We start from the raw sequence: 115,343 nt of genomic DNA, 5'->3' as shown, positions 1-115,343 counted from the left end.
GTACGTGGAGCATCATCCGGTCCGAGCCCGAACTCGATATAGTCTTTAAGGTCTATCGAGTAGGCGCGCACTTTATCTGTACCGTTTGGCTTTATTTCAGCCATCATGCCTTTATCTATCGCACCGGGGAATACAAAGCCCCCGTTATAGTCTGTATGTTCTCCTATCAAATTTATACGTCCCGGAGAAGCGAACACTTCCCCTGTAGATCCATCGAAGTGCTTGATGAATCTACTTCTTACGAAATCTAATTCCATAGCTTCATATTGTTTATTTATATTGTAAAAGGGTTACGCACCCTTGTCGCGTTTAAGTACCTTATAGCCTACAAGTGCATAGTAGAGAAGATAGATCTCACCGGCTATCACGAGGAGCCATGTCCAGTCCCAGCCGCCAATCTTATCTGCCAGCACGCCTTGTACGAACGGCAATACCGCTCCACCTACTACCCCCATCATGAGAGCGCCCGAACCTTTAGAGGTATAGCGTCCGAGACCTTCGACAGCCAAGGAGAAGATGGCGGGCCACATGATTGAATGGAAAAGACCGGCACCTACAAGCAACCAAGGGTTCTTGGTCATCATCGTAGCGAGGATGAACAGCGTGGCACCTATGGAGGTTACCATGAGCTGAGTATTGGCTTTCACCTTGCTGAGGAAGCTGCCAAGCAGACGACCCACAAGCATACCGAACCAGTAGAGAGAAGCCATCTTACCTGCGGTTTTAAGGTCAAAGCCGAGGTCGGTAGCGTAGAGATTGATGTTTGAACCTGCTGCCACTTCCACACCTACGTATGCAAAGATGGCGATAACACCCAATGTCAAGTGGCGGAAACTCCATACACTCTCTGTAAGAACCTCGCCTGCTTTCTTCTCCGTACTTGCAATAGTAGGGAGGTTAAGGCGTGGCAACACAGCGATGATAGCCACTACCATAAGCATCAGAACAAGGATGGGGATATAGAGAGAAGTGATGTTGATGTTGAGGACATCCTGATTGGCAAAGATCACAGCGGTAACAAAAAGAGGACCGATGGTGGTCATTGTGGAGTTACCCACGCCGGCGATGGTCTGGCGTTGTACTCCGGATGTTCCCTTAACGTCGCACGCCACAATGTACGGATTGATTACAGCTTGAAGGAAAGTAAGTGCAGTACCTGCCACGAACGCTGCAAGCAAGAAGATGTAATAAGCCATCGGCAGTTCGATAGGCCCTGTGTACTTAAAGTTTTCCGTACTTCTTGCTTCGTCCAGAGTGGCTTGGAAGTTAACGATGTCGAATTTATCGAACACATAAGCAGAGATCTCATAAAGACCGAAAGCCGCCACAAGGATGGAGAGACCCAGTATAAGCGTCTTCTTGTAGCCGTTCTTCTCGATGAATCTGCCACTCACAGTACCCATCACAAGATAGGCAAGGAAGAAAGAGAAAACCAACAGAGTGGTAAAAGTATTGGTGTACTCGCCCCCTTTGATCAGGAACGCCGCCTCCATTGGTTTCTGAAGTTGCTGGTTAAGACTCGTGATAAGTCCGACAAGCGACATGAGCACCACCATTATTATAAATGGTACGGTGTAGCTTTGCTTTTGATTTGTAGTCATACTGATTTCTATTATTGTTTTTAGTTATTATCTCTCGACAGAAAAACGGAACTCGCTCTCCGAGTGGAACATCTCGCCCGGACGAAGAAGAGTAGAAGGATACTCCGGACGGTTTGGAGAGTCCGGATAGTGCTGTGTCTCGAAACAGACCGCCGAACGAGCAGGATAACGCTGATCGAACTTCCCTCTGATATTTCCGGTCATCCAGTTTCCGGTGTACACCTGCATAGCCGGTTCGGAAGAGAATACCTCCAATACGATACCGGTTTTGGGCGATGAACAGCGGCAGCAGAGCCCGTACTCTCCTTCCGGTTTATCTATTACGTAGCAGTGATCATAGCCTCTCGCCCAGATGAGCTGGTCTATCGGTGTATCTATTCTCTCGCCTATGGTATGCGGTGTAGAGAAGTCGAACGGAGTACCGATCACCGATTCCGGATTGCCGTAAGGGATTGCCGTCTGATCCGTAGGCAGGTAGTGCTTGCCCTGAATGGTGAGGACGTGATCATGGATGGAAGCATCGCCCGCACCGGAAAGGTTGAAGTAGGAGTGGTTTGTGAGGTTCAGTACAGTAGGTGCCGTGGTTGTTGCCTCATAAGTCATGTGCAAAGCTCCTTCGCCGGTCATCTTATAGGTGAGCGTTGTAGTGAGTTCGCCCGGATAGCCTTCCTCTCCATCGGCAGAGACATACTCAAGTACAAGAGTGTCCGGTGTGGCATTCTTCACGCTCCAAACCTTCGCGTTGAACCCCTGAATACCGCCATGAAGCGAGCTGGAAGTCTGGTTGAGCGGTAGCGAAAAGGTCTTGCCGTCTATGGTAAACGATCCGTTGTTGATACGATTGGCATATCTGCCACAGATGCCACCGAAATACTGCTCTTCGGAGTCTATGAACTCCTGTAGAGAGTCGTGTCCCAAAACGACATCCACACGGTTGCCGTCCTTGTCCGGAACGATCAGTGAAACTACTTTTGCGCCAAAATTGGTAATGTAGGCCTCTACGCCTTTTCCGTTGGATAGGTGATAAAGATCCACCTCTTTTCCCTCATGAGAGGTCTTAAATAAGTTCCTTTGTGGAATATGAATATTGCTCATATCTGTATGTAATATTTATACTCATTCAAAAGTACTATTTTTTGTTGATATTCTTGCTGTAAAAGTTCTAAACAGAGAGACGGGAATAATTTATTTCCACTTACTCCCGAATATTATTCAAAGAATTTCTGTTTTTGCCCGTATTCGGACTGAAATATTACTCATTGAAGAGAGCATCTCTTCGATAAGAACATCCCACGTAACAGCGATGTTTATCTGCCGGGGCTTATCCTTTAGTGCTTTTCCCCGAAACCTTTAGTGCTTTTCTCCAAAACCTTTAGTGCTTTTCCCCGAAACCTTTAGTGCTTTTCTCCAAAACCTTTAGTGCTTTTCTCCAAAACCTTTAGTGCTTTTCTCCAAAACCTTTAGTGCTTTTCTCCAAAACCTTNGCTTTTCTCCAAAACCTTTAGTGCTTTTCTCCAAAACCTTTAGTGCTTTTCTCCAAAACCTTTAGTGCTTTTCTCCAAAACCTTTAGTGCTTTTTCCCGAAACCTTTAGTGCTTTTCTCCAAAACCTTTAGTGCTTTTCTCCAAAACCTTTAGTGCTTTTCGCCCAAACCTTTGGAGAATCTTTTTCAAACCCGTTTGTAAAAACTTTTATCCCTTATCAAATCTTTCTCTAAACCGCTTCGCTTCCCCATTTCAAGGCTCGACCGGCAGAAATCACGCCTTGACCGGCAGGCTTCAAGCCTTGTTGCCTGCAAATCGGAGCTTGATTTGAAAAAGTTAATCGCTTCAAAGGAACTTTTTATGCTGTTGGGGAGTTTTTCTGAAGCAGTTCTTAATATCTATCATTAACGCTATCTTTGTTCTATGAACAAGGCGCAGAAAGATTTGGTGGTGATCATGGGACCCACGGCAAGCGGAAAGACAGCCGTGGCAGCCCATCTTGCTCTTCTTATGGGAGGTGTCATCCTGAGTGGAGACTCCCGACAGGTTTACAGAGGAATGGACATAGGAACAGGGAAAGACCTGGCAGACTACATCATCAACGGGACCAATATCCCCTATTATCTCATCGACATTTGCGAGCCGGGCGAAGAGTACAATATCTTCAGGTATAAAAAAGACTTTGCCGAAGTGATGAATGCACTACCGAAAGATACTCCGAAGATTCTTTGCGGCGGGAGCGGTCTTTACATCGAATCTGTTCTGAACGCTTACGAAATGGCAGATGTGCCGGAAGATCCGCTGTTTAGAAAAAGTCTCGAAGCCTTTAGCCTCGAAGAGCTGATAGAACAGCTGAAAGCACATACCACCCTTCACAATAGCACGGATACCTCTTCACGAAAGCGTGTGATCCGGGCACTGGAGATAGCCAAACACTCTCACTCCGGCACACTTCCGCACAAAGGCACTCCTTTGAGCTACGGCCTGTTTGCAATAGAGATCAGCAGGGAGCTGAGACGGAAGAGGATCACCGAACGGCTTCATGCCCGTCTGCAAGAGGGGATGATAGAAGAGATCGAAGCGCTTTTACGTGCCGGCGTGCCGGAAGAGATGCTGTTGCAGTACGGACTCGAATACAGATACATCACTCTCTATCTGACGGGTAAGCTAAACCGTGAAGCGGCTGTTTCTCAGCTGGAAATAGCCATACACCAGTTTGCCAAAAGGCAGATGACATGGCTTAGAGGCATGCCGAAGAGAGGGCTTGCCGTGGAATGGGTAACGCCCGAAGCCACTCCGGCAGAGACGGCACAAAAGATATTGGACAGAATAAAACAAAAACAAAACGAGATATGACCCTATTGGAAAGACTCACTTCAAGCAAAAACTTCTTCCTGCTTGCCGGTCCTTGCGCCATAGAAGACAGGGATACGGTGATGCACACGGCAGAAAAGCTGAAGGAGATAACAGAAAGACTACAGATTCCGCTCGTGCTCAAAGGTTCTTACAGAAAAGCAAACCGCTCTCGGTTGGACTCCTTTACCGGAATAGGAGACGAGAAAGCGTTGAAGATTCTGCACGAAGCAGGCAAGACATTCGACCTGCCTACCGTGACGGATATTCATGAGACTTTCGAGGCGGAAATGGCTGCGGCATACGTGGATGTGCTTCAGATCCCGGCGTTTCTGTGCAGACAGACAGACCTTTTGGTGGCTGCCGCCAAGACCGGAAAGGTGGTGAACGTGAAGAAAGGACAGTTCATGTCTCCCTCCGGCATGCGCTTCTCCGCAGATAAGATCACCGAAAGCGGAAACCCTAACGTGATTCTGACGGACAGAGGAACAACGCACGGATATGGAGACTTGGTGGTAGACTTCCGAAGCATCCCCATAATGCAGGAGACGGGACACCCTGTGGTGATGGATGTAACCCACTCTCTGCAACAGCCCAACTCCTCTTCGGGCGTGACGGGAGGCTTACCGCATCTTATCGGGACCATCGCTCGCGCCGCCATCGCAGTAGGCGCGGACGGACTCTTTATAGAGACTCATCCCGACCCCTCAAAGGCTTTGTCGGATGGGGCTAATATGTTACCTTTGTCCAAGATAGAAGAGCTGCTTGCCTTGTGTGTTCGGATACGTGAAGCAGTGGCTCGACAGTAAAAGATTAGAACAAAAGATTTAGACCCCGAAAGAGATATGAAACAGAAAGCCTCTATCCTTACTGCAAGCGCTCTGCTTACAGGTCTGGTGGCTCCGGCTGTCGCTATGCAGAAAGGGCAACATCCTCTAAGAACAAAAGATGGGAAGCTGTTCAATGTGATCTATATCATGGCCGATGACTTGGGCTATGGCGATCTCAGCTTCTACGGGCAACAGAAATTTCGGACACCCGAAATAGATCGGCTCGCAGAGAGAGGAACGGCTTTCATGCAGGCTTATGCCGGAACATCGGTCAGCGCACCCTCGCGAGCAAGTCTGCTCACCGGCTTGCATACCGGACATACCCATGTGAGAGGTAACAGAGAGATAGCTCCCGAAGGACAGGAACCGGTGGGAGACAGCACCACTTACACCCTCGGCAAGCTCTTCAAGAGTGCAGGCTATGCAACCGGAATATTCGGGAAGTGGGGATTAGGCTATCCCGGCTCGGAAGCGACACCCGACAAGATGGGCTTCGATGAGTTTTTCGGTTACAACTGTCAGCGGATGTCTCACCGTTATTTCCCCGTTTACCTTTGGGATAATGACAGAAAAGTGTTCTACCCGGAGAATGAAAACGACGGCAGGAAGACCTTTTCGGGTCATGAGATCCACCGCCGGGCATTGCAGTTTATAGAGCATCATCAAGATGAACCGTTCTATGCAATGCTGACCTATACGCTTCCGCATGCAGAGCTTAATCTGCCTCACGACTCCATCTACCATTCATACATCGGGAAGTTTCCGGAGGAGAAGCCGTTCGTTTACAGGGGCGGTTATCCCGCATCGGAGCGTCCGTACACCTCTTTTGCCGCAATGGTTGCGCAGCTGGACGCGTACGTCGGAGAAGTGGTGCGGAAAGTGGAGGAGCTTGGAATGGCAGAAAGAACCATCATTATAGTAACCAGCGATAATGGTCCGCACAGAGAAGGCGGAGCGGATCCGGATTACTTCAAAAGCTACGGACCGTTGCGCGGTGTGAAGAGAGACCTTTACGAAGGAGGCATACGCGTTCCGTTCGTGGTCTATTGCCCCGGACTCGTCCCGGCATCGAGGAGAGAAGAGACCCCGATAGCCTTTTGGGATTTGATGCCGACCTATGCCGCCATGGTGGGACGCACGCTCCCTGCCAAAACGGACGGGCACAACATATTGCCTCTATTCATGGGGAAGAAGCAGTCGAAGCTATCGAAGCGCACGCTCTACTGGGAGTTTCATGAAGACGGAGGCAAACAGGCGGTACGTCTTGGCGATTGGAAGCTGATCCGAACCCGGATATCAACCGGCGCTCCCAAGCTGGAGCTGTTCAACATCGCCAAAGACATCAGGGAGGAACAGAACCTCATCGACCGCTATCCGAAGGTGGCGAAAAGCCTTGAAGAGATCATGGAGAGGGAGCGCACGGAGTCGAAGCTGTTCGATTTCGGTCGAGCCTCCTTCCTCAAGCGTCAGCAGGCACAAAAGAGTACCACAAACTAAACATAAGATATAAGATATGAAGCCAACACTATTTGTTCTCGCTGCCGGAATGGGCAGCAGATACGGCGGACTCAAACAGCTCGACGGAGTGGGTCCAAGCGGAGAAACCATCATGGACTACTCTATCTACGATGCTCTCCGTGCCGGTTTCGGGAAGCTCGTCTTCGTGATCCGAAAAGATTTTGAAGAGGATTTCCGCAAAATCATTGTCTCAAAATATGAGAAGCACATCCCTGTGGAGGTGGTTTTTCAGGCGATAGACGCCCTGCCGGAAGGCTTCAAAGCTCCGGAAGGAAGAGAGAAACCATGGGGAACGAACCATGCCGTGATGATGGGCGAGAGCGTGATCGACGAGCCGTTTGCCGTGATCAATGCAGACGATTTCTACGGCAGGAACAGCTTTGAAGTCCTTGCCGAAGAGCTTCGCAACATGGCAGGCACCACAGGAAGATACTGCATGGTGGGTTATCGGGTCGGCAACACGCTTTCCGAGAGCGGTACGGTGGCCCGCGGTGTGTGCGAAAAGGATGCCGACGGCTACCTCACGACCGTTGTGGAGCGTACCGATGTTGCCAGAGTAGACGGCAAGATCTGCTTCACCGGAGACAACGGAGAGAAGGTCGAGACAGACGAACTCACTCCCGTTTCCATGAACATGTGGGGGTTCACTCCGGACTATTTTGCTCACTCGACCACGGCTTTTGTAGACTTTTTGCGTGAAAACATCAACAAGCCGAAGGGCGAATTTTATATCCCCTTGGTGGTAAACAATCTGATCCGAGACGGAAAAGCCACCTGCAAAGTACTCGATACGACCTCCAAGTGGTTCGGTGTAACCTATGCGCAAGACCGTCCGGAGGTGGTGGCAAAGCTCCAAAAGCTTGTGGATGAGGGCGAATACCCTAAGAAGTTGTTCGCTTAAGCTCCTTACATAGAGCGCAGGCTCCAACCGTCAATCCCATAAAACATGGCAACATCAGCCGGAAGAGATCCTTTCCCGGCTGATGTTTTTATATCCGGAATCGCTCTCCGACCGCCCTTTTGCTCTTCTCCGAAACGGCTTTGAAAGAAGAAAATACACCTCTCCGAAACGGAAAGAAAAAACTTCTGAAACCAACGGGATAAAGCCTGAGCAAAAAAGCTGTATAGCTTTCCTCAGATTCCTGTGGTGTTTTCTTGGAATTGTTTTTGCGGTTTTCTCTGTTTCCTGTTATGGCGCGATGTCAAAGAGGTCGATGTCGAGCGTCAAAGTATTCACCCTGAGCATTCTCCCCGACAGAGCGGAAGGGAGTCCGAGCAGAACTTTGACCGCCTCGGCAGCCATGAATGAGCCGATCACGCCGGCAGCTGCCCCAAGCACTCCCACGACAGAACGGTCGGAGGCAGGGTCGTAGTCGGCAAAAAGATCGCGATACCCGCCACTGCCGTTGTGGTGAAACAGCGAAGTCTGACCGGTGAACTCCGACACGGCTCCGTACAGATACGAAATGGAGAGCGCCGCAGCCGTCTCATCCATCAGGTAGCGAGTGGCAAGATTGTCGCAACCATCAATCAAAAGGTCATATCCGGCAGCTATGCGCATTGCATTCTCCGCAGAGAAAGGTTCGTTGTAAGCGACCGGCGAGCAAGCAGAATCGAGCTTGCGCAGACGCTCCGCCGCCACAATGGCTTTCGGCCTGCCCAGATCTTCCTCCCGATAAAGGATCTGACGCTGGAGGTTGGAGAGGCTCACGGTATCGAAGTCGACAATCCCGATCTGCCTCACTCCGCATGCAACGAGATAGTAAAGGATGGGAGAAGCGAGTCCGCCCGCACCCACAACCAATACTTTCTTGGAGGAGAGCCGGCGTTGTCCCGCCTCTCCGATCTCAGGGAGCATGGTCTGCCTCCGGTATCTCTCCGAGAAAGAGGCTTGAAGAGAAGTGTTCACATCCATTCGTCCCAGTCTTTCCACACAGGTTCGTACCCTTTTGCTCTGATTGCCACAGCCATCTCTTCCACGCTTCTTCCATCGTTTATGACAAACTGCTCCAGCTCTTTGTGAGGAGCGGAAGCGTATCCGCCCGGCTCTGTGCTCGATGCTGCACTCATCGTCGTAACGCCTATGCGCATCGCCATATCCCGGAACTCCGCACTCTCTCTGGTGGAAAGAGATATATCAACTTCCGGGTCGAAGATACGGTAAGCGCATATCAGCTGTGCCATCTGTCTGTCGCTGATAGGATCTTTCGGCATGAAAGATCCGACATGAGGACGCAATCGAGGCAGAGAGATGGAGTATTTGGTCCTCCAGTGAGTGCGCTCCATATAACGCAGATGAAGGGCTGTGAAGAAAGAGTCGGTACGCCAGTTTTGAAGTCCGAGCAGAGCACCTATACCTATTTTATTCACTCCCGCAGTACCGCAACGGTCGGGAGTCTCCAGCCTGAAACGGAAGTTTGCTTTCTGTCCGCGGGGATGAAAGTCCGGATAGGTGCGTTCGTTATAGGTCTCCTGATAGACACAGACATAGCTGATGCCGGCATCGACCAAGCGGGCATACTCTTCCGTCAGAAGAGGCTGAACCTCCAAAGAGATCTGCGCAAAGTGAGGACGCACGGCTTTTACGATCTTCTCGTAGTAGTCCGCATCCGTCAGACGAGGAGCCTCTCCCGATACAAGAAGAAGATGTCGGAAGCCCCACCTTTTCAGTACCTCTATCTCTTCCATCACCTGATCCACTTCCAGCTTTACTCTGTGAATCTTGTTATGACAGTTGAAACCGCAATAGACACAAGAGTTGGAGCAGTGGTTCGATACATAAAGCGGAATGTACATCTGGATGGTACGACCATAACGTCTCAGTGTAAGCTCTTCTGCCTTCTTCGCCATCTCTCTTAGAAACGGCTCTGCGGCGGGAGAGATAAGGGCTTTGAAATCTTCCGGAGTGCAACGCTCCTTGGATAAAGCTATCCGCACATCCCGGTCTGTCTTGTTGAAAATGGAATTCTCTTCGGTATCCCAGTCGTGCTTGATCAGTTCATCATAAAAGGTCATCGTCTCTCTTGTTTCAGGTTGGCATATCTTAATCGTTGAAAAATCCGTCTATCGGAGAAGTTGCAGACGCGCAGTTCATCACCGCCGGCAGTCCTGCCTCATAGGCTATGCGCCCTGCCTCTACGGCAAGTTTGAACGCTCTTGCCATTGCTACGGGATCACCCGCACTGGCAATAGCGGTGTTGACAAGCACTGCATCCGCCCCCATCTCCATCGCTTCCGATGCATGAGAAGGAGCACCAAGACCGGCATCTATCACTACCGGAACGCGGCTCTGTTCGATAATGATCCTAAGCAGATCACGAGTAGAAAGCCCTTTGTTGGTACCTATCGGAGCACCGAGAGGCATTACCGCCGCCGCTCCTGCCTCCTCCAAATATTTACACAAGATAGGATCAGCCTGAATATAAGGCATTACTATAAACCCCTCTTTAGCCAATACTTCCGTGGCTTTAAGCGTCTCGAACGGGTCGGGCAAAAGATACTTGGGGTCGGGATGAATCTCCACCTTTATTATACGAGAGCCGAATGCCTCGTATGCCAAACGTGCTGCAAAGATCGCCTCTTCGGCGTTCCGCGTTCCGGATGTATTGGGCATCAGCTGCACCCCGGGGCGTCTTATCGCTTCCACGAGACGGTCATGCTCATTGTCCGTTTCCACTCTCTTTAATGCCACGGTTACCAGCTCCGACCCGGATGCATCTATTGCCCGATACATCTGTTCGTTGGAAGCAAACTTCCCGGTGCCCAAAAACAGACGGGACGAGAAGCTCTGATCTGCTATGATAAGCTTTTCCATACTTTTTTATCTCTATCTCTTTGGTTTATTAAATTCTCTATTCACTGCCTCGACAAGGGCAACACTCTCTTCGTAGGGAGACTCGGCGTGATTGATAAGCCCCGAAAGCGCAACGCCTTGTACTCCCATCCCCGCAAGTTCTCCCAAATCTTCCTTCACGATACCTCCTATTGCAAAGAGAGGAAGAGGCAGGGGGAGCTGCCGGTTATAGGCAACCAATCTCTGCATACCCTCTTTCCCCAGTATCGGACTCAAGAGTCTCTTTGTCTCCGTATGTCTGTAAGGTCCCACTCCCACGTAGTCCACGCCTTGAAGAGCCCTCATTGCAATATCTTCCGGTCGGTTGCATGTTCCTCCCACAATCTTATCAGGTCCCAATCTTTTGCGAGCTTCCGATGGCGCAATATCTTTCAAACCCAAATGCACGCCATGTGCATCGCAGGCAAGAGCTACTTCGACATCATCATTGATAATGAGAGTACCGCCGTAGCTGTCCACCAACTTTTTCAGCGGAAGAGCCAAAGAGAGCCTCTCCGATGAGGTTGCCTCTTTCATCCGAAGCTGAATCCATCTCACTCCGGCATCAAGAGCAGCTTTCGCCCGGCTCAATACCTCTTCTTTGTCGTAACTGTCGGTGATATACTGCAAACGGTACGCCGAGAGTCTCGCCTTTTTAGAGAGCAAGCCCGAATGGTCATGAGTGCCAAGGAGAGTGGCATTGGAGCGACGAAGAGCATCCACCAAAAGCTGGGATAAACGGCATGCCGTCGGAAGATCGTACCCTTGCGCCAGTCGTGTGGCTATGCCTGCGGAGAGGAGACATCCCGTTCCATGCTTATCCCAAGGGGTACGAGGAACGGTGAAGACGCAGCTCGTACCATCCGACAACAGGAGAATATCTTTCACGCAAGATGATTCGGAAAAATCTCCATGCCCTCCTTTCAGCAGGATGTTCACACGATATTTTTGAGCCAAAACCATCAACTTCTCCGGCTGAACGGTACCAAACAACCGCTGACACTCCGGAAGATTGGGAGTTATAAGAGTGATGCTCTCCAACAGCTGCTCCAAGACATCTTCCTCCCAACGTTCATGGAGCGCATTATCCGAGGCTGACGCTTTCAATACAGGGTCCCAAACAATATGCCTTACTCCGTTCTTCTTCAACACCGAAGCGATGAGAAGAGCGTCTTCAAGCGAACTCACAAGTCCGATCTTGGCAGCCAACGGACGATGTTTTTCCAAAAGACATTTCAGAGGAGCCTTTATCTGCTCGGCGGGTATGGGCAGACACTTCTCAAAATGAAGCTCATGCTGCACCGTGAGAGCCGTGATAACGGAAAGGGGATAACCGCCCAAAGCCTCTATGGCTCTTATATCTGCCGCCACGCCTGCACCCGAACAAGGGTCATGCCCGGCGATGGTAAGCACTTCGGGACGAGGAAGTCGGAGAAAAGCCTCTTCAAGATTTTCCCCTGCCTCTGCAAGGTATCCCAAAACGGCACAACCCGAAAAGCCCCAATCCGAAACCCTGACAGCTCTCTCCGGAGTGATACCACCCAAAGCGATGACCGAGAATGGAAGCGAGGAGAGTTCGGCTCTGCACTGCTCTCTATCCAGACTTCCCCGATAACCGGGCTTGGATATGCTGTCGAACAGAGGGCTCAAAAGGGCATACGAAGGCACGAACGGCAATGCGCGCAACTCCTCTATGCTGTGAACAGAAACGGATATGCGCCCCACTCTCTTCTGCCATTCCGCATACTCGGAGAGGCGATCGGAGCGGAGATGAACTCCTCCAACTCCGGCGGTCTCCACCAAATCGAAATGGTCGCAAAGCACCACTCTGTGCCGATACTCCGGCTCGATGGCACATATTGCCGCTTTGTAAGCCTCACGGGAAGCGTTCGGAAGTCGCAGATGAAGAGCTTCCAATCCCAAGGCAAACAGGCTGTTGTATCTGCCTATAACCTTAGGGGTAGCATCGGGAGGTGTTATTACTATAAGCATTGTTCCTTATCTCGTTAGGGAATAGAACTGTTCTTCTCCTGTTTATGCTTCCTCTTTTATTCTGTTGTGCAGGTTTTTGGACGCACGCATAGAGCAGAAATGTTCTCCGCACATCGAGCAGAAGTGAGCCGTCTTATGCCCCTCTGCCGGGAGTGTTTCGTCATGAAACTTCAGTGCGGTCTCGCTATCCAAAGCGAGGTGAAACTGATCTCTCCAGCGGAATTCGTATCGAGCCTTGCTCATGGCATAGTCTCTGAAGTAAGCCGAAGGGTGTCCCTTGGCAAGGTCTGCCGCATGAGCTGCCAGCTTGTAGGTAATCACACCCTCCTTTACATCGTCTCTGTTCGGAAGACCAAGGTGTTCTTTCCGTGTAACATAGCAGAGCATGGATGTGCCGTACCACCCTATCATGGTTGCTCCGATAGCGGATGTTATATGGTCGTATCCCGGTGCAATGTCTGTAACCAACGGGCCAAGCGTGTAGAATGGAGCCTCATTACAGAGTTCGAGTTGCAGCTCCATATTTTCCTTTATCTTCTGCATGGGAACGTGTCCGGGTCCTTCGATTATAACCTGCACATTGTGTCGGTCTGCAATGCGAGCCAGTTCTCCCAGTGTGCGAAGCTCGGCAAACTGCGCCTCATCATTGGCATCCGCAATGCTTCCGGGGCGAAGACCGTCACCGATGGATACCGCCACATCGTAGCGTGCAAGGATCTCGCAAATCTCCTCGAAGTGTTCGTAAAGGAAGCTCTCCCGCTTGTGCATCGTACACCAATTCGCCATAATGGCTCCTCCACGAGAGACTATGCCGGTAAGCCTGTTCATTGTGAGCGGAATGTGTTGCCAACGAAGACCGGCATGGATAGTGAAGTAGTCCACCCCTTGCTCCGCCTGCTCTATGAGGGTATCCTTGTAGATCTCCCAGTTGAGCTTGGAAACATCCCCTTTTACCTTCTCTAAAGCCTGATAGAGAGGCACTGTACCCACCGGTACGGGCGAGTTTCTCACAATCCATTCACGTGTTTCGTGGATGTTGCGACCGGTGGAGAGATCCATTATTGTATCCGCTCCCCAGCGAATAGCCCACACTGCCTTCTCCACCTCTTCCTGAATGGAGCTGGTCAGAGGCGAGTTCCCGATATTGGCATTCACCTTTACCAGAAAATTCCGACCTATAACCATCGGTTCGCTTTCGGGGTGGTTGATATTGGCAGGCAGGATGGCACGCCCGGCTGCTATCTCTTCACGGACAAACTCCGGCGTGATAAGCTCCGGAAGATGTGCGCCGAACGACTCCCCTTTCTCCTTCTTGTACTGCTCTTTGATCTGATCGCAGAGCTGATTTTCACGGATAGCCGCATACTCCATTTCGGGAGTGATGATGCCGGCTCTGGCATAAGCCAGCTGTGTAACGCACTTGCCCTCCTGCGCCACAAGCGGATGATCTTCCAGGTGTTCAAAGCGAAGATAATCGAGACGACTGTCTGCACGACGCTCTCGACCATATTCGGAAGTGAGGTTCTCCAACCTCTCCGTATCTCCGCGAGCGGCTATCCACTCTTGGCGGAGCTTGGGCAGTCCCTTGCGTGGATCCGCATGATAGTCCGGATCTGTATAAGGACCGGAAGTGTCGTACACCACTACCGATTCGTTTTCTGTCCGTACACCTTTGTCGTCAATAGTAGGAGAGAGATCTATACGGCGCATCGCCACTCTAATATTGTGCATCTTGCCGGGAACGTAGATCTTTACGCTGCCGGGCAGAGGCCCTGTCGAAATAGTCAGATTTTCTGTTTGGTCTTTTGCTCTCATCTTATAGCTTTTTCTTTTTGATGTTATTGTGTGATATGTTTTCTGCGTTGTGTGGTTCATCCGCCCCGTACTGCTCCGATGATGAGTATATCATCTCCCGGTCGGATTATGGTCTCTGCCCATGCCGTACGCTTGATGATGGTTTTATTGATAGCGACGGCGACATGCCCATTCTCCCATCCATGCTCTTTCAGGATGGTTTCCAGCGACCTGTTTTCCGGTATCTCTATCCGTTCTCTGTTGAGTGTAATCTCCATATTTCCCCATAGATTTAATACGTTAAACAAGCATACAAATAAAAAAAGCAGCTAAGCCGAAGACTTAACCACCATAAATATCAAAGGGGAAAATGGACGAAATATAAAGCTGCAACCATGGCGCAAACGCGCCACCGTATGATGAAGACTTCTTTTCCCTACGCCGGCATTATCCGGATCAGGTTACGGGTATCATCTCAGCCTATACACGATATTCTGCTTACACAGATCCATATATATGGCACCCCCAAGAATGTTGATGGGTTAGTCTTTTTGCCTAACCGAGCACAAAGGTACACTATTTCCCGAAAGATCAAATGTTTTTTATAAAAAAGTAGCCGACAGAGGGCAAGAAGATAGACATTTCCACTCTTTATTCCTTCTCCCGCCCCCTTTTACCCCCACACATTTTTCTCCAAACGTGTCTAAAAGCCTCTCTAAACGTGTACACTTCCGCTTTTTAACGGATTAAAAAGTGAAAATCAAGGCTTGAATACCGGAAATCAAGCCATGATACCCTACATTCAAAGCTCGACTTCCAATGCTCAAGGCTCGACTTGCAAAAGTCGGGGCTTGAATGGGAAATGTAGAAAGGTTCAAGAGAAGATCTGTTCGTATTAAATCTCTTTTGTAAACAGGTTCGGGAGAGAAAGATGTGCTGAACGGAGCGAAGGTGGAAGCAGAGCAGAGCAAATGAAAAAAGGAGAGAAGAGGCATTGCACCTCTTCTCTCCTTTTTCGATATAGGGTATTGATCCGTGAGGGATCTGCTTATTTGCCTTCTTCTTTTACGCCCTTGAATACCACTTCAAAGTATCTGCCGTTTGCAAGGATTTCCTTGAGGTAGGCTTGTATGTCTTGAGGAGTGACGGACTTCAATGTCTTCAAGTAGTCTGTGTGGAAGTCTTCACCATGCTCGATATCCCTCCAAATAAGCCCCAACCAGTATGAGTTTTCGTTGAGACGTTCGTGGTAGTTCTTTTCCATGTTAAGGATACTTTTTTCAAGGTAAAAGCTGTCTATGCCTTTTTCAGCCATTTCCTTAAGCTCGCTCTTCACTTTGTTGTTGAGAGCTTCTGCCTTTTCAGGAGCTGTGTTGAAGACGATGTTGAGTCTCTTTGTAGCCACAGGGTATCTGGTGTAAGAACCGTTTACGGATACGCCATAAGTACCTCCCTCTTCTTCACGAATGGATTTGGTGTACTGTTGGCTGAGGACAGCTGTAAGAAGATCCATCTTGAGTTCGTTTTCAAGAGAGATTTTACCATCTGCGGCATAAAGATCCACAACGACAGCCAGAGGTGTATCCACTGTCTTGGTGAAGTGGTTTACTCTACCCTTTGCAGCAGTTCCGGGAACTTTATTACCCATTGCTTTTTCTCTGACCTTAGTGGCAGGAAGAGAGGCGATATACTGCTCTACGAAGGGCTTAATCTCTTCTTCTGTAAAGCTACCCACAAGAGCGAAAGTGAAGTCGCCTGCATTGGAGAAACGTTCTTTGTAGATTGCCATGATGCGGTCGTAGTTGGCCTTTTCAAGGTTCTCTACAGAAAGGGCTGCCACTCGCTTATCGTTGTTGAAGATTGTCGCCGAGATGCTGTCCGGCAATACGGACATAGGGTTGGCCTTTTGGCTGTTGAGGTTGCTGATGGTGCGTTCTTTGAATGCTTGATAAGCTTCTTTGTCTGTACGCTTGGCTGTGAAGTTGAGGTAAAGAAGCTGGAACATGGTTTCCAAGTCGTCCTTTGTAGATGATCCTGATACGTTTTCGCCAACATAGTCTACCGATGTAGATACGGAAGCAGAACGACCTGCAAGAACCTTTGGAAGGTCTGTTGCAGAGAACTGTGCCAATCCACCCACTTCAATGGCAGAACCGAATACTTTGGCATTATCCAACTCTTTTTCGTAATAAGGCAGAAGACCTCCCTTGCTGCGACCGCTCAAAAGGATCTGGTTCTCTTTCAATGTTGTAGGCTTGACGTAAACCACGGCACCGTTGCTGAGTGTCCACTTGTCTGCACCAAAGGATATGTTTTTCTCTACTTTGGTTACCTTGCCCGGTTTAGGCAGTGTCTCCATCAACTTAACGTTTGAAACAGTCTCCTTGATAGGCTCTACCGCTATTGCGTTTGCCTCTTTGTACATCGCCAAAGTGGCTTCCTTTGTAGGCATTTCCACACCTTCTTTCTCCGGTCCGAGTACCATGATGGAAAGGTTGTCGTATGGAGCTATGAGGCTTTGCTGTACATACTGATTGAGTCCTGCAAGAGGAATGTTTGGAGCAAGCTGGTCGAACATCATCTTCTTAGTCTCCGGAGTGAGGAGCATACCACCTTTAAGGAAGTACTCTTTATACTCTTCGGCATAAGAAGCATTCTTACGGTTTGCCTTGCCTTTCACTGCGTTGTCAAGGTTTTTAAGGAACTCTGTTTTGGCACGATCGTATTCACTTTGAGTGATACCGTATTTTATAAGTCTGTTCTTCTCTGCCACCAGTGCGTTCATAGCCTCTTTAAGTCCACCCTCTTTTACTTGTGCCGTAAAGCCAAAAGCATCTTTGGTTACTGCAAAACCAAGCAAACTGCCATCTTCGACACCGGCTCCGAGGAATGGTGCATTAGGTTTATGTGCGATCTCTTCCAAGCGTTCGTTCATGGCATAAGTAACCACATAGGAAAAGTATTCCAAAAGAATACCCTTGATAGAAGCACGATCTTCTCTTGAAAGAGCGTCTCTCTTGTAGTTGAGCATGAGTAAAGTCATTGGAGACTCCTTGTCTGTGGCAATACCTATAAGGGGTTCTTGGTGATCTTCAACCTTAGTATATACACGCTCGGCAGCATCCGGACCGGGAGCAGGAATGTCTTTGAAAATCTCTTTGATCTTGTTTTCGACATAATCCACATCAACATCTCCCACGATGATGAGACCTTGAAGATCCGGGCGATACCACTTCTTGTAGTAGTCTCTAAGCTCTTGATACTTGAAGCCGTTGACTACTTCCATGCTACCGATAGGCATACGCTTGCCATAAAGGTTGCCTTCAGGGAAGATGTTAGGTAGAACTTTCTCAAGCATTCGAGAGAATGCGTTACGACCGCCTCTCCATTCTTCGGTAATCACACCGCGCTCTGCGTCGATCTCTTTTTCTTCCAAAGAGATACATCCGGACCAGTCGTGCAAGATGAGCAGGCAGGAGTCCACAATGCCTTGACGGGTAGTAGGAGCGTCCATGATGGTGTAAACGGTTTCGTCAAAACCGGTATATGCGTTGAGATTGTAACCGAAACGCACACCTACTTTTTCGAGATAATTTATAAGGTTCTTGCCCGGAAAATTCTTTGTTCCGTTAAAAGCCATGTGCTCGAGGAAGTGAGCCAAACCGCTTTGAGAGTCTTCTTCAAGAATGGAACCTACTTTCTGAGCGATGTAGAAGTGGGCACGTTCTTTGGGTTCGGTGTTGCGACGAATGATGTAAGTGAGACCATTGTCCAACTTACCTACACGAACCTCTTGGTCTGTCGGAATCTCTTGAGCATAAGCCACTGTTCCGAAACTACAGAGTAGCGCCACAAGAGCCACTCCTCTTGAGATTAGTTTTTTTAGATTCATTTTGGTTTTGTACGTATTAGTGATGAATTTTGTGTCCTGATATATGAGCAGGGCAAAGATAGTCAAAAAGCACTATAAGAAAGAGAATTAGATATTCTTTTTTTATATAGCTCCGTTTTATTTGGAAAACGTACAGGGGAAAAATCTAAAGATCCTTATGAAGGGATCTTTTTTAACAAAAACATCCCTATGCCTGTTCCTGAAAAGGTCTTATTCTTGAAATACCGGAAAAAGAATAGCCCCAAGAAGTGTGTTTTTTTGCAGACACAATTTTTTTTCCTTACATTCGCATTGCCAGAAGAAAACCTTTTTGAAAAAGACAGATGAGTATGGGTAAAAAGGTGTTCCCTGGAAGATGAAAAAACGACACTGAAGAATATAGAATACAATAATATAATAAGAAGTAGATGCCCTGCAAATAAAGGCAGGCTTTACAACGTAAAAACTATTACACCACATGGCTAAGAAGTTGATTTCTGCGGCTGAAGCAGCCGCGAAAGTAAAAGACGGCATGACTCTCATGATTGGCGGCTTTCTTGGAAACGGATCCCCTGAAAATATCATAGACCTTCTTGTAGAGAAAGGCGTGAAAGACTTGACTCTCATCGTGAATGACTCCGGATTTCCGGACAAAGGATGTGGAAAGCTTGTTGCAAATCATCAAGTAAAAAAACTGATCGTTTCTCATATCGGAACCAATCCTTACTCAGGAGAAAAGATGCGTAATGGTGAGATGGAGATAGAGTTTTCTCCCCAAGGAACGTTGGCAGAACGCATTCGCTGTGGAGGCTCCGGTCTTGGAGGTGTTCTTACTCCGGTTGGTTTAGGCACTATTATAGAAGAGGGGAAGGCTCAGGTGGAGGTGGATGGAAAGATCTTTCTTTTGGAGAAGCCTTTACGTGCGGATATTGCTTTAATAGGAGCTTCCATAGGGGACGAAATGGGTAACCTTATATATAAAGGAACAACTCAAAACTTCAATCCGCTAATGGCTATGGCTGCCGATCTTGTAATCGCAGAGATTAAAGAAATAGTGCCGGCAGGCTCTTTGGCTCCGGAGAGCATACATACGCCTCATATCTTTGTTGATCACATTGTACAACACTAATGATATAGAACTTTTAGTAGTATGAAAAAATCGTTGATTCGAGTGCGCATGAGTTCCCATGACGCTCATTATGGTGGAAATCTTGTAGATGGAGCAAAGATGCTCCAACTTTTTGGAGATGTTGCAACCGAACTTCTTATCGCTCAAGATGGAGACGAAGGTCTCTTTGTGGCGTATGATAACGTAGAGTTCCTTAATCCTGTATTTGCCGGAGACTATATCGAAGCGACAGGAGAAATCACAAAATTGGGTAACACTTCTCGCAAAATGGTATTCGAGGCGAGAAAGGTAATCCGCCCAAGAACAGATATCTCCGCTTCTGCAGCCGATGTTTTGGAAGAACCTATCGTGGTGTGTCGTGCCAGCGGAACATGCGTGGTGCCCAAAGAGTGTCAAAGGAAATAAATCTTCTTGATCCTTAGGTCCTTTAGCAAGATCAAGGGATAGAAATCCAAATAAGTTCTTTAACAAGAAATTACTAACACCGAGCAAGTATCGGGTGAAGCGTGTCTCGTATCTCTCGTTCTTTTGCTCCTTATCAGAAATAGACACAATGGAAAAACTTATTATCACAGCAGCTATCTCCGGAGCGGAGGTAACTAAAGAACACAACCCCGCAGTACCTTACACTGTGGAAGAGTGCGTAAGAGAAGCAAAGTCTGCATTTGATGCAGGAGCAAGTATCATCCACCTGCATGTCCGTTGGGATGATGGTACTCCGACCCAGGATAAGCAAAGATTCAAAGAGGTAATGGATGCCATCTACGCAGCTTGTCCGGGCGTTATCATTCAACCTTCTACGGGAGGAGCTGTGGGTATGACAAATGATGAGCGTCTTCAACCCACCGAACTCAAGCCCGAAATGGCTACTTTGGACTGCGGAACACTCAACTTCGGTGGTGATGAAGTATTCACAAACACAGAAAATACGATCAAGTATTTTGGACAACGCATGATAGAATTGGGTATTAAACCTGAACTTGAGGTGTTTGACAAGAGTATGATCGACATGGCGCTCCGCCTGGCAAAAAAAGGATATATCCAATCTCCGATGCACTTTGACTTTGTAATGGGGGTAAATGGAGGTATTGCCGGAGAGATGAGAGACTTTGTTTTTCTTCGTGGCAGTATTCCAAGCGATGCTACTTATACCGTAGCAGGAGTAGGTCGATACGAATTTCCGTTAGCCATGCTTGCCATTATAGATGGAGGTCATGTGCGTGTCGGATTTGAAGACAATGTATTTATCTCTAAGGGCGTATTGGCTAAATCTAATGGAGAGCTTGTGGAGAAAGTTGTTGCAATGGCAAAAATGTTCGGCAGAGAGATTGCCACTCCTGATGAAGCAAGACAAATTTTAAGTATCAAATAAGGACTAAACAAAGTATTCTAACAAAAAAATAATTGAAACAACCGTTATGAAAAAAGGCAATAAGTACGGAACACACCGCGTGATAGAACCGGTAGGCGTTCTTCCACAACCGGCAAATAAGATCGACAACAATATGGATGAGATCTATGACAATGAGATACTCATCGATGTACAAACTCTAAATATAGACTCGGCTTCTTTCACAGATATTTCTGCTCGTGCAAATGGCGATGAAAAGAGAATTGCTGAGATCATGATGGAAATAGTAGAGAAACAAGGCAAGCACCGCAATCCTTGGACAGGTTCGGGTGGTATGCTTCTCGGAACTGTGGAAAAAATCGGAGATGCTCTTGTAGGTAAGACAGACCTTAAGGTCGGTGACAAAATAGCTACTCTTGTTTCTCTTTCACTAACCCCACTACGAATAGACAAGATCAAAGAGATTCGTAAAGATGTGGATCAAGTAGACATAGACGGAAAAGCTATCTTGTTCGAGAGTGGTATCTATGCTAAAATTCCGGCAGATCTCCCCGAAAAATTGGCTCTTTCTGCTCTTGACGTAGCAGGAGCTCCGGCTCAAACAGCAAAACTTGTTCGTCCGGGTGATACAGTGGTAATTATTGGAGCGGGTGGTAAGTCCGGTATGCTTTGCTGCTATGAGGCAAAAAAACGTGCGGGTGTAACCGGTAAGGTTATTGGCATTACTCATTCTCAAAAGAGTACGGATCGTCTTATCTCTTTAGGTTTTTGTGATCATGTATTCTCGGCAGATGCAACTCAACCTGTTCCCGTATTGGAAAAGATAGAGGCTCTTACCAATGGAGAACTTGCTGATGTAACAATCAACAATGTTAACATACCTGATACAGAAATGACAAGCATCCTTATCACTAAGGATACAGGTATAGTTTACTTCTTCTCTATGGCTACAAGCTTTACGAAAGCGGCTCTTGGAGCAGAAGGTGTAGGTAGCGACGTGACTATGTTGATCGGTAACGGTTATACCAAAGGACACGCTGAAATCACTCTTCAAGAACTCAGAGAGTCTGAAGCTCTAAGAAAGATTTTCACAGAACTCTACGCATAAGCCTTATGAGAGAAAGTAATAGGAAACTGTTCTTTCCGAATGTTTCAGATGAAGAATGGAACGATTGGAAATGGCAGGTAAAAAACAGAATAGAGACTGTCGAAGACCTTAAAAAGTATATTTCTCTCACACCGGAAGAGGAGCAAGGGATTCGAGAAAGCCTCAAGACTATAAGAATGTCTATCACACCTTACTATTTAAGTTTGATAGACCCTAACGATCCTCATGACCCGGTAAGAAAGCAGTCTATTCCGACAGAAAATGAGCTTCATGTAAGTCCTTCGGATTTACAGGACCCTCTTCATGAAGATAGCGACTCTCCTGTTCCGGGACTTACACACCGCTATCCGGACAGAGTTTTATTCCTCATCACGGATATGTGTGCAATGTATTGCAGACACTGTACAAGACGTCGCTTTGCCGGACAAAGAGACGCTGCTTCTCCTCAAAAGCGTATAGATGCGTGCATAGACTACATAGCACGTACTCCTCAGGTAAGAGACGTTCTACTTTCCGGAGGAGATGCTCTTCTTATGAGCGACTCCAAGATTGAGTACATACTGCAACGTCTTAGAGAAATTCCTCATGTGGAAATTATCCGCTTCGGATCAAGAACTCCGGTTGTAATGCCTCAGCGTATTACTCCTGAGTTTTGTGAAATGATAAAGAAGTATCATCCGATATGGCTGAATACACACTTTAATCACCCGAACGAGATAACAAAGGAGTCGTCAGAAGCTTGTGCACGTTTGGCAAATGCCGGTGTCCCTTTGGGAAATCAAAGCGTACTCCTGCGTGGAATCAATGATTGTACTCATATTATGAAGAAGCTGGTACATGAGTTGGTAAAAATCCGTGTTCGTCCTTACTATATCTATATATGTGACCAAAGTATGGGTATCGGACACTTCCGTACTCCTGTATCCAAGGGTATAGAAATCATTGAGAATCTTCGCGGACATACTTCCGGCTATGCAGTACCGACTTTCGTTATAGATGCTCCCGGTGGTGGCGGTAAAATACCGGTTATGCCATCGTACATGATCTCTCAAAGTCCTAATCGTGTGGTAGTGCGCAACTACGAAGGTGTTATAAGCACTTATACCGAACCGGAAGATTATGTAGAAGAGTGTCACTGCGAGGAGTGCAAGAAGCAGAAAGCCAAAGAAGGCGTTGCTGCACTATTGGGAGGTCAACAACTTTCCATAGAACCTAAAGAACTTGCAAGACACAAACGGAACGAACACTAAGGCAAAAGACCATGCCCCCTTAAAAGTATGCCTTTTATAAAAGACATATTAGAGCACGAGAGTGTATCCATCGTTGGCTTGGAGAAGAATACCGGAAAGACAGAGTGTCTTAATTATATTCTTCGTAGAATAAGCACGATGGATACCTCTATTGCTTTAACTTCTATTGGGGTGGATGGCGAAGATACCGATCGTGTAACCAGGACACCGAAGCCGGAAATAACCATATATGAAGGGATGACCTTTGTTACTTCTGAAAATCACTATCAAAGGCGCAGGCTCATCTCCGAAATATTGGATGTCAGTAGTGAACAAACGGCTTTGGGAAGACTCATAACAGCACGTTCCGTACTATCGGGGAAATGCTTGATCTCCGGTCCGTCCAATACAGCGGGCACAAAAAGACTGATAAAGCGACTAAAGGGACTAAATATAAAGACGACCTTGGTGGATGGAGCTCTTTCTCGTATGAGTTTGGCTTCTCCAGCTGTAACGGATGCTATGGTGCTTGCAACAGGAGCCGCTCTTTCTGCCAATATTTCTCAACTCGTGCGTCAAACACAGTTCGTGAAACGGCTTATAGGTATCCCGGCTATTGAATCTGCCTTAGCCTCATCCCTATCAAACATAACGGGAGGGATTTGGGCTGTTGATGAAAATGATGCGATTCATGATTTGGGAATACCGTCGATTTTCTTGGCAGAGAAAAGCACCAAAGAGCTATTTGGTTTTGGGAATAGGATATACGTATCGGGGTTGGTAAGTGATAAGTTCTTGGAGACTCTCAGATTACAAAAAAGAAATGTAGAGCTGATTGTTCAAGACTTTACAAAGCTATTTCTCTCTCCCAATGTCCTTGATGCCTACGAAAGGGAAGGAAATATTGTAAGAACTCTTCAACAAACCAATCTCATAGCCGTTACCATAAATCCTCTGGCTCCGAATGGGATCTGCCTCAATTCGGATCTACTGAAAGAAGAGATGCAAGAGGCTCTGCAAATCCCGGTATATGATATTAAAAGAATATGATGTCGATTAAGCAAGCGCTAGAAGAGATAAGCGGATTTCGCTTTATGCTTGAGGATTTGAGCATTCTCTCTCCTGTTGGGCGCAGATGCCTTTCAGAGTCTCCGTTCCTGACCGATAAGACAGAAATAGAACAAGCTCTTTCTGAAGTAGAGTTGCTAAAAGAAAGATTACTCTCTCCGGAATTCAAAGAACCTGTTACTGTCATGGAAGTAAAGTTGATGCAGTTAAGAGATATCAAAGGAACTCTTTCAAGCCTGTCAGCAAAGGTTCAACTGACCGATATAGAGCTCTTTGAGATAAAAAATTTGGCTCTATTAGCGGTACACTGCCGGGAATTGGGAGAGCAGCTAAATCTTTCTTTCCTATTCGTTCCTGACTTGGAACCTGTTGTTGACTTGCTGGACCCGGAAGGCAAACGCATCCCTCATTTTTATATCTATGATTCTTACTCTCCGACTCTGGCTTCACTAAGGGCTCAAATACGACACATGGCAGAAAAGGGCTATCCGGAAGAGGAAATAGAGAGTGTACGTATTCAGTCTGTTCGTCTTGAAGATGACATTCGTACAACCTTGACAGCCAAACTGCAAGAATATGCATCAAGCCTTGTTGTAGCTCTGAATGAAATGGGACATTTGGATCTCTTATTGGCTAAAGCTAAGCAAGCGATCAAAATGACCCTCTGCAAGCCTTCAATAGTCGAGGAGAAGACATATTTTGAGGGACTATTCCATCCGGAAGTCAGTACTTACTTAGAGGAAAAAGGAAAAAGGTTTCAGCCCGTTGATGTAGTTTTACCCCAAAGTCCAACCGTGGTTACCGGAGCAAATATGGCCGGGAAGAGTGTTTTCCTGAAAAGTATTGCTCTTGCACAAACCTTGACACAGTTTGGATTTTTTATTCCGGCAACCTCTGCAACAGTTGCTCCGGTAAAAAGGATTGCTATAATATCCGGAGACGGAGAAGATGAGAGCAGAGGCTTATCTTCTTATGCTTCTGAAATGCTAAAAGTCAACGACATTGTTTTAGAAGCACAAAAGGGAACGTCTATGCTGGTCCTCATAGACGAATTAGCAAGAACAACGAATCCGGTAGAAGGACAAGCCATTGTATGTGGAATGTTGGAGTTTTTGGTAAAAGAGAATGTACGTGCCGTTATTACCACTCACTATGGCATAGATATGCCTGTAAGAAAACTTAGAGTAAAAGGTTTCAGAGAAGAAAGGTGTACTTCCGGCAAAGTAAGCGTAGAGCATATAAATGATTATATAGACTATTCATTAGAAGAGACCACAGCACGAGATGTGCCTCATGAGGCTATCCGTATAGCTGAGATAGTAGGAGTAAACGATGAATTTCTTCTACACATCAAAAGACATTTGAAGAATAACATATAAAATATAAAGTATCAGCAGTAGCAATGATGCAGAAAAGTAAATTAGGAATAGACTTTAAGGATGTAGAGTACGCAAGAAGCGTTGCTCGAAAGATTGCAGATGGAGTGCAAGACTTCGTAAAAGATTACTCTACTGTGGCGGTAGAACGCACACTTTGTCGCCTTATAGGCGTGGATAATGTAGATGCCAATGGGGTGCCTCTACCCAATGTCCTTGTCGATGATCTTAAAAGCAAAGGAGTACTGGAACATGGTGTTCTCTTCTTTTTGGCGAATGCAATGGCTGCAACCAAGCTTTCAGCCCAACAGATCGCTGAAAAAGTAGGAGCCGGAGAAATGGATATTACTTCTTTCCCTTACATTTCCAAAGAAGAAGTAGCAAAGACACTGAAGCCTTCTGTAGATGAAAGTATCACTAAGATTTCAGATAGACGCAAGAAAAGAGAACACTATCTGGCTACTATCGGTGAAGGTTCTAAGCCTTATCTCTATGTGATTGTTGCTACCGGTAATATATACGAAGATGTTGTACAAGCAGAAGCTGCTGCAAGGCAGGGAGCAGATATTATTGCCGTAATTCGTACCACTGGGCAGAGTCTTCTCGACTATGTCCCTTATGGTGCCACGACAGAAGGTTTTGGAGGAACATTTGCGACTCAGGAAAACTTCCGAATTATGCGTCAAGCATTGGACAAAGTCGGAGAAGAAGTCGGGCGATACATTCGTCTCTGTAACTATTGTTCCGGACTATGTATGCCGGAGATTGCAGCAATGGGAGCATTGGAAGGCTTGGATGTCATGTTGAATGATGCGCTTTATGGTATTCTCTTCCGCGACATCAATATGCAACGAACTCTTGTTGACCAATTCATGTCTCGCGTCATCAATGGTTTTGCTGGAGTTATCATAAATACAGGAGAAGACAACTATCTCACAACAGCAGATGCAGTAGAAGAAGCTCATACGGTATTGGCTTCTGATATCATCAATGAACAGCTTGCACTTCTTGCCGGTCTTCCGGAAGAGCAAATGGGACTCGGTCATGCTTTTGAAATGGATCCCGAACTCGAAAATGGCTTCTTATATGAATTGGCACAAGCACAGATGACAAGGGAGATCTTTCCCAAAGCACCTCTAAAATATATGCCTCCGACAAAGTTCATGACTGGAAATATCTTCAGAGGACACCTCCAAGATGCCCTGTTTAATATGATTGGAATTTGGACGCATCAAGGTATTCAGCTCTTGGGTATGCCTACCGAAGCCATCCATACTCCCTTCATGAGTGATAGATACCTTTCCATCGAAAATGCAAAATATATCTTCAATAACATGCGCTCCATCGGAGAAGAGATGGAATATAAGGAGGGAGGTATTATTCAAACAAGAGCAAAAGAAGTCTTGGCTAAGACTATCAAACTACTGGATGAACTCGAAAAAGTAGGACTTTTTACTGCTATTGAGAAAGGAATCTTTGCAGATGTAAAGCGTCCTATGAATGGAGGTAAAGGTCTTGCAGGAGTTGTAATGAAGGGAGAACACTATTATAATCCTTTCATAGAGATTATGAACCCGGTAAAATAGTAACATCTAACAATCGTATATTTACATGAGCGGAGGATTATATTCTACAGAAGCCAACGATTTCGACCAAACGCTGGATCTGACTAAAATAAAGCCATACGGAGATACCATGAATGATGGTAAAACTCAAATCAGTTTTACTCTTCCGGTACCTGCCGGAGATGAAGCCATTGAAGCAGCAAAACAACTTTTACGAAAAATGGGATTTGACAATCCCCAAATAGTGTATCACAAAGAACTGACGGAAGGATTTACATTCTTCAACTGCTACGGCAGCTCTACCGTGACAATTGACTACACTCAGATTCATGTTCCTAAGGTTGACTCTGAAAAGTGGGACATGCAAATGACTGATGACTTTATCAAAGAGCATATTGGTCGTAAAATTGTTGTGGTAGGTGCGAGTACGGGGACGGATGCTCATACAGTGGGTATTGACGCAATCATGAACATGAAAGGATTTGCAGGACACTATGGTCTTGAACGCTACGAAATGTTTGAAGCACTCAATATGGGAAGTCAGGTATTAAATGAAGATTTCATAGCCAAAGCGATTGAAATCGGAGCGGATGCCCTTCTTGTTTCACAGACCGTTACTCAAAAGGATGTACATATAAAGAACATGATAGAGCTGGTGGAAATGTTGGAAGCAGAAGGCCTCAGAGATAAAGTCATATTGTGTGCAGGAGGTCCCCGTATTTCCCATGAGTTGGCAAAAGAGCTGGGATATGATGCCGGATTTGGTATGAATACTTATGCCGATGATGTTGCTTCTTTTGTTGCACAAGAATTAGACCGAAGACTTAATAAACAATAAAACCTATACCTTATGGATAAAAATCAGATACGAGAAGTCATTGCTCGCCGGGTGGCTCAAGAATTAAAGGACGGTGATGTGGTAAACTTAGGAATAGGTCTTCCGACTCTTGTTCCAAACTATCTCAGCTCCGATATAAAGGTATACTTGCAATCGGAAAATGGACTCATAGGTATGGGGCGCACACCGGAAGCAGGGAATGAAGACCCTCACTACATCAATGCAGGAGGTGGTGCTATTCTTCCTGATGTGGGAGCTGCCTCCTTTGATAGTGCAACATCTTTTGCCATAATTCGCGGAGGGCACGTAGATATTAGCATTTTGGGAGCACTTCAAGTCGATGTAAAAGGAAATCTTGCCAACTGGAATATCCCGGGAAAGATGGTTCCGGGAATGGGAGGGGCAATGGACCTTCTTACAGGAACACGTAAAGTGATTCTTGCCATGGAACACACAGCTAAAGGTGCTCCTAAGATTATGACGGAGTGTACTCTTCCTCTTACGGCAAAAGAAGCGGTCGACATGATTATTACAGAAATGTGTGTTATTTTTGTTACTGAAAGAGGTCTGGAAGTAGCAGAAATACATCCTGAGTTTACCAAAGAAGATGTAGAAGCAGCCACAGCAGCTCCGCTCATCTTCAGAGAGAATATTAAAACTATCGCAGTTTAATGCTAAGAAGAGTCTTAGAAAAAGATATTATAACATTATACAGATGAAAAAAGTATTTATTGTTGCTGCAAAGCGCACACCTATAGGCAAATTTATGGGTAGCCTATCCCCATTCAGCCCTGCTCAACTTGGAGCAATGGTTGTTAGCAATATCTTGGAAGAGACTAAGATTGATCCTTCCGTTGTAGATACTCTCATTGCAGGAAATGTTCTTTCTGCTGGACAGAAACAGGGCGTAGCTCGTCAGTGTGCCATTTTGGGAGGTATCCCACAAGAAAAGACCGCCTACTCTATAAATATGGTGTGTGGGAGCGGTATGAAAGCTGTGATGAATGGTGTTACAGACATCATGGCAGGGTTTGCTTCCGTGGTGATTGCAGGTGGAACTGAATCCATGACAAATGCAGGTTTTATTCTTTCTGGAGATGTACGTTCCGGCTTTAAGATGGGCAATCTTCAAGCTATAGATCACATGGTAAATGATGGTCTTACAGATGCTTACCACAACTATCACATGGGAATTACTGCAGAAAATATCGCAGACCAGTGTGGTATCTCAAGAGAAGATCAAGATCGTTTTGCAATACTTTCCCAAGAAAAGGCTATCGCAGCCGTAGATGGAGACAAGTTCAAAGAAGAAATTGTTCCGGTTGAAATCATAACTAAAAAAGAGACCATTCTATTTGAAAAAGACGAATTCCCCAATAGAGGTTCTTCTTTAGAGAAATTAGCCAAGTTGCGTCCTGCTTTCAAAAAAGAAGGTACAGTAACAGCCGGCAATGCCTCGGGACTGAACGATGGTGCTTCTTTTGTGATGTTGGCAGATGAAGACGCGGTAAAGAAGTACAATCTTACTCCTCTTGCTGAGATTGTTGCATTTGGAGAAGGCGGTGTAGACCCTCATGTAATGGGGCTTGGTCCTGTTCCTGCTATTCGCTCGGCTCTGCAACGTGCAGGGATGAAGTTGTCCGACATGGAGATCATAGAGCTAAACGAAGCATTTGCAGCACAATCTCTTGGAGTAATTAAAGGATTGATTGAAGAACACGGAGTCTCTCGTGAATGGATTGACGAACGTACCAATATTCATGGAGGAGCTATCGCTTTGGGCCATCCTATCGGTGCAAGCGGGAACAGAATTCTTGTATCTCTTGTGCACGAACTTAAGAGATATGGAAAGGAGTATGGTCTTGCTTCTCTCTGTATCGGAGGAGGTATGGGAACAGCCATTATCATTAAGTCTGTAAAATAAACTCTGCATGAGCCACGTACATACAGAAATAGATGGGCATGTAGCGGTTCTTCGTATAGATGACGTCAAAACACTCAACGCTCTTCATACTGCTCTGATAAAAGAACTCATTCTTCGCTTTGAAGAAGTGGAGCAGAATGAAGACGTTAGAGTGATCATCCTCACCGGAACAGACCGAGCTTTTGTAGCCGGAGCGGATATACAAGCGATGAGTAAGATGGATCATGTGGCAGCCAAAGAGTTTGGGACACTTGGTGCGGCAGTCTTTCGTCGTATAGAGGCTTCTCCTAAACCTGTTATTGCAGCAGTAAACGGCTTTGCCTTGGGAGGTGGTTGCGAACTCGTTTTAGCCTGTGATATTCGTCTTGCATCCGATAAAGCTAAGTTTGGGCAACCGGAAGTCGGGCTTGGCATAACTCCCGGTTTTTCCGGCACTCAACGTTTAGCCAGAGCCATAGGGTTCTGTAAGGCTAAAGAGCTTATCTTTACAGGAAAAATCATTGGTGCGGAAGAAGCAGAACGTATCGGTCTCATCAACACCGTTGTACCGCATGAGACACTCATGCAGGAAGCCATTCTTTTGGCAAGACTAATTGCAAAAAAAGCTCCTATCGCTGTACATCTGTCCAAGAGAGCCATCAATGAAGGTTGGGACTTGAGTATAGAAGAAGGGATAGAACTTGAAGTCGATCTTTTTGCCCAATGCTTTGAAACAGAAGATCAGAAGAGAGGAATGGAAGCATTCCTGAAGAAAGAGAAGGTCGTATTCAAAGGCAGATAAACACAATAACCATCAACACTCAAAAGATATGAAGATAGCAGTAATAGGAACCGGAACCATGGGCAATGGTATAGCACAAGCCTTTGCTCAAGGTGGTTATCAAGTGGTCATGAAAGACCTTTCTCAAGAGGTTTTGGATCGTGCAATAACCAATATAGACAAATCTCTTGTCAAGCTCGTATCCAAGCACTCCATCACGGAAGAGGAGAAAGGCAATATTCTTTCTCGCATCTCCTCTACGCTCATCTACGAAGATATAGCAGATGCATCGCTTGTGGTGGAAGCCATTGCAGAGAATATGGAGCTAAAAAAACGTGTCTTTAAGGAACTTGACGAGGCTTGCAAGCCGGAGACTATTCTTGCCACAAACTCCTCTTCACTCTCTATCACAGAGATTGCTGCTTGCACAAAGAGACCGGAGAAAGTTATCGGTATGCACTTCTTCAATCCTGTTCCTGTGCTCAAACTCGTCGAAGTGATTCGAGGTCAACTCACTTCCGATGATGTCTTTGCCTGTGTAAAGGGAGTGGCAGAAAAGATCGGAAAAGTTCCCGTTGAAGTAAACGAAGCACCGGGATTTCTTGTAAATCGTCTGCTCATTCCTATGATCAACGAAGGAATCGGAGCATTGGCAGAAGGAGTAGCCTCCAAAGAAGAGATAGACGAAGCGATGAAGCTTGGCGCCGGGCATCCTATTGGTCCGTTGGCGCTGGCAGATCTTATCGGATTGGATGTTTGTCTTGCCATCATGGAAGTGCTTTATCATGAGTTCGGAGATAGCAAGTATCGTCCACATCCGCTTCTTCGCAAGATGGTACGGGCCAATCTCCTTGGACGTAAGACCGGAGAGGGTTTCTTCTCATACAAATAAAGAAGTAGAATCAACAAGATAACGAGGGCTGAACTTCCTATTGGGAGTTCAGCCTTTATTTTATTATACTGCTTCTCTGTCAAGAAAAAGCAGAAATAGAATATCCCTCCTCTATATATTTAACAAAAACAATTTCCTCTTTAACTCTATAAGTTTGCAAACAAGCATCTTATCCCTTTGACATCTCATTATTTATATATACTTTTGCGGAAGCATTTTTAGCACATTATTTAGTTTCACAAAAGAATTCGCAACCATTTTTCATGAAGAAAACACTATTTCTCCTGCTGTTTTCGTTCCTGTTCGTGTCTTTCTCGGCATCCTCATGCAAAGACAAAAACAAGAACGAAGTGTATGCTTTTGACCTGAAAGAAAATACGCAAGTAGCCTTATCTTCGGAGGAGCAGACCAAAGAAATTCCCATCGCAACCAATATCCCGGAGTGGAAAGTATCTGTTCCCTCATCTGCCTCATCGTGGTTATCGGCAAGAGGATTGCGTAACCGTCTCGCCATTACAGTAACAAAGAACACCGGAGAAGAGCGTTCCGCTCAGCTCACATTGAGTGGAATGGGAGTCTCTGCAACGATCAATGTAAAGCAGGCTGCGCAAGGACCTTTTGTGGAAGCCTCTACCACCACGCTTCTTATCGAGAAAGGAGGAGGCAAGAGCACTGTCGGCATCTACACCAATGCAGAGTATGAGGTGGTAATACCTTCGGACATCTCTTGGATAAAAGCATACAAGAGCATAGCCACCGTAGAGCCGAAAGAGCTTTATATCGAGGCGGATTGGAATGAAGGAGCAGAACGAAAAGCAGAGCTACTGCTTCAAACGGTCGGGACTACTCCTATTGCCCAGACAAAGATTACCATTACCCAGAAAGGAGATAACGGCTACGATGGCAAGACCTCCGGTACCATAGATGAAGACATCAAGGTTCCGGTATTTTCGGGTTATGCGTCATCCGTACAGAATGGCACTCCGATAGAGAACTCTTTTGACAACAACTATACGACCATCTACCACTCATCGTGGTCGAATTCCGCGCCCAACTATTTTCCCATCACTTTGGAGTACAATTTCAAGGACCAACCACGGGTAGATTACCTCATCTATCATCCAAGAAAAGATGCTCAAAACGGGCACTTTAAGCTTGTGGAAATCTGGGCAAAATCGGATGGAAGCAACGAGTTCAAGAAGCTCATCACACACGATTTTAAGGGCTCTTCCAATCCTGCAAAGATTATATTCGAAAAGCCTTTGATGCAACCCTCGGCGGTAAGATTCGTTGTTCTTTCCGGGCACGGAGACGGAAAGGGTTTTGCGGCGTGCTCCGAAATGGAGTTCTACCGTATCAATCCCGATAAGTTTGATCCCACAACGATCTTTACGGATATTACGTGTTCGGAGCTTAAACAAGGTATAACCGAGTCTCAGATCATGAATATAGAGAATGATCTCTACCGTCAGATCGCTTACTATATGCACAAAGGGACTTACCCGAAAGAGTTCCGCATCGACTCTTTCCGTGCATGGCCTCACCCCTCTACTCAGGCAAAAATAAACAGAACCGGTACTTACAGTCTTTTGGATAACCCTACCGGAATTGCTGTAAACAGAGACGAAAACATTATCGTATTTGTCGGAAAAACTGGTGGACAGACTTTGAGTCTGCGTCTGCTTAATTTGGACAAACCGAATGGAGATGGCTACAATGACAATTATGTCTACTCTCTACAAGAGGGAGCCAACAAAATCAAAGCGGATGCAGATGGACTTCTCTATGTATTATACCACACGGAAGAGTATGCCAATGCTCCTAAAGTGAAGATTCACTTTGCTACCGGAAATGTTCAAGGCTACTACGATGTTCAGAAGCATGCACCTTCAAGATACAACGAGCTGCTTGCGAAGGCAAACCATAACAAGTTTTTTGACATTGTGGGTACAAAGGCTCACCTGACGTTCCCCGTTGAGAGCTATCGCTCTTTCACCGGAGCAGATGGTAAAAAACTCATAGATCTTTACGATAAACTGGTTTTGGACGAACAGGTTTTCATGGGGCTTCAGAAGTACGATCGTGTTTATGGTAACCGCGCCTACTTTCACGTCATGTACCACTCTTATATGTATGCAACGGGGTACCGCACAGCATATAGTGTTGGTACGCTTCCGACCATCCTTGATCCCAATAAACTTGTGGAAAGTATCTGGGGACCTGCTCATGAGTTGGGGCATATCCATCAGACATCCAGAGGCTTCAAATGGAGAGGTACTACCGAAGTTACGACCAATGTACACTCTCTGTTCATTCAAACATCTTGGGGGCAGCCCTCTCGCATCCAGTACGAAAATCTTCTCAAAGGCGACGGTTTTGTGAACAGATACGACAAAGCATTCTCTTACGCTTTCGTGGAGCAGCGTCCGTATATCATCATCCCGGATGTTTTCTGTCAGTTGGTTCCATTCTGGCAGGTTCAGCTCTACTTCTCAAATGTGTTGGGAAACAAAGACTTCTACAAAGAGTTCTACGAATATACTCGCACGGATCCCAATCCGGAAGACAACGGACGGGCGCAGGTCGAGTATTCTCTTCGTGCCTCTCGTGCCGCGGGTTACGATCTGACAGAGTTCTGCGAACGCTGGGGATTCTATCGCGTCGGTTCATGGGAAGTGAACGACTATGGCAAGGAGATGGTTACGGTAACCGAAGCCCTTGTTTCCGAAATCAAACAGAAGATAAGCAAGCTCGGTCTCAAGAAGATCACAGACCGCATCGAGTACATTTCGGACTCCAACTGGCAGATTTACAGAGATCGCAAAAGCATCACCAAGGGCGGAAAGAGCAGGGTCGTAACGGAAGGCAGACACACGATGTTCGAAGTAAACTCCGGCTGGCGCGACTATGTCGCGGTGGAGATCTACAACGCTTCGGGCAGACTCATCTGTGTGGCAAACAGCCCTAAGTTCGTACTTCCCGGCTCATTCGACAAGAGCTGCAAGGCTTACGCCATCTCTTTTGACGGCAAGAAGGAAGAGATCCCATACGAATAACAACATACTTTGTGATTAAGGAGTTTCTGCTCCTTTACGAATCCCTCAGAAGTTTTTTTGTCCAACCACTTCTGAGGGATTCTCTTTCTATATCCGCAGTCAAAGCCCCAAAGATTTCAGGCAAAAGCTGTATCTGAAAATCTCCTTCCGCAAGCAGCAAAATTTACGTGCGCACGTAAATATTTTTTTGTGCGCACGTAAATTTTTTTTCGTGCGCACGTAAATTTTTTTACGTGCGCACGTAAATTTTTTTTCGTGCGCACGTAAATTTTTTTTCGTGCGCACGTAATTTTTTTTCTGTGCGCACGTAATTTTTTTTCTGTGCGCATGGAAATTTTTCTCCTCCCAAAGGCTTCGGGAGAAGGAGGTAAATCTGTTCTCGGCGGCGGAAGAGTATATGGAGTGGAACGTCCGAGGGCGTCCTCGAAATCGGGCAAAAAAGGAAATATCTGTTAGAGGATTGCCCTTTCGGGCTGTTTATAAAGGGGAAAATCACTCTTTCGGGGTATTGGCAGACTTGCGGAAATACCCGAACTTTGTAGACAGAAAAGAGGCAAAAAACTACGTTCTCTTATTGTTCAAAAAAAAGAACTTCCACAAAAGTTTTATTTGTAATCCAAAAAATGGGAGCCGGACAGATCTGTCGGCTCCCATTTCTATTTCTGAGGTTGTGTCGGCTAACCTCTGCCTTCCGGCTATTAGTAAGATCTTGCAAACAACACTCTCCTTGCGGATGGTTTGCCCGTAACCATACACTGCCCCGGAGTGGTGTCTCCTTCAAAAGGAATACATCTGATGGTGGCTTTGGTTTCCTGCTTGATGAGCTCTTCCGTTTCGGGTGTTCCGTCCCAGTGAGCAAGGATGAATCCGCCATCTTCTATCTTCTCCTTGAACTCCTCGTAGCTGTCCACCGTTATGGTGTGTGTGGCACGATAGTCGAGTGCCTTTTGGAAAATGTTTTGCTGTATGTCTCCGAGCAGAGTCTCCACGTAGTCCGCAATGCCGTCGAAAGATCTTGTCTCTTTCTCCAACGTGTCTCTGCGCATCACCTCCACGGTGCCGTTTTCGAGATCTCTTCCGCCCAAGGCAAGGCGCACGGGTATTCCTTTCAGCTCATATTCGGCAAACTTCCAGCCCGGCTTCTTGTTGTCCGAGTTGTCGTATCTTACCGATATTCCGCGCTTTTTGAGTTCTTCCACCACCGGAGCCACTTTTTCGTCTATGGCTTGGAGCATCTCCATGTTCTTGTAGATAGGCACTATCACCACCTGGATCGGAGCCAATCGTGGAGGCAATACCAGTCCGTTGTCATCGGAGTGGGTCATGATGAGAGCACCCATAAGGCGTGTCGAAACACCCCAAGAGGTTGCCCAAACATACTCCGCCTTACCCTCTTTGCTCGTAAACTGAACATCGAAAGCCTTGGCAAAGTTTTGTCCGAGGAAGTGAGAAGTCCCGCTCTGAAGGGCTTTACCATCCTGCATCAACGCCTCTATGGTATAAGTGTCGAGTGCTCCGGCAAAACGTTCGTTGGCACTCTTGCATCCCTTTATCACGGGCATTGCCATGTATTTCTCCGCAAATGTTCCGTAAACATCTATCATAGTTCGGGTCATCTTCAGAGCCTCTTCTTCGGTGGCGTGTGCCGTGTGTCCTTCTTGCCACAAAAACTCTGCGGTACGCAAGAACAAGCGTGTACGCATCTCCCAACGCACCACATTTGCCCACTGGTTACAGAGCAAAGGAAGGTCACGATAGCTCTGAATCCAGTTTTTATAAGTGCTCCAGATGATGGTCTCAGACGTTGGACGGACGATAAGCTCTTCTTCCAGACGAGCCTCCGGATCTACTATCACACCGGTGCCGTCGGGGTTATTTTTCAGACGATAGTGAGTAACTACGGCACACTCCTTGGCAAAACCCTCTACGTGATCCGCCTCTTTGGAGAGGAAAGACTTCGGGATAAAGAGCGGGAAGTAAGCATTCTGTACACCTTCAGCCTTGAACATATCGTCCAAAACGCGTTGCATCTTCTCCCAAATGGCGTATCCGTAAGGCTTTATCACCATACAGCCGCGCACGGCAGAGCTTTCTGCCAAGTCTGCTTTAATCACAAGATCCTGATACCACTGCGAATAGTTTGTGGCACGTGAAGTGAGTTCTTTTAGTTCTTTTGCCATAATTATCTTTACCTTTCTCTTATATTCTTATTCTTGAGAGCGGAGAGACAATATCCTCTCTCCAAACAGGTTCCAAAGTTACAAATATTTACGCAATAGCAGACCGCTGAAATGTCTCTTTTTGAATGGGATGCAGTAAAACGGAGTTATACTTTTCCGTTCCAGAGAGAAGATAAAAACCATCTTGCGCAAAGGGATAGAAATTTCCCGGGAAAGAGGTCCGATAAATGCGTTATTCTTTGGAACAACACCGAGATAGCCTCTCAGTCTCAGACTATTTTTGTACTTTTGAAGAGAAATACAGGCTTTATAAAATGGATAAAATAACAGAAATGCTCGGGGGAGTAAGCAGCGAACATCGCTCCGGCTTTGTAAACATTGTGGGAAATCCGAATGTGGGGAAATCTACGCTAATGAATATCCTTGTCGGAGAGAAGATTTCGATCATCACTTCCAAGGCTCAAACCACTCGCCACCGCATTATGGGAATCGTCAATACTCCTCTCTTGCAGATCGTCTACTCCGATACGCCGGGTGTGTTGAAGCCCAACTACAAGATGCAGGAAAGCATGTTGGAGTTTTCGGAAAGTGCTTTGGGTGATGCCGATGTGTTAGTTTACGTTACAGACACAGTGGAGAAACCCACCAAGCACGACACATTCCTGCGAAGAGTTGCATCGTTGGAGTGTCCCGTCTTATTGGTCATCAACAAGATAGATCTCACTACACAAGAGGGCTTGGAAGCTCTCATATCGGAGTGGAAAGAGCTTTTGCCCAAAGCCGAAATATTCCCGGCTTCCGCTCTGCACAAGTTCAACATGGAGCAGCTTAAGAAAAGGATAGAGGATTTGATACCATTATCCCCTCCATATTTTGATAAAGATGCTTTAACCGATAAGCCTGCAAGGTTTTTTGTAACGGAGATCATTCGAGAAAAGATACTGCTCTACTACCAGAAGGAGATACCTTACTCTACGGAGGTGGTTGTAGAAGAGTTCAAAGAGGAAGATGCTCTGATCCGCATACGAGCCGTAATCGTTGTAGAACGCGACAGCCAAAAAGGAATCGTGATAGGGCATGGAGGACAAGCCCTGAAAAAGGTAGGAGCAATGGCAAGAAAAGATTTGGAGAAGTTCTTCGAGAAGAAGATCTTCCTGGAAACGTATGTCAAAGTGGAGAAAGATTGGCGCAACAGAGACAACTTCCTGCGTGCCTACGGATACAAGATAGACTGACATACCAAACGATAAACATAAGAAGAAAGATATGAGCAACCTTATAGCAATAGTAGGACGCCCGAATGTAGGCAAGAGCACATTGTTCAACAGACTGACCAAAACAAGAGACGCAATAGTGACAGACGTTGCCGGCACAACACGAGACCGCCAATATGGAAAGGCAGAATGGTGTGGCACCTCTTTCTCGGTAGTGGATACCGGCGGATGGGTAGTGCATAGCGAAGATATTTTCGAGGATGAGATCAACAAACAAGTACAGGTAGCGATAGACGAAGCCGACCTTATCCTTTTCGTTCTTGATGTCAATGAGGGCATTACGGATATGGATGATGCGGTGGCAAACATACTGAGACGAACAAAGAAGCCGGTAATGCTGGTAGCCAATAAGGCAGACAACTTTTCGATGCAGGTGTATGCCGCGGAGTTTTATCGCTTTGGTCTGGGAGATCCATACTGCATCTCCGCAATCAACGGATCCGGAACGGGAGACCTCCTGGATGCTATGGTGAAGCTGCTACCCGAATCCAAACCGGACGAAGAAGTCGAAGAGAACATCCCTCGAATAGCTATCGTCGGACGTCCCAATGCAGGGAAGTCCTCTCTCATCAATGCGTTTCTCAATGAAGACAGACATATCGTAACAGATGTAGCAGGCACGACAAGGGACTCTATATACACGCACTACAATAAGTTTGGGCACAATTTCTATCTGGTAGATACCGCCGGAATGAGAAAGAAAGGGAAGGTAAACGAAGACTTGGAATACTATTCCGTTATCCGCTCTATACGTGCAATAGAGAACAGCGACGTGTGTGTGCTGATGATAGACGGCTCTAAAGGAATAGAGAGCCAGGATATGAACATCTTCTCAGTGATACAAAAGAACAAGAAAGGGCTGGTTGTCTGCGTGAACAAATGGGATCTCGTGGAGGACAAAAGCCAAAAGGCGATAGACTATTACCAAAAAGTGATCCGTGAACGTATGGCTCCTTTCACCGATTTTCCTATTATCTTCATCTCCGCAACCAACAAACAGCGTATCATGAAGGTATTGGATATGGCTCAGGAAGTATTCGACAAGAGAAAGAAACGCATCTCAACAGCCAAGCTGAACGAGATCCTGCTTCCTATTATAGAGAAAACGCCTCCCCCCGCAACCAAAGGAAAGTACATAAAGATCAAGTACATCACGATGCTCCCACAGGTTTCTGTGCCTTCGTTTGTCTTTTTCTGCAATCTTCCACAGTGGGTAAAAGAGCCGTACAAACGCTTTTTGGAAAATAAGATAAGGGAAAACTGGGACTTCTCCGGTACGCCTGTAAATATCTTTATGCGAGAAAAATAGTCTAACCCATAATAAACGGACTAAGATGGGAACTTACAAAAAACACTATCTGAAGATGGACAGGCTCGCTCGGATAATAACCATACTGACGTATGTATTTATCATCCTGCTGTTCGTTTTCCTTTTCCCTTCCGGGACATTTATAGCAAAAGCATCGCTTGTAGCCATACTTCTATTTTTCGGAGTACTTATCTTTTTGGCTCCCATCTATATTCAGCGGACTCCCAACAGCATAGTCATCGGAAAACTTTTGCACAAGAAGGTGATAGACCTGAGCAGTGCAACCATAGACCAGGCCCCGATGGATATTCTTGAGGGAGCCATTCGCACATGTGCCTCAGGCGGTATCTTTGGTTACTGGGGCTACTTCTACTCCAAAGCTCTGGGGCACTTTCGCCTCTACATAACATATAGAACGGGTAATCTGCTTATAATACACCGTTCCGGCAAAAAGCCGATAGTGATCAACGATGTCTTTTGACACTGTTGGTTACTCACTTTGATTTTTTGTATTTATCACTTTTATAACCGTATGAAACGCTTAACCATGTTAGCGTTGCTGGTATTTTTTATCGGCAGCAACGCTCTTTTTGCCCAACAGGTCATCGCATCAGGGCAAGTAACCGAAGCCGCAAAAGGGCAGCCTGTGCCTTTTGCAAAAGTAACAATAAGATGTATAGAGGATAAGGACACCCTGCTATACAGACAGGTTACAGACGGCAAGGGAGAGTTCCGAATAGCTTTCGTCCCAAAGAAAGAGAACTATGTCTTCATCCAATCTTCGGGCTTCAAGTCTCTTCTGAACGAACTGCCAAAAGTCTCTAACGGGCAGAAGCTGATTGCTCTTGGCAGATTGGCATTGGAAGAGACTCCTATCGAATTAGAGGAGGTAAAGGTTGTTCACATCCGCCAGCTTATCTCTGTAAAAGGGGATAAAATAGACTATTCCGTAGACAAAGACCCTGAAGCCTCTGCGCAAGACCTTCTAAGCATGTTGCGCAAAGTGCCCCTTGTTACGGTGGATGGACAGGAAAATATTCAGGTAAAAGGCTCTTCCAACTTCAAGATCCTTATTAACGGCAAGCCCAATCCGCTTATAGACTCCAACCCGAAAGAGGTTCTGAAGTCCATGCCGGCATCGAGCATTCAGAAGATAGAACTCATTACCGATCCGGGCGTAAAGTATGACGCCGAAGGCGTTGGTGCGGTACTGAACATCATTACAGCGCAGATGTCTGCGGACGGCACCATGGCAACCATCAGTCTCAACGGCGGTTATCCGACCACTTATGGCGGTTCGCTCTATCTCTCTTCCAAGATTAAGAAGTTTGGAGCAACGGCAAATCTCTCATCGTTTAATAATGAGACGGATATGAGCATACTTATGGAGCAGATGCAAGGCAACACTCTTCTGCTCGCGGAAGATGCACGCCAAAAACGTAGCATGAATGGTCTGAGAGGAAATATCCTGCTCTCTTACGAGATAGACGACAAGAATCTGCTCACATGGACAACAGCCATCTCCAATATCCATACCGGTGCAGACTCTCAAACAGATATATTCAGACCTCTTCCGGTAGAGCAGAGAAGCAAAAAAAACAGCCAAGACAAAGTTCGCTTCGATGAGCTGAACACATCGTTGGACTATCAGCGCTCCACTTCGAGACAGGGCGAGCTCTTCACCTTCTCATACAGGTACACCATCACTCCGAACTATTTCTACAACTTGATCGAACTTCCTTCTCTGAAACGTTCGGAGCGTATGAAGAGCAATGATGCCATGAAAGAGCATACCGGGCAATTGGACTACACGCTCCCGATAGGCAAGCACAAAGCAGAAGTGGGTACGAAATATATCCACCGCGACAACGAAACATCTCCTGTCTACGAGATATTGGATAACCAGAACAAATGGGTTCCGGGAAGCTACTATGCCACCGAGTATGCTCGCAATGGCTTGCTACACAAAAACGTGGTCTTGGCAGGATATGCCTCTTACAGCTATTCGGATGGACCTCTTTCTATAAATACCGGTCTGCGTGCAGAGAGAAACTGGATCAAGGCGCAGTATAAGAACCTCGAATCGTCTCGCATCAATCGCGGCTTCACGGACGTCATTCCTCAACTCTCGATCGGCTACGTCCCCTCGCCTGCCCTGCAAACACGCATCGGTTATAAGGAAATGGTGGTAAGACCATCGTTGAGACAGTTGAGTCCGTTCGAGATTAACTCTTCCGAGACAAGCCTTAGCAAGGGTAACCCGAACCTGAATCCGTCACGCATCCGGAACTTTAATCTCTCCGTCACACACATGGGTACGAGATACATGATCAATGCCGGAGCAGACTACTCTTTGCAGTACAACAACATCGAGAGCGTTATCTACAAAGAGGACGGATCCAATATGCTGATCTCCACGTTCGGCAACCTCAAATCGCCTACACATCGTGTCAGTGCCAACGTTTACTCTACGCTCACTCCGACCAACTGGTTAAGGCTCTCCGGCTTTGCCAATCTCTCGCACACCTCACGCGGAGCAACCAAGAGCGTGGACGTCAATGGTATTTCTCGCGAACTGAATCTGCCGGAGTTTTCAAGCGTGAGCTTCTCCGGTAATATCAATGGTATGATTACGCTTCCGAAGAGTTTCGGCTTCAACGTGAACCTCTTCTATTTGAGTAAGCAAAAGATGTTGCAGACCACCATGGGGGATCACTTCATCCACTCGCTGTCTCTTACCAAGCAGTTTATGAAGGACAGACTCACCCTTACACTCTCTGCCGTGTCTCCGTTTATGGAGACTTTGGACTTGAAGATAGAGTCAAGAGTAGGAGCATTCAAGAATGTCAATCACATCCAAGTGCCTATCCGCCGTATCTCTCTCGGACTTACATTTAAGTTCGGAAGCATGAAGGGACAAGTGAAGAAGACATCGAAGACCATCGTGAACGACGACTTGTCTAAGGCAAGCAGCAGTACGGATCTCCCCAATACAGGTATGTAATATCCGATAAGGCTGATGACAAACTGCTCCGAACCCGTTCGGAACAAAGGATAAACGGATTAAAAAGTTTGTCCGAAGCTTAAAAATATTCCAAATCAAGGCTCTATTTGTAGCTATCGAAGCTTGAAGTGTAGAAACCAAAGCTTGATGCGTACAGATAGAGCCTTGATCTTAATCCCCAAAGCGGTTCAGACCATTTTTTGAACCCGATTAAAGAGATTTTTATTGCCGTTAAAAACAGAAGGTTAAAGGAGAAAGAGAAAGAGAGCGACGCACACCCGAAACCATCTTATCCCTCTTCATGCAGAAAGCCCACCCGGACAGGAAAAACTCCTTATCCGGATGGGCTTTCTCTATATGCGATGAAAATCCGTCAGAACCTGTAACCGATACCTACGTCTACCATGGCACCGTAGCTAAGTTCAAGATAGTCTCTCTTGAGCATTTCGGAATATGCCGTATGAGCAGCTCCGATAAACACTCCGATCTTGCTTTTGAAATAAAAATTATCGGTGATGCGGAGATTATACCCCCACGCAGGCATTGCGCCATAGGCGTGTAGGAAAAGCTTCTTATCCACCTCCGGAAGAGCAAAGCCCCCCAGATGAGTGATACCGTAAAGGTCCAAAGCAAAATAGCCGGAGCGGTCTCCACCGTAGTACCAGCGTGGTGAGATTCGGATGGCAGGGTTAAGACCGTTGAAGCCCACCTTATCTTTCATAAAGAGAAAAGCAACATCGTATCCCACTCCGGTCTTGATAGCAAAAGCATCCGAAAGAGAATGTTCGTAGTAGACATTGTTCTGCATACCAAGCTCTATTCCCCATCGACTTTTTGTTTCTCTGCTCTGTGCCAATAGCAGTGTAGGGAAAAGAAATGCACATAAAAAGAGTAACGTTTTTTTCATAGATGATAGTTATTTGGTTTCAACATCCAATGATGACTTCGTCTGCGAGGCAGCTCTACCAACAAAAGTAGGTAAAAATCGGCTGAAACAAGCGTTCTTGGCGCATTAAAGCATCATTCTTATCTGATCATACTTCAAAATGCGCCCTTTTCCCCGGTCGAACTCGATGATACCCTCTTTCGTCATTTCGGAGATAGCCCTGGAAAGAGAGGGACGCTCCACACCAAAATATTCCGCAAGGGATGTAACGCTCCGCCCAAGCTCGAAGACGCCATTTTTCGACCGCTTGGAGATATAAAAGGCAAACTTGGCCTTGATGCTTTTGATGGAGAATATCTTCAGTCTTTCGGATAGAAACTGCATCCGGTCGGCGGTGAATGCCATAAAGCCTCGAAAGAAATAGGGACACTTCGCCATCTGTTTCTCTATGGTCTCTTTCGAGTAAAGCACAATCTCCGACTCCTCCAAGGCGATCACATCCACGGGAAAGTAGTTTTCTCTGGCAAAGAGAAAGACTGCCGCCAAAGGGTAGGGAGCTTTGATCTCGTCGATATGCAGAGTAAGACCCGGATCGGAAACAAGCTCGGTCTTGACCCTTCCTTTCGTAAGCATATAGAGATGATCCACTCTGTCTCCCTGATATGCAATGTACTCTCCTTTCTTGTAGTGCTTTACCACATGCGGTATCTCACAGCTCAGCTCATAGGTTTCTCCCTCTGCGCCACTGCTGCATTGCGTGCAGAAAAAACGTATATCCGGTGTTTCCATAACTTATCCCTTTTTGCGAAGGTACATAATATTCTACTCTTCTGTGTGATAATTATCACGAGAAGACTAGTGCCGACACTATACTTTTGCCATACATAGTTAGAATTACAACCTAAATAGTCAGAAAGAAATGAGTATGTTTTGTTTTCAGTGTCAGGAAACAGCCCAAAACAGAGGCTGTACAGTGCGTGGAGTATGCGGTAAGACTCCCGATGTTGCCAACCTTCAAGACCTTTTGGTCTTCTTACTGAAAGGAATATCCGTCCTTGCATCTGCTCTTCGTGAGAAGGGGGAAAAGGTTCCGGCAAAAGCAAATCGGTTTGTGATGGAGTCGCTATTCATGACCATCACGAATGCCAACTTTGACAAAGAGAGATTTGTCAAACGTGTTCACGAAGCCCTTTCTCTACGGGACGAGCTGCTTGAAGCATTAGGCTCTGTCCCGGAAGAGAGAGGATCGGACAGCCTTTCATGGCGAGCAGAAAGCGTGGAAGAGATGGAAGCCAAAGCAGCAATAGTGGGCATTTTGCAAACGGAAGACGTAGATGTCAGATCGCTAAGAGAGCTTCTGATATACGGACTCAAAGGGATGGCTGCCTATGCCGAGCACGCTTTCAATCTCGGTTTTGAACAGGAAGAGATCTTTATCTTCATGCAGGATGCTCTGGTTGCCACCACACAGGATCTATCGGTGGAAGAGCTGACGGGATGGGTATTGCGCTGTGGTGAGTACGGCGTAAAGACGATGGCTCTACTGGATAAAGCCAACACGACAACCTACGGAAGCCCGGAGATAACCAAGGTTAATATCGGCGTGAGAAAGAATCCGGGCATCCTCATCTCCGGGCACGACCTCAGAGATATGCAGGATCTGCTGGAGCAGACTCAAGGTACGGGAGTGGATGTCTATACCCATAGCGAAATGCTTCCGGCGCACTATTACCCTGCCTTTAAGAAGTACGAACACTTTGCCGGTAACTATGGCAGCGCGTGGTGGAAGCAGAACGAAGATTTTGAAACGTTCAACGGAGTGATTCTGTTCACGACCAACTGTATAGTGCCGCCCCGCAGCACTTCCACTTATGCGGACAGGGTTTATACCACCGGAGCTTCCGGATTTGCGGGCTTCAAGCACATCGCAGACAGACAGGAGGGTAAAGCAAAAGACTTCTCTGCCCTTATCGAACACGCCAAACGCTGCGCTCCTCCGGTGGAGATAGAGCAGGGAGAGATCATCGGAGGCTTTGCCCACGCACAGGTATTCGCTTTGGCAGACAAGGTGGTAGAGGCGGTAAAGAGCGGAGCTATACGTAAGTTCTTCGTCATGGCAGGATGCGACGGACGCATGAAAGGCAGAAGCTACTACACGGAATTTGCAGAAAAACTTCCTAAAGATACGGTCATCCTCACAGCCGGATGCGCCAAGTACAGATACAACAAGCTTCCGCTCGGAGACATCAACGGCATTCCGAGAGTATTGGATGCCGGACAGTGCAACGACAGCTACTCTCTGGCTCTGATTGCTTTGAAGCTGAAAGAGGTGTTTGAGCTGAATGACGTGAACGATCTCCCCATTGCCTACAACATCGCATGGTACGAGCAGAAAGCCGTCATAGTACTGCTGGCTCTTCTTTCACTTGGGGTGAAAAACATTCATCTGGGACCGACTCTCCCTGCATTCCTGTCTCCCAACGTGGCAAACGTGCTGGTGCAGACTTTCGGAATAGGCAGCATCACCACTCCGGACGAAGACATGAAGATGTTTCTTGGCGAGTAAGAAGAGAGTTTCACGCTTTACACTCTCCTTTTAAGCAAGCAGGGTTGAAAGTTTTTTCAACCCTGCTTCTATTTATATAATGGTATTATTTCACTCCGGTGCTGCGATCCAGGTCCGTATTCTCCAAACTCTTGTTTCGCTGAACGGTAGACTTCTTACCCGAACCAAAGCTGTACGCAACCTTCAAGCCCAAAGAGCGCGCGGTAATGTCATTGAAACGCTCTTGATAAAATCCGTCCCCCCATTCGGCAGTCGGCTGTATTTCTTGAAAGGATTTCGGACATCCAACGTTACGGAGAGCTTATCTTTCAGCAGCTTTGTCGTAACGTAAAAGGAGCAGGAGTAGTTGTGTTTCGTCCGCACTCCGAGCTGCGGCGGAGCCTGCGTGTACGTATAGTTTCCTCCCAATGAGACATTTTTGCGAGGGTTCCGGTCTGCATTCAAAGAGATATTGTACACAAGATCTTTCTGCAAGAGCGCTCCTTTATCTCCGTAAAAAGCAAGATACCCTCCGTTGAGAAAGATATTTGCGGATAGCTTTTCGGTAGGTCTGTAGTTGAGCATTATGGAGGAAGAGAGGTTTCGGAATCTGTTTCCGTTCGTATAGAATTGTAAGAGGCACTTACTTGAGTGGTCTGTGAAGGCTGAGGGAGAAATCCAAAGAAGGCTCCGGATGCCGCCTGAGACGGGGCAAAAAGCCGAAAATCTCCCCCATCTTTTTACCTCCTTCCGCAGGGGGTGAAATTTCCGTCCGCAAGGAAATAAATTTCTGTATATGCAAAAATATTTTTTCGTATATGCAGAAATTTTTTTTCGTATATACAGAAATTTTTTTTCGCAGGTACGAAAAATTTCTTTCGTTCGTACGCAAATTTTCTTTTGCAGGTATGAAAAAAATCTTTCGTTCGTACGCAAATTTTCTTTCGCAGGTATGGAAAAAATCTTTCGTTCGTACGCGACTTTATTTTCGTACCTAAGAAAATTTATTTTTGTACGTACGAAAATATTTTTTTGTACGTACGAAAAAAAATTTTTGTACGTACAAAATTTCGGCTCTTTGCGAGAGGAGCGAAAAATGTGTGCTTATGTACTCATTTTCAAGCAGTAACAGCCCTCTCCCCGCTTCGCTCCCGGATGAGGCGGAAAAGGGAGAAAAAGTGCGTTTCGGAGCTTCGGAATTTTGCCCCGAAACGGGCACGAAAAAAAACAAGTGCGGTCTCCGGAATTGTATCTTCCGAAGACCGCACTCGGTATGTTTCGATTCTTTCCCGCGGGGGATCAACCAAAGTCGTCGAAGTAAAGCTGTTCGCGAGGAACGCCCAAGCTGTCGAGCATGCCCTTGACGGCATTCGCCATCGGTCCGGGACCGCACATATAGTACTCGATGTCCTCCGGCGCTTCGTGGTTGATGAGGTAGTTGTCGAGGATCACCTGGTGGATAAATCCGGTGTATCCCGTCCAGTTGTCCTCCGGAAGCGGATCGGAAAGGGCGATGTGGAAAGAGAAGTTCGGAAACTCTCGCTCTATTTCGCGGAAGTCTTCCTCATAAAAAATCTCGTTCTTGGAGCGCGCACCGTACCAGTAGGAGACTTTTCTGCCGGTCTTGAGCGTCTTGAACAGATCCAATACCTGTGCCCTGAGCGGTGCCATACCGGCTCCACCTCCGATGTAAAGCATCTCGGCGTCGGTGTCCTGGATGTGGAAATCTCCATAAGGACCCGACATCATCACCTTGTCTCCCGGCTTGAGGCTGAAAATATAGGACGATGCTATACCCGGCTTGATGCCTGCCGCCCACGTTCCGGTATTGCGGTCGAACGGAGGTGTCGCGATACGAACGTTGAGTGTGATGATGTTGCCCTCCGCCGGGTAGTTCGCCATAGAATACGCACGGATGGTCTCTTCATCATTAGATGCTTCAAGAGGCCAGAGCTTGAACTTGTCCCACTCCCCCTTGAAACGGTCTCCGATGATCATGTCGGAAAACTTCACGTTGTACTTCGGTATCTTGATCTGAGCATACGATCCGCTCTTGAAGTTGAGCACCTCGCCCTCCGGCAGCTTCACGACAAACTCTTTGATGAAAGATGCTACGTTGTTGTTGGAGACTACCGTGCACTCCCACTCTTTTACACCGAAAACTTCTTCCGGAACCACGACCTGCATGTTCTCTTTTACCTTAGTCTGGCAGGAGAGCCTCCAATGGTCTTTGATCTCCTTGCGAGAAAAGAATCCTACTTCCGTGGGCAGGATCTCTCCGCCACCCTCGACCACGCGACAACGGCACTGTCCGCAAGAACCACCGCCCCCACAGGCAGATGAGAGATAGATGCCTTCGCCTTGAAGCGTGTTGAGAAGCGTTCCGCCGATGGGAACGTCAAACTCTTTTTCTTCATTCACCGTGAGCTTGACGTCTCCGGATGGCAGAAGCTTTGCTTTGGCTACCAAAAGAAGTGCTACAAGCAGAAGGGTAACTACAAGAAAGACCACTACGCTGGCTCCTATCGCAGCTCCGTTTATTGCTAATAATAACATTATGATGTTTTGCTTTTATTGTTGTTAGACTTTCTGTAATGACCTCTTATGACAGCTTGATACCGGAGAAACTCATGAAAGCGATACCCATGAGAGCCGTGATGATGAACGTGATACCCAATCCGCGCAAAGGCTTCGGAATGTCCGAGTACGCAATCTTCTCACGAATGGCAGCCATACCGATGATAGCCAGCAACCAGCCTATACCGGAACCGAAACCGTAAGTGGTGGCAAGCCCGATATTGGCAAACTCTCTCTGCTGCATGAAGAGCGATCCGCCGAGGATGGCGCAGTTTACAGCGATAAGAGGCAAGAAGATACCCAATGACGCGTACAAAGATGGGCTGAATCGCTCCACGATCATCTCCACAAGCTGTGTGAAAGATGCGATGATCGCAATGAAGAGGATAAGGCTCAGGAAGCTGAGATTGACGTCTGCAAATTCAGGCCCCAACCATGCCAATGCTCCTTCTTTCAACACATAGTTTTCCAACAGATAGTTGAGAGGAAGCGTACAGGTGAGGATAAACGTAACAGCTAACCCTAACCCCAAAGAGGTCTTTACATTCTTGGAGACAGCAAGATACGAACACATACCAAGAAAGTATGCAAACACCATGTTGTCAACAAAGATGGACTGTACAAATAAACTGATATATTCCATTGTGTCTCTGTTTATGTCTTAATTATTACACTATTACGTCGGGTTATTTTTCTTGCAGCTCCGGAGTGTAGGATCTGTGTACCCATATCACAAGAGCAACGATGATAAGAGCCATAGGCGGCAAGATCATCAAGCCATTGTTTACATATCCCATTTCATAGAACGAATCCGGTACCACTTGGTAGCCAAGCAGCGTTCCGGAGCCGAACAACTCGCGGAAAAATCCTACGATCACAAGAATAATACCATATCCTAAACCATTTCCGATACCGTCAAGGAAAGATGCGCCCGGCTTATTGCCCAAAGCAAACGCCTCAAGACGTCCCATCAAGATACAGTTCGTAATGATCAGACCCACAAAGACAGAGAGCTGCTTGTTTACATCATAAGCAAATGCCTTCAACACTTCACTTACGATAGTTACAAGAGCAGCCACCACAACAAGCTGCACGATAATACGGATACGGTTGGGTATCGTATTACGAAGCAACGAAATAATCACATTGGCAAAAGCAATAACCACGGTTACCGAGATTGCCATAACAAGAGATGGCTCAAGCTTCGACGTTACTGCCAAAGCGGAGCAGATACCCAGCATCTGAACAACAACCGGATTGTTCTTGCTGAGCGGACCTATCAGGATTTCTTTATTCTTTTTACTTAGTAATGCCATGACACTGGTTTATTTATTGCTTTTAAGAAACTCTTGGTACATTTTGATACTGTCGCGAATCATGTCGTTGACACCGTTAGAGGTAAGCGTACTACCGCTTATCGCATCCACGCCGTTCGCCAGCTTGCTTCCGCCTTTAACAACCTGAACGGGAGCAAAAGCACCATCCGTAAATATCGTTTTGCCTTCAAATGCAGAGGTAAAGAACGGTTCCACTATCTGAGCACCAAGTCCGGGAGTCTCCCCTTGGTGGCTGAAGTCCACGCCATATATCGTTGCAGTATCATCATTAATAGAGATAAAGCCCCAGACAGGTCCCCAAAGACCGGCACCGCTCATGGCCAAGATATATTTCTTCACGCCATCCACTTCTGCTATAAAGACAGGATACTCGCCCTTGTCTCCTTCACGAACAACCTTGGCAAAGTCTGCGGCAAATGCCGGATCTTTCACGCCTGTTCCCTCAGAGCCTTCCACTCTTTCACCGTTTGTTCTCACAAGGAAAGCCTCCTTGATATATTTGCCGTACTCTGCTTGTGCATTCTGAGCCGTAGCAGAGACCTTTATAGACTTCAATATCTGTTGCATCTTGTCTATATTGGCATTGGCTGTTTGGCGTCCCTTGAGACTTTGCGATGTAAACGCGAGTCCCACAGCGACCAAAATCACCATCACGGCTGCATATATAATAGTATAAGAATTGCTATTTCTATTCATAACCTTTTATCTGTTAAGTGAGGTGATTACTTATGCTACTTTCTTAGAGTTGGCAACCGTGGCTCTGCGCATTCTCTTCTTCACGTTTGCATCCACCACATAGTAGTCTATCAGCGGAGCAAAGGCGTTCATCAGCAAGATTGCCATCATCATACCCTCCGGATAACCGGGTTGAAGAAGACGGATCACGATGGCAAAGAATCCGATAAGGAAGCCATAGATCCACTTACCCAGCTCTGTTCTTGTTGCAGTTACCGGGTCTGTTGCCATAAACACAGCGCCAAAGGCAAAGCCACCAAGCAACATATGATCCAAAGCAGACACCTGCATTCCGGCAGTGGCACCGCTAAGGTTGAAGAGAAGAGCCGTTGCAAATCCGCCCAAGAAAATAGAGCAGATGATCTTCCAGCTTGCAATACCTGTGGCAATGAGTATCACTGCACCGATAAGGATAGCCAGAACGGATGTTTCACCGATAGAACCCGGAATGAGCCCGAGGAAGTAGTCCCAAGAAGAGAGAGCATTGCCCACCACATCGGTTACGGGTTGCAGTCCTTGCTCTTTTGTCATACCGGCGATCTGTCCTAAAGGAGTCGCTCCGGAGAATGTATCCACGGGAGTTCCACCGCCAAGACCGAAAGTAGAACCGGTTCTGACGAACACTTCATTACCGGACATTGCCGCCGGATAAGCGAAGAAGAGGATCGCACGAGTTACAAGAGCGATGTTGAAGATATTATAACCAGTACCTCCGAAAGCCTCTTTGGCAAACACTACCGCAATGATAGTGGCAACGGCAATCATCCAAAGCGGAGTCTCTACCGGTACGATAAGAGGAATAAGGAAGCCTGTTACCAAAAATCCTTCTGCTACTTCGTGTCCACGTATCTGTGCAAAAATAAACTCTGTGCCGAGTCCGGCAACGTAAGCTACAATGATCTTGGGCAGGATAGCCAGAAGACCATACAGGAACATAGCCCAAAAGCCTGCCTGTTGTCCTATGGCCATGTAGTGCTGATAGCCCAGATTGTACATCCCGAAGAAGAGAGCGGGCATCAGAGCCACGAGTACCACCGTCATGGTACGCTTCGAGTCCATGGCGTCATGGATATGTACTCCTCTTCTGGACGTAGTAGAAGGCACGAAGAAGAACGTTTCTAAACCATCGAAGACGGAATGAAACATAGATAACTTGCCACCCTTCTCAAAGTTTGGCTTTATCTTGTCGATATATTTTCTTAACGCGTTCAATGTATTGTCTGTATTAGGGAAGTGTTATCAATTCATTTCTTTATAGAGCATATCCAATGCACGGCGCACCAGATACTGCAACTCCAGCTTCGATGTATCTACAAACTCACACAGAGCAAAGTCTTCCGGAGCCACTTCATAGATACCTCTCTCTTCCATCTTATCTATATCGAAAGAGACTATTGCACGCACAAGGTACTCCGGATATATATCCATCGGGAACACTTTGTCATACTCGCCCGACACGATAAGGGCTCTTCTGCCTCCGCGTATGCGTGTGTCGAAGCTGAACTCTTTCTTACCCATAAGGAATGCTGGATAGGATCTCGACACGCTGTATTTGTTGAATCCGGGAGCAGCCCAGCCGAACATCTCATGAGTGTCATCACCTTCGGGGATCACGGAGATCACCTTAGAGAACGGGCTCATAAAAGCATATTCGTCCGTCAGCATGGTACCCGTAAGCACATCTCCATCTATGATACGCTTCTTGGCAGAGTCGTTCACCAGTTTATCTTTCACCAGTTCTGCCACATTCGCACCGCATATAACGTTTGCGATGCCTCTCGTTGCCACGCACTCTCCGGCGATACCCACCTTCTTGGAGAAGTCTGTCTTCCCTGTGCGTAAGAACTTTCCGATAATAACCAGTTCGGAAGCAGATACAGTCCATACCGTGTCTCCCTTATTCACCGGAGCCGTATGGTTGATAAGCACTCCCACATTGCCGGCAGGGTGTGGACCTGCTACTTCTATCACTTCACAGTTGGAGAGCTTAAAGCCCGATCCGGCAGGGATACCGACATAAACCTTCCCGGTTGTCAGCTTTGCCAGCAGGTCTATCGCTGCCTGCATATCCTCCACTCTGTCCCCGAAAAGAGCTTGTGCCTTGGGAGTAAGGGGAGCGGTTACATTGGCAGTAACAAAAATATCACGAGGGATAATGGTAGGATTTGGGAGGTAGTCGTATGGGCGTTGACGCAAAAGAGCAAACATACCGCTCGAAAGAAGCAGTCCAAGTAGCTCTTCTCTGCTCTTACCCTTTGTCTCCACAGAGAACGGAGCGTACTCGATAGAGGCTTCCGGAGCGATCTCAACGCTCAAGATCTTACGTTTGTCTCCTCTGTTGATGGCTATCACTTTACCACTAACAGGCGATACGATCTTTATCTCCGGAAAACTTTTGTGGAATAGAACGGGTGTTCCGGCGAGGACACTGTCTCCCACTTTCACCTCCAGCTTGGGCAGCAGACCGGGATAATGGTCCGGCACAACGCCGTAGGTGGTAGAGGGCTGCGCATGCACCTCAACCTCTTGAGGCTTGCCAACAATGTTGATGTCCAAGCCCTTTTTAATTTTAATCACTTTAGCCATTAAATAAGTATACTATATTTGAAAACTATTTCCGCAAGTCGCTATATACACAGTGGGTTAAGAGGCTCTTTTGCCCCCGATATACAAAAATGTACGACCCAACTCAATAGACTTGCAAAATAAAGAAAAAAATTAGTTATGACCAAATGAGCTGTTCCCTTTGTTCTCATATATTTACACACAAAACGACATCCTCTTCCCATATTCTTTCGGCTTAACGTGTTTAATTTTTCAATGAACACGTTTACCGATTTCATTAAACACGTTTACCGGATTCGATTAACGTGTTTAGCCAAAATCGCTAAAACACTAACCACCAGATTTTTACGTATTTTCATACTAAAATACACCTGAAAAATCAAATTTCTTTATTAGGAAACGTTTACAGGTCGGGGTGTTAAAATTCACACCGATTAACGCGAAAACAGCCCATCAAACGGACTGAAGAAAAAATTTTTCCGAATTCAAGATTTTTCATATCTATCTAAAAATCAATCCATTGAAAAGATCTCCTCTTTCCGGTTTCAAGAGAGAGACAAAAACCGGGAAGTTTTCAGCGCATCTTCTCCACGCTGTTTTTATATAAAAGCGACAGCGCACCACCCGGTGCAGAGAGAGATATTTTTGTATCTCTACACCCGAATGGTACGCTGTCTGTATGATTATTGTAGAAGTTTATACCTCAGCTCCCTCAAACAGAGGCTGTAACAGCTCCGGAATGGTAAGGTTCAAACTTCGGATTTCTGCCAGCTTCTGCTCGCCTTTACGAGTGAGAGAAAAGAAGACTTTACGCTTATCTTCTCGCCCCAATCGCCGTCCGATCCACCCTCTGTCTTCTACTGCCGAGAGGAGCTTGGACGTATGAGCCGGCAGGAGACCTATGCGAGCCGAGACTTCGGAAGCGGAAACCGGCTCCCCTGATATGACACAGAGTGCCATCGCTTGGTTCAGATCGCATTGGGCAGACTCCATAAGCTGCTGCTCCAAATCCCGAATAGAGATCATCAGTTCCCTCATCAGGCATATACATCTTACATTCTCCATAACGCTTTATTCTTGTAGAAGAAAAGATTCGGAAGCCTCAAAGTTAGATGAAAAGATTGATATTGGCATCGTCCGCACGGTTCATGTAAGTGGCTACACCGCCTATCGAAACCTCTTCGATAAGCTCTTTGCGATCCACTCCCATTACATCCATGGACATCTGACAAGCTATAAACTCCACGCCGTTCTCAAGAGCCTGAGCGCGCATACTCTCTAAAGAGTCCACGTGCCTCTTTTTCATCACAAAGCGCATCATCTTTGCTCCCAATCCTCCCATATTCATCTTGGAAAGACCAAGCCCTTTACTGTCTTTGGGCATCATGTATCCGAACATTCGTCCCCAAAAGTCTTTCGTAACCTTAGAGCGTGAACGGCGCTTTATGGCATTGAGTCCCCAGAACGTAAAGAAGATTGTAACCTTCTGCCCTGTGGCTGCTGCTCCGTTGGCAAGAACGAATGTCGCCAGAGCTTTATCCAGGCTGTCGCTGAACAGGATAAAGGTCTTGCCCTTTGCCGGAGAGGTACTCACGCATGTCCCCTCCGCCTTGCAAGCGGTCTTTTCTACCGTTACCACAAACTTTCCGCCCTTGGTCTCTTTTGCGATGAGGGTGTGCCCCGTGGTGTCGCACCATGCTTGGGCATCTCTCGAAAAGCCCGGATCGGTAGACTCTATAGCCAAACGCTCCCCGACATTTATCTTGTCTATCGACTGCTTCAACTTCAGTATCGGACCCGGACAGGCAAGTCCGCACGCATTCACCTGCATCACCGTGGCAGATGTATCCGCAGAGGCTTTCGGTTTGGAGAAATTATTCTCCGGTTTAGAGCTGTAGTCCGCCACTATTGTAGAGTACAGTCTGTATCCGCCAATCAGATTGTACACATCGGTAAAGCCGTTCTGCAACAGAATATTGGAGCTGAGGTAGCCTCTGAAACCTACCGTACAGTAGATATATACCGGTTTATCTTTCGGGATCTCTCTGTGTCGGAAGCGCATCTCTTCCAATGGGATATGCATCGAACCGGATATGTGCTCCACATCGTATGCTTCTCTCGGACGCACATCCACTATGGTTACCTTCTTCGGATCTGCTGCCTGCATCTCTCTCCAGTATAGCGGCTTCATCTTACCCGAAATGATATTCTCCGCCACATAGCCTGCGAGAGCCACGGGATCCTTTGCTGAAGAGAAAGGAGGAGCGTATGCCTGCTCGGTCTTCATCAGATCGTAGATGGTGCCTTCGTGCTTGATGATCTGCGCAATGGAGTCTATCCGCTTATCCACCCCCGAAACACCTACGCACTGAGCGCCGTAGAGACGGCCGGTTTCGGGATGAAATACGATCTTCAACGTCAATGGAAAAGCGTTCGGATAGTAGCCCGCATGGCTGTTGGGCTGAACAGTGGCTGTAAGATAAGGCAATCCCTCTCTCTTTGCAGCCTTTGCGGCAAGGCCGGTAGAAGCTACGGTGAGGTCGAAGACCTTGGCTATTGCCGTACCGATAGCTCCTTCATAAGTCTGCTTTTGCAGTCCGCTCATGTTGCCTGCCACTATACGCGCCTGTCTGTTGGCTGGTCCGGCAAGATAGTTGGTCCAGCTCTTTCCGGTGATCGGATGCCTGAACTCTATGGCGTCTCCTACGGCAAAAATATCAGGATCTGAGGTTTGGAGATAGTCATCTACCTTTATACCTCTCGCTTCGCCTATCTCTAAGCCGGCATCCTCAGCAAGTTTACTGTTTGGGCGTACCCCTATTGAAAGAAGGATAAGATCGGCATCGAGTGTCTCTCCCGAGTCGAGAGAAAGGCTCAGTGCACTGCCTTCGGCTGCTTGGCGAATGGCTGCAACCGCTTTTCCGAGATAGAGTCCCACACCTTTCTGATGCATGTGAGCATGAACGACAGAAGCCAAAGAGAAGTCTATCGGAGCCATTACTTGCGGTGCCATTTCTACGACACTCACTTCGATATGACGGGCATGAAGATTTTCTGCCATCTCCAATCCGATAAACCCACCGCCTACAACCACGGCTCTCTTCACCTTATGGCTGTCCAGGTAGTGCTTTATGGCGTCCATATCTTCCACGTTACGAAGCGTGAACACACCCGGACTATCTATGCCGGGAAGCGGTGGAACCACCGGAACGGCACCGGGTGAAAGCAAAAGTTTATCGTAGCTCTCCATGTAGGTAGTACCGTCTGCACGGCGCACTTCTACCTGCTTTCCGGCACGATCTATACGGAGCACCTCACTCTCTACACGGATATCCATGTGGAACATATCGGAGAAAGACTGCGGTGTTTGCAGGAACAACATATCTCTCTCTTCTATTACTCCGCCGATGTGATAAGGCAAACCACAGTTGGCATAAGAGATATACTTCCCTTTCTCAAAGAGCACGATCTCGGCGTGTTCATCCAATCTTCTAAGTCGGGCAGCAGCAGTAGCGCCTCCTGCAACCCCGCCTACTATTACGTATTTCATGATTTATATGGTATTGTATTCCTTTTACGTATTATTTTTTTGCAAAGATAGAAATATTTTCCACAGGAAATATATTTCGCATGAATAATATTTATTCCTAAAGCGTAAAAGACTTAAAAATAGAATTATAGGCATCTTCCTGTGCAATGTTCGGCTTTGGATAAAATGTTTAACCCGTCTATAAAACCGGTTGAATATTATCAAAACTTTCTCTAATGCTTTATAGTTTTAGAAATAGAAGCGTGAGTGGTAAACTTCGAGATTTGGTCTGTGGAAAACAAGCCTTGATGTGTAGAGATCAAGCCCTGATTTCAGAATCGGAACAGGTTAAACAGATTTTATGAACGTGGACAAAGAGAGTTTTTATCCCTTTCAAAACAAAAGCTCCCACCGGCAAATGCACCGGTGGGAGCTTCTTTGGAAAGACTATCGAGCTTTTTACTTCAAGTCCGGATTTACTACAACGGTGGAGAGATCAAATCTCAGCGGAATATTGTCCAGTATCTCGAACAGCTCATCCTTCGTAGCTGCTCTCAACATATCTATTCGGGTCTGCTTAAAATCCGGTATTCCCTTAAAAAGAGGCGTGGCTGCAAGATGCCTCCGAACGTGCAGGATGCCTCTGCGTTCGTCTGTCTTCCGGATGCTCTCCTCTATCTGGCGTTTGAGGATGTCTATATACCATGAGAAGTGGTGCGCCGGAGCTTCTTTGCCATCGAGCAAAGCACGCATCTCTTCAAAGCACCACGGTCTGCCTATACTCGCTCTGCCCACCATCACAGCATCTACTCCGGTCTCCCGAAAGCGTCTGAGAGCATCTTTACCGGAGACCACATCACCGTTGCCGATGATCGGAATGGAGATACGAGGATTTGCCTTCACTCGTGCAATGGGTTCCCAGTCCGCCTCACCGGTGTACATCTGACTCCTTGTACGCCCATGTATGGTAAGGGCAGCAGCACCGGCATCCTGAATTTGTTCTGCCAAATCCTCTATGATGATATTTTCCATATCCCAGCCGAGCCTTGTCTTCACGGTAACCGGAAGGGATACAGCCTTAACGACAGCCGCGGTAATCTCCAGCAAGAGAGGCGGATTCTTGAGCATTCCGGAGCCACAACCTTTTCCGGCAATCTTTTTCACGGGACAGCCGAAATTGATATCTATAATATCCGGTCTTGCTTCTTCGCATATCTTGGCAGCCTCCACCATGGTCTCCGTATCCCGTCCGTAAATCTGTATTGCCACGGGACGTTCGCTATCCTGTACCTGCATCTTGCTCACGGTACTCTTGATATCCCGTATCAGTGCATCTGCCGAGACAAACTCGGTATAGACCATAGCCGCACCGAAAGCCTTGCACATGTGGCGAAAAGAAGAGTCCGTAACATCTTCCATCGGTGCCAAAAGCAGAGGATATGCCCCTAAATCTATATTTCCTATCTTCATTCGCTTTTTCAGGAGAGAGCCTATCGCACTCTCTCTAATGCTTTGTGTATATTGTCGCAGACGTTCTCACGTCCCAGCTCGTCCAGCAGTCCGGACTGCTCCAACTCCTTGTACACTTCGGGCTGTATGCCGGAGAGGACAAGATGAATACCCTGTTTCTTATGAAAGTCCGCCATCATGCTAAGGTTGTGAAGCGCTGTACTATCTACAAAAGGCACTCTCCGCATCCGCACAATACGAGCCGTAGGTTTGTGATGCACCTGACGCATGGTTTCGTCGAAACTGTTTGCCATCCCAAAGAAGAATGGTCCTGCTATCTCGTAAACATCCACCCCGTCCGGAACATCCAACACCTCTTTGCGGTCTGTATCGGAATGGGAAAGAGCATCGAACTGTTTGTCGTGGCGAGTGATACCGGTTGCTTTCTGCAATCTTCGCATGAAAAGAAGTACGGCAAGCAGCATCCCTATCTCAATGGCTACCGTCAAGTCTATGAGAACAGTGAGGAAAAAGGTTACGAGAAGAACGACTATATCACTCTTCGGTCCCTTAAAAATAGCCAGACATGAACGCCATCCGCTCATGTTGTACGACACTATCACAAGCACTCCGGCAAGAGCAGCCAATGGGATGTAAGCAGTAAGAGGCCCGAGGAAAAGGAGAATGGCGAGCAACATGACAGCGTGTACGATGCCGGCAACGGGTGTTCGTCCGCCGTTGTTGATATTGGTCATCGTGCGTGCTATTGCGCCTGTTACGGGGATGCCACCGAAGAAAGGCACCACGACATTAGCGGCTCCTTGCGCTATCAACTCTACATTGGAGTTGTGCCGAGCACCGGTAACACCATCCGCCACAGAGGCTGAGAGCAGACTCTCGATGGCACCGAGCATGGCAATGGTAAAGGCTGAAGGGAGAAGCTTTTTCAGTGTAGCCACACTGAGATCCAGAGTCTGAAACTCCGGAAGACCCGATGTGAATGTAAAGTGATCGCCTATGGTAGCCGGAGCATTGGGCATTCCGAAAGAGGTAAGCGCATATCCTCCGAGAGTAAGCACGATGAGAGCCAAAAGCGATCCCGGTATCTGTCTGTGTATCTTGGGAGCATAGACAATGGTCAGCACCGCTAAGACAGTGAACAGAAGCGACCACGGATTCCAACTATCGAGATGAGCGAAGTAGGTCTGCCACTTTCCGATAAAATCTCCCGGTACACTCTCTATCTGCAATCCCAGTATATCTTTCACCTGAGTGGTGAAGATGGTTACCGCAATACCTGCCGTAAAGCCGAGAATAATGGGATAGGGGATGAAGCGGATCACCGTCCCCAAACGCAGAAAGCCCAGCAACATCAGCATTGCCCCCGCCATCACCGTAGCCACAGCAAGTCCGGCAATACCAAACTCCTGAATGATGCCAAAAACAATGACGATAAAAGCTCCCGTAGGACCGCCTATCTGTACGGTGGAACCACCAAGAGCGGAAACGATAAAACCTCCGAGAATGGCTGTGATAATACCTTCGGTCGGACTTACACCGCTTGCTATCCCGAAAGCAATGGCCAACGGCAGAGCCACGATGGCAACAATGATACCTGCTATAAGGTCTTTGAAAAATTTCTCTTTCGTGTATCCTTGAAGAGAGTAGTAAAGTTCCGGAAGTCCTATCCGTGCAATCTTCTCTTTAGACATGATTCTCCTTTTATTCGTTATACTTTACCTGTGTGTCCGAACCCTCCTGCTCCTCTCTCCGAGTCGGTCAGGCTTTCCACTTCGTCCCACTCCACTCTCGTGTAAGGGGCTACAACCATCTGGCAGATTCGCTCTCCCGGTTGAAGCGTGTATGCTCCTTGAGAGAGGTTGATGAGAATGATGCCGATCTCTCCACGATAATCCGCATCTATCGTGCCCGGTGTATTGACAAGTGAAATGCCATGCTTGAGAGCCAAACCGCTTCGGGGTCTCATCTGAGCCTCGTATCCGCGCGGAAGTTCTATAAACAGCCCGGTGGGGATAAGCCTTCTTTCCAAAGGTTGAAGCGTAAGAGGCTCTTCTATGTTTGCTCTCACGTCCATCCCTGCCGAGTCCGGTGTCCCATATTCGGGGAGTTCGTTCAAGGTCTTGCGCACAATGCGCACACGCACTTTATCCATGTTGTTGTCTGTTATTCCTGTTCTTTCAGCTCCACTTCCCTTCCATCCTGGGTTATCAGAAGTGCCGGAGTGCCCGGCTCCGTAACGTAACCTACAATGGCAATGCCTTCCATCTGCTCTATCACATCCTTAAAACCCAACGGGACAGTAAAGAGCAGTTCATAATCTTCACCGCCATAAAGAGCAGCAGAAAAGACATTGATGCCGATCTCTTCCGCCATGGAAGCGGTCTCATAATCTATCGGAAGACGCTCCTCGTAGAGCTTCATTCCCACGCCGGACGCTTGGGAAAGGGCAAGCAAATCTCTTGCGATGCCCTTTGTAACATCTATCATGGAGGTGGGTTTCACGCCTGCAAGAGAGAGCATATCCATAATATCGAAGCGAGGTTGAGGTGTAAGCTGACGCTCCAACAGGTAGGTGCGATCTCCAAGATCGTGTTTGTAGTCGCTACTGCCATCGTAAGCCTCCTGCTCTCGTTCCAATGCTTTGAGTCCCATATAGGCTGCACCAAGATTGCCGGATACGCAAATGAGATCGTTGGGGGCTGCTCCTTTTCTGCAAACAACAGTGTCGGGGTCTGCACTTCCAATGGCTGTAACGGCAATGGTAAAGCCTGCCACGGATGGCGCAGTGTCTCCACCGAGGAGCTTTACACCAAAACGCTCTGTTGCAATCCGGATACCTTTATAGAGTGTCTCCAAATCTTCCACCTCCCACTGTGCCGTAACACCGATGGCAACGGATATATAAGCCGGAGTGGCATTCATCGCAGCAAGATTGGAAAGGGTGGTCGCCACCGCTTTATAGCCCAAGTGATGGACGGGCATATAGCGAAGATCGAAATGAACCCCCTCCAACATAAGATGCGTGGCGGTAACGCCCATACCTTTAAGGTCGAAGAGTGCAGCATCGTCCCGGTTGTCAAAGCCTTCAAATGATGCTGTAAGTCTGTCTATAAGAGCATTAGCTCCTATTTCTGATATTTGCATGGTGTAGAGATTGAATTTTTATTCTTTGGCGGAAGCCGAAAGAAAGCTCCGACTTTTCTCTGCAAAATTAGCCAATTAGATAGTATTGAGCAATTTTCTTGTCGGAAGAGGTTAGGAGAGAAGTTGCTTGAGAAAAGATTAAGAGAAGGTCTCTTTGAGGACAGGCAGGGACTTAAGATCCCCTATGCTATGGAGATGAATATCATAGTAAGAGAGCAAAAGATCGAGCAGTCTGCCTCTATCTTCCCGGGTCATCGCAAAGGCAGAAGGAAGAGGATGCTGTTGTAGCTCATGCAGTAACCGAGAAGTGTTGCGTTCCGGTTCGGATGCAGAGAAAGATGACACATAGCAGCCCTCTTCTCTGTGCAGGAGATAACCGGGGCGGTAGCCTGTATGGTCGGGAGCGATACCGAAATCATCCAACAGCTTGACCATAAGATGAAGATGAAGCGAAGCAAGTACGACATCGGGTTCTTTATCCAGTGCGTCTATCGCAGACAGTATTGTACGGAACAGTGCTCCCTGCTCTTCTCCCTGCATGGGTGCTAAAAGACGGTGAAGAAACTCTGTCAGAAAAATAGCAACTCCGTTAGCCACCAACGAGCGTGATGGTGCCGAAGGAATGAGAAGGTGTTGCAACTCTCCCACAAGGTGAATCTGTCTTAATGGTTTGTGGTCATATACCAACTCTACCACTGAAAGCGGGACATACAGCGAACGAAAAGCACTGCCTTTCTTGCCTGCCACACGAGGAATCTGAAATGATACCGATCCGAGATTTTCCGTGAAGAGGTGTGCAATGGACTTTGTGTCCGAGTACTTTACCGTGGTAAGCGATATGGCACGAGTGTGTATCTTCATGTTGATTCCGAAAAGAGAGTCCGAACAATAGAGGCGAACCGAAATGACAATGTCTTTTTCGGTTCGCCTCTATCTATTTTTGGTCTGACCTGTTCAGAGTTAAAGTGCTTTGAGAGCTTCTACAAGATAGTTATAGACTCTTTCCACACTTGGGATATTTACTTTCTCATCCGGTGAGTGAGGATGACGGATTTCAGGACCAAAGGAGATCATGTCCATATCCGGCATGACTCCCTGAAGGATACCGCACTCCAAACCTGCGTGCATCACCTTTACTCCCGGAGCTTCTCCAAACATCTTGGTGTAGGTATCTCTCATGACATCCATCACGTAAGACTCCGCATTGGGCTGCCATCCGGAATAGCTTGCGCTCATCTCCACTTTTGCCCCGATAAGAGCGAAAGCACTTTCGATAGAGGATGCCACCATCATCTTGCGGCTATCCGAAGAGCTTCTGGTAAGAAACTTCACATCCAACTCTCCATTACCAAGTCTGAGATAGGCAAGATTGGATGAACTTTCCACTGTATCGGGGAAGTCGTGTAACATGGTTACAACTCCATTCTGCACTGCCTCTACGGCATGGATAACATTGTCCTGTATCTCTCTCGGTACTATCTGTTTGGGAAGTTCGCACTTGTGTGCTTCCAACCTTACTTCGTTCTCTATTCCGTGATACTCCCTATTATAAAGGTCTCGATAGTCCGACACAGCTTCCCATAGCATATCTGCATCTTCCTCCGGAAGAGTTACGATAGCACGACACTCACGAGGAATGGCATTTCTGAGGGAGCCTCCTTCTACAAAAGAGACACATACACCAAGATCTTCCACTATCTTCTTGAGAAAGCGGAACATCAGCTTGTTGGCGTTTGCTCTACCCAAATGGATATCTACTCCGGAGTGTCCGCCTTTAAGACCATTCAGAATAATCTCCACAGCGATATCGCCTTCCGGAACAGGCTGATTGTCTTCGTAGCTGAGAGTAGCTCCGACATCTATGCCTCCGGCACATCCAATATAAAGATTGCCTTCTTCCTCAGAGTCGAGATTCAAAAGAATATCTCCTTTGCTGAATCCGGGTTGTAGCCCGAAAGCACCAACCATTCCGACCTCTTCATCAATTGTAAAGAGAGCTTCCAACGGGCCATGCACGAGACTCTTATCTGCCATAACGGCTAAAGCATAAGCGACCCCGATACCGTTATCCGCACCAAGAGTAGTTCCTTTTGCCTTTACCCATTCGCCATCGACATAAGCATCAATAGGATCTTTGCTGAAATCGTGAGGAGTACCACTATTTTTCTGTGGAACCATATCTACGTGAGATTGCAGCGTTACCACTTTTCTCGATTCATATCCGGGAGATGCCGGCTTACGCATGATGACATTGCCTACTGCATCTTGTTGTACTTCCACCCCAATCTCCTTACCTATCCGAAGAAGATAGTCGCAGACTTCCTTTACCTGACCGGTAGGACGAGGAATTTGTGTAAGGTCGTAGAAATAAGACCAAACAGACTGTGGTTTCAGATTTTTAATCTCTTGTGCCATAAATATGAGGTTAATGGTTTTAAGTATGAGCGTTAATTGTGGATAAAAAAGAGTGTAAAAACCCTGTTATCCGAACGTTTCAAAGATAGAAAATATATTTTGACATTCCTAAATTTTTATAGGAAATGGCTACCTTTGAGACCTAATATTTTGAAGCATGAACCTTATAGATACCTCTTTATCTGCTTTATCTCCTTCTGCAATAATTCTGGCACAAGGAGAGTATCCTGAATCTCCGGCAGTGAGACAGTTTCTCTATGACTCTCCCAACCTGATCATCTGCGATGGAGCTTCAAAACACCTACTTACAGACACGGCTCTTGATCCTAAACTCATCGTTGGGGATGGAGACTCGATTCCTGCCGAAATAATGAGGAAGTATGGAGAACTATTTGTCCAAATAGCCGATCAAGAGACCAATGACCTTACCAAAGCAGTAATCTGCTGTAAAGAAAGAGGATGGAGTGAGGTGATGATAGTTGGAGCGACCGGATTGAGAGAGGATCACACTATCGCCAATATCTTTCTTTTAGAGGAGTACAGACGTATGGGAATGAATGTCTGTATGGTGAGTGATTATGGTTCTTTCTTTCCCGTTGTAGGAAATATCACTTTCAGAGTAAGACCTAAGCAGCAGATTTCACTATTTCCCATTACCGAAAAGCCTTTCTCCACAAAAGGTCTTCTATATGAGATAGAAGAACAAGGATTTTCTGCTCTCTGGCAAGCATCTCTCAATGAATCCGTTGGTGAAGAGTTTGTTATCCGCTCTTCTCATCCTGTCATAGTCTATGTTGCCAATGAGGTAAAAGATTGATTCGGGATGAAACAAAAAAGCAAGAAGACTTACATAGTCTGGAGTGGCAGGACTCCGGGGATTTATCTTTCGTGGAACGACTGCAAAAAAGAGGTAATCGGGGTAGATGGTGCGAAGTACAAATCTTTTGAGGATATAAGCGAGCAGGAAGCAGAGGCTATATTGGAAGCAGGGGCGAGTGCATACCTTTCTACGAAACGATCCTCAACAGAAAGAAAAACAAACAGCATCTCACAAGAAAGGACAAAAGAGCAGGAGGTGGAGTGGCAAAGTATTGCCGTAGATGCGGCATGCTCCGGAAGTCCCGGCAAAATGGAGTACAGAGGAGTATGGACATCTACCGGAGAGTCTGTTTTTTCAAGTAAAGTCTATCCTTGTGGTACAAATAATATAGGAGAGTTTCTTGCCATTGTGCATGCTTTGGCATGGATGGAGCAGCAGGGACATAACTTCACAATATACTCTGACAGCAGAACTGCGATGGTGTGGATTCGCAAAAAAGAGTGCGGGTCCAAGCTTGCAAAAAACAGTAAAACAGAGCTACTCTGGAGCCATATCCGAAGAGCCGAAGAGTGGTTACGAACCCACGACCTGTCCAAGTATAAAATATTGAAATGGGAGACGGATCGCTGGGGTGAGATCCCGGCAGATTATGGCAGGAAATAGTGCTGCAACTATCCCTTTCAGAGAAAAAAGAAGGCATTGAGATCATCCCCTAATCCCAATGCCTTTTATAATCCTTTGCGGATCTTCAATAATGAAGGCCTTCTTCGTAAAAAGTAGAACAATACATCATCTATTGTCTCGCTCGTACACGGATCGAATCTTTCGAGCTGTCTCAGCTAATTCGTCCGATGTAGGAGGAGTCTTAGCCCTATTCTCAGGGCGAAAATCTCCTTCTGAACGTATAGGACCAAGATGAATATGCGCATGTGGCACTTCGAGTCCCATAACAGCCAATGCCATCCGAGGACATCCTGTTACTTCTTCTATTGCTTTTGCCACTCTTTTAGCAAAGCATATAAGTCCCGATAGCTCTTCATCCGTCAGGTCAAAAATGTAATCCACTTCTCTTTTTGGAATCACTAACGTATGGGCTTCTACAAAAGGAGCTATGTCCAAGAAAGCAAAATAATGCTCTGTCTCGGCTACTTTATGGCAAGGAATTTCTCCGTTGATTATTTTGGTAAAAATAGATGACATATATATATGTACATGTTTAACTGAATTTATTCTTGTGATTTTATTCTGTCTCGAAACACAAGTCCTATACTTTTGACGCTTTTTGGAGTATCCAAATAGGGAGAGCGAGCTCTTTCTATCCGAATCTGAATAACATCTTCAAGGCTTCTGTATTCGATAACATCGGATTCTATATCGGGTTTGTAAGAGATCATGTTGCCTCTGAGTCCGAATCGCCTTGCTTCCATTCCCATAGGTCCTTTGTCCGAGAAGTGAAAGAAGTCTATCTGATGTCTTCTGGAAATTTCAAAGATTTGATCTGCGATAAGTTCTCCGGGTGTGAGAGGAGGATCTTGAGTATTTCCAAAGTTGGCACAACCGGTTGTAAAAGCAACAATGGCAACAAAAGTTGCGATAATGGAAAATATCTTTTTCATGACTACTTTCTGTTTTTATTAGATGGATTACAAAATGTTCAAACACTGCAAGAAGGCACTCTATCACTTATGATCGTCATATAGGAGACCTATGCTCCAGACACTTCTTGCATCATCCGGATAGGAAGAGTGTGCCAGCTCGATACGGAGTCCCTTCACGCCTTCAAGGCTGACATAAATCTGCTCATTCTCCCCGTTGTAAGGTTTATAGACCAGCATATTTCTATTGACCGTAAACCTGTGTGCTCTCTGTTCGTGATCAGGTAAATCTGCAAAATGGAAATAGCGGATGTTCTTGGTCTTTACAATCATCTGTATCTGCCGACCTACCAATTCTCCCTGCGTTAAAGACCGCTGTGAGTCGATGTCTCCAAAATTGACGCAGCCGGCAGCAAGTGTAGCCAACAGGAGAAACACAAAAGATGTTAGTAATTTTTTCATGATCATTTATTCTTTAAAGGTTTATAACGTGTTCACGCTGTGTGTCTTCCTCTCAAAGGTAAAGCATTTCTTCTAAAAATCAAAATTCACAAAGGCTTCAAGCCCGGCTTCCTCCCCCTTCCTTTATTTCAGAGTATAAACAAAAGAAAAAATTATCTCCGGACAAAACGACAAATACCTTTAGTGCTTTTACCCAAAACCTTTAGTGCTTCTCCAAAAAAGATTAGGTACTTTTTCCAAAAAGATTAGGTACTTTCCCAAAAAGATTAGGTACTTTTTTTCGAAACTCTTCTAACGATAATTGACAATGCAAGAAACGGCAATCAACCTCTCAAGAGAAGAGAAATAGAAATGAGACTAACTGATCTGCCCCCAGTCTCTGTTTTTCTCCATGTATTCGGAGAGTGTTTTATGCAACGGTGCATTGAGAGGATCAGCCGTCAGCGTCGGATCTTTACTCAAGATTTCATCTATCAGATTGGAGACGAACTGTACAATCCGTCCATCCTTTGCCAGATTTGCCATTTTGAGCACTCCACCCACACCACTCTGCTGCGTCCCTTCCAAATCTCCTTGCCCGCGAAGCTTGAGATCCTGCTCTGCGATAAAGAATCCATCGGTACTCTCCGTCATGATTTCCATACGCCTTTTTCCATTATCGGAAAGCTTGTAGTCCGTCATCAATATACAGTAGCTCTTTGCAGCTCCTCTGCCCACTCGTCCTCGTAGCTGATGAAGCTGGGAAAGTCCGAAGCGATTGGCATCTTCTATCAACATGATTGTGGCATTCGGGACATTCACTCCCACTTCTATTACGGTCGTGGAGACCAATATTTTGTCTTGGGCAGAAACAAATCTTTTCATCGCCTCCTCTTTATCTTTGGACTTCATCTTGCCGTGCACGAAGCCAATGGGGATATTCGGGAAGCGGCTCTTGAGCTCTTCATAACCGGTCTGAAGGTTCTTCATGTCTGTTTTCTCGCTCTCCTCAATAAGGGGAAAGACCACGTATGCCTGCCTGCCATTGTCAATCTCTTGTTCCATGAAGCGATACACTTCCGATTTGTGAGCAGGGTAGCGATGTGTTGTTTCTATGGGAGTCCGTCCGGGAGGAAGCTCATCAATGACCGAAACGTCAAGATCTCCATAAAGAGTCATTGCCAGAGTTCGAGGTATGGGCGTGGCACTCATGATGAGAACATGCGGAGGAATAATACGATTCTTGTCCCACAACTTGGAACGATGCTCCACGCCAAAACGGTGTTGCTCATCAATGACAGCCAAACCGAGCCGGTTCATCTGCACGTTCTCCTCTATGAGTGCGTGGGTTCCTATAATAATATGTACACTCCCATCTCGAAGACCTTGATGGATCTTTTCTCTTTCCTTCTTTCGAGTGGAACCGGTAAGCAAAGCCACATTGATAGAAAGATCTCCCAAGAGAGAACGTATCGTTGCGGCGTGTTGGATTGCCAAAATCTCTGTCGGCGCCATCAGGCAAGATTGGTAACCATTATCTGCTGCAATAAGCATGGAAAGAAGAGCCACCATAGTCTTTCCGCTTCCGACATCTCCTTGTAAAAGCCTGTTCATCTGGCTTCCGCTCCTCATATCGTTATATATCTCCCGTATAACCCTCTCTTGTGCTCTGGTCAAAGGAAAAGGAAGCTTTTCATTGAAAAATTGATTAAAAAAGTGTCCCACTCCATGTATCGGAAGACCTGCCTCTTCGGTATGACGTTTCTCTGCAATGTAACGCATTCTAAGCCGTATCCAAAAGATCTCTTCTGCTTTGAGTCGCATTATTGCGCGCCGAAGTCTGTCTTCATCAGTGGGAAAATGTACGGCTTCCAATGCTTCCCAACGAGAAAGCATATTATAACCTTTCGTGATATAATCCGGCAAAGTATCAGGTAAATGATTGGTACGCACAATATCTATAAGCCTTGAGATCGCATCCCTAAGAACCTTAATGCTTATCCCGACCTTCTTCATCTTCTCCGTAACGGAGTAAACAGGGAAAAGAGTTCCCGCCTTGAAGCGTTGCGAAATAGCGTCATCCAGTTCCGGGTGCACAATACTCCAACCTAAGCCAAAACGGGATGGCTTACCAAATATAATATACTCAACATTCGGCTTTATCTGTTTCTGGATAAACTTTATGCTGTTGAACCAAATGAGTTCAACCTCTCCCGATGAGTCTAAAAATCTTGCAACAAGCCTCTTCTTTCTTCCCTCTCCTTCTATGTGTGGGTCAATGATGCTTCCTTTGAGTTGGACATAAGGCATCTCTTCACGAATCTCTCCGGTAGAGTAAATGTGTGTCCTGTCTATATGACGGTAAGGATAGTACTCCAAAAGATCTCCAAACGTAGCAATTCCGAGCTCACTACGGAGAGTAGAAGCACGAACATCCCCCATTCCGGGAAGATACATAATAGAGGTTTGAAGTAGGTTTTCCATCTTGTACAAAGATAGTGAAAGTAGATATTTTATTATCTTTGTGCCTGTAACATAATACGTTTGTTTACCTCTTATGACTGCAGCTAATACCTCTGACCAGTACGATGAAATAGTGCGTCAGTGTCGTAGGATTTTTGAACTTAAACTATCTGACTACGGAGCTTCTTGGAGCATCATGCGTCCCACTGCTATTACGGACCAAATGTTCATCAAGCTCAATAGGATAAGAACAATAGAAGAAACGGGGACTAATCTTGTCAACGAAAGCTCTACCGGAGAGTTGATTGCTCTCGTAAACTATGGAGCCATTGGCCTCATTCTTTTAGAGCATGGCGTACGTGCCACTCCTGAAGAAGTCTCATCAGATCAGGCTCTCGAATGGTACGATGATTATCTGGGCAAAGCAAAGTCCTTGATGCAGAAAAAGAATCATGACTATGGTGAAGCATGGCGCAATATGCGCTTAAGCTCATTGACAGATTTGATGCTCACAAAAATTTTCAGAACCAAGCAGTTAGAAGATCATCCAGGGGTAGCCAAAATATCGGAAGGCATAGATGCCAACTATTATGACATTATCAACTATTCGATCTTTGCGCTCATCCGTATCATCTTAGAGGGAGAAGAACAGAAATGAGCCAACCCATAGATACCTTGGACAGGTATCGTAATCCTATACCTACTTTTGCTATACGAATCGCTCGCCTTGTGGTCGGAGTCTTGTTCCTTCTTTCAGGATTGATGAAAGGGATAGACCCACTGGGGACAGCATATAAAATAGAAGAGTATGGTAGTGCCTTTGGGATTCCGGTAGATGAAACGCTTTCTCTTATCGGCAGCATAGCTCTTTCCACGACAGAATTTACCATTGGAGCATGCCTGCTCACCGGGACATTTCTTTTTTTTACAGCATGGATAACGCTCATGCTGATGACTCTCTTTTCCCTCTTTGCCGCTTATATCAGCATAGCCAATCCGATAACCGATTGTGGATGCTTTGGAGATGTCATTCATGTACCCAACTCGGCAACTCTGGCAAAGAATCTTATCCTTCTCTTCCTTTCTGTCCTTATCTTTCTCGGAAGAGATCGCCCTCGTGTGCTAAGAGTAAAAAATTCTGATGTTATCAACCTCGTCTTATTTATTCTCTTCTTTCTCTCCTTTGCCGATACCAACTATCGCAAACTGCCGGCATTGGACTTCAGACCCTATAAGGTAGGCAAGTCTCTCGCGAAACTGAAAGGATACGAAGCAGACTCGACCCTCAAGCAAGCGGAATACGACTACAAGTTTGTGTACAAAAAAGGAGAGGTTGAGATGACGTTCAACATTGATGAAATAGAACATCTCGATTCTACGTGGACCTATGTTCGAGATGCATCGAAACTAATATCTGCGGGAGACATTGCCCCGGCAACAGATTTTATGGTCATCAATAGAGATGGAGTAGAAATCACTCCCGATGTTCTCTCTCCGGATAACAAGGTAATGCTTCTGATAACTCCCGATATTAGAAAGATGCAGTTAAAGGAGACCTCTCTGCTAAACTCTCTAAACCGTATAGCCAGAGAGCAGGGAGGAAGTTTAATGCTCCTTATGAGTAATGATATGGAGTCCGGTGAGATAAAAAATATCATCAGCAACTTGAATCCGGAATACTCTATTGCCTACCTTGATGAGACTACAGCTAAGACAGTAATACGATCCAATCCCGGATTGGTTGTTTTGGATGGCAGCATCATTCGTCGCAAGGTAAGCTTTTCAGACCTCTATGATCTTATAGAGGATGAAGAGTTTTCAGAACATCCATTCGATCCTCTCCCAAAGAGTTACGCATGGAAAGAGTTCTTATTAACGTGGTGGAGAAGCATCATTACCTTTGTGATATTTCTCATTCTTCTCTTTGTGGATATAAAGAAAAGAGATAAAGAGAAGAAAGCCATATTACAACAAAAACAATAATTTAGATATGAGAAAAAACATTGTGGCAGGAAACTGGAAAATGAATACCAGCCTGCAAGAAGGTGTTAAGTTGGCAGAAGATGTAAAAAAGGCAATAGAAGGAAAAGACCTCAAGTGTGAGGTAATTCTTGGCGTTCCCTTTACACATTTGGCTTCTGTGGTTGAGGTGGTAAAAGGATCTGCAATAAAGGTCGCAGCAGAAAATTGTGCCGACCATACCTCCGGAGCTTACACTGGAGAAGTTTCTGTAGAAATGATTGCAAGTACCGGAGCAAGCCATGTTATCATTGGACACTCCGAGCGTCGCAGCTATTACCATGAAACAGAAGAGATCCTGAAGACAAAGGTCGATTTGGCACTTGCACAAGGTCTTACTCCAATCTTCTGCATTGGCGAAGTATTGGAAGAAAGAGAAGCCAACCGCCATTTTGAAGTCGTAGAAAAGCAAATTGTAGAAAGCCTTTTCCACCTTTGTGAAAAAGAGTTCGGTAAGATCGTTCTTGCTTACGAACCGGTTTGGGCTATCGGTACAGGTAAGACGGCTACAAGTGATCAGGCACAAGAGATACATGCCCATATTCGCAGCATTGTTGCTAAGAAGTATGGAGAAAGTGTAGCCAACGATCTCACCATTCTTTATGGCGGTAGCTGCAATGGAGGCAATGCTCCGGAGCTGTTTGCCAAGCCGGATGTTGACGGAGGTCTTATCGGAGGAGCTTCTCTCTCTGCCGAAAAGTTCCTTCCTATTATATTGGCATTCTAACACACTACAAATAGGAGTTCTGATAAGAGAGGTTTTCTCAGGCAGAACTCCTATTTTATATAATATCACACAATCCAACTTTTATCCATTATGAAAAAAAGCAGAACTCGCTACGCACTCTATCGCGCTATACAGTATCCCTTAACTGTCTTGGGAGCGATTCTATTCACATTCATCTTTTCCGGAAGATTTATAGAACAGCTTAAAGAATCCTATATTTCTATTATCATCTGGACATTCGCTCTTTATCTGCTCAGCTTTATCTTCTTTTGGGTCGAGTACGGTATGTCTAAAAACAAATAAATGGAGTTGCCCCGATTTCTTCCCAAAGAGCATCAAAAAGTTTGCCCAAACATTAAAAAAATATTGCTACATTTGACACAAGGTGCAAGAAGGGCATCCGGAAGACTTTAAACATAAATACATACAAGAATGGATCAGCAAAGATTAGACTACTACATTTTAAGCATCTCTAAGTACATTGAGCCTTATGCTTTGAATGAACTTCGTGAACACCTATCATCAAGAGACGACTCTGTCCTATCTCGCCTGCAAGGAATTGAGCTCAGAGACCCGATGATTATGCTTGTAATCTCCATTTTGGGAGGCACTTTGGGTATCGACCGTTTTATGTTGGGACAAGTTGGTCTTGGAGTCCTCAAGCTCTTAACAGGTGGAGGTTGCGGTATCTGGACTATTATCGACTGGTTCCTTGTCTCTCAAAATACCAAGGAATATAATATGGCAAAAATTAGAGAAGCTCTTATGTACGCTTAGTCTTTTGAAGAGAAAAAGAAAAACCTCGGTTTGCTGTTGCGAACCGAGGTTTTTTCTTTGTGATAATCTTCTATTATAATCTTAGAGAAACTCCAATGTTACCATAGCTTACACCATATCCAAGCTCCAAGAAAGCACCAAACATCGGTGTAAAGAAGTACCTTGTACCGACATTGAAGCCGTAGTCAAAGGCATTTCTGTGTTTTGTTTCATTGGCTTCTGTTTTTATACTTTGGAATCTTACTCCGGCATATCCTGCAACATAGGTATCCAACTTCGGGATGAAGCTGTAGTGAAGAGAGATACGAGGAGCAGCAAGAATACTTGTTGTGTAGGAGTTTCCGGCAATGGCAACTATACCTCCCATACCAAGGGCGCTTCTACTGTCCCAAACATAGTCCGATATACTATATGCAAATGATGCGGAAAGAGGAGGAAGTGTAGAATAGGCATTATTTAATCCCACCCCCAAGTTCCAAATACCTGTTCCTTTCTTGAATGAAGTCTCTTGTGCATTAGACTCAAGAGCAAAAGGTAGCAACAAAAAACAAGCTGCAATGGTTAAGAATAATCTTTTCATGATACTGATTTTGTGTTATACGTTATTTCTCTACTGAATGAAAAAGAGCCTGTGAGCCCTTGCATTCTGCACAAAAGTAACTAAAAAGCTTGACTTGTCAGACAACTCCCCTTGTTTTGGAGAAGAAAAGAATAGACCTACATCAAATCAGCCAAGCCGACAAGAGCGCCTATCAACCCACAGCAAAGCAGAATCAACCCAATACTTCTGTTGATCCCTCGTATGCTTTTGATGTTAAACCACTGCTTGGCTTTAGTAATTGTTCCGGTTATGAGCGTCCACCATAAAACAGCTCCTACGGCAATCCCTGCCACTCCGATCAACAAGGGCCAAAGATTTTCTGTATCTACATCTGTAAGAAAAGAAAACTGAGCAAACAGACCCACGTAGAGCAACACTATAAGGATATTCGGTAAAGTAAGAAAGAAGCCGGAAGTAAAATCTCTCCAGTAAGGATGCTCCGTCGGGACATCCTCTTCTTCAGATGTTCCCTCTTCTTCTATGGAAGAGCCCGAATTCATCACGTAGAAAGCAAATGCCACGATGAAGATAGAGCCGAAGAATCGAAGCTCTTGAGAGTACTGCTTAATAAAGAAAATAAAGCTACTTACCCCTATAAGCGTTACAACAGCATAAAAGATATCGCTTGCTGTGGCACCAAGACCTGTAAGCAGACCGCTTTGGCGACCTTTGGTAAGCGTACGACGAATACACTCCACTCCAACGGGACCCATGGGAGCAGAGACGATAACACCTATAATTAAGCCTTTTACAAATGTTGCAAGCATAACAAACAAGAGAGCAGAGCCTCACTTGTTTCTGTCTCTGTTCTCTTAAAAACGTTTTTACATCTGCAAAGATAGCTAAAAAGAAAAGTTTGGACAAAGCGACCCTCTCCAACAGAAACAACATAGCCACCGGGAAATCTTATCTCCCGATGGCTATGTTTGCTATTTTCACCTTCTCTCTATGCTTAGAAGAGAAGTCTGTCTGTTCTTCTTAAATCTCTGTCGGACCTGCTTCGTATTCAAAGTTTCCGTTACCGAGACCTTTGAACTGATAAGTAAAGTCTGCATTAGCTCTGTTCACACGGATATTTACCTTAATGATGTAGCGTTGCTCTATACCATTTGTCAGAGCCGGCATTTCCGGATATTTATGAGCCAATACGAGCTTAAGACCATCCTTGATACGCTCATACTTCGCCTTTAGAAGAGCTGCAGAATCCAAACCTTTCTCTTCCGGTCTGTCTCCTTGTGTCTCTCCGCCATCGAGGTTGAAGTTGTTATAATAGCTGCTTCCTCCGAACCAGAACTCTTCATTCGTCGGATACTTTTTGCTGATATAAGATGGCTTATTTGCTTTCACCCATTCAAAAAGATATTGGAAGTCTGCTTTTTCAAATGCAAACTTAATGGTTGGATCATATACCCATCCCTTACCATTTTGAATGAACTGGGATGTAACCGGAGTTGTTCTCTCTGTCACAGTCCACTTTGTTCCATTGAAGGTATAGTCTTCGTAGTGAACAGAAGTCTTCTTGTCCTTGTAGAACAACCATACCACCACCTTACTGTCGCCTGCTTGAGCATAAGGATACTTCACGGCCAATAGAGCAGGGATATAGTTTTCAGCCGGCATGGAAGAAGAGAAGTTACCATAGTTTGCTCCCATGCTCTTGTACTCTTCCATCGTGATTGCATGATACTTCTTTGCATCTGCAAGCTTGCCATTGATCACGAACCATGTAACATTATCGGAGTTGAGAGATCCTCTGATCACCAAAGAGCGAGGGTTGTTCTGTGCTTTGCTTTTAGCAAGCTCTATCACCTTGTTCAGCTCGTCTGCCTTAAGCTTTACGATAGAGGTTATACCCAATCCTTCAAAGTCTGCCTTCTTGAGTTCCACAAAAGCAGCAAAACCTATTGCTTTAAGATTTGAAGAAGCGGGAAGAAGTTCTTTATGTTCAATGGTGAGTCTGGAGTCCTTACCCCATTCCGGATTTGCCTTTGCGGCAAAAGGAGTAAGATGCTCTGCAGCTGTAAACTTATCACTGAAAGCAGAGTAAGTTCTCTCGTCTCTAAGATTTTTTTCGAGTTGAGCCTTATAGGCTTTCTTCTCTTCGGGAGTTCCTTGAAACTTTGCAACCATAGAAGAGATATGACCATCTATGATGCTCTTAAACTCTGCATCCGAAAGGACAATGCTTTTTGTCTTAGTCACATGCTTCTCTTCCTTATCCAACTCTTCGTATATCCCTTTTGTAGGATTACACGCAACAAGCCCCAGAAGAGCCACGAATGCTAATATATATTGTACTCTTTTCATTGTTGTAATGACGTATTTATGTAAGACCTGTTTTTAGAAGTTGATGCGCAAACCTGTAGCCCAAGTACGACCGAAACCGAAGTAAACAAGCGATGTCTTCATGTCGTGCTTCTTTCCGTCGCGTGCATCTGCTATATACTCTACGTTTGTAGCGTTATCCACATTCATGTAGAGAGTAGCATTTAGAGAGCCGATGTTGAACTTGTAGTTTGCTCCGAGATCCAATGTGTAGTAGTTTGGAAGCTGCCAAGCATCTACCTTGTCGCTCTCCTTTGTTCTGTTTGTCGGATCGAAGTCTGCAAAGTTCTTTCCGGCATAGTTCAAGTTACCATATATACGGAAGTTCTTGAACACTTCATAAGAAGAGCTTAGAGAAGCCGTAACCTGTGCAGAGTTTCCTACGTGTACACCTGCGATGAAGGCTTGTATCTCAGCTATCTTTTGTTGGCTTTCATTAAAGATGGCTGCATTTACGTCATCTGTCCAGATCCAGTCTCCCACAGAAACCATACCTTTAAGTTCAAATCTCTTTGTCGGTTTGTAGGTAGCTTCAAGCTCTACCCCCATGTGTCTTGCATTAAGACCTGTAATGTTGGCAAGCTCATTGTTTCCGATTCTGCGAGTAATACCCTTATCCATCCACTTGGTGTAGTAAGCATTGACATCCACCTTCAATACTTCGCTGATGAAGCCGTAGCCGATCTCTCCGGTGAGTACTCTTTCATACTTCGCTCCGGTGTTGATCTCTGTATTGTAGTTGAAAAATACACTGCGGAAATAAGGTGCACGGGTAAAGTAGCCGGCATTCACAAAGAAGTTGTTTTGGTTGTTCAGCTTATAGCTCAAACCACTCTTCACGCTCCATGGAAGATAGCTTGCCCATTCGGAAACATATCTGCTCTGACCTTCAGCCAAAGGAGCTTTTTCGTTTGTACCGCCAAGGTTCACATATCTGTAGGCCTGGTTGGAAAGAGAAGCAGAGACAAAACCATTGAGTTTCTCGCTCTTTGCTTCTGCTTGAGCAAATATACCGTTCCAAAGAACCTCACCAATGTTATCGTACTCTATTCTATCGCCCACCTTCAAAGGTTGATTAGGCTTGTGATACATCAGCTTCTTCGCACTTGTTTGAGGCTCTACATAGTAGTCTCCACCAAGAAGATTTTCTATCTGTTCGTAGTGCAAACCTTGATAGAATCTGGCATCATATCCGGCTGTAAGAGATAGAGCATCCGAAAGTTTATGGTTAAAAGAAGATAGGATACCGTACCAGTTGTGAGAGTTCATTGCGTTAGAGAAGATCGCTTTGGAACCATTGTCCGAAGCTCTGTTTTCTCTCATCACGGCATCGAAGTCCAATAGGCCTTCAGGTGTTTGCTTTACTGTAAGCGGATTGCTCGGCTTTCCTGTGGTGTTGTTTATACCCAGCCAGTTTGTACCCTCTGCTCCGCGAACACGGCGTCCGCCTCCACGAGCAAGAGAAGCATAGAGAGAAGTAGAGAGCTTGCTCTTAGGGCTGATCTCCCAATAGTGGTTGAGCGACATTTGAGGCTTGTGATAGAAGTTGCGACCATAAGCTCCGCCCACTTCTTGTCCGTTGATGTAGCCGTAACCGATGTTATGACGTGCACCGAAGCCGCTCTCTCTGATATCCTCTATCGTGTACATCGTTCCTCTTTGGTTGTGCCACTGAGGAGCACCGAATGCAGTAAACGAAAGACGGTGATCTTCGTTGATGATCTTTGAGATATTCACGAAGTAAGACCATCCTTGGAAAGCAGTACCTCTTACATATCCATCACCCGAAGTGCGAGCACCGGCAAGCGATACAGCCCAGCCGTTATCCATAAGACCTGTGGATACATTGAATGCCATCTTGCTGTATCCGTCGTTACCGATACCGGTATAGAAAGATCCGCCCTTCTTGGCATCCGTACTCTTGGTAACCATGTTCATGGTACCTCCGACAGAAGAGAGACCGAGCTTGGAAGCACCAAGTCCGCGCTGAATCTGAATGAAGCTCGATACATCGGACAGACCTGCCCAGTTGGACCAGTACACTTTTCCGCTCTCCATATCGTTGATGGGCACACCATTGATAAGGATACCGAGGTTGTTACTATCGAAACCGCGCATATTGATACGAGAGTCTCCGAAACCACCGCCGCCTTTGGTTACATAAACAGAAGGAGTCTGCTTAAGAAGCTCAGGGAACTCGATGTTAGGAGCTTTCGTCTCAATCACATCAATACTAACGTTAGACACCGGAACGGGAGTGATACGATCTTTAGGAATGATAGATGCCATAACCACAACATCCTCGATACCTCTAACGTCTTCTTCCATATAGACGGCACCAAGATCCACTGAAGGACCTCTGCCAATCTTTACTTTTTTGTCCAGGTAACCCATATATCTGAACAGAAGCGTACTGTTTTCAGGCACGCTTAGCGTAAACTCGCCTTGGCGATTGGAAATACTTCCTGTCGAACCGACAGATACTCTTACTCCTCCAAGAGGATTATCTGTCCCTTTCTCCAATACTTTCCCCTTCACGTTCACCTGCGCAGTGGCTGCCACAGTGCTCAAAGTGAAAAGAATAAGAGCAAATAGAAATGAGATTCTCAATTTCATAGGATTCAATGTTGTTTATAAAGTGATACTTATTTCTTCTTTTGTGTACAGTTTAGCCTGATTTCAAACACATTCTCACCACAAATTTACAAAAACTTTACGAGGAAAAGATTAAGAACCGGTTAAGAAATAGACTTAAAACAAGGGAATTAACAGATGTAATGGTCTCGTTTGTATAGCTTTTATTCGGATTTCTCTTCCGGGTTCAATACCTGTTGCAGCTCTCGCCAAAAGAGAGGATAGCTTTTGTTTACCACCGAAGGATCGTCCACGGCAATCTCATAACCCATTGCGGAAGCCACTGTAAACGACATCGCTATGCGGTGATCGTTGTGGCTGTTAAGGTGTAGAGTCTCTTGAGGAAGAGTAGGTTCTCCTCCTCGGAAAAGTATGGAAGAGGCTGTCAGTTCGACATCCAATCCAAAGAGACGAAGCCCCTCTTTCACTGCAACAAGCCGGTTGCTCTCCTTGAGAGGCAGGGTCTCCAGCCCGACTATTCTGTAAGGGATGCCTCTCAGAGCCAGAACAACAGCCATGGTAGGTGCGGCATCCGGCATGATGTGCATATTGAGTCCGTCAAAAGCGGTATGAAAATCCTCCACACAAGGCACTCGGACAATGGTTGTAGAGCCTGACACCTCATCCCTTTCGGCTTTGACGCCGATCAGGCGAAACAGAGCAGCCGCCGAAGCATCCCCTTGCAGAGATGGCAGTGTAAGGTCTTGCAGTTTGAGGTGCGCACCTAAAGGGGAGAGCGCAATGAATGCAAACCAGTAGAGAGCCGAAGACCAGTCCGCCTCTATATCCCTTATACTCACGGGAAGATACCTGCCGGGCAGCACCTTTATCTCTCTGTCCGTATAGCTGCACTCTATCCCGTAGCGTCGCATAAGGGACAAAGTCATGTAAACATAAGTCTTACTCACACTCGAAGCATCCCACTCCACTTCGAGCCCATCGGGCAGATAAGGAGAGATGAGCAGTAGTGCGGAGATAAACTGAGAGCTTCTACTCTGCGCCAGATCTATCTTTCCGCTCTTGAGCGATGAGGGTCGTACTACGATCCGGTCTCTCTTGTCCTCGCCCTTTTCCCAGGCGACCTCTCCACCCAGCCGGTTCAGTGCCACCAGCAGTTCGTCCATAGGTCTCTGCATCAACCTCTCCGTGCCGGATATTACCACGCAACGCTTCGTTGCAAGAGCAGCATAAGCGACAACAAAACGGAGAGCAGAGCCACAGTCTTCCACATCCACATGGATCGTCTCTTCGGTCGATGGAGATGAAACGAGCGCAACAACTGCCCTGCTCAGCACCAGAATATCGTTCGGATAGTAGCTCCCTCTCTCCTGCAAAGCCTTGACAGAAAGAGGCAAGAGAGCGTCTTGCCTACTTCCCAATGCCTCTATGATCAGAAGACGATTGTAGATACTTTTGGAAAGCGGAAGCTGTATGCTCTGTCCCGAAGCGGAAGAGAATGGAGGTGAGAGGATTATAGGTTGCATGCTATTACTTTTGTACTCAAAGATACGAGATAAATACGTATCTTTGTGATGTTTTATAAGATATTCCCAATATTTATGCAGAAACAATTCGGACTGCTTATACTCAACACCGGGACACCGGACAGCCATTCCACAAAAGATGTATCAAGGTTTCTGTACGAATTTCTTACCGATCCTCGCATCATCACTCTTGCCTCTCCTTGGCGAGAGATCATCGTTCGCTGTCTGATTGTCCCATTTCGAGGATACCGCTCCGCTCGCAAGTATCGTGCCATCTGGAGAGAAGAGGGATCGCCTCTTTTGGTGAATGCCAAGGCTCTGGCTCACTCCTTGGAAGCCTCTTTGGCTATTCCGGCAGAGGTCGGAATGCGGTATGGCAATCCGTCCATCCGCTCCGGCATAAAGGCTTTGCTTGACAGAGGAGTGAATCATATAGTGGCTCTACCGCTTTTCCCTCACTATGCGATGAGCAGCTACGAAACAGCGGTAGAGTGTTTCAAACAGAATGCAAAGGATCTCGGCGTGGAGTGTTCGGTAATACCGCCCTACTACAACCATCCGGCATATCTTTCTGCCATGAGTGATCAGATCCATGCGCACCTTCCGAAAGATGCCCATCTGCTCATCTCATACCACGGCATACCGCTTGCCCATGTCGATATGTACAGAGGCATAAAGGAGAAAGACTATGAGTACCAGTGCAAAGAGCAGCACAGACTTCTGCTCGAACACACTTCGCTCCCGGCTTCTCAGGTAGAAGTGAGCTTCCAAAGCAGGCTCGGACACACACGCTGGCTCTCTCCTTACACGGCAGAAAGGCTGAAGCAGCTTCCTGCGGAAGGCATAAAGAAGGTTGCCGTAATCTGTCCGTCTTTCGTGCAAGACTGCCTGGAAACGCTCGAAGAGATCGAAGTGGAGGGCAGAGAGCTCTTTTTGAACTCCGGAGGAGAAGAGTTTTGCTTCATCCCCTGCCTTAACAGGCGCACAGACTATCTGCATGAAATAATTTGTCCATACATTACAACCCATCATGAAAATAGGAATACTCACCTCCGGAGGAGACTGTCCGGGTATCAATGCAACCATAAGAGGAGTAGGGCGTACAGCGATACTCCACTACAATATGGAGGTCGTCGGAATCCGGAAAGGCTTTTCGGGGCTTCTTGAAAACGACTACACCATAATGGATGAAGTGGCTCTGAGCGGCCTCTTGTACAAAGGAGGCACCATCTTGGGCACATCTAGAGAGAAGCCGTTCAGAAAAAGGCTCTTTTCCGATGAGGATCTTCCGCGCAAACTGAAGCAACACTACGACGACCTGGGTCTCGACTGCCTTGTGGCCATAGGCGGAAACGGCACCATGAAAACGGCTGCAAAGATGCGGGCGCTGGGGATCAATGTCGTGGGTATACCCAAAACGATAGACAACGATATATGGGGCACGGAGGTTACTTTCGGCTTCGATACCGCCGTGGCAACCGCAACAGAGTGCATAGACAGGCTGCATACCACGGCAGAGAGCCACAGACGGGTGATGGTGGTAGAGGTGATGGGGCACAAAGCCGGATGGATTGCCCTGCACTCCGGAATGGCAGGAGGCGCCCACGTGATACTGATCCCGGAGCTGGGTTATAACCCCGACAAAGTGATAGAAGCCATAAACAGACGGATGAACAAAGGCAAGCTCCACTCCATCGTTGTGGTGGCAGAGGGCGTTAAGAGCCTCGGCGGAGAGAAAGAGCGTCCGGCATTCTATCTCTCAAAATATATAGAAGAGCATTCGGACTTGGTCTGTCGGGAGACTGTTTTAGGACACATACAGCGAGGAGGATCTCCTACCGCAGCAGACCGTAACCTCGCCACGCTTCTGGGCGGATACGCCACAGAGCTGATCTCCAACAGGATTTTCGGAGTGATGGTGGCTGTTGTGAACGGACAGATGACCCACTTGCCTCTCGAAGAGGTTGCGGGCAAACTGAAAACGGTACGTGAGGACAATCCTTTGGTGATACAGGGGAAAAAACTGGGGATCTCTTTCGGGACGGAAGACTGACCTTTTTGCCCTCCGACCGAGAGTTCATTTTTATATATTCCATCCCGAAAAAAGCTCACTTTTTTCTCGCTCTCTATTTTGATCAGAGGGGGCGTTTTCAGAGCACGAGCAAATTGTTAAATTCGCCCCATTTTATTAACACCATTTTCGATACCCGTTCACCCAAAACGCTAAACGAGCATATTGTGTCGGCTTAACGTGTTTAATTTTTCAATGAACACGTTTACCGATTTCATTAAACACGTTTACCGGATTTGATTAACGTGTTTAGAAATTTTGCTTATAGCGCTGACAATTAACACTTTGCGCCTTTTGCCCCTTTTTTGCTGTTTTTGGGCACAAAATTGCATTAGGATTTGTTTACAGACGACAGTGTTAAAATTTACACCTATTAACGCGAAAACGGGACCTGAAACCGACCGGGAGATAAAAATTTCCGAAATCAAAGAAATCCATAACAGACTATCAGACAGAAAATTGAGAGAATCTCTCATTTTTGTCATCCGATTCAGATTGAAGAAATAATTCTTCTTATGCCTTTTCTCCAACTCCATTTTTATATAAAAAGACACACCGGCAACAGCCTCCGAAAGCGACCATTTTATCCCTCCGGACAATAAAAAAAGCACCCCAAAAGGAGTGCTTCTATCTTTTCAAGTGGTCCCACCTGGGCTTGAACCAGGGACCTCCAGATTATGAGTCTGTTGCTCTAACCAACTGAGCTATAGGACCGCAACCTCTTCTCAGTGTATATCCGAGAGTCAATCACTGTGCAAAGGTACTACTTTTTTCGATTTCTGCAATAGATGATCCTATATTTAGAGAAAAAGGGAAAGCAAAACGGAGCGAATCATATCGCTCCGTTTTCTATCATCAGCACTATCGTCTCTATCGCTCTATCTTCTCCATCGGGTTGGTAATCCGCCTTGAGAGAAGCTCCGAACATCCTCGCAAACAGATTCCAGAACGATGCAGCAAAAGAACCCAAGTATGCTTCCACCAACTCATAGCTGGTGGAGTCTGTCTCTCTTTTGATTAGCTTTATAAGGATTTTGCCTTGACGCAGTGTGAGCTTCTTCATTTGAGGCTCGAACTGCTTGTACAACTCCTTCTCCATTCGCTTGAGATGCTTCTCACGAGAGCCGTCATCCGGAAGTGTTTCTATGTATTCGTACGTCTCCATTAAAGTGTTGGCGACAATCTTTGCAAAAGGATAAGCCTTTTTGACATCCCGAACCAGCCTGCTGAATGCTTTCTTTTCTCGCTCGCTCATTCTGGACTTCTGCCCGAAAACATAAACATTGGGGAGGGTATAACTTGGTAGTCGTTCTCCGCTCGGCATGGTATAGAGTGGAACCAAAGAGCCTTTGAGGGTAGAACTCGCACTGTCTGTTGCTCTATCTTTAGAGGATGGAGGTTCCGTATTGCAAGCAAGAGCAGAACCAACCGCTCCTGTAAGAGTAAACAGGAACGCAAGGGAGAGCCTTAATGTGGTCTTGAAAACCTTATGTATTGATTCTTTTACTAACATGACAAAAACGCAATATCTTTCTCCATCACAAAGATATGCTTTCTCTTCTCATCTGATGCCGTTTTAACGCAGATTATCTTTAATCTCTACTTATTGATGGTCTTGAAAAAGTGTTGTAACACAACCGGAAAGAGTCTCTTTCGCCAACAGCGTGTCGTCTCTATCGCTCTGCTTCCCTTCGTTCCTGCGGCTGCTTTCCCTGAAGAGAAAGGAAAGGGGACAACAATCTCGGAATAAGCAAGAAGCAAGACGGGATCAAGGCAGAAGGGCGATCCTCTTTCGGAAAATACGAGAACAGCAACTCTAAGAAAGCTATCCGAAAACAAAATATTTCTCTGCCATCCGATACACTTATCATCATCTAAAAAAAGCATAGAGCATGGCTCATAAAGAGAAATGACCATGCTCTATGCCTTAGTGACAAGGCTGTTCCAGCCTCCTTTCTATTAACAGCTATTTGCTTTTAGACCCCTCCCGAAGAGGCTTGAGAACGCATCATCTTCTTCCACCTTGACAGTCCGATAATAGCCATAACGGTATAAACAAGGAAGAAAAGCCCCATAATGGTGTAGCTGAGAGAGAGGAAAATGTAGGTGTACAAGAGATTTGAAAGAATCCATGCATACCAGTTTTCCAAATATTTATGAGCAAGAAGCCACATACCTACCACGCTTGCAGATGTGGCAATAGCGTCAAGAAGAGGACTGGAATTAAATGTAACATACTCGAATATGGGGTACAATGCTCCGGCAATCACTATCGTTATGCCCAGTACAGCCATAAGAGTCTTGCGAGAAAGTCGTCTCACCTGTGTCTCGACCGGCCCTTCCTCCCGATGTTTGAACCACTGAATCCAGCCGTAAATACAAGCCAAAAGATAGTAAATGTTTACGGCCATATTCCCATACACTCCTCCTGTATAAGAGATGTAGATAAAAAGAAGCGGAGTAATGATACCAACGGGCCACAGCCAAATGGATGCACGAATCTCAAGAAAGACATAAATGAGTCCGAAAACAGCAGCCAGCAGTTCGAGAGATGCTTGAGAGAAAGGGAAGTCCATATTCTATCTGTTTACATTTATATAATATACTCGTGTGCTTAAAAAGTTACTTTAAGGGCAGACATAATGTGTCTGCCGGCTTGTGGAAAGTAACGAAGATCGGCATAATAGCTCTCATTGCCATCTTTGCCTATGATCTTTCCTGCATCATACACATATCCGGTCGGAGAGTATGAAGCATTGAGCAGATTGTTGGCTTGCAAAGAGATGGTCGCTTCTGCAGATGAGAGCAGAGGGAAAGTGTATGAAAGCTGTGCGGAGAGTGTCGTAAATCCGGCAATGTAGCGATCCCTCGACCCGGTATTATCGAGATACTGCCCTCCCTGTCCGTGAGCAGAAAGTGCTCCATACCAGCCCTTATTATGAAGGGCAAGGGTCTGATTCCAGATGTGTCCGGGACTGTTGGCTATCGGAGTATTGGCAAACTTCTCCACAACAGTCTTCGAAAAGTTCCAATCAGCATCGTAAACGGCATGTGTATGCTCGTAAGACTTGAGGATGTTACGGCTCAACATGAGGTTCCCACTATATGTCAGCCATGAAACCGGACGATATTCCAATGCCATCTCGACACCCATGCGGTAGCTTTCGGGGATGTTGATCAGAAGTACATCACCCACATCGCTCAGTCTGCCATCGGGTACAAGCTGATCGGTATAGTCCATGAAGTAACCGTTGATCTCTGCTGTCAGCTTTTGAGAACGGAAGGTGTAACCCAGCTCATAGTCGATCATCTTTTCCCTCTTAGGATAGATCACTTTGCCTTGAGAGTCTCTCCTTGGGCTCTCAATGTATGCCTTTCTGTTCGGTTCACGTGCAGCCGTCGAAATAGATGCGTAGAGACGATGACCCGGAGCCGGCGTCCATGTAACACCATACTTAGGCAAGAAGAATGTATGTCTCGGATGCACATCAAGGATATCCATTGCTCCGGTTATATCGTTGTACTTGTCGGAAACACCATCCATGTTGTATCTGATGTGGCGAAGCATCAAGTCTCCATAAATAGTAAGGTTGCTCGATACATTCCACTCGTCTCTTATATAAACGGAGAGGTCTGTCTTTGTTGCCTTATTATTATAGTATGGATGATTTGGAGCAACCTCCACGGGATAATCTCTTACATAAGGAACAAATCCGAAGTGCTTTCCAACATAATGATTAGCAGCCATTCCAATAGATGTAGTATTGCTACTGCTCTTACTTTCCATGTTGAAGATAGCACCGTAAAAGTGATTGTCCAACCATTTCTCACGGATAAGATCTCTTCTTTTTACCTTTTCGCCGTTGGATTCAAAGGTCGGTAGTCCGAACTCTACAAGCTTCCTCTTGGTACGATACTCGTTGATATAACCTTTTCCTCTGGTATAGTGAAGAGTGAGCTGTGTTTTAAGTGTACTGTTCCAATGGTTGGTTGCAATGAAATGAGTGTGGTGCTGCTTGTAGTTGTCCGCACTCGGATAGAAGTTCGATGCATCTTTGCTTGCGCCTTCAAAAGGAGGCATTATGCCGGCGTTATTGTATCTCGGTCCGAACTTATCCCACTGTTCCTTTGAGATACCGTTCCATGCGATACCGGTTTTTTCGCTTCCGCCAAAATGGATGAGGCGATAGACAGAGTTATCTCCATAGTAGGCAGCCTGGAGCTGATAGCTGTTGAGATCGACAAATGCCCGGTCTACAAAACCATCGCTTTTTGCTTTGGACAGACGTATGGAAGTAGCAACCCGGTTGTTCAAAATGCGTCCGGTGCGTGCCCCAAAGTGGGTCATAAAGGTGTTGAATGCTCCATATGTAATCTGTGCATCTCCTCCCGGCGCGAGTGTGAGGTCTTCGCTCTGCATGTTGATCGCTCCTCCGAACGCTCCTGCACTGTGAGTGGAGACACCGGCACCACGTATAATCTGTACATTCTTAAGAGACGAGACAAAGTTGGGCATATTGACCCAAAAGACCGAATGGCTCTCGCTGTCGTTCACAGGCACACCATTGGCGTTGATATTGATGCGAGAAGCATCTATTCCTCTAAGTGAAAGAGAGGTGTAACCCAATCCGCTACCGGCATCCGATGTGAATGTAAGAGAGGTAGCCCCGGACAAAAGAGCCGGCATATCTTGTGAGAAGTTTTTGGATTTGAGTTTGGAACCTGCTATTTCTTGAACAGTCATAGGTGTTTTTGCCGTAGCTCGTACCCCTATTACCATAACCGAATCTAATAAAGAATAGGTACGGACATTTTTCTGAGCCATTGTGGCTACGGAAAATATCGGAGCAGAAGCAACGACTAAAGACAAGATGAATTTTTTCATGGCTTGCTATAATAATGAATATAAATAATGTTGATATGAAACGATTAGGAGAGTTCCCAAAGTAGAGCAAGCCAAAGAAATAGATCTACGTGCTTTTCCTGCAATGGCATTACCCATACAGGTAAACTTGTGAGGGTCTGATCTCAGCCACAACTCTTCCATTGTAAGCACCCCTAAGCATCTTTTGGTTGGCTTTTAGATTATTAAATCTATTTTACACCTTCCAAGCTGCGAAGTTAAGCAATGTTCACGATATGCGCAAGAAGCTATAAAACGAGAATTTTAATGCAAAAACAACCCAAATTGCAATGTTCAATGCACAATTTGAACACAAAATGTATTGTGGTAAGAAATAAATACCTAACTTTGGGGATGACTATCGGAAGTAAGAGAAGACAGTGGAAATATTTTTTAGGATACATAAGACTCTTGTAGGTCAATATGGACCAACAAGGACTCGTCGAGGACTATTGGATGAGATAGATCTCTCCGCCAGATTGGTAGGCATACGTGGAGCAAGAGGTGTAGGCAAAACCACCCTGCTGCTTCAGATTGCAGAACTATACCATAGCGAGGAAAGCCGAGAGTGTCTGTATGTAAACCTGAACCACCTCTACTTCGCAGATAGAACGATATTGGACTTCGGCAGGGAGTTCTATGCAGCCGGGGGAAAGAGATTGCTCTTAGATCAGGTGTTCAAATACCCGACATGGGCAGAGGAGATACGGATGCTTCTGGATCAATGTCCTGAACTTTCTATCGTCTTTACCACTTCAGCGGTAACTCCATTCCTGACAGAGATCGACCCCATAGGCGATATGGTTCAAGAGTATCAGCTGCAGGGATTTTCTTTCCGGGAGTTCATCAATGCACGAACAGGCAAAGCGTTGCCTTGTATCACGTTGGAGGATCTGTTTCTTCACCATGAAGATATAGCTCCGAAGATTTTGGAAGGAGTCAATGTTCCGGAATTTTATAACGATTATTTGAAGAGAGGCTATTACCCTTCCACAAAAGATGGACAACAGTATTACGAACAGATCGTAAAAGCGTTGAATATGAGCTTGGAGGTGGACGTGATATATTTGGCTCAGGTAGACCCTTCGTACTTGGGAAAACTACGTAAACTGGCTTATATTCTCACAACCCAAGGAGGACAGGTGCCTAATATCTCTCTGTTGAGTAATGAGATCGGGACTTCTCGTGCAACACTGCTCAACTATATCCTTGACCTTTCTCGCGCAGGCATCATTCACCTCGTTCGGAAGCAGGGAGAGGAAAACAGCAGTAAGAAAATGGGGCAGGTATTTGCTTATAACACTAATCTGTTACAAGTGTTATATCCTCACATTCCATCCAGAGAGATGGAACGTCTTGTCTTTTTGCTATCTCATCTTACTCCTCACTATAAAGTGGCAACTCCCATAAGGAAGATGTCTGCCGATATTATAGTGGAAGACAAAATACAGGTGAGCGTCAAAGAGACGGGAAAGATACGAAAGAAGCAAAACATCACCTATGCCGTAGATCACCTTAGTGTAGGAAGAGGGAATGAGATTCCTACATGGCTGTTCGGATTTCTCTATTGAGAATTTTGGCTGAGGAGATGCGGAGATAACATTGTATTACTATACACATAAAAAAAGAGTAGAAGGCGACAACTTCTACCGAAACAACAACATTTTCGGACGGGGCTGCAAGAAGACTCTGTCCGAAAAAAAGGTAAAGCGGAATATTATCAACTCCACAAAACGGAGATTAGTTAGAAACTTATTTTATGGAAAGAAAAAAAACTTATCTCACTTGTGATGGGAACCAAGCAGCTGCGCACATCTCTTATATGTTTAGCGAGGTTGCTGCCATCTATCCTATCACTCCATCCTCTACTATGGCAGAGTATGTAGATGAGTGGGCGGCAATGGGCCGTAAGAACATGTTTGGCGAAGTTGTAAGAGTACAGGAAATGCAGAGCGAGGCAGGAGCGGCAGGTGCCCTTCATGGTTCACTCCAGGCAGGCGCTCTTACCACTACATATACAGCATCGCAAGGTCTTCTATTGATGCTCCCTAATATGTACAAGATAGCAGGGCAGTTGCTCCCTACGGTATTTCACGTATCGGCAAGAGCATTGGCCGCACAGGCACTCTCTATCTTTGGAGACCATCAAGACGTCATGTCTGCACGTCAGACCGGTTTTGCAATGCTTTCGACAGGTAGCGTACAAGAGGTTATGGACCTTGCCGGAGTAGCACACTTGGCAACACTCAAGACACGCATACCATTCATCCACTTCTTCGACGGCTTCCGCACCTCTCACGAGATACAGAAGATAGAAGCTCTGAATACCGAAGACTTGGCTCCTCTTGTAGATCAAGACGCATTGGCTGCATTCCGTCGCAATGCTCTCGATCCGCATCATCCGGTAGCTCGTGGTACGGCTCAAAACCCGGACATCTACTTCCAAACGAGAGAAGCATCAAATCGTTTCTATGAAGTTGTTCCTGAAGTGGTGCAAGAGTACATGGATAAGATTGCAGAAATCACAGGTCGCCACTACAAGCTGTTCGACTATTACGGAGATCCCGAAGCCGAGCATGTGATCATCGCCATGGGTTCTGTAACGGAAGCGATCCGTGAAACAATAGATTATCTTGCCACTCAAGGTCGCAAGGTAGGTCTCATAAGCGTACACTTGTACAGACCATTCTCTGCAAAGCACTTCCTTGCGGCTCTTCCTGCAAACGTTAAGCGCATTGCAGTATTGGATCGCACAAAAGAGCATGGAGCAACAGGCGAACCGCTTTATCTGGACGTAAAAGATTGTCTTTATGGTAAAGAAAACGCTCCTCTTGTTGTGGGCGGTCGTTATGGTCTTTCCTCCAAAGACACCACTCCGAATCAGATCCTCGCCGTGTATGACAACCTTGCGATGAATGAGCCTAAGAATCATTTCACCGTAGGTATCGTGGACGATGTTACATTTACTTCTCTTCGAGTGGAAGACGATTTGGACTTCTCCACAGGTCTGTTTGAAGCCAAGTTCTACGGACTTGGAGCCGATGGTACGGTAGGTGCAAACAAAAACTCCGTGAAGATCATCGGAGACAATACAGATAAATATTGTCAGGCTTACTTCTCTTACGACTCCAAGAAGAGTGGTGGTTTCACCTGTTCTCACCTACGTTTCGGAGACACGCCTATCCGCTCTACCTATTTGGTTAATACGCCGGACTTCCTGGCTTGTCACGTACCCGCATACCTTCGTCTATATGATATAACAAAGGGTCTTAAGAGAAATGGAACATTCCTTCTCAACTCTATCTGGGGATTGGATGAGGTAGAAGAGCATCTTCCTAACCGTGTCAAGAGATGTCTTGCCAAGAACAACGTGGCATTCTATATGATCAACGCGACCAAGATTGCACAGGAAATCGGATTGGGCAACCGCACCAACACCATTCTTCAAAGTGCATTCTTCAAGATTGCCAACGTTATTCCTTACGACCTTGCAGTAGAGCAGATGAAGAAGTTCATTGTAAAGAGTTACGGCAAGAAAGGTGAAGACGTCGTGAACAAAAACTTTGCCGCAGTGGATCGTGGAGCCGAAGTGATCAAAGTTCCGGTGAAGCAAGAGTGGGCAAATCTACCGGACGACACAGCCGACAGACACGAAGACGATACAGACTTTGTACACAACATCGTTCGTGTGATCAATGCACAAGAGGGCGACAGCCTGCCTGTATCTGCTTTCCTTGGCCGTGAAGACGGTGTATGGGAACAGGGAACGGCTGCATCCGAAAAGCGTGGAGTAGCTTCTCACGTACCGGAATGGACAGCAGAGAACTGTATCCAGTGTAACCAGTGTGCTTATGTCTGTCCTCACGCAACCATACGCCCGTTCCTTCTTAATGAAGAAGAAGCTGCCAAAGCACCGGCAGGATACAAGACTCTCAAGCCTATCGGCAAGCAGTTCGACGGCTTACAGTTCCGTATCCAAGTGAATGCACTCGACTGTCTTGGCTGTAGCAACTGTGTGGACGTATGTCCGGGCAACAAGAACGGAAAGGCTCTTGCCATGAAGCCTATCGAGAGTCAGCTTGTGGAAGTTCCTCGTTGGGACTTCTCGGTGAAAGAGGTTGCCACCAAGCAGCATCTTGTAGACACTAAAGCGAATGTAAAGAACAGCCAGTTTGCTACACCTCTATTCGAGTTCTCAGGAGCGTGTGCAGGTTGTGGTGAGACCCCGTATGTGAAGTTGCTTACACAGCTATTCGGCGACAGACAGATGATAGCCAACGCTACCGGTTGCTCTTCTATCTACTCCGGCTCGGCACCTTCCACTCCATATACAACCAACGAACAGGGACACGGTCCGGCATGGGCAAACTCTCTGTTTGAAGACAATGCCGAGTTCGGTCTCGGTATGCACATCGCAACCGAAACCATTCGCAAGAGACTTGTAGAGCTGGCTCAAGAAGCACAAGAGTGCAGCTGCTGCTCTGCCGAGCTCAAATCTCTTCTTAACGAATGGGTAGAAAAGCGCAACAATGCTGCGGATGCAAAAGAGTTGGGAGACAAGATCCTGCCTTTGGCAAAAGCGTGCGACTGCCACGTTTGTACCGAAATAGTGAAGCACTCATCTCACCTCTACAAACGTTCTCAATGGATCATCGGTGGAGACGGATGGGCTTATGACATCGGCTTCGGCGGTCTCGACCACGTGATAGCAAGTGGAGAGAATGTAAACATCCTTATCCTCGACACAGAGGTGTACTCCAACACCGGAGGTCAGAGCTCTAAATCCACACCGGTAGGAGCTATTGCGAAGTTTGCCGCAGCAGGAAAGCGTGTCCGCAAAAAAGATCTCGGACTCATGGCTACCACTTACGGCTATGTTTATGTAGCTCAAATCTCCATGGGAGCAAACCAGGCACAAACCTTGAAAGCCCTACGCGAAGCGGAAGCTTATAATGGTCCTTCCATCGTGATAGCGTATAGCCCATGTATCTCTCACGGGTTGAAAGCAGGTATGGGTAAGACTCAAGACGAAGGCAAGAGAGCGGTAGAGTGCGGATACTGGCACTTGTGGAGATTCAATCCGGAGCTGGAAGCAGAAGGCAAGAACCCATTCACGCTCGACTCCAAAGAGCCAAATTGGGATCTCTTCCAAGACTTCCTCAAAGGCGAGGTGCGTTATCTCTCTCTTCAAAAGCAGTATCCTGCAGAAGCGGCAGAGCTGTTTGCCGCAGCACAAGAGAATGCTTTGTGGAGATATAACAACTACAAGAGACTTGCCAACACCGTTTGGGAAGCCCCTGCAGCTTCTAAGGAGGCATAACCGATAAAGCGATTATTTATTACATATACTCTAAGCGGTGCTGTGGGATGGCAAACCTGTTCCCACAGCACCGCTTTCCTTTTTTCAAGCATAACGAGCGGCGGTTTTCTTCTCGCTTTTCAGCCCCCTTTAGGAATATCACAAAAGCTCTTTCCGAATATTCCGATGACGAAAATTATCTGCCAAAATCAAGGCTTAAAGAGGGAGTTTTTATATAAAAGTGAAATGGCAGTTTGAAGCTCAAATCGCCCAAGTCCGATTAGAGAATTTTGTCAAGAAAAAGAGCCAAAAACCATAACAACCTGTCCGATAAGCAACTACAAAAATCTCGATTCTCGGAAATTTTCTCCTCTCGGTCGGTTTCAAGCCCCGTTTTCGAGTTAATAAACTCAAAATTTGAGACACAAAGCCGCAAATATTTCTTAATGAGAAAAATCAGCAAAAAACCTGCTTTTTAGCCCCTAAAAAGATAAAACCCTCATGAACAACAGATTAAGAAAATTTCTAAACACGTTAATTGAATCCGGTAAACGTATTAAATGAAATCAGTAAACGTGTTCACTGAAAAATTAAACACGTTAAGCCGAAAGAATATGCTCGTTTAGCGTTTTCGCTGAACAGGTATCGAAAATGGTGTTAATAAAACGGGGCTGATTTAACAGTTCGGTCGTGCTCTGAAAAGAGGGTGTCCGAGCGAAATAGAAGAGCCATTTCGACGAGATATTTTGGCAGTACGGAATATATAAAAATGAGGTGCGCAGAGAGGAATAAAAAAGTCTTTGATTCTTTTAGACAAAAGAAGACTCTTTTTTTATGAGAGAACAGAGTGCTATCCGCTTCTTTTGCAATATCTTTCAAAAACGAGATTCCGGTACACAAATTCTCTTAAAAAAGCCCACTATGACCAAACGATAAATGGTTATACGGCAAAAAGTTCCTACATTTGTACACTCTGAGGTAGACTATATTCTATCCGTCGGAAAGTTTTACAGAGAAAACATAGAAACAGACATACAGATAGCAGATGAAATATATCCATAAAACTTCGTGGTTGTTTTTGGTACTCCTGATACTTAGCGGTGTCTCGGCATGCAACGAGAAGACTCCCGGTGTCCGCAAACCGGATCCGAATCCCGGACTGCAAGTGCCTCACTATGTGAATATTCAGATTAAAGAGAATGACGTATTCTCTCAAACGAAGTTTACGATAGACCATTTCAACAGAAAGATATACAACTCAGTCCGTTTGCCATACAAGACCGAGCTGGACACTGTATTCCTAAGGATGATGATCAGTAGCGAGACTAAAGTGGAGATCAAAAACCTTACGACAAACGAGACATTCCCTTGGACCGTGGAGAAGATGAACTCTAAGTCCGTCAAAGTAAAGGGAGGAAAGCTAGAGCTGCTCCTGTCTGCCAATATCAACGGCGTCAATAAGACAGAGAAGTATCTCATGAACATCAATGTTTACAGCTACGATCCCAATGTGATCACATGGGAGAAAAAAGAGAACGTACTCCCGGTTGCGGCGGCAGACTCTAAGTTCATCACGCTCAACAAAACACTCTACTGGGTTGCTCTGGACAAGCACGCCAAGTTTCATCTGTACGAAGTGCTCAGCGTGGAGAGTTACAACTTCCGAAAAGTGGAAGGCACAGGAGATATGCCTGCAATACTTCCGCATACATTGACACAAGATACTCACGGCAGAGTATGGGGTATGGCAAAAGATGGAGAGATATACAGCTCTTCGGATCTGAAGATTTGGGAAAAGATCCAAAAGCCGGATGCCGCCCTTGCATGGACATCCATCTTATACGATGCCAACCTAAAAGGCAGTACCGGAGAGGTAAAGATGCTTTTGGTCGGAGAGATTGGCGGAGCTTACAAGATATGGACAGCCGCTCCGGCAAGCATGCCTGCCATTCTCACAGACATCACCAACGAACACTTCCCTGTGCGTAACGCACTCGTAAGAACAGTGGTGGAAGCAGGCATCAAGCGTGCCAACCTCATAGGCGGGACAGATCGTCTCGGTCGTCCGGTAGAGAATCTCTTCTTCACCGCAGATGGTAAAGGATGGGGCGAGATCAAGTTCAGAGGAAAAGGGTTCAACGCTCCGGTTCGCGGTGCAACCTTGATAGAAAAAGGCGGAAGGATCTATATCGCCGGCGGCGAGTATGCCATAATATCGGACGATAAGAGTCGCCTCAATCTTTTCCACAGCGACGACAACGGTGCATCTTGGACCAAGATGACCCAGGAAAAGACTCAGGCAACAGGCTTTAACGTTACGTCAGGGATGTCAGGCATTATCTCCACAGATGGCGAAGATGATGTTTTCTTCTTCCTTGGCGGTATAGCCGAAGACAAGCCTACGGCAGATGCGTGGCGAGGTTATATCAAGAAAAACTAATACCCCTATTTCTCCCTCTACACATAGCGGAATGACACAGATACCGGCACATATAGCCATTATCATGGACGGCAATGGAAGATGGGCGCAAGCTCAGGGACAAGAGCGCGTCTATGGTCATGTTCATGGCGTGGAGAGTGTTCGTCGCATCCTTAAAAGAGCGGCAGAACGAGGCGTAAAGGTGTTGTCTCTTTACACTTTCTCGGAAGAGAACTGGAGCAGACCACAGCAAGAGGTCGATGCTTTAATGGAGCTCATCGTGGTCTCACTGCGCAAAGAGATAGACTCTCTCATGGAAAACGGAGTGCGTCTAAGGACTATTGGGAACACAGACAAGCTACCGGCAGATGTGCAGGCGCTGTTGAAAGAAGCCATTGCCCTTACTGCCGACAACAGTGTTATCACTCTCCAGCTGGCTCTCTCCTACTCTTCAAGACAGGAGATTACGCATGCGGTGAAAGAGTTGGTAGCCGATAAGATCTCCGCCGAAGCCATTACGGAGGAAGATATAACCGACAGACTTTACACATCAGGCATACCCGATCCGGATCTTATCATAAGAACAGGCGGAGAGCAGAGGCTTAGCAACTTCCTGCTCTGGCAAGGTGCTTATGCCGAACTATACTTTTGCCCCGATGCCTGGCCTGCTTTCGACGAAAAGGCTTTTGATAAAGCGTTGGAAGATTTTGCACAAAGAGAGCGTCGGTATGGCAAGACCAGCGCACAACTATTATCGAATGAATGATAAAGACAATCTCAATGAAAAATAGATGTAACACCAATCCTCTATCCCCTGCTCTGCATAGAGTGCTGCTTTCGGCAGTGATTTGCTGTGCGGTAGGTGTATTATCAATCCCCGCTAAGGCTTTTGCTCGTAACTCGATAGCCATACAGGACACCATTCAGGCTCCTGTGGTATCTTATATGTACCCGGTAACCAAAACCATAGCAGACATTAAGCTGGAAGGGGTTAAGACTTACGATAAGGATGTAGTACTTGGAATATCGGGGCTGTTCGTGGGTCTCTCTTTGGAGGTACCGGGCGAAATCCTCAGCAAAGCCATAGAAAACTACATGAAGAACGGACTCTTCTCCGACTGTAAGATCTATGCGGATAAGATAGAGGGCGATTCGGTTTGGCTTACGATAGAGTTGGTCGAGCGTCCCAGACTCTCCAAGCTCGTCATCAATGGCGTAAAAAAGGGAGAGAGAGACGAGCTGGTGAAAGGTCCTTTGGCCTCTTTTTATGACGGTTCACAGCTTACACCGAATACCATCGACGTGGCAAAAGAGGTGGTTCGTAAGCATTTCGATGCAAAAGGATACAGCAACGTTGCCGTTACAGCCGAGGAGATAAAAGATACCACAAGGGATAACTATGTGGAGTTGCACATCAATGTCGATAAGAGTAATAAGACTAAAGTAAACCGGATATACTTTGAGGGAAACAAAGAACTCTCCGATGCCACTCTTCTCAAAGCGATGAAAAAAACCAATGAGGGCTTCTCTCTCCGTCGCAATCCATGGACAAGTATTCTCGAAATATTCTCACAGAAGAAGTTTGTCAAGAAAGACTATACGGAAGACTTGGATCTGCTCCTTGCCGCATACCATGAAAAAGGGTATCGTGATGCTGAAATCCTTAAAGACTCGGTAGCTAAAGCAAGCGACAAGAAGGTGGATATTCACATCAAAGTAGCGGAAGGAAAGAAGTACTATATAAAGGATATCAACTTTGTTGGTAACACGAAGTACAACTCCGAAGACCTTCTACGCCTTTTGGGAATGAATCCGGGCGATGTGTACAACCAGAAAAAGCTCGAAAGCAGACTCCGTACCGATGAAGATGCAGTGGCTAACGTCTATGCGAACAACGGGTATCTCTTCTCTTATATCTACCCTGTGGAGACAGAAATAAAGGGAGACTCCGTTACGCTTGATATACGTATCGTGGAAAACAGACCCGCAACAGTCAATCGCGTAATAATAGATGGCAACGACAGACTATATGAAGATGTCATCCGTCGAGAGCTGTACACCAAACCGGGACAACTCTACAACAGAGACTACATATTCCGTTCAATGCGTCTGATTGCCGCTACCGGACACTTCGATCCGGAGAAGATAATACCTGAGCCGATACCTAACGAAGAGAACGGTACGGTGGATATTCGATGGAATCTGACACCTAAATCGAACGACCAGGTAGAGCTATCCGCAGGATATGGACAGACCGGTCTTATAGGACGTGTATCTTTGAAGTTCACCAACTTCTCTATAAAAAATCTCCTCAATCCGAAATCTTACAAAGGTTTTCTGCCTACCGGAGACGGACAGACACTTACACTGAGCGGACAGACCAACGGTCGTTACTATCAAAGTTACAGCATACAGTTTACGGATCCCTGGTTCGGCGGAAAGCGTCCTAACTATTTCAGTGCCTCTCTTTGGTATTCACGCCAAACAGGTATCAACGAACAGTATTACAGCAATCAGGTCAGAGGACTTCAGTCTGCTTACTACAATCAGCTTTACAACCCCTACTATGGCGGAGGTTATGGTGGCTACGGCGGATACGGAGGCTATGGCGGTTATGGCGGATACGGGGGTTACGGCTATGATATGGGCTCTCTCTATGAAAGCGCATACGACCCGGACAAACTGCTCGATATGATCGGCGGTAGCATCATGTATGGTAAAAGGTTGACCTGGCCCGATGATAACTTCCAAATTCAAGGAGGATTAAACTATACGCTATACCGGCTTCGCAACTGGTCTTCACCTTACTACGACTTCGGTATGACCGATGGTGTTGCAAACGATGTACACCTTTCAGCAACCATCTCACGTATCTCCATAGACAACCCGACCTATACTCGTAGAGGTTCCAAACACTCATTGGAGCTGTCTGCAACGCCTCCTTACTCTCTATGGGACGGTATAGACTATACCAATCCTAAGCTCTCTCGCGGAGAGAAAAACAAGTTCATCGAATATTATAAGGTGAAATACAAAGGAGAGAGCTTCCTTCCGCTGTTGGATGAACGCAGATACAAGAGGACTCCGGTACTTATGGCAAGAGCCGAAGCCGGTTTCATTGGAGCTTACAACCCCTACAAGCGTTCACCTTTTGGTACTTTCTACATGGGTGGAGACGGGATGAGCGGAGCTTATAGTGCATTCCTCAACGAGACCATCGGACTTCGCGGATACAAGAACGGCTCCATCGCAGGCGCCAACGGTAAGAATGCTTACTCTTATGCCCGCATGACCTTGGAGCTGCGCTATCCTATCATCTTCGAACAGCAGACCAGCATTTGGGTTATAGGCTTCTTGGAAGCCGGTAATGCCTGGTCCAACGCTTCCTCTTTCAATCCTTTCCAGCTCAAACGTTCAGCCGGAGTGGGAGCGAGGATCATGATCCCGATGATCGGTCTTATGGGATTGGATTGGGGTTATGGCTTTGATGCACCGGACGGATCCACAATGAAGGGAGGAAGCAATATCCACTTCGTTATAGGACAAGAGTTTTAAGTCTAAAACCAGATAAAAATTTGAATATTATGAAAACAAGATTATTGGCACTCGTAGTAGCTTTGCTCAGCATCTGCGCAGTGAACGCACAAGAAAAGTACGCCTTGATAGACTCAGAGTACATCCTTTCCAAGATGCCCCAATACAAGGCAGCCACAGAAAACTTGCAGAAGCAGGCAGAAAAGTTTCAGAAAGAAATCTCCGGCATACAGGAGAAAGCGGCAGCCATGTACAAGGAATACCTCAAAGAGAGACCTAAGCTGTCCGAACAGCTACGCACTTCCAGAGAAGAAGCCATCGTAGCTTTGGAGGAGAAAGTACAAGAGCTCCAACAAAAATATTTCGGCCCTAAGGGGGAGATGGCGACCCTTCAAGAAAAAGAGGTGAAGCCCATCCAAGACGGCATCTATGAGGCTGTGAAACATATCTCGCTGCGAAGAGGCTACGTTTTGGTGCTCGACAGAGCCACCACACAAGGCGTCATCTTTGCCACTCCGGAGATAGACATCAGCAACGATGTACTAAAAGTGCTCGGAATCTCCGTCTCTCGCTAATCTGAAAAGAGGTTTTGCGTTCTGTGTGTGGAAGTTATCGGCTTGCCATTTACATTTTTCTTCCTATCTTTGTTCGCAATACCCTACCATGAAAGATAAATAGAGATTCACTCAAGAAAACAAATTACATTACAGATAAGAAAGAAGAAATGAAACGTTATTTATTAGCATTTGTGCTACTTATGATGCCTGCTCTACTTGTTGCTCAGGCTCCTCAAAAAATTGCAACAATCAACTCTCAGGAGATTATGATGGCAATGCCTGACACCAAAAAGGCACAAGCTGAAGTAGAGAAGCTACAAAAGGAGTTTGAAGATGCGCTCCTCATCAAGCGTGAAGAGCTAAAGAAGAAGTACGAAGACTATATCTCTAAAGAGAAGACTCTTCCGGAATCTATCAAGCTTCGTCAACAACAAGAGATAGAAGATATCCAAAAGAGAATAGATGACCTTACTCAGGCTGCTATTCAGGATATCCAAAAGAAGCAACAAGAACTTATGGCTCCGATCCAAGCGAAAGTGTTGGACGCTATAAAGAAAGTGGGCAACGAAAATGGCTTTGCATACATTCTTGAAGCAGGAGTAACACTCTACACCGGCTCTACTGCCATCGACGCCACTCCACTTGTAAAGGCGAAGTTGGGCATCAAGTAAAAAGATATTCATTAGGGAAGCCCGTTTCCCGATAGAGAAAAGCTCGGTAAAGATCACTTTACCGAGCTTTTTTTGTGCGTACTTTTATATAAAAACAGAGTTCCTCATGCGGACGAGAAGAAGAGCTTCTTTCCCGACTCAATCCGGAAAGAAAGAGACAATACTCCTATAACCTCGTATCAATCAACCCAATAAAAACCAGCCTGAATTTGAGAAAAAATTTTTCTTCGTCCGTTTGACGGGGCTTTTTCGCGTTAATAGGAGTAAATTTTAACACCTACACTTGTAAATAAATCTTAATACAATTTTGTGAACAAAAACAGCAAAAAAGGGGAGAAAACAGCTAAAACACTAATAACCAACCAAGTAACTTAAAATTCTAAACACGTTAATCGAATCCGGTAAACGTGTTTAATGAAATCACTAAACGTGTTCGTTGAAAAATTAAACACGTTAAGCCGACAAAATATGCTCGTTTACCGTTTGTGCTTAACAGGTATCGGAATTTGTGTTAATAAAATGAGATCAATTTAACAGTTCGGTCATGCTCTGAAAACAACCCCTCCGATCAAAATAGAGAGCAAGAAAAAAGTGGGCATTTTGCGGTATGGAATATATAAAAATCAGTCTTCCAAAATAGACCTGAAACAGGATTTCGGAATGCAAAAAAGGTAATGGGGAAATAGAGAAAGAGAGCAGGTCGGCAACTCTTCCCCTTCACGCTCTTAGAGACCCCATTTGTGAAGTATCTGAAAGCGGTCTCTACCTCTGCTTAGACTAATGGGGAAAAGGCATTGAAGGCGTGAAGTAAGCCAACTAACATTGTTGGGAAAGAGGGGTGATAGGAAAGAGGACTCGTCTTGCAGGCAACTCTCTTTCATCTTGACAGCAAAGAGCAAAAAGGAAAATCCCGGAAAACCTGTCGGTAGTCCGGGAGATTCGGCACGGAAAGCAACTCACCATTCGGTGAGAACGCATCCCGTAGCGCAAATATAGTACTATTTTGTTTATAATACAAACAGAGAGCCTCTCATGTAAGAGCTATCTGAGAAAGAGATAGCTGTTTCGTCTCTGCGGAAAAGTCTCTGATACTGCCTCAATCGTATGTCTTAGAGGGAGACTCCCAGTAGATTTCTACGCCATTGCCATCGGCATGGATCAGCTTCCGAGACAGCGCAAAGAAGTAGTCGGAAAGCCTATTAACATACTTCAACACCGCATCCTCCACTTCGCTTCCCTCCTCTACTACCGTAAGGATTCTACGTTCAGCCCTTCTGGAAACCGTGCGACAGACGTGAGCTTGCGAGGTTGCGAGTCCGCCCGATGGCAGGATAAAGCGTTCAAGTGGCGGGCAGTGCGAGTCGAGCCTATCTATCTCTTTCTCTATCTGCTTGATCACTTCGGGTGTAACATAGCTGGGCAGCCGGAACGATGTATCGGTAGGATCGGTGGCAAGGTAAGCCCCGACGTTAAAGAGCATTATCTGTATCCCTTTCAAGGTATCCAGATCCTGCGCATCCGAAATCTGACTCATAAGGACACCGATATGGGCATTAAGTTCATCTATCGTGCCATAGCTTTCAAGTCTTGAACAGCATTTGGAGACGCGTTGTCCTCCTACGAGAGATGTTTTTCCCTTGTCTCCGGTCTTTGTATATAGTTTGCTTTTCTTCATGTTACCTTCTATGATGATGTTATTTAATACTTGGCTAAGATACGAATATCGTTCAACTTATGGAAAATGCTCTTTCCTCCTGCAGTGAAAAGGCTCAGCATCGGCATGGAAAGATGATATTTTTCTTAATTTTGCAGCGAATAATCATCTTAAACACCAACTTTATGAAAATACTATCCCTATTCGGAGCCGTAACGTTCTCTTTTATCCTTAGTTTGGTCTCCTTTCACGCGCAAGCCCAATCGGATGTAAAAGTGTATCGCGTCGCGGATGAAGAAAGCTTCATCAAAGCTCTTCACAGCAACAGCCATATCTATATCGCAAAGAATACGGACATAATGCTCAGCGATATTTTGGAAAAAGAAGGAGATGGACGCATTTTTGCGATGTCTCCTCTTCGTGCAGGAGAGTATCTTACCCTTGATTCTTCCCCCGGAATATTTCGTTCTGAAGTTTTTGACGGTATAGAACTCATCTTGAACGGGCTTGAAAACATCACGATAGAGGGAGAGGGGGAGAGCCGTTCCCGCATTTTGGTATCGCCCAGATATGCCAACGTGCTGAACTTTAAGGACTGTGCCAATATCAAGTTGGTAAATCTTGAAATAGGACATACCGAAGAAGGATATTGCGAAGGAGGTGTTCTCAACCTTATCAGCTGCGACAACATAGAGGTGAAAAACTGTGAGCTTTTCGGCTGTGGGACAATAGGTGTATTGGCAGAGAACAGCAGAAACTTCAGATGTATCTCTTCCGTCATCTGTCATTGTACATACGGCATTATCTGTCTACTGCCCGGAAACAAGAATTTTCTCTTTCAAGATTGCCATATGCACCATAATGAAGAGTTCGATTTAATAGAGCTGCGTGAGGGAAATAAAGGTATCGTATTCGACCGCTGTCGCATAGAGCAGAACAGAGGTACATTATTCGGTCTGCGCTCTATCCTGACACTGAAGGACTGCTATATAAATCATGAAGGGGAGGTAGGCAACATAGATCTTATTAAACGGATTCGCGGACGCTTTGTCTTCCGTCCGGGACAGGACATGGAAGAGGAATAGAAGTCGTTTGTATCTCCAATCCCAATCTTTTACATCGTATAACCATCGGAGAGCATCCGATTTTAGCATTGTTTAGCTCACAGAAAAAGACTATATTTGTGAGCTAAACGTATATATAGCAGTATAATTTCACAGATATGACATCAGAGAAAAAAGATATCGTGGTAAGTGGCATTCGTCCCACAGGTAATCTACACTTGGGAAACTACTTCGGTGCCATCAAAAGCTTTCTTACTATGCAGGAAGAGTGCAAGTGCTACTTCTTCATAGCAGACTGGCACTCCCTTACCACACATCCACATCCGGACAACATCCTTAAGAATACTCGCACCATATTGGCAGAGTATCTGGCTTGCGGAATAGATCCATCCAAGGCAGTAATATATGCTCAGAGCGATGTGAAAGAGGTGTTGGAACTCTATCTTTATCTCAATATGAACGCCTATCTGGGAGAGTTGGAACGTACCACATCCTTTAAGGAGAAAGCCCGCAAACAGCCTAACAACGTCAATGCAGGGCTACTCACCTATCCTACACTTATGGCTGCGGATATTCTTATGCACCGTGCCGTCAAAGTACCGGTAGGAAAAGATCAGGAGCAGAATATGGAGATGGCAAGGAAGTTTGCTCGTCGTTTCAATACGATCTATGGCGTGGACTTCTTCCCGGAACCTGCATCTTTTTCTCTCAGTAGCAAGGCAGTGAAAGTTCCCGGACTGGATGGCAGCGGAAAGATGGGCAAAAGCGAAGGCAATGCGATATACCTGATGGATGACGAAAAGGCCATAAGGCAAAAAGTGATGAAGGCTGTTACAGACTCCGGACCCACCGAGCCAAACAGCGAAAAGCCCGAAGCCATTCAGAATCTGTTTACGCTCTTGGAGATTGTCTCTTCTCCCGATACTTACAACTACTTCAATGATAAGTACAACGACTGCTCCGTTCGCTATGGAGACCTGAAGAAGCAGTTGGCGGAAGACATCGTCCTTTTCACTGCTCCTATCAGAGAAAAAATCTTAGAGATAGCTGCGGATACGGATTACCTTGAGCGTGTAGCTCGTGAAGGGGCAGAGCAAGCAAGAGAAAGTGCTCGCCTCACAGTGGATAAGGTAAGAGAGATCATCGGATTTCCTGCTTTGCGATAAGTAGGAAGCTATTCCATTTACAAAGAACTAAACACAAAAACAGAGATAAAGATGAACAATTACTTGACAGGAAAGATCACCCACGTATTGGAACCGATATCGGGAGAGAGCAAACGTAATCCCGGCACAACATGGAAGAAGCAAGACTACGTAATGGAGACGAACGATATCTATCCAAGAACGGTAGCCTTTAACATCTTCGGCGAAGATCGTATCAATATGGCGAACATAAAGCTTGGGGAGATCATCACCATAGAGTTTGAAGTGAATAGTCGCGAGTTTAACGGACGCTGGTACACCGATGTACAATGCAGAAACGTTATTCGCGGCGAACAGGCTCAAGCCATCAGCCAGATGGGTGTACAACCCCAGCCGGCACCGGCTCCTCAAACTCAGACACAGGTTAATTTCGGTCCCGCCACACCTCAACAGGGAATAGTGAACGATCCTACGGACGATCTTCCATTCTGATCTTTCCGTCCGGAATATCCGATAACATAAAAGGAATAGACATCAAACATTAGAACCACACTATAATCATTATTTGACTTTATGAATCAACACGATCCAATCTTCGATCTCATTCAAGAGGAAGACAGAAGACAGAGACACGGCTTGGAGCTTATCGCTTCCGAAAACTTCGTGTCCGAGAATGTAATGAAAGCTATGGGAAGCTGCTTCACAAACAAATATGCAGAAGGCTATCCCGGCAAGAGATATTACGGTGGATGCCAAGTAGTGGACAAAGCAGAACAGATGGCAATAGACCGTCTTAAGCAACTTTATGGCGCGGAATGGGCTAACGTTCAGCCTCACTCGGGAGCACAAGCCAATATGGCAGTATTCCTCGCAGTGCTCAAACCGGGCGACACTTTCCTTGGACTCAATCTCGCTCATGGGGGACACCTTTCTCACGGAGCGGCTGTAAACAGCTCAGGTCTTCTTTACAACCCTGTAGCTTACAGCTTGCGTCAGAGCGATGAAACCGTAGATTACGAAGAGATGGAACGTTTGGCTAAAGAACACAAACCAAAGTTGATTGTTGCCGGAGGTTCTGCTTATTCTCGCGAATGGGATTATGCTCGTATGCGTGCCATCGCCGACAGTGTAGGTGCTCTTCTTATGGTAGATATGGCTCACCCTGCAGGGCTTATCGCAGCCGGTCTTTTGGATAACCCGGTAAAGTATGCACACATTGTTACTTCCACAACCCATAAGACTTTGCGCGGTCCTCGCGGTGGTATCATCCTTCTTGGCAAAGACTTTGAAAATCCATGGGGACTTACCACTCCTAAAGGTGAGATCAAGCGTATGTCTCAACTTCTCGACTCTGCGGTTTTCCCTGGAGTACAAGGCGGTCCGTTGGAGCATGTTATTGCTGCTAAGGCTGTTGCTTTCGGTGAAGCATTGCAGCCGGAGTTCCGCACATATCAGGAACAAGTAAAGAAGAACGCTTCTGTCCTTGCCGACACATTGGTAGAGATGGGATACAAGATCGTATCCGGCGGAACATCCAACCACAGTATGTTGGTGGATCTTCGTCCTAAGTTCCCTGAACTGACCGGTAAAGTAGCCGAAAATGCTCTTGTTCTGGCAGACATCACAGTGAATAAAAATATGGTACCATTCGATACACGTTCGGCATTCCAAACTTCCGGAATCCGTCTCGGAACGCCTGCACTTACCACTCGTGGTGTGAAGGAAGAAGAGATCAAACGCATTGCCGGACTTATCGACCGTGTACTTACATCTCCGACAGACGAACAAGTGATTGCCGCTGTTCGTGGAGAGGTCAACGAAATGATGGAATCTTACCCGATCTTCGCTTGGTAAGAGAGATAAGATACATTTAAGAACAGTTACATAAGAGTTTAGAAAAAACCATTTATCAGGCTAAGAGTCTTAGTTTGATCCGTTTTTTCTAAACTCTTCTTTATTGTCCGAAAACTTTCTACACACTTTTAGATATGAGAAAATACTTTCATGCTTTAGCTGCCGCGCTGTTGGCAACGCTTTTTATTACCGCATGCACTCCGAAAGAGTATGTGGTAAAGCCTTATAATGAAGGCATCAACATCATTCCTCAGCCGGTAGAGCTTACCGAGACAACCGCAGGAGCATTCACGATCACCCGCAATACTGTCTTTGTGGCAGAGGGAGACACACTTACCGGAATAGCCAAGCTTTTTGCCGATAAGCTTATGGCATCCACCGGTTACAAGCTCGGATTGGTTTCGGCTCCGGTTAGCAGCAACTACATTCGTATCTCTGTGGATCCTTCTATTTCGGAGAACCACGAAGCGTACACTTTCAACTCATCCGAAGCAGGTATCGACATCGTGGGTGCCACTCCTCAAGGTGCATTCTATGGACTTCAAACTCTTTTGCAACTCCTTCCGGCAGAAGTAGAAAGCAGCAAAAGAGTGGAAGATGTGGCTTGGACCATCCCTGCCGTATCCATCAAGGACTATCCGAGATACCACTATCGCGGACTTCTTTTGGATGCTTGTCGCCACTTCATCACTGTGGAAGACATGAAGAAGCACATAGACATTCTCTCCATGCTTAAGGTCAATAAACTACACTGGCACTTGACAGAAGATCAGGCTTGGCGTATCGAAATCAAAAAGTATCCTCGTCTTGTGGAGGTAGGTTCTGTGAGAACAGAAGGAGAAGGATTTGAATATGGTCCTTTCTACTACACTCAAGAAGAGATCAAAGATATTGTTGCTTATGCTGCCGAACGCTATGTAGAGATCATTCCGGAGATAGAGCTTCCGGGGCACGCCATGGCTGCACTTGTTGCGTATCCGGAGTTGGCTTGCTTCCCACGCGACTTTAAGGTGCGCAATATCTGGGGGGTGGAAGAAGACGTATTCTGTGCCGGGAAAGAAGAAGTTTTCAAGTTCTTGGAGGATGTCATCTCCGAAGTGATACCGCTATTCCCCTCAAAATATTTCCACATCGGAGGCGACGAATGCCCCAAGACAAGATGGAAAGAGTGTCCGCTGTGCCAAGCGAGAATCAAAGCGGAGAATCTGAAAGACGAGCATGAGCTTCAAAGCTACTTCATCACCAGAATAGGACGCTTTCTTGCCGAGAACAACAAAGCCCTCATAGGTTGGGATGAGATTCTCGAAGGCGGATTGGCACCATCTGCCATCGTTATGTCATGGAGAGGAGAAGAGGGAGGTATTGCGGCGACAGAGCTTAATCATGAAGTGATCATGTCGCCATGGACTACCGGTCTTTATATTGATGCTTACCAGGGCGATCATAATGTAGAGCCGGTCGCCATCGGAGGTTACTCTACACTTGAAAGGGTCTATTCTTACAACCCCGCATCGGATAAGATTCCGGCGGAAAAGCAGCATCTCATACTCGGACCACAAGCCAATCTTTGGGGAGAGTATCTATATGACGAAAGCATCCGTCAATACTACGCCTATCCACGTATGTTTGCTCTTGCCGAGATAGGATGGACACCTGTAGACAGAAAAGATTTCCACGACTTCTCTCGCCGTGTGAACAACACTTATGTGCGTCTCGACATGCACGATGTCAACTATCATATTCCGCTTCCGGAGCAGGAAAACGGTTCTCTCGACCGCATCCAGTTCATCGACAGCCTTACCATTCCGTTCAAGACAACCCGCCCTGTGAAGATGGTGTACACCACCGACGGATCGGAGCCTAATGAAAAGAGTACGGAATATACGGCTCCTCTCACATTCAATGAGACTACAACGCTCAAGATCGCCAGCGTACTGCCTTCGGGAGTATTAAGCAAAGTCCGCACACTGACCCTTACCAAGTTGGACAACTATACCGCTCCTGTGGAAGCGATAGACAGTGTGGCTCTTGCTTCAAGCGGGGTTTATGCTCAGGGGCTCAAGTTTATCACCCACAAAGAGGATGTCAGAAAAGTAGAAGATTTGGCTTCCCATCAGTCAGCCAACATGGAGAGCGGCATCCTCACCGCATTGAAAGATGCCAACAAGAGCTATCTTGTTCCCGGTACGTTCGACTTCAACATCTTCGGAACCATCATAGAAGGATACTTCCTCATACCGGAGCCGGGCGTTTACGTCTTCCAGTCAGACGTGAACAGAGTATGGATCAATGGCGAACTCGTCATAGACAACAGCAAAGAAGTACCTCGCTACTCTCGTCAGGATGTTGCTCTTGCGCTCGGAGCAGGGCTGCACTCGATCAAATACGAGATACAAGCCAAAGTACAAGGCGGCTGGCCGACACTCTGGAACGACAACCGCGTGGCTTACAAGCCATATAACACTCCGAAATCCGCACCGATAGAAGATTACAGAGTATTCCACAAGAAGTAAAGAGTCGATAAGGAGCTGCCTTTGCCTTGTCGAAGCAGAGAATTGTTCCGAAATCGCAGATTTTTCAACACACATAATCGCCTGCCGAGAGCTTTCTTCTTGGCAGGCGATTGTTATTTTCTCTCCTAAAGTCAAGAGCCTATACAGGGACATGCAAAAAGCTCCAAAGGTTTCAGAGAAAAGTTCCTAATCTTTTTGGAGAAAGCTCTAAAGGTTTATGGAAAAGGATTTGCTACTTTCCAGAAAATGATAATCACCAATCCTAAAAACAGTAATTACTAATCCACGAAACAGTAATTACTAATCCACGAAATGGTAATTACTAATCCACGAAACGGTAATTACTAATCCATGAAACGGTAATTACTAATCCATGAAACGGTAATTACTAATCCACGAAATGGTAATTACTAATCCGAGAAACAGTAATTACTAATCCGAGAAACGGTAATTACTAATCCACGAAACAGTAATTACTAATCCACGAAACAGTAATTACTAATCCGAGAAACGGTAATTACTAATCCGAGAAACGGTAATTACTAATCCAAGAAATGGTAATTACTAATCCGAGAAATGGTAATTACTAATCCGAGAAATGGTAATTACTAATCTGAGAAACGATAATTATCAATCTGTCCGTTCCCAAAAATCAAGAAAAGAAACGGAAAGCGATACGGATACAGGAGTAGGGATGTGAGAAGAGAGATGATCAGACCGAGAGCGGCGTAAAGACCTCCACTACCACGGCTTTATCGCATCGGTCGGAGGCGAGGGTTGATATGGCGAGAGCGAGCCGGTCCTCGGTTTTGACGGCGATGTAGGTCAGCCCCAAACCTTCTACCCATCCTTGAGCCGAGCATTGGTGCTGTCCGGTAACGAACGGACGTAGCGATGAGCAGTCTCGAAGTCCCGGAATGGTCTCGAAGATTCTGCCTTCTCCATTGTTCAAGATGATGATCCGAAGATTGGATGGTACGTGAGAGTTCCACAACGCATTGGCGTCATAGAAGAAACTGAGATCGCCCAGCAGGACGAAATGAAGCGTATCCGATGCCATCGCGGCACCTACTGCGGCGGAGAGAGAACCGTCGATACCGCTCACCCCACGGTTGCAGTGCACCCGGACATCTGCGGGAAGAGGATAGTGCTGAGCAAGGCGGACACTCAAACTATTGCCCAGATGGAGAACGCTTCGGGGCGGTATCTGCTTCAAGACCTCTGCCACTACTCTGCTCTCCGGCTCTTTCGGAGCACTCGCAACGGGGTCAATGGCGTTCTTCTTCCACAACTGTCTGTAAGCAAGATCGCTCTCTCGTGCCGTTTCGTTTGCTATAATCGCGGTGAAATCTTTGGGACAAAGCGGGATCAGATGCGTAAGAGACATGAAAACATCGGCAACCTCACCACTTGGAGAGACGTGCCAGTGCATCTTCGGAGGATATTTCCGCATATCCTGCTTCAGCTTCTTCGACAAAATACTGCCTCCTATCGTAACGACAATATCGGGTTGCAGCTCTTCGCAATAGCTGTAGAAGCGACTCTCAAGAGCTTCTTGCGGTCGGTTCGAGAGATGGTCTGCCAAGACAACAGCAGAGGTCGGGAATATAAGAGAGAAAGCTTCACGCTGAGAGTCCATCTGCCCCACAATGATCAGCTTTCGGGACGCCTTGCTCCAAAGCGCCCTTATGTCGTCCGCATCGGAAAGCCACTCTATCTTTCTTTCTACCGGCAATGCCGGAGTATTGAAAGCAAAAAGAGGTTCGCTCAAAGGGATATTGATATGCACCGGACCTTGTATGTCCTTTCTCTGCAAAGCAAGCAGTGCCTCGTTTACAAGCCTGTTGCAGTACCAATGATCCGCAGAAGTGTGCACTTCCGGCAGAGTAACACTCTTGCGAGAAAGCGTCCCGAACAGATAAGGTTGCGGCAGGGTCTGCCCATCCATCTGCCCTATCCATTCTTGTGGACGGTCTGCAGAAAGGACAAGAAGAGGCATGTTGCGATAAAATGCTTCCGATACGGCAGAGTGCAGATTGAGCAACGCAGATCCGCTCGTGCAGCAAACAGCAACCGGCTGCTCCGTTTCCAAAATCAACCCCAATGCCACAAAGCCGGCACTGCGCTCATCTGTAATGGAGTAACATTCAAAGAAAGAGTCCCCGGAAATGCTCTCTATTATCGGAGCATTACGGCTTCCGGGACAGAGAACCACCCGTTTCAATCCGTGAGCTTTAAGTAGAGAGCAAAGAATCTGAACGTTGAGTTGATCTGAATACATAAGTTCGGTATTATATAAGTGCCCCTATCGTGTGCATCTTGAAACAGCTCTCCTCCCACTCGGATGCAAGCTCGGACTCCGGCATGATCCCTCCTCCGGCATAGAGCGTATAGCTGTCTCCCACACAGCGTACACAACGAAGATTAACGTAGATGCGGCTCTCCTCCCCTTCCGGAGCAATAAAGCCCAAGAAGCCGGAGTAGAATCTTCGTGAGTGATGCTCGGTCTGCTCTATGAAAGAGCGCGCTTCCGATCGGGGAAAACCACAAACAGCCGGTGTGGGATGAAGCTCCGACAAGAGAGTCTTGACCGATATGTTACGGGGAGATGTGAATATTATCTCTGTCTTCAGATGTTCTATCTGCCCTGCTTTATGCGCTTCCGTCTCTTGCTGCAATACACTGCAGCCCAAGCGGCTGAGGGTATCGGAGATAAAGTCGGTAACCATCATCTGCTCGTTTCGGTTCTTTCGGCTCCAGCTCTCATTGCTCTCTATCGGTCTTGTTCCTGCAAGAGAGACAGTCTTCCATTCCTTTTGAGACCCGGCAAGCAGGAGTTCGGGCGTGGCAGTGAGCCAATATCCCTCCTGCGGAAGGTAGACAAGAGAGACAAAAGCATCGGGATAGCTCTCCAACATTCTCATGAAAAGAGAAAGCGAAGAATAACCTTGCTCAAACTTTCCGGTATGGCTGCGTGTCAGGACAAGTTTATCAAAAGTGCCCTCCGATACAGCTTGGTGAAACTTTCCAAATATCTCCGAATATCTCTCATATTCGGCTCTATTCCCGTATCTGTTCGGATCAAAATGATGTTTTGAGAAGGTTGATTCGTTAGAAGGACAAAGGATTTCAAACTCTTCCTCCGGAGGTAAAAGAAAAAGAGGATTGCTTTCGGAAGGAGCATAAGACGCAAAGACAAAAGCTCCTCTATCCGATATTTCCACACGTGAAACATCGGTAAAAGAGAGGATGCTCGCCTCTCTGCACCGAACGATATGCAAAACAGCCTCGTTCGGATAGCGGAAAAGAGCCACGGCATCACCATTTCTCTCAACTTCCTGAAGTAGCGACTCTATATATTGTATCTCCAAAGGTTGCATCCTCTTGCCGTCTTCTAATCTGCTTTGGGAAGGTACTTGTCCAGTCCGTCAGTGGCACGTATCTTTTTATTCTTGATGACGTCCGAGGCTTTCTCTCCATTCAGAATATCCAAACTCTTATCCTCCTCTTTATGATAGAGGTGAAACACAACACCTCCCACCTTTAGAAATCTTCGGCGGATACCGATATTGGTCAGTCTGTACACCAAATCAATATCTTCATGCCCCCAACCGATATAGCTGTCATCGTATCCGTTTATGGCTATGATATCTTTTCGCCAAAAAGCAAGATTGCATCCTTTTACGGCTGAAATCCTCTTCTGCTTATAATAAGGAGCAAACAGATTTTGAAGGAAAGGAATACGCCAAGCATTTGCGGAGCTTGTATATCTTCTCGGAGGTGCTTTCTTCAATCCTTTTTCCTGAATGATGGTAGAGGCTTCCTGCGATAGCTTGACCCTGCTTCCGGCTACATAAGCTCCTTCACGAGCAACATTCAGATGATCTGACACAAAGTGTCTTTCAGGAATGCAGTCTCCGTCCAGCTCTATAATATAATCGGACTTTATAACTGCTATTGCTTTATTCAATATCATAGCCTTACGGAAGCCGAGATCTTCGTGCCAAACGTGCTTGATCTCCACTTCTTTGGGTGCTTTTTCTACCATTTTATTTATAGTTTGCAGGGTCTCCTCGCCGGAGCCATCATCTGCAATTATAATCTCATCCGGCAGACGTGTCTGTCGGAAAAGAGCTTCCAAAACCAGCTCCAAGGCTCTATGCCAGTTATAAGTAGAAAGCAGAATAGCGACACTTCGGGGCTGCATACCTCACTTAATCTTTTTGAGAGTTAATGTATTTGTCCACACCATTTTCGGTACGTATCTTTCCGGAAGCAATAACATCCAGAGCTTTCTGTTTATTCAGTGAATCTCTGCTTCTGTCTTCTTCCTTATGATACAGATGATATATCACTCCGCCGGCCTTCAGAAAGCGTCTTCTCACACCCATGTTTTTTAGTCGGCTGACTAAGTCTATATCTTCATGTCCCCAACCAACGTAGCTGTCGTCATAGCCATTCACTGCCAGAAGATCCTCTCTCCAAAATGCAAGATTACATCCTCTTACTGCAAAAATTTTATTCTGCTTGTAATAGGGAGCAAGAATATTCTGTGCAAAAGGAATGCGCCAAGCATTCGCAGCATTGGTAAACTTTTTGGGATTGACATTTTGCAGCCCTTTCTCTTGGATGATTCGGGATGCTTCGGGATCCATTTTCACTCTGCTTCCGGCGACATACGCTTTCTTTCTTGCAACATTAAGGTGATCCGCCACAAAATGTTTCTCAGGAATACAATCGCCATCCAGCTCTATAATGTAGTCGGACTCTGCTATCGCAATCCCTCTGTTCAGTATCATAGATCTCCGGAAACCGAGATCCTCATGCCAGACATGCTTTAGATCGACTCCCTTTGGAACCTGTTCTTTCATTCGTTTGATAACCTTTTGGGTCTCCTCTCCGGAACCATCATCTGCGATGATAATCTCATCCGGCAAACGGGTTTGCTTGAATAGCCCTTCCAATGCCAGCTCTAATGCTCTGGGCCAGTTATATGTAGAGATCAGTACAGCTACGCTTTTAGGTCTCATGTTGTATATACTCTTGTTTTAAGTTGTTTCTATAATCCATCTCGTAGTAGTATGGTTTCATCAGCTTTTTCTCAATAGAAAATAGCTTTTCCCATATACCGCCACGCCTGAAATCCCGGATCTTTCGAGAGAAAAGAATGGTTAGCACTCGAAAAAGTCCGGACCAAAAGTTTCCTCGTCTCTTCTCTTCACGGAAAATGGATTTGAAACACTTTCCTGCGAAGAACCTGTCACCGGCTTGGAGAAGGTAGCGAGCCACTTCTCTTTCGTCTTCTCCCATCTCTTTTGCATAGGCAGACGCCAGCCTCCGGCTCATATCTATCGGATAGCAGAGTTTGCCCAGATTCTCCCATCGTTCCTTAGGAGAGAGAGGGCGAAAAGCCATCCTGTTTACATCTACCAGAGCAAAGCATATCTCTCCACTCTCTTCTACCCTGTACAGAATATTACCGGGAGATAAATCTCTATTATAAATACCTTTCTTGTGAAGTGAAGAGACAAACGCCACCAAAGCAGAAAAGAGCTTTTCATCACCTTTTACCTCTCCGGCTGTCAGTGCACGAACAGTATCGTATCCGGATAACATCTCGCAGGCATACAGGCTTCTATAAAGAGCGCCACACTTGTACTCTTCAATATATCCGTAGGGAGTGGGAGCGTATATGCCCAATCTGTTAAGATGCAGAGTATTCAAGAAAGATCTTTTTGCCTTAGAACTACCAAGCAAGACATAAAAAAGTCCCCGAACAAAGCCTGTCTTCTTGAAATATTTGACCAGGACCTTATCGGAGAGAATATTGGAGAAAGAGTATTCCACCAGCTTATTGCGCTCGTCATAAATTGTATATCCATGCCGGAGAGGCTCCATCCCTTCCAACAGCTTCCCCATATCGGGAGACTCCGGAAAGAAGACTCTCTTCGATCGGCAAGTATGTCTTTGCTCTTTCATCCTCGTACAAATTTAGAGATTATTATCGACACTTTATCTCGTTATCCGAAGAGAGCCAAGAGGTATTCGGGTACACAGCCCGATCTCATTATTATGTTTAAGGGAGGAGCTACGACACTATATCCATTTATCCTGTATGGCAATTCTGACCAAATCCATTGAGTTGCGTGCTCCAAGCTTCTGTATCAGATTCTTGCGATAGGTCTTTATGGTCTCTACACTAAGATACATCTGCTCCGCAATCTCTTGATTGGTCAGTCCGTTTACGATATGACAGAGGAGTTCCTGTTCACGAGCCGTAAGCCAAACTGTATCACCGGTGCATTTCTTAACCAAAAGATCTATCTGATGACTTAAAAAGATCTCGCCCGAAAGCACTGTCTCTATGCCTTTTATCACTTCCTCCGAGAGCGCATTCTTTAGTATATATCCGGATGCTCCTGCCGACATTGCCCTGTTAACCATTGTATATTCATCATGAGAGGTAAGTATCAAGATCTTCACTCCGGGATAGCTCTCATGGATTTCACTGCAAAACTCTATTCCGTTACCGTCCGGCATGGATATATCAAGGAGTAAGACATCCGGAAGAGCCTGCGTGAGCATTTTTCTACATTCGTTCAGGGAAAAAGAGACACCGCTTACTTCTGCGACTTCAGACTCGTTTATAGCCAAACGCAACCCCTCCACCAACATTTTGTGATCATCTGCAATGTGTACTTTTATCATGGTGTAAGCTCTATTTCTATCGTTACTTCTGTTCCTCTGTTGGCGGATGTGTACAGATTGATCCTGCCGTTATAAGCAGATATTCGGTTCTGCATATTGGTCAATCCTGCTCCATAACGAATGGTATTAGGGTCAAATCCGACGCCGTCATCCTGTACGGAGAGTGAGACCAAGTGGTTATCTACCGTCAGTTGGACATTTATATGAGATGCTTTTGCATGCTTTATGGCATTGTTTACCAGTTCGTAAGCACACCTGTATATCAATACTTCAAGACGACTGTCCAAGCGAGGGTTTTCTCCTAAAAACTGAAAACGGACGGTCGGAACAGATCGACAAAAATCCTCCAATGCTGTCTTTATCCCCTCTCTAGCAAGACATTCCGGCATCATATTGTGTGCAACCCTGCGAAGCTCCTCCACAAACTCATCAAGCATCTGCTTCACTTTGGTGAAGTGTTCAATATCCGACTTCGTCATGGAAGCATCGCTCTTGATGCTGTGGAGGTGCAAGCGAATAACAGAAATCATACTACCCAATCCGTCATGCAGGTCTTGCGACAATCTGGAACGCTCTGCATTCTCTCCGTCAAGGAGAGCCAGAGAAGCGACCAATTGCTTTTCCTGTTTAAGTTGTTTCACTTGTTGCTCTGCAAACCTGCGCTTCTGACGGGAGAGAAGATGCCGATAGAAGAGCACACCCAATATCAATGACAATACAAGCAGTCCCGAAATCCCAAGTACGACATAAAGCTCTCTTTCTTTCTCTAAAGCCGCAATCTGTTGCTGCTTCTTCTCTGTTTCATAAAGAGTTTCCAAGCGAGAAAGAGCCTCCTGATAGTTTCTTTCGGAACACTCTTCCATCATCTGTTCATACTTCCGAAAGAAGTAAGCTGCCTCATTTTCCCTGCCAAGCATAGCAGAGGCATACGCTATATTAAACGCCGTTATGGGAGCAGTATCGGGAGAGAGCGAGTCTATCTGCCATGCGTTCAGTGCTGCGTCATAACACTCTGTATAACGCTTTTGCTCCCGAAAGATATTCGCGTAAGAGTTCCAAGCCAATGTATAGATATAAGGATCTCCCAAACAGTTTGCGGCATTAAGGCACTCATCGGCACATTTCAGTGCTTTGTCATACTCTTTCTTGAGTAGATATACTTTGATGAGTGCTTCATTCATATCTGCTTCAAATACCGGAGCAGCACACGTATCTCCATACTTTACTTTCTGCATATATTCCAGAGCCTTATCTGCATCGCCCAGAGCAAGATGTACATATCCCAACTCCCGATACGACTGTTTCATTCCGGATATATTGTTATACTGCTCTGCCAGCCTGCCCTCCTTTTCCAGATACCCCAAAGCCTGTTTGTAGTTTCCCAATCTGCGGTAACACTCTCCTATATTGCCGTGAGCTATGATGTAGTCTCTGCTACTCTCATCTCCGTCAAAATGCTTCAAAACATTCAGATAGCCCTCTATTGCAGGGATGAACAGCCCTTGACGGGCGTAAAAATTGCCT

94 protein-coding genes, 1 tRNA gene and 1 riboswitch (2 of these 96 cut by a window edge) are annotated in these 115,343 nt (G+C 46.1%); of the genes, 46 read left to right on the top strand and 49 right to left on the bottom strand.

Going from position 1 to position 115,343, the window contains the following annotated elements; translation table 11 throughout:
* The 3 genes in view from galK to HQ43_RS06195 are tightly spaced (at most 33 nt apart) and all read right to left on the bottom strand, a layout consistent with a single transcriptional unit that may run on beyond the window.
* A protein-coding gene (gene galK, locus HQ43_RS06205; protein WP_036791175.1) for a galactokinase crosses the window boundary here: on the bottom strand, positions 1-257 show its 5' portion. The gene continues 901 nt to the left of window position 1, outside the view; 257 of the gene's 1,158 nt are visible here — the first part of the coding sequence; it begins with the start codon at positions 255-257; its stop codon lies off the left edge, out of view.
* A gap of 33 nt (positions 258-290) precedes the next feature.
* Positions 291-1,601 (bottom strand): MFS transporter, encoded by a 1,311-nt coding sequence (locus tag HQ43_RS06200; protein ID WP_036791172.1) that lies wholly within the window; start codon positions 1,599-1,601, stop codon positions 291-293.
* Between the two features lie 27 nt (positions 1,602-1,628).
* Complete coding sequence (locus HQ43_RS06195; RefSeq protein WP_036791169.1) at positions 1,629-2,696, bottom strand: aldose epimerase family protein; 1,068 nt, start codon at positions 2,694-2,696, stop codon at positions 1,629-1,631.
* An 812-nt stretch (positions 2,697-3,508) separates the two neighbouring features.
* Between HQ43_RS06195 and miaA the strand changes: the two genes are divergently transcribed.
* From miaA to HQ43_RS06175, 4 genes are read left to right on the top strand one after another with little or no spacing between them, the layout of a single operon-like run.
* The gene (gene miaA / locus HQ43_RS06190) at positions 3,509-4,441 is read left to right on the top strand and encodes a tRNA (adenosine(37)-N6)-dimethylallyltransferase MiaA (protein ID WP_036791166.1); all 933 of its coding nucleotides are present in this window, start codon (positions 3,509-3,511) and stop codon (positions 4,439-4,441) included.
* Positions 4,438-5,247: a 3-deoxy-8-phosphooctulonate synthase gene (gene kdsA, locus HQ43_RS06185; protein ID WP_036791163.1), complete on the top strand. Its 810-nt coding sequence runs from the start codon at positions 4,438-4,440 to the stop codon at positions 5,245-5,247. The genes miaA and kdsA overlap by 4 nt, the downstream gene beginning before the upstream one ends.
* Positions 5,248-5,283: 36 nt before the next feature.
* Complete coding sequence (locus HQ43_RS06180; protein WP_052103112.1) at positions 5,284-6,765, top strand: arylsulfatase; 1,482 nt, start codon at positions 5,284-5,286, stop codon at positions 6,763-6,765.
* A gap of 16 nt (positions 6,766-6,781) precedes the next feature.
* Positions 6,782-7,687, top strand: a complete 906-nt coding sequence (locus HQ43_RS06175; RefSeq protein ID WP_036791160.1) for a glycosyltransferase family protein — start codon at positions 6,782-6,784, stop codon at positions 7,685-7,687.
* Positions 7,688-7,975: 288 nt separating this feature from the next.
* Here the strand turns inward: HQ43_RS06175 and HQ43_RS06170 are convergent, their stop codons facing one another.
* The 7 genes from HQ43_RS06170 to HQ43_RS06135 form a co-directional block, all read right to left on the bottom strand.
* Complete coding sequence (locus tag HQ43_RS06170) at positions 7,976-8,719, bottom strand: HesA/MoeB/ThiF family protein (RefSeq protein WP_152567491.1); 744 nt, start codon at positions 8,717-8,719, stop codon at positions 7,976-7,978.
* Positions 8,692-9,801 (bottom strand): 2-iminoacetate synthase ThiH, encoded by a 1,110-nt coding sequence (gene thiH, locus HQ43_RS06165; protein WP_036791155.1) that lies wholly within the window; start codon positions 9,799-9,801, stop codon positions 8,692-8,694. The genes HQ43_RS06170 and thiH overlap by 28 nt, the downstream gene beginning before the upstream one ends.
* A gap of 28 nt (positions 9,802-9,829) precedes the next feature.
* Positions 9,830-10,600: a thiazole synthase gene (locus HQ43_RS06160; RefSeq protein ID WP_036791152.1), complete on the bottom strand. Its 771-nt coding sequence runs from the start codon at positions 10,598-10,600 to the stop codon at positions 9,830-9,832.
* Between the two features lie 12 nt (positions 10,601-10,612).
* Positions 10,613-12,610 carry a thiamine phosphate synthase gene (gene thiE / locus HQ43_RS06155; RefSeq protein ID WP_052103111.1) on the bottom strand — a complete coding sequence of 666 codons (1,998 nt, stop codon included), beginning with the start codon at positions 12,608-12,610 and terminating at the stop codon, positions 10,613-10,615.
* A 42-nt stretch (positions 12,611-12,652) separates the two neighbouring features.
* Positions 12,653-14,425, bottom strand: a complete 1,773-nt coding sequence (thiC, locus tag HQ43_RS06150) for a phosphomethylpyrimidine synthase ThiC (RefSeq protein WP_036792639.1) — start codon at positions 14,423-14,425, stop codon at positions 12,653-12,655.
* A 56-nt stretch (positions 14,426-14,481) separates the two neighbouring features.
* Positions 14,482-14,682: a sulfur carrier protein ThiS gene (gene thiS, locus HQ43_RS06145; protein ID WP_036791150.1), complete on the bottom strand. Its 201-nt coding sequence runs from the start codon at positions 14,680-14,682 to the stop codon at positions 14,482-14,484.
* A gap of 137 nt (positions 14,683-14,819) precedes the next feature.
* A riboswitch (TPP riboswitch) is annotated at positions 14,820-14,941 on the bottom strand.
* Positions 14,942-15,452: 511 nt separating this feature from the next.
* Entirely contained in the window at positions 15,453-18,296 is a 2,844-nt protein-coding gene (locus HQ43_RS06135) for a M16 family metallopeptidase (RefSeq protein WP_036792637.1), read from the bottom strand.
* 457 nt (positions 18,297-18,753) lie between these two features.
* Between HQ43_RS06135 and HQ43_RS06130 the strand changes: the two genes are divergently transcribed.
* From HQ43_RS06130 to HQ43_RS06065, 14 genes are all read left to right on the top strand, one after another.
* A complete protein-coding gene (locus HQ43_RS06130; protein WP_036791146.1) occupies positions 18,754-19,404 on the top strand; it encodes a CoA transferase subunit A in 651 nt (216 codons plus the stop codon).
* A gap of 21 nt (positions 19,405-19,425) precedes the next feature.
* Positions 19,426-19,809: a 3-aminobutyryl-CoA ammonia lyase gene (gene kal / locus HQ43_RS06125; RefSeq protein ID WP_036791144.1), complete on the top strand. Its 384-nt coding sequence runs from the start codon at positions 19,426-19,428 to the stop codon at positions 19,807-19,809.
* Positions 19,810-19,957: 148 nt separating this feature from the next.
* Positions 19,958-20,776, top strand: coding sequence for a 3-keto-5-aminohexanoate cleavage enzyme (gene kce / locus HQ43_RS06120; RefSeq protein WP_036791142.1), 819 nt, complete (start codon positions 19,958-19,960; stop codon positions 20,774-20,776).
* Between the two features lie 46 nt (positions 20,777-20,822).
* A complete protein-coding gene (kdd, locus tag HQ43_RS06115; protein WP_036791139.1) occupies positions 20,823-21,863 on the top strand; it encodes an L-erythro-3,5-diaminohexanoate dehydrogenase in 1,041 nt (346 codons plus the stop codon).
* A 5-nt stretch (positions 21,864-21,868) separates the two neighbouring features.
* Positions 21,869-23,113, top strand: a complete 1,245-nt coding sequence (gene kamA, locus HQ43_RS06110) for a lysine 2,3-aminomutase (protein ID WP_036791136.1) — start codon at positions 21,869-21,871, stop codon at positions 23,111-23,113.
* A 27-nt stretch (positions 23,114-23,140) separates the two neighbouring features.
* Positions 23,141-24,142: a lysine 5,6-aminomutase reactivase subunit KamB gene (gene kamB, locus HQ43_RS06105; RefSeq protein WP_200879550.1), complete on the top strand. Its 1,002-nt coding sequence runs from the start codon at positions 23,141-23,143 to the stop codon at positions 24,140-24,142.
* The gene (gene kamC / locus HQ43_RS06100) at positions 24,139-25,539 is read left to right on the top strand and encodes a lysine 5,6-aminomutase reactivase ATPase KamC (protein WP_081964559.1); all 1,401 of its coding nucleotides are present in this window, start codon (positions 24,139-24,141) and stop codon (positions 25,537-25,539) included. Before kamB ends, kamC begins: the two co-directional genes overlap by 4 nt.
* A gap of 26 nt (positions 25,540-25,565) precedes the next feature.
* Complete coding sequence (kamD, locus tag HQ43_RS06095) at positions 25,566-27,122, top strand: lysine 5,6-aminomutase subunit alpha (protein ID WP_036792633.1); 1,557 nt, start codon at positions 25,566-25,568, stop codon at positions 27,120-27,122.
* Positions 27,123-27,147: 25 nt separating this feature from the next.
* Positions 27,148-27,939, top strand: coding sequence for a lysine 5,6-aminomutase subunit beta (kamE, locus tag HQ43_RS06090; RefSeq protein ID WP_036791130.1), 792 nt, complete (start codon positions 27,148-27,150; stop codon positions 27,937-27,939).
* Between the two features lie 12 nt (positions 27,940-27,951).
* On the top strand, positions 27,952-28,611 hold the full coding sequence (locus tag HQ43_RS06085) for a 3-oxoacid CoA-transferase subunit B (protein WP_036791127.1): 660 nt from the start codon (positions 27,952-27,954) through the stop codon (positions 28,609-28,611).
* Positions 28,612-28,654: 43 nt separating this feature from the next.
* On the top strand, positions 28,655-29,863 hold the full coding sequence (locus HQ43_RS06080) for an acetyl-CoA C-acetyltransferase (protein ID WP_036791125.1): 1,209 nt from the start codon (positions 28,655-28,657) through the stop codon (positions 29,861-29,863).
* 7 nt (positions 29,864-29,870) lie between these two features.
* The gene (locus HQ43_RS06075; RefSeq protein WP_036791122.1) at positions 29,871-30,644 is read left to right on the top strand and encodes an enoyl-CoA hydratase-related protein; all 774 of its coding nucleotides are present in this window, start codon (positions 29,871-29,873) and stop codon (positions 30,642-30,644) included.
* A 28-nt stretch (positions 30,645-30,672) separates the two neighbouring features.
* The gene (locus HQ43_RS06070) at positions 30,673-31,515 is read left to right on the top strand and encodes a 3-hydroxybutyryl-CoA dehydrogenase (RefSeq protein WP_036791120.1); all 843 of its coding nucleotides are present in this window, start codon (positions 30,673-30,675) and stop codon (positions 31,513-31,515) included.
* A gap of 263 nt (positions 31,516-31,778) precedes the next feature.
* Positions 31,779-34,571 carry a M60 family metallopeptidase gene (locus HQ43_RS06065; RefSeq protein ID WP_036791117.1) on the top strand — a complete coding sequence of 931 codons (2,793 nt, stop codon included), beginning with the start codon at positions 31,779-31,781 and terminating at the stop codon, positions 34,569-34,571.
* 698 nt (positions 34,572-35,269) lie between these two features.
* Here HQ43_RS06065 and proS read toward each other — a convergent pair.
* Entirely contained in the window at positions 35,270-36,751 is a 1,482-nt protein-coding gene (proS, locus tag HQ43_RS06060) for a proline--tRNA ligase (protein ID WP_036791114.1), read from the bottom strand.
* Between the two features lie 314 nt (positions 36,752-37,065).
* On the opposite strand from proS, the gene era reads away from it, so the two are divergent.
* The 4 genes from era to HQ43_RS06035 are packed head-to-tail and all read left to right on the top strand — an operon-like array spanning position 37,066 to position 42,338.
* Entirely contained in the window at positions 37,066-37,986 is a 921-nt protein-coding gene (era, locus tag HQ43_RS06050; protein ID WP_235300043.1) for a GTPase Era, read from the top strand.
* Between the two features lie 31 nt (positions 37,987-38,017).
* Positions 38,018-39,334 (top strand): ribosome biogenesis GTPase Der, encoded by a 1,317-nt coding sequence (der, locus tag HQ43_RS06045; RefSeq protein ID WP_036791110.1) that lies wholly within the window; start codon positions 38,018-38,020, stop codon positions 39,332-39,334.
* Between the two features lie 25 nt (positions 39,335-39,359).
* Entirely contained in the window at positions 39,360-39,815 is a 456-nt protein-coding gene (locus HQ43_RS06040) for a PH domain-containing protein (protein WP_036791108.1), read from the top strand.
* A gap of 51 nt (positions 39,816-39,866) precedes the next feature.
* On the top strand, positions 39,867-42,338 hold the full coding sequence (locus tag HQ43_RS06035) for an outer membrane beta-barrel family protein (protein ID WP_081964558.1): 2,472 nt from the start codon (positions 39,867-39,869) through the stop codon (positions 42,336-42,338).
* Positions 42,339-42,711: 373 nt separating this feature from the next.
* Here HQ43_RS06035 and HQ43_RS06025 read toward each other — a convergent pair whose 3' ends face one another.
* The gene (locus tag HQ43_RS06025) at positions 42,712-43,245 is read right to left on the bottom strand and encodes a hypothetical protein (RefSeq protein ID WP_036848220.1); all 534 of its coding nucleotides are present in this window, start codon (positions 43,243-43,245) and stop codon (positions 42,712-42,714) included.
* 105 nt (positions 43,246-43,350) lie between these two features.
* Positions 43,351-44,013 (bottom strand): Crp/Fnr family transcriptional regulator, encoded by a 663-nt coding sequence (locus HQ43_RS06020; RefSeq protein ID WP_036791100.1) that lies wholly within the window; start codon positions 44,011-44,013, stop codon positions 43,351-43,353.
* A 136-nt stretch (positions 44,014-44,149) separates the two neighbouring features.
* Between HQ43_RS06020 and hcp the strand changes: the two genes are divergently transcribed.
* Positions 44,150-45,790 carry a hydroxylamine reductase gene (gene hcp / locus HQ43_RS06015; protein ID WP_200879553.1) on the top strand — a complete coding sequence of 547 codons (1,641 nt, stop codon included), beginning with the start codon at positions 44,150-44,152 and terminating at the stop codon, positions 45,788-45,790.
* A 183-nt stretch (positions 45,791-45,973) separates the two neighbouring features.
* On the opposite strand, the gene HQ43_RS09690 is transcribed toward hcp, so the two are convergent.
* The 15 genes from HQ43_RS09690 to HQ43_RS05935 all read right to left on the bottom strand — a co-directional run bounded on the left by HQ43_RS09690 (position 45,974) and on the right by HQ43_RS05935 (position 63,541).
* Positions 45,974-46,705 (bottom strand): outer membrane beta-barrel protein, encoded by a 732-nt coding sequence (locus HQ43_RS09690; RefSeq protein ID WP_161785893.1) that lies wholly within the window; start codon positions 46,703-46,705, stop codon positions 45,974-45,976.
* 363 nt (positions 46,706-47,068) lie between these two features.
* On the bottom strand, positions 47,069-48,325 hold the full coding sequence (gene nqrF / locus HQ43_RS06000; RefSeq protein WP_036791091.1) for an NADH:ubiquinone reductase (Na(+)-transporting) subunit F: 1,257 nt from the start codon (positions 48,323-48,325) through the stop codon (positions 47,069-47,071).
* Positions 48,326-48,371: 46 nt separating this feature from the next.
* Positions 48,372-48,989, bottom strand: coding sequence for an NADH:ubiquinone reductase (Na(+)-transporting) subunit E (gene nqrE / locus HQ43_RS05995; protein WP_036791089.1), 618 nt, complete (start codon positions 48,987-48,989; stop codon positions 48,372-48,374).
* A gap of 43 nt (positions 48,990-49,032) precedes the next feature.
* Complete coding sequence (locus HQ43_RS05990; RefSeq protein WP_036791087.1) at positions 49,033-49,662, bottom strand: NADH:ubiquinone reductase (Na(+)-transporting) subunit D; 630 nt, start codon at positions 49,660-49,662, stop codon at positions 49,033-49,035.
* A gap of 9 nt (positions 49,663-49,671) precedes the next feature.
* The gene (gene nqrC / locus HQ43_RS05985; RefSeq protein ID WP_036791086.1) at positions 49,672-50,379 is read right to left on the bottom strand and encodes an NADH:ubiquinone reductase (Na(+)-transporting) subunit C; all 708 of its coding nucleotides are present in this window, start codon (positions 50,377-50,379) and stop codon (positions 49,672-49,674) included.
* Between the two features lie 30 nt (positions 50,380-50,409).
* Positions 50,410-51,630, bottom strand: coding sequence for an NADH:ubiquinone reductase (Na(+)-transporting) subunit B (locus HQ43_RS05980; protein WP_036791084.1), 1,221 nt, complete (start codon positions 51,628-51,630; stop codon positions 50,410-50,412).
* Between the two features lie 27 nt (positions 51,631-51,657).
* A complete protein-coding gene (locus tag HQ43_RS05975; RefSeq protein ID WP_036791081.1) occupies positions 51,658-53,004 on the bottom strand; it encodes a Na(+)-translocating NADH-quinone reductase subunit A in 1,347 nt (448 codons plus the stop codon).
* Positions 53,005-53,679: 675 nt separating this feature from the next.
* Positions 53,680-54,048, bottom strand: a complete 369-nt coding sequence (locus tag HQ43_RS05970; RefSeq protein WP_036791079.1) for a MarR family winged helix-turn-helix transcriptional regulator — start codon at positions 54,046-54,048, stop codon at positions 53,680-53,682.
* A 43-nt stretch (positions 54,049-54,091) separates the two neighbouring features.
* Entirely contained in the window at positions 54,092-56,533 is a 2,442-nt protein-coding gene (locus HQ43_RS05965; RefSeq protein WP_036791077.1) for an FAD-dependent oxidoreductase, read from the bottom strand.
* 438 nt (positions 56,534-56,971) lie between these two features.
* Positions 56,972-57,982 carry a tRNA dihydrouridine synthase DusB gene (dusB, locus tag HQ43_RS05960; protein ID WP_036791075.1) on the bottom strand — a complete coding sequence of 337 codons (1,011 nt, stop codon included), beginning with the start codon at positions 57,980-57,982 and terminating at the stop codon, positions 56,972-56,974.
* Between the two features lie 20 nt (positions 57,983-58,002).
* On the bottom strand, positions 58,003-59,673 hold the full coding sequence (locus tag HQ43_RS05955; protein WP_036791073.1) for a SulP family inorganic anion transporter: 1,671 nt from the start codon (positions 59,671-59,673) through the stop codon (positions 58,003-58,005).
* 17 nt (positions 59,674-59,690) lie between these two features.
* The gene (dut, locus tag HQ43_RS05950) at positions 59,691-60,125 is read right to left on the bottom strand and encodes a dUTP diphosphatase (protein WP_036792629.1); all 435 of its coding nucleotides are present in this window, start codon (positions 60,123-60,125) and stop codon (positions 59,691-59,693) included.
* 20 nt (positions 60,126-60,145) lie between these two features.
* Positions 60,146-61,126, bottom strand: a complete 981-nt coding sequence (thiL, locus tag HQ43_RS05945) for a thiamine-phosphate kinase (protein WP_036791070.1) — start codon at positions 61,124-61,126, stop codon at positions 60,146-60,148.
* A gap of 138 nt (positions 61,127-61,264) precedes the next feature.
* Positions 61,265-61,987, bottom strand: coding sequence for a DNA repair protein RecO (gene recO, locus HQ43_RS05940; RefSeq protein WP_036791066.1), 723 nt, complete (start codon positions 61,985-61,987; stop codon positions 61,265-61,267).
* A 99-nt stretch (positions 61,988-62,086) separates the two neighbouring features.
* Positions 62,087-63,541, bottom strand: a complete 1,455-nt coding sequence (locus tag HQ43_RS05935) for an aminoacyl-histidine dipeptidase (protein ID WP_036791063.1) — start codon at positions 63,539-63,541, stop codon at positions 62,087-62,089.
* 157 nt (positions 63,542-63,698) lie between these two features.
* Between HQ43_RS05935 and HQ43_RS05930 the strand changes: the two genes are divergently transcribed.
* Together HQ43_RS05930 and HQ43_RS05925 are read left to right on the top strand one after the other, a co-directional pair.
* Complete coding sequence (locus HQ43_RS05930) at positions 63,699-64,358, top strand: thiamine diphosphokinase (protein WP_052103110.1); 660 nt, start codon at positions 63,699-63,701, stop codon at positions 64,356-64,358.
* A 6-nt stretch (positions 64,359-64,364) separates the two neighbouring features.
* Positions 64,365-65,024 carry a ribonuclease H1 domain-containing protein gene (locus HQ43_RS05925; RefSeq protein ID WP_036791059.1) on the top strand — a complete coding sequence of 220 codons (660 nt, stop codon included), beginning with the start codon at positions 64,365-64,367 and terminating at the stop codon, positions 65,022-65,024.
* A gap of 126 nt (positions 65,025-65,150) precedes the next feature.
* Here the strand turns inward: HQ43_RS05925 and HQ43_RS05920 are convergent, their stop codons facing one another.
* From HQ43_RS05920 to recG, 4 genes are all read right to left on the bottom strand, one after another.
* On the bottom strand, positions 65,151-65,561 hold the full coding sequence (locus HQ43_RS05920) for an HIT family protein (protein WP_036791056.1): 411 nt from the start codon (positions 65,559-65,561) through the stop codon (positions 65,151-65,153).
* A 26-nt stretch (positions 65,562-65,587) separates the two neighbouring features.
* Positions 65,588-65,977 (bottom strand): hypothetical protein, encoded by a 390-nt coding sequence (locus HQ43_RS05915; protein WP_036791053.1) that lies wholly within the window; start codon positions 65,975-65,977, stop codon positions 65,588-65,590.
* 63 nt (positions 65,978-66,040) lie between these two features.
* Positions 66,041-66,418, bottom strand: coding sequence for a hypothetical protein (locus tag HQ43_RS05910; protein ID WP_152565512.1), 378 nt, complete (start codon positions 66,416-66,418; stop codon positions 66,041-66,043).
* Between the two features lie 357 nt (positions 66,419-66,775).
* Positions 66,776-68,881, bottom strand: coding sequence for an ATP-dependent DNA helicase RecG (recG, locus tag HQ43_RS05905; protein ID WP_036791048.1), 2,106 nt, complete (start codon positions 68,879-68,881; stop codon positions 66,776-66,778).
* A gap of 73 nt (positions 68,882-68,954) precedes the next feature.
* Here recG and HQ43_RS05900 point away from each other — a divergent pair, with 73 nt between their 5' ends.
* The 5 genes from HQ43_RS05900 to HQ43_RS05880 all read left to right on the top strand — a co-directional run bounded on the left by HQ43_RS05900 (position 68,955) and on the right by HQ43_RS05880 (position 72,383).
* Positions 68,955-69,518, top strand: coding sequence for a DUF1599 domain-containing protein (locus HQ43_RS05900; protein ID WP_036791045.1), 564 nt, complete (start codon positions 68,955-68,957; stop codon positions 69,516-69,518).
* Positions 69,515-70,843, top strand: a complete 1,329-nt coding sequence (locus HQ43_RS05895) for a BT_3928 family protein (protein ID WP_036791042.1) — start codon at positions 69,515-69,517, stop codon at positions 70,841-70,843. Before HQ43_RS05900 ends, HQ43_RS05895 begins: the two co-directional genes overlap by 4 nt.
* A gap of 7 nt (positions 70,844-70,850) precedes the next feature.
* The gene (gene tpiA / locus HQ43_RS05890; RefSeq protein ID WP_036791039.1) at positions 70,851-71,606 is read left to right on the top strand and encodes a triose-phosphate isomerase; all 756 of its coding nucleotides are present in this window, start codon (positions 70,851-70,853) and stop codon (positions 71,604-71,606) included.
* A 90-nt stretch (positions 71,607-71,696) separates the two neighbouring features.
* Entirely contained in the window at positions 71,697-71,909 is a 213-nt protein-coding gene (locus HQ43_RS05885; RefSeq protein ID WP_036791036.1) for a hypothetical protein, read from the top strand.
* Positions 71,910-72,038: 129 nt separating this feature from the next.
* Entirely contained in the window at positions 72,039-72,383 is a 345-nt protein-coding gene (locus HQ43_RS05880; RefSeq protein WP_036791033.1) for a TM2 domain-containing protein, read from the top strand.
* Positions 72,384-72,456: 73 nt separating this feature from the next.
* Here HQ43_RS05880 and HQ43_RS05875 read toward each other — a convergent pair whose 3' ends face one another.
* Both HQ43_RS05875 and HQ43_RS05870 read right to left on the bottom strand, forming a co-directional pair.
* Complete coding sequence (locus HQ43_RS05875) at positions 72,457-72,963, bottom strand: hypothetical protein (RefSeq protein WP_036791030.1); 507 nt, start codon at positions 72,961-72,963, stop codon at positions 72,457-72,459.
* Positions 72,964-73,100: 137 nt separating this feature from the next.
* Positions 73,101-73,751 (bottom strand): LysE family translocator, encoded by a 651-nt coding sequence (locus HQ43_RS05870; RefSeq protein ID WP_036791027.1) that lies wholly within the window; start codon positions 73,749-73,751, stop codon positions 73,101-73,103.
* A gap of 89 nt (positions 73,752-73,840) precedes the next feature.
* Here HQ43_RS05870 and HQ43_RS10140 point away from each other — a divergent pair, with 89 nt between their 5' ends.
* The gene (locus tag HQ43_RS10140) at positions 73,841-73,966 is read left to right on the top strand and encodes a hypothetical protein (RefSeq protein WP_262501537.1); all 126 of its coding nucleotides are present in this window, start codon (positions 73,841-73,843) and stop codon (positions 73,964-73,966) included.
* Here the strand turns inward: HQ43_RS10140 and HQ43_RS05865 are convergent.
* The 3 genes from HQ43_RS05865 to HQ43_RS05855 all read right to left on the bottom strand — a co-directional run bounded on the left by HQ43_RS05865 (position 73,963) and on the right by HQ43_RS05855 (position 79,427).
* Positions 73,963-75,291 (bottom strand): hypothetical protein, encoded by a 1,329-nt coding sequence (locus HQ43_RS05865; RefSeq protein ID WP_036791024.1) that lies wholly within the window; start codon positions 75,289-75,291, stop codon positions 73,963-73,965. The genes HQ43_RS10140 and HQ43_RS05865 overlap by 4 nt on opposite strands.
* A gap of 33 nt (positions 75,292-75,324) precedes the next feature.
* Complete coding sequence (locus HQ43_RS05860) at positions 75,325-77,925, bottom strand: TonB-dependent receptor (RefSeq protein ID WP_036791021.1); 2,601 nt, start codon at positions 77,923-77,925, stop codon at positions 75,325-75,327.
* 182 nt (positions 77,926-78,107) lie between these two features.
* Positions 78,108-79,427, bottom strand: coding sequence for a 3-phosphoshikimate 1-carboxyvinyltransferase (locus HQ43_RS05855; RefSeq protein ID WP_036791018.1), 1,320 nt, complete (start codon positions 79,425-79,427; stop codon positions 78,108-78,110).
* A 75-nt stretch (positions 79,428-79,502) separates the two neighbouring features.
* Here HQ43_RS05855 and hemH point away from each other — a divergent pair, with 75 nt between their 5' ends.
* Positions 79,503-80,594 (top strand): ferrochelatase, encoded by a 1,092-nt coding sequence (gene hemH / locus HQ43_RS10040; RefSeq protein ID WP_161785892.1) that lies wholly within the window; start codon positions 79,503-79,505, stop codon positions 80,592-80,594.
* The gene (locus HQ43_RS05845; protein ID WP_235305969.1) at positions 80,500-81,480 is read left to right on the top strand and encodes an ATP-dependent 6-phosphofructokinase; all 981 of its coding nucleotides are present in this window, start codon (positions 80,500-80,502) and stop codon (positions 81,478-81,480) included. Before hemH ends, HQ43_RS05845 begins: the two co-directional genes overlap by 95 nt.
* 658 nt (positions 81,481-82,138) lie before the next feature.
* Here HQ43_RS05845 and HQ43_RS05835 read toward each other — a convergent pair.
* A tRNA-Ile gene (locus HQ43_RS05835) sits at positions 82,139-82,212 on the bottom strand.
* Between the two features lie 118 nt (positions 82,213-82,330).
* On the bottom strand, positions 82,331-83,011 hold the full coding sequence (locus HQ43_RS05830; RefSeq protein WP_235305953.1) for a DUF4294 domain-containing protein: 681 nt from the start codon (positions 83,009-83,011) through the stop codon (positions 82,331-82,333).
* Positions 83,012-83,107: 96 nt separating this feature from the next.
* Here HQ43_RS05830 and HQ43_RS09910 point away from each other — a divergent pair, with 96 nt between their 5' ends.
* Positions 83,108-83,248: a hypothetical protein gene (locus HQ43_RS09910; protein WP_161785891.1), complete on the top strand. Its 141-nt coding sequence runs from the start codon at positions 83,108-83,110 to the stop codon at positions 83,246-83,248.
* Positions 83,249-83,474: 226 nt separating this feature from the next.
* Here the strand turns inward: HQ43_RS09910 and pnuC are convergent, their stop codons facing one another.
* Together pnuC and HQ43_RS05815 are read right to left on the bottom strand one after the other, a co-directional pair.
* Positions 83,475-84,074: a nicotinamide riboside transporter PnuC gene (gene pnuC, locus HQ43_RS05820; protein ID WP_036791006.1), complete on the bottom strand. Its 600-nt coding sequence runs from the start codon at positions 84,072-84,074 to the stop codon at positions 83,475-83,477.
* Positions 84,075-84,112: 38 nt separating this feature from the next.
* On the bottom strand, positions 84,113-86,383 hold the full coding sequence (locus tag HQ43_RS05815; protein ID WP_036791003.1) for a TonB-dependent receptor: 2,271 nt from the start codon (positions 86,381-86,383) through the stop codon (positions 84,113-84,115).
* Between the two features lie 398 nt (positions 86,384-86,781).
* On the opposite strand from HQ43_RS05815, the gene HQ43_RS05810 reads away from it, so the two are divergent.
* The 7 genes from HQ43_RS05810 to HQ43_RS05780 all read left to right on the top strand — a co-directional run bounded on the left by HQ43_RS05810 (position 86,782) and on the right by HQ43_RS05780 (position 98,881).
* A complete protein-coding gene (locus HQ43_RS05810; protein ID WP_036791000.1) occupies positions 86,782-87,972 on the top strand; it encodes an AAA family ATPase in 1,191 nt (396 codons plus the stop codon).
* Positions 87,973-88,160: 188 nt separating this feature from the next.
* Positions 88,161-91,721: a pyruvate:ferredoxin (flavodoxin) oxidoreductase gene (gene nifJ / locus HQ43_RS05805; protein WP_036790997.1), complete on the top strand. Its 3,561-nt coding sequence runs from the start codon at positions 88,161-88,163 to the stop codon at positions 91,719-91,721.
* A gap of 1,024 nt (positions 91,722-92,745) precedes the next feature.
* Entirely contained in the window at positions 92,746-94,140 is a 1,395-nt protein-coding gene (locus tag HQ43_RS05800; RefSeq protein WP_152567489.1) for a DUF6242 domain-containing protein, read from the top strand.
* On the top strand, positions 94,109-94,885 hold the full coding sequence (locus tag HQ43_RS05795; protein ID WP_081964554.1) for an isoprenyl transferase: 777 nt from the start codon (positions 94,109-94,111) through the stop codon (positions 94,883-94,885). The genes HQ43_RS05800 and HQ43_RS05795 overlap by 32 nt, the downstream gene beginning before the upstream one ends.
* Before the next feature lie 14 nt (positions 94,886-94,899).
* Complete coding sequence (gene bamA / locus HQ43_RS05790; RefSeq protein WP_081964607.1) at positions 94,900-97,674, top strand: outer membrane protein assembly factor BamA; 2,775 nt, start codon at positions 94,900-94,902, stop codon at positions 97,672-97,674.
* Between the two features lie 29 nt (positions 97,675-97,703).
* Positions 97,704-98,228 carry an OmpH family outer membrane protein gene (locus HQ43_RS05785; protein WP_036790989.1) on the top strand — a complete coding sequence of 175 codons (525 nt, stop codon included), beginning with the start codon at positions 97,704-97,706 and terminating at the stop codon, positions 98,226-98,228.
* Positions 98,229-98,377: 149 nt separating this feature from the next.
* The gene (locus HQ43_RS05780; RefSeq protein ID WP_036790986.1) at positions 98,378-98,881 is read left to right on the top strand and encodes an OmpH family outer membrane protein; all 504 of its coding nucleotides are present in this window, start codon (positions 98,378-98,380) and stop codon (positions 98,879-98,881) included.
* Between the two features lie 1,096 nt (positions 98,882-99,977).
* Here the strand turns inward: HQ43_RS05780 and HQ43_RS05775 are convergent.
* Complete coding sequence (locus HQ43_RS05775) at positions 99,978-100,556, bottom strand: cob(I)yrinic acid a,c-diamide adenosyltransferase (RefSeq protein ID WP_036790983.1); 579 nt, start codon at positions 100,554-100,556, stop codon at positions 99,978-99,980.
* 164 nt (positions 100,557-100,720) lie between these two features.
* Here HQ43_RS05775 and HQ43_RS09520 point away from each other — a divergent pair, with 164 nt between their 5' ends.
* The 5 genes from HQ43_RS09520 to HQ43_RS05750 all read left to right on the top strand — a co-directional run bounded on the left by HQ43_RS09520 (position 100,721) and on the right by HQ43_RS05750 (position 107,111).
* Positions 100,721-101,620 carry a right-handed parallel beta-helix repeat-containing protein gene (locus tag HQ43_RS09520; RefSeq protein ID WP_161785890.1) on the top strand — a complete coding sequence of 300 codons (900 nt, stop codon included), beginning with the start codon at positions 100,721-100,723 and terminating at the stop codon, positions 101,618-101,620.
* 137 nt (positions 101,621-101,757) lie between these two features.
* Positions 101,758-102,765 carry a tryptophan--tRNA ligase gene (gene trpS / locus HQ43_RS05765; protein WP_036790982.1) on the top strand — a complete coding sequence of 336 codons (1,008 nt, stop codon included), beginning with the start codon at positions 101,758-101,760 and terminating at the stop codon, positions 102,763-102,765.
* 51 nt (positions 102,766-102,816) lie between these two features.
* Complete coding sequence (locus tag HQ43_RS05760) at positions 102,817-103,236, top strand: DUF3127 domain-containing protein (RefSeq protein ID WP_036790979.1); 420 nt, start codon at positions 102,817-102,819, stop codon at positions 103,234-103,236.
* A gap of 81 nt (positions 103,237-103,317) precedes the next feature.
* Positions 103,318-104,598 (top strand): serine hydroxymethyltransferase, encoded by a 1,281-nt coding sequence (glyA, locus tag HQ43_RS05755; RefSeq protein ID WP_036790976.1) that lies wholly within the window; start codon positions 103,318-103,320, stop codon positions 104,596-104,598.
* A 134-nt stretch (positions 104,599-104,732) separates the two neighbouring features.
* Positions 104,733-107,111 carry a family 20 glycosylhydrolase gene (locus HQ43_RS05750; protein WP_036790973.1) on the top strand — a complete coding sequence of 793 codons (2,379 nt, stop codon included), beginning with the start codon at positions 104,733-104,735 and terminating at the stop codon, positions 107,109-107,111.
* Positions 107,112-107,823: 712 nt separating this feature from the next.
* On the opposite strand, the gene menD is transcribed toward HQ43_RS05750, so the two are convergent.
* The 7 genes from menD to HQ43_RS05715 form a co-directional block, all read right to left on the bottom strand.
* The gene (gene menD / locus HQ43_RS05745; RefSeq protein WP_052103106.1) at positions 107,824-109,392 is read right to left on the bottom strand and encodes a 2-succinyl-5-enolpyruvyl-6-hydroxy-3-cyclohexene-1-carboxylic-acid synthase; all 1,569 of its coding nucleotides are present in this window, start codon (positions 109,390-109,392) and stop codon (positions 107,824-107,826) included.
* A 10-nt stretch (positions 109,393-109,402) separates the two neighbouring features.
* Positions 109,403-110,482: a chorismate-binding protein gene (locus HQ43_RS05740; protein WP_161785889.1), complete on the bottom strand. Its 1,080-nt coding sequence runs from the start codon at positions 110,480-110,482 to the stop codon at positions 109,403-109,405.
* Between the two features lie 23 nt (positions 110,483-110,505).
* Positions 110,506-111,318: a glycosyltransferase family 2 protein gene (locus HQ43_RS05735; protein ID WP_036790966.1), complete on the bottom strand. Its 813-nt coding sequence runs from the start codon at positions 111,316-111,318 to the stop codon at positions 110,506-110,508.
* A gap of 7 nt (positions 111,319-111,325) precedes the next feature.
* Entirely contained in the window at positions 111,326-112,141 is an 816-nt protein-coding gene (locus tag HQ43_RS05730) for a glycosyltransferase family 2 protein (protein ID WP_036790963.1), read from the bottom strand.
* The gene (locus HQ43_RS09515; protein ID WP_052103105.1) at positions 112,131-113,090 is read right to left on the bottom strand and encodes a lipopolysaccharide kinase InaA family protein; all 960 of its coding nucleotides are present in this window, start codon (positions 113,088-113,090) and stop codon (positions 112,131-112,133) included. The genes HQ43_RS05730 and HQ43_RS09515 overlap by 11 nt, the downstream gene beginning before the upstream one ends.
* Before the next feature lie 117 nt (positions 113,091-113,207).
* Positions 113,208-113,819 carry a response regulator transcription factor gene (locus HQ43_RS05720; RefSeq protein ID WP_036790960.1) on the bottom strand — a complete coding sequence of 204 codons (612 nt, stop codon included), beginning with the start codon at positions 113,817-113,819 and terminating at the stop codon, positions 113,208-113,210.
* A protein-coding gene (locus tag HQ43_RS05715) for a tetratricopeptide repeat-containing sensor histidine kinase (RefSeq protein ID WP_036790958.1) crosses the window boundary here: on the bottom strand, positions 113,816-115,343 show its 3' portion. The gene runs 386 nt beyond the window's last position; only the last 1,528 of its 1,914 coding nucleotides appear in the window; its start codon lies beyond the right edge, outside the window; its stop codon occupies positions 113,816-113,818. The genes HQ43_RS05720 and HQ43_RS05715 overlap by 4 nt, the downstream gene beginning before the upstream one ends.

It is taken from the genome of Porphyromonas canoris (genome assembly GCF_000769115.1).
GTDB classification, from domain to species: Bacteria; Bacteroidota; Bacteroidia; order Bacteroidales; family Porphyromonadaceae; genus Porphyromonas_A; species Porphyromonas_A canoris.
The sequence above is the reverse complement of the archived record's forward strand: the minus strand, read 5'-3'. Positions and strand labels throughout refer to the sequence as shown.

What these genes read in the sequence shown, in the direction of transcription:
- HQ43_RS05920 (WP_036791056.1), bottom strand. Translation starts at nt 65,561, where the DNA reads ATGTCATCTATTTTTACCAAAATAATCAACGGAGAAATTCCTTGCCAT.
- era (WP_235300043.1), top strand. Translation starts at nt 37,066, where the DNA reads ATGGATAAAATAACAGAAATGCTCGGGGGAGTAAGCAGCGAACATCGC.
- HQ43_RS06195 (WP_036791169.1), bottom strand. Translation starts at nt 2,696, where the DNA reads ATGAGCAATATTCATATTCCACAAAGGAACTTATTTAAGACCTCTCAT.
- HQ43_RS05720 (WP_036790960.1), bottom strand. Translation starts at nt 113,819, where the DNA reads ATGATAAAAGTACACATTGCAGATGATCACAAAATGTTGGTGGAGGGG.
- HQ43_RS06020 (WP_036791100.1), bottom strand. Translation starts at nt 44,013, where the DNA reads ATGGAAACACCGGATATACGTTTTTTCTGCACGCAATGCAGCAGTGGC.
- HQ43_RS05780 (WP_036790986.1), top strand. Translation starts at nt 98,378, where the DNA reads ATGAAACGTTATTTATTAGCATTTGTGCTACTTATGATGCCTGCTCTA.
- nqrE (WP_036791089.1), bottom strand. Translation starts at nt 48,989, where the DNA reads ATGGAATATATCAGTTTATTTGTACAGTCCATCTTTGTTGACAACATG.
- HQ43_RS06135 (WP_036792637.1), bottom strand. Translation starts at nt 18,296, where the DNA reads ATGAATCTAAAAAAACTAATCTCAAGAGGAGTGGCTCTTGTGGCGCTA.
- HQ43_RS06025 (WP_036848220.1), bottom strand. Translation starts at nt 43,245, where the DNA reads ATGAAAAAAACGTTACTCTTTTTATGTGCATTTCTTTTCCCTACACTG.
- HQ43_RS05975 (WP_036791081.1), bottom strand. Translation starts at nt 53,004, where the DNA reads ATGGCTAAAGTGATTAAAATTAAAAAGGGCTTGGACATCAACATTGTT.
- HQ43_RS06085 (WP_036791127.1), top strand. Translation starts at nt 27,952, where the DNA reads ATGGATAAAAATCAGATACGAGAAGTCATTGCTCGCCGGGTGGCTCAA.
- recG (WP_036791048.1), bottom strand. Translation starts at nt 68,881, where the DNA reads ATGGAAAACCTACTTCAAACCTCTATTATGTATCTTCCCGGAATGGGG.
- thiS (WP_036791150.1), bottom strand. Translation starts at nt 14,682, where the DNA reads ATGGAGATTACACTCAACAGAGAACGGATAGAGATACCGGAAAACAGG.
- HQ43_RS06080 (WP_036791125.1), top strand. Translation starts at nt 28,655, where the DNA reads ATGAAAAAAGTATTTATTGTTGCTGCAAAGCGCACACCTATAGGCAAA.
- kamA (WP_036791136.1), top strand. Translation starts at nt 21,869, where the DNA reads ATGAGAGAAAGTAATAGGAAACTGTTCTTTCCGAATGTTTCAGATGAA.
- HQ43_RS05870 (WP_036791027.1), bottom strand. Translation starts at nt 73,751, where the DNA reads ATGCTTGCAACATTTGTAAAAGGCTTAATTATAGGTGTTATCGTCTCT.
- tpiA (WP_036791039.1), top strand. Translation starts at nt 70,851, where the DNA reads ATGAGAAAAAACATTGTGGCAGGAAACTGGAAAATGAATACCAGCCTG.
- hemH (WP_161785892.1), top strand. Translation starts at nt 79,503, where the DNA reads ATGCAGAAACAATTCGGACTGCTTATACTCAACACCGGGACACCGGAC.
- thiE (WP_052103111.1), bottom strand. Translation starts at nt 12,610, where the DNA reads ATGCTTATAGTAATAACACCTCCCGATGCTACCCCTAAGGTTATAGGC.
- HQ43_RS05830 (WP_235305953.1), bottom strand. Translation starts at nt 83,011, where the DNA reads ATGTTAGTAAAAGAATCAATACATAAGGTTTTCAAGACCACATTAAGG.
- HQ43_RS05990 (WP_036791087.1), bottom strand. Translation starts at nt 49,662, where the DNA reads ATGGCATTACTAAGTAAAAAGAATAAAGAAATCCTGATAGGTCCGCTC.
- HQ43_RS05955 (WP_036791073.1), bottom strand. Translation starts at nt 59,673, where the DNA reads ATGTCTAAAGAGAAGATTGCACGGATAGGACTTCCGGAACTTTACTAC.
- HQ43_RS05880 (WP_036791033.1), top strand. Translation starts at nt 72,039, where the DNA reads ATGGATCAGCAAAGATTAGACTACTACATTTTAAGCATCTCTAAGTAC.
- kal (WP_036791144.1), top strand. Translation starts at nt 19,426, where the DNA reads ATGAAAAAATCGTTGATTCGAGTGCGCATGAGTTCCCATGACGCTCAT.
- nifJ (WP_036790997.1), top strand. Translation starts at nt 88,161, where the DNA reads ATGGAAAGAAAAAAAACTTATCTCACTTGTGATGGGAACCAAGCAGCT.
- HQ43_RS06130 (WP_036791146.1), top strand. Translation starts at nt 18,754, where the DNA reads ATGGCTAAGAAGTTGATTTCTGCGGCTGAAGCAGCCGCGAAAGTAAAA.
- pnuC (WP_036791006.1), bottom strand. Translation starts at nt 84,074, where the DNA reads ATGGACTTCCCTTTCTCTCAAGCATCTCTCGAACTGCTGGCTGCTGTT.
- kce (WP_036791142.1), top strand. Translation starts at nt 19,958, where the DNA reads ATGGAAAAACTTATTATCACAGCAGCTATCTCCGGAGCGGAGGTAACT.
- HQ43_RS06160 (WP_036791152.1), bottom strand. Translation starts at nt 10,600, where the DNA reads ATGGAAAAGCTTATCATAGCAGATCAGAGCTTCTCGTCCCGTCTGTTT.
- HQ43_RS05795 (WP_081964554.1), top strand. Translation starts at nt 94,109, where the DNA reads ATGCGTGGCGAGGTTATATCAAGAAAAACTAATACCCCTATTTCTCCC.
- HQ43_RS05930 (WP_052103110.1), top strand. Translation starts at nt 63,699, where the DNA reads ATGAACCTTATAGATACCTCTTTATCTGCTTTATCTCCTTCTGCAATA.
- thiL (WP_036791070.1), bottom strand. Translation starts at nt 61,126, where the DNA reads ATGCAAATATCAGAAATAGGAGCTAATGCTCTTATAGACAGACTTACA.
- recO (WP_036791066.1), bottom strand. Translation starts at nt 61,987, where the DNA reads ATGAAGATACACACTCGTGCCATATCGCTTACCACGGTAAAGTACTCG.
- HQ43_RS06075 (WP_036791122.1), top strand. Translation starts at nt 29,871, where the DNA reads ATGAGCCACGTACATACAGAAATAGATGGGCATGTAGCGGTTCTTCGT.
- HQ43_RS06040 (WP_036791108.1), top strand. Translation starts at nt 39,360, where the DNA reads ATGGGAACTTACAAAAAACACTATCTGAAGATGGACAGGCTCGCTCGG.
- nqrC (WP_036791086.1), bottom strand. Translation starts at nt 50,379, where the DNA reads ATGAATAGAAATAGCAATTCTTATACTATTATATATGCAGCCGTGATG.
- HQ43_RS06065 (WP_036791117.1), top strand. Translation starts at nt 31,779, where the DNA reads ATGAAGAAAACACTATTTCTCCTGCTGTTTTCGTTCCTGTTCGTGTCT.
- kamC (WP_081964559.1), top strand. Translation starts at nt 24,139, where the DNA reads ATGATGTCGATTAAGCAAGCGCTAGAAGAGATAAGCGGATTTCGCTTT.
- HQ43_RS05730 (WP_036790963.1), bottom strand. Translation starts at nt 112,141, where the DNA reads ATGAGACCTAAAAGCGTAGCTGTACTGATCTCTACATATAACTGGCCC.
- HQ43_RS09515 (WP_052103105.1), bottom strand. Translation starts at nt 113,090, where the DNA reads ATGAAAGAGCAAAGACATACTTGCCGATCGAAGAGAGTCTTCTTTCCG.
- HQ43_RS09520 (WP_161785890.1), top strand. Translation starts at nt 100,721, where the DNA reads ATGAAAATACTATCCCTATTCGGAGCCGTAACGTTCTCTTTTATCCTT.
- HQ43_RS05800 (WP_152567489.1), top strand. Translation starts at nt 92,746, where the DNA reads ATGAAATATATCCATAAAACTTCGTGGTTGTTTTTGGTACTCCTGATA.
- proS (WP_036791114.1), bottom strand. Translation starts at nt 36,751, where the DNA reads ATGGCAAAAGAACTAAAAGAACTCACTTCACGTGCCACAAACTATTCG.
- kamD (WP_036792633.1), top strand. Translation starts at nt 25,566, where the DNA reads ATGCAGAAAAGTAAATTAGGAATAGACTTTAAGGATGTAGAGTACGCA.
- menD (WP_052103106.1), bottom strand. Translation starts at nt 109,392, where the DNA reads ATGTATTCAGATCAACTCAACGTTCAGATTCTTTGCTCTCTACTTAAA.
- HQ43_RS06175 (WP_036791160.1), top strand. Translation starts at nt 6,782, where the DNA reads ATGAAGCCAACACTATTTGTTCTCGCTGCCGGAATGGGCAGCAGATAC.
- hcp (WP_200879553.1), top strand. Translation starts at nt 44,150, where the DNA reads ATGTTTTGTTTTCAGTGTCAGGAAACAGCCCAAAACAGAGGCTGTACA.
- HQ43_RS05855 (WP_036791018.1), bottom strand. Translation starts at nt 79,427, where the DNA reads ATGCAACCTATAATCCTCTCACCTCCATTCTCTTCCGCTTCGGGACAG.
- HQ43_RS05860 (WP_036791021.1), bottom strand. Translation starts at nt 77,925, where the DNA reads ATGAAATTGAGAATCTCATTTCTATTTGCTCTTATTCTTTTCACTTTG.
- kdd (WP_036791139.1), top strand. Translation starts at nt 20,823, where the DNA reads ATGAAAAAAGGCAATAAGTACGGAACACACCGCGTGATAGAACCGGTA.
- der (WP_036791110.1), top strand. Translation starts at nt 38,018, where the DNA reads ATGAGCAACCTTATAGCAATAGTAGGACGCCCGAATGTAGGCAAGAGC.
- HQ43_RS05900 (WP_036791045.1), top strand. Translation starts at nt 68,955, where the DNA reads ATGACTGCAGCTAATACCTCTGACCAGTACGATGAAATAGTGCGTCAG.
- thiH (WP_036791155.1), bottom strand. Translation starts at nt 9,801, where the DNA reads ATGACCTTTTATGATGAACTGATCAAGCACGACTGGGATACCGAAGAG.
- nqrF (WP_036791091.1), bottom strand. Translation starts at nt 48,325, where the DNA reads ATGTTATTATTAGCAATAAACGGAGCTGCGATAGGAGCCAGCGTAGTG.
- glyA (WP_036790976.1), top strand. Translation starts at nt 103,318, where the DNA reads ATGAATCAACACGATCCAATCTTCGATCTCATTCAAGAGGAAGACAGA.
- HQ43_RS05915 (WP_036791053.1), bottom strand. Translation starts at nt 65,977, where the DNA reads ATGAAAAAGATATTTTCCATTATCGCAACTTTTGTTGCCATTGTTGCT.
- kamB (WP_200879550.1), top strand. Translation starts at nt 23,141, where the DNA reads ATGCCTTTTATAAAAGACATATTAGAGCACGAGAGTGTATCCATCGTT.
- HQ43_RS05935 (WP_036791063.1), bottom strand. Translation starts at nt 63,541, where the DNA reads ATGGCACAAGAGATTAAAAATCTGAAACCACAGTCTGTTTGGTCTTAT.
- kdsA (WP_036791163.1), top strand. Translation starts at nt 4,438, where the DNA reads ATGACCCTATTGGAAAGACTCACTTCAAGCAAAAACTTCTTCCTGCTT.
- HQ43_RS05760 (WP_036790979.1), top strand. Translation starts at nt 102,817, where the DNA reads ATGAACAATTACTTGACAGGAAAGATCACCCACGTATTGGAACCGATA.
- HQ43_RS05965 (WP_036791077.1), bottom strand. Translation starts at nt 56,533, where the DNA reads ATGAAATACGTAATAGTAGGCGGGGTTGCAGGAGGCGCTACTGCTGCT.
- HQ43_RS06070 (WP_036791120.1), top strand. Translation starts at nt 30,673, where the DNA reads ATGAAGATAGCAGTAATAGGAACCGGAACCATGGGCAATGGTATAGCA.
- HQ43_RS05775 (WP_036790983.1), bottom strand. Translation starts at nt 100,556, where the DNA reads ATGAAGAAAAGCAAACTATATACAAAGACCGGAGACAAGGGAAAAACA.
- HQ43_RS05885 (WP_036791036.1), top strand. Translation starts at nt 71,697, where the DNA reads ATGAAAAAAAGCAGAACTCGCTACGCACTCTATCGCGCTATACAGTAT.
- HQ43_RS05895 (WP_036791042.1), top strand. Translation starts at nt 69,515, where the DNA reads ATGAGCCAACCCATAGATACCTTGGACAGGTATCGTAATCCTATACCT.
- miaA (WP_036791166.1), top strand. Translation starts at nt 3,509, where the DNA reads ATGAACAAGGCGCAGAAAGATTTGGTGGTGATCATGGGACCCACGGCA.
- HQ43_RS06200 (WP_036791172.1), bottom strand. Translation starts at nt 1,601, where the DNA reads ATGACTACAAATCAAAAGCAAAGCTACACCGTACCATTTATAATAATG.
- HQ43_RS05735 (WP_036790966.1), bottom strand. Translation starts at nt 111,318, where the DNA reads ATGCAGCCCCGAAGTGTCGCTATTCTGCTTTCTACTTATAACTGGCAT.
- HQ43_RS05815 (WP_036791003.1), bottom strand. Translation starts at nt 86,383, where the DNA reads ATGAAAAAATTCATCTTGTCTTTAGTCGTTGCTTCTGCTCCGATATTT.
- trpS (WP_036790982.1), top strand. Translation starts at nt 101,758, where the DNA reads ATGACATCAGAGAAAAAAGATATCGTGGTAAGTGGCATTCGTCCCACA.
- kamE (WP_036791130.1), top strand. Translation starts at nt 27,148, where the DNA reads ATGAGCGGAGGATTATATTCTACAGAAGCCAACGATTTCGACCAAACG.
- HQ43_RS09910 (WP_161785891.1), top strand. Translation starts at nt 83,108, where the DNA reads ATGGTCTTGAAAAAGTGTTGTAACACAACCGGAAAGAGTCTCTTTCGC.
- HQ43_RS05910 (WP_152565512.1), bottom strand. Translation starts at nt 66,418, where the DNA reads ATGAAAAAATTACTAACATCTTTTGTGTTTCTCCTGTTGGCTACACTT.
- HQ43_RS06035 (WP_081964558.1), top strand. Translation starts at nt 39,867, where the DNA reads ATGAAACGCTTAACCATGTTAGCGTTGCTGGTATTTTTTATCGGCAGC.
- HQ43_RS05875 (WP_036791030.1), bottom strand. Translation starts at nt 72,963, where the DNA reads ATGAAAAGATTATTCTTAACCATTGCAGCTTGTTTTTTGTTGCTACCT.
- HQ43_RS05750 (WP_036790973.1), top strand. Translation starts at nt 104,733, where the DNA reads ATGAGAAAATACTTTCATGCTTTAGCTGCCGCGCTGTTGGCAACGCTT.
- dusB (WP_036791075.1), bottom strand. Translation starts at nt 57,982, where the DNA reads ATGAAGATAGGAAATATAGATTTAGGGGCATATCCTCTGCTTTTGGCA.
- thiC (WP_036792639.1), bottom strand. Translation starts at nt 14,425, where the DNA reads ATGAGAGCAAAAGACCAAACAGAAAATCTGACTATTTCGACAGGGCCT.
- HQ43_RS06180 (WP_052103112.1), top strand. Translation starts at nt 5,284, where the DNA reads ATGAAACAGAAAGCCTCTATCCTTACTGCAAGCGCTCTGCTTACAGGT.
- bamA (WP_081964607.1), top strand. Translation starts at nt 94,900, where the DNA reads ATGAAAAATAGATGTAACACCAATCCTCTATCCCCTGCTCTGCATAGA.
- HQ43_RS05925 (WP_036791059.1), top strand. Translation starts at nt 64,365, where the DNA reads ATGAAACAAAAAAGCAAGAAGACTTACATAGTCTGGAGTGGCAGGACT.
- HQ43_RS05785 (WP_036790989.1), top strand. Translation starts at nt 97,704, where the DNA reads ATGAAAACAAGATTATTGGCACTCGTAGTAGCTTTGCTCAGCATCTGC.
- HQ43_RS05970 (WP_036791079.1), bottom strand. Translation starts at nt 54,048, where the DNA reads ATGGAGAATGTAAGATGTATATGCCTGATGAGGGAACTGATGATCTCT.
- HQ43_RS05865 (WP_036791024.1), bottom strand. Translation starts at nt 75,291, where the DNA reads ATGAAAAGAGTACAATATATATTAGCATTCGTGGCTCTTCTGGGGCTT.